This is a genomic window from Halorussus salinus (assembly GCF_004765815.2).
GTDB classification, from domain to species: Archaea; Halobacteriota; Halobacteria; order Halobacteriales; family Haladaptataceae; genus Halorussus; species Halorussus salinus.
Genome location: NZ_ML974128.1, coordinates 1 through 107,255, shown reverse-complemented (window position 1 = coordinate 107,255; position 107,255 = coordinate 1). Strand labels below are relative to the sequence as shown.

The following is a 107,255-nucleotide window of genomic DNA, read 5'->3' as shown; positions in this document are numbered from 1 at the left end:
GGTGTCCATCACGTCCGTCAAGAATCCTGCAGTAATCTCTTCGGGTGAGACGCCTTCGAGTAGGAGACGAGCGTCCGGCATCTCTTAAGCCTCCCTCTCGCTGGTCTGTCCGTAGCAAGAGAAGCATGGCAGGTCACTATTGTCCGGGCCGGGGCACCACGCTTTGCCGTCGAGACACCTTGCCTCGACTTCTTTTAGAATCTCACCGTCGGCACTCTCAGTCGGAGCATCAAGACAGAGTTACTACTACTGTCCGTTGAGCTTCTGTTTGCGACTCTCAACGCGAAAATACGGCGGAGAAAGTCCGGTCAACGCGACCGGAGGGAGCGTAGTGGGTTTGGGCAGATTTGAACTGCCGACCTCCTCCATGTCAAGGAGGTGTCATAACCAACTAGACCACAAACCCATTTTGGTGCGGTCTTCGTCGGACGCATTTCTCCCTTTCTCGGGGATACAATTGAAGCTTTCGGATTCGGTCGCAGTCTAGCGGTTTCTGACAGAGCGTCTGACGGGCAGACGCTCACCCGCGTCACACTTCCTGTCTTTCACCCCGTGATGCGATGGCATGGGACACGTACAGATACACGAGGAGCTATCCGTCCTAGAATCCGACGCTCGTGGAGGGGCTCCTCGGGATGGGACTTGTGGGGCAAATCACGGCCGATCACGTGTTCGAGGCGCTGGATATGACCTTCTTCGGGAGCGTCCACTGCCCCGGACTCCCGCAAGTCACGGCGTACGAGGAGGGCGACACGACGGCGACCTGTACGACCACGCCGAGGAGATCCGCGTCGAACGCGAACAACTCGCCCACTAGATGACCGAACCGGGCGACGACGGGTCGCGGGCCGCGCCAGCGGGCATGTATCAGTAGCTGAGATTCGGACAGGTATAGAAGTCTCTAGAAGACATTTTCATTTAGAAGAAACAGGAAAAGATGGGTAGACTGCACTGCAACAGCAAACTGCACCGCAACCTGCACCGCGACCGCGAACCGCGCTGAAGCCGAAACCGAGGAGCCGACCGCCACGGCACCGCCACTGCACCGCACAGCGCCGCAATCGCACCGCAACAGCCTCACACCTCCCCAACCTCCTCGCTTCGCTCGTCCCTCGCGCGGCAGGGCGCGACCCGCAAGCGGTCGCACCGTCGGACAAACCGCATCCGACGAGCCGTGCGCTCGCATCCGCTCACGGTTGCACCGTTCGCTCATCGCGGCGCTCCGCGCCGCGCAACCGCTCGCGCAGACGCCCGCACGCGCCGGGTCGAACTCATCAGTCGAGCGCGTCCGACCGAGGTCCCCGCGCCTCGCTTCCCCGACACCTTTAAGTCGATGTACGATTGTGTTCATTGTAAGACGAAGAAGTACATTGGTGATTCAGAATGCAGGACTACATCGAACGCGTCACCGACGGCGAGAATCTCACGCTCGACGAAGCGCGCGAGGCGGCGACCGCGGTCTTCGAGGAGGCGACTGAGGCCCAAATCGGCGCCCTCCTCGCGGCGCTCCGCGCGAAGGGCGAGACGGAGACCGAAATCGCCGGGTTCGCCCAAGGCATGCGCGACGCCGCGCGCACCATCGACCCCGACCGCTCGCCGCTGGTGGACACCTGCGGCACGGGCGGCGACGACTACGACACCATCAACGTCTCGACCACGAGCGCCATCGTCGCCAGCGGCGCGGGCGTCCCGGTCGCCAAACACGGCAACTACTCGGTCTCCTCGTCGTCGGGGAGCGCCGACGTGCTGGAGGTCGCGGGCGTCGAAATCGACGCCGAACCACCGGCGGTCGAGGAGGCCATCGAAGACGACGGCATCGGGTTCATGCTCGCGCCCGTCTTCCACCCCGCGATGAAGGCCGTCATCGGCCCGCGGCAGGAACTGGGCATGCGCACGGTCTTCAACGTCCTCGGTCCGCTCACCAACCCGGCGGGAGCTGACGCGCAGGTCGTCGGCGTCTACGACCCCGACCTCGTGCCCGTCCTCGCTCGCGCGCTCGCCCAGATGAGCGTCGAGCGCGCGCTCGTCGTCCACGGCTCCGGCATGGACGAGATCGCCATCCACGACGAGACCACGGTTGCGGAGGTCCGGGGCGACGACATCGAGGAGTACACGCTCACCCCCGAGGACCTCGGTCTCTCTCGACACGAGGTGAGCGCGGTCTCCGGCGGCACCCCCGAGGAGAACGCCGAGGACATGCGCGGCATCGTGGAGGGCGAGGTGACCGGCGCGAAGCGCGACATCATCCTCGCCAACGCCGGAGCGGCCATCTACGTCGCGGGCGAGGCCGACTCGCTCGAAGACGGCGCGCAACTCGCCGCGAAGGCCATCGACGACGGCGGCGCGGCCGACAAGTTCGAGGAGCTACGGACGACCGTGACAGCATGACGCGCGTGAAAATTTGCGGGCTCACCTCCACCGACGACCTCCGCGTCGCGGTCGAGGCGGGTGCCGACGCGGTCGGCCTGCTGGTGGACGTGCCCGTCGATTCCCCTCGCGAAATCGACCCGCAGCGCGCGGTCGAAATCGCCGACGCGGTGCCGCCGTTCGTCACCAGCGTCCTCGTGACGATGCCCGACGCCCCCGAGCGCACGGTCGAACTCGTCCGGACCATCGAACCCGACGCCGTGCAGATTCACGGCGACGCGGGCGTCGGCGACCTCGCGTACCTGACCTCCAGCGTCGAGGCGAAGGTCATCAAGGTCGTGGACGCCGCCGACCCGGAGGCGGCCCGGCGCTACGACGACGTGGCCGACGCGCTCCTCGTGGACTCGGTGGACGACGACGGCGCGGGCGGCACCGGCGAGACCCACGACTGGGGCCGGACTGCCGAAGTCGTCTCGACGCTCGACTCTCCGGTCGTCCTCGCTGGCGGCCTCACCCCCACCAACGTCGCCGACGCCGTGCAGGCGGTCGAACCCTTCGCCGTGGACGTGGCGAGCGGCGTGGACCGCGACGAGGAGTCCGACGACCCGTCGGCCGCCGACGAGACGCACGCGCCGACCGGCCGCAAGGACCCGGACGCCGTCGCCGACTTCGTGGCGAACGCGAAACGAACCCACTCGACTCCGGCACCATGACGCCGGGTTCCGACGCGCCGACGCTCGGGTCCGGTGGCGAGACGCCGGGGCGCGAACAGTTCGTGGACCTCGCGGGCCGCGACGACCCCACCGTCGTCCGCCTCGCGGTCGAACTCGACGCGGACGCGACGCCGCTGTCGGCCTACGCGGCGCTCACCGGCCGTTCGACCGAGGCCGACCGGTCGGACTACGCCTTCCTGCTCGAAAGCGCCGAGAAGACCGCATCGAGCGACCCGGACGGCGCATTTTCGCCGGACACGTCGGGCGACCGCCACGCCCGCTACTCCTACGTCGGCTACGACCCCGACGCGGTGGTGACGGTTGACGCCGATGACGTGACAGTCGAGTCGCTCGGCGGCCGGGCCGCGAAGTACGTCTCCGCCGACCGCGGGGGCGACACGCTCGACGTACTCCGCGACGCCATGCCCGACGCTGAACAGCGCGGGTTCCCCAACGAGGAGCGCCAGCACTTCGAGGGCGGATTGGTCGGCTTTCTGGCCTACGACGCGGTGTACGACCTCTGGTTAGACGAAGTGGGCGTCGAGCGCCCCGACTCGCGGTTCCCCGACGCGCAGTTCGTCCTCAACACCAAGACCGTCGCGTTCGACCACCGCGCTGGGACCGTCTCGCTGGTCTTCACGCCGCTCGTGGGTCCGGACGACGACGCCGGATCGGTCTACGACGACCTCCAGCGCGAGGCCGAGCGCGTCGCCGACCTCCTCGGTGCGGCCGACCCGCCGGAGACCGGCGGGTTCGTCCGCGAGTCGTCCGCGGCCGGACCCCGCGACGAGTACGAGGAGGCCGTCCGAACCGCGAAGGAACACGTCCTCGACGGCGACATCTATCAGGGCGTCATCTCCCGGACGCGCGAGCTTCGGGGCGACGTTGACCCGCTGGGGTTCTACGAGGCACTTCGGGACGTGAACCCCTCGCCGTACATGTATCTCCTCGGCTACGACGACCTGACCGTGGTCGGCGCGAGTCCCGAGACGCTGGTCTCGGTTCGCGGCCGCGAGGTGATGGCCAACCCCATCGCGGGCACCTGCTCGCGCGGGTCGAGTCCGGTCGAGGACCGCCGCCTCGCGGGCGAGATGCTCGCCGACGGGAAGGAGCGGTCCGAACACACCATGCTGGTGGACCTCGCGCGAAACGACGTGCGTCGGGTCAGCGACCCCGGTAGCGTGCAGGTCGAAGAGTTCATGAACGTCCTCAAGTACAGCCACGTCCAGCACATCGAGAGTACCGTGACGGGCCGCCTCGCCGCGGACGCCGACCCCTTCGACGCGACCCGCGCGTCGTTCCCCGCCGGGACGCTCTCGGGCGCGCCCAAGATTCGCGCGATGGAAATCATCGACGACCTCGAACGGACTCCTCGGGGCCTCTACGGCGGCGGCGTCGGTTACTACTCGTGGTCGGGCGACGCCGACTTCGCCATCGTCATCCGGACCGCGACGGTCGAATCAGATTCAGACGCCACTCCTCGCGACCGCATCACCGTGCAGGCTGGCGCGGGTATCGTCGCCGACAGCGAACCCGCCGCCGAGTACGACGAGACCGAGAAGAAGATGGACGGGGTGCTGACCGCCCTCGAACGCATCGAGGAGTCCGAGTCGTCGGAGACGCCAGACGCAGACCCCGACACGCCGGAGGTGGGACGATGACCGGGACTCTCGACGGCGGTGAGACTCGACCCGACGCTACCGACCTGCAGGTCCTCTTCGTGGACAACTTCGACTCGTTCACGTACAACCTCGTGGAGTACACGAGCGAACACGCCGAGACCGAGGTCGTCCGGAACACCGCCACGCTGACGGACGTGCGCGAGGCCGACCCCGACGCCATCGTGGTCTCGCCCGGACCGGGCCATCCGAAGAACGACCGTGACGTGGGCGTCACCCTCGACGTGTTCCGCGAGGTCAGCCCCGAGGTGCCCACGCTCGGGGTCTGTCTCGGACTGGAAGCCGCGGTCTACGCCTACGGCGGGTCGGTCGGTCGTGCGCCCGAACCGATTCACGGCAAGGCGTTTCCGGTCTCCCACGACGAGCGCGGCGTGTACGCCGGACTGGAGCAAGGGTTCCGCGCGGGACGCTACCACTCGCTGGTGGCGACCGAAGTCCCCGACTGCTTCGAGGTGACCGCGACGACCGACCACGACGGAGAGGAGCTGGTGATGGGCGTGCGCCACCGCGAGCATCCCATCGAGTGCGTCCAGTTCCACCCCGAGAGCGTGCTGACGGCCGTCGGCCACGACGTGATTCGGAACTTCCTCGACGGCGTCGAGTAGACCCATCGCTGGCGGCTCGGTAGTGTCGTGATTTGGCTCAGCCTTCTCAGGGTATCCGGACTGGCGGTCGTACGGTCATCGACACTGTTGACTGACTCGTCAACTCCCTCGGTACGACCGCGCGGAGCGTCCGGGGGAACGTCGTCCCGGCTTCGGATTTAAATTTTAGCGTACTACAGTAAGACGCCAGCCGTGTAGAGTCCGCCGACGACCACGATGGCGACCAGCAGGAGTTTCCACGCGACGCTCAGGAGGACGCGTCCAACCAGTACGATAGCCGCGAGCGCGACGAGTCCGACCAACAGTTGCCCGAGCGGGTCGGCGAGCAGTCCGGACGCGAGTGGTCCGGCGGCGAGTGCGAGATTCATACTAAAATCAACGTTCGCACCGGACCGTAAACGTATCGCCCTTTCAACATCGGCTCCTCGCGCCGAATCGTGTGATACCGCCGACGTAGGGAATGATTACTGAAGTACAATTCCGCTGTCTGACTACTTCCACCGCGGTCTGCATACTCTTATTAGGGTCCGGACGCTACAATTGAGCGACCACCCGAGAGCCGTGAATCCGTCCCATCTGCGTCGGCGCGACGGACGCTCGCGGCATCGTACAATTTGAAACAGAGGCATCGCAGTCCAAATAAACTTGGATTAGTGAAAGAAATGCTTATTTGGGAGGCCTCAGAATGAAAGCGCCGTCACGAATGATACGAACTACGCCACTCGCAGGAGCGGGAATCGCCGGACAGAAGCCCGAGGTGACCGACGCATGAGCGGTGCGGGCGAACTGACGGCCGACGAACTCACGCTCCCCATCAAGCGGACAGAGGGCGAGACCCTCCAAGACCGACTCACCGGAAACGCGTACCACAACATCCTCCCGGCGCGCTATCTCCGGAAGAACGCCGACGGAAATCTCATCGAGGAGCAAGAGGATCTCTTCCCCCGCGTGGCCGAGAACATCGCCTTGGCCGAAGCCGTCTACGAGGCCGAGAAGCGCGACGAGGAAGTCACGGTCACGCCCGACCAACTCAAGCCCGACCACCCCCGGCGCGACGAACTCGCCGCGGAGGTCTTCGGCAAGGGCACTGCGGCCGACGACGACGCGGAAACAGCTCTCTCGATCTACAACGTCAACAAGTTCTCCTACGAGACGGTCGTCCCGGAACTTCCCGACGGGATTCGAGACCACGTAGAGGAGGTACGCGACGAGTTCGAGACCCTGATGGAGGACCTCTCCTTCATGCCGAACTCGCCCACCCTGATGAACGCGGGCGACGAACTCCAACAGCTCTCGGCCTGCTTCGTTGACTCCCCGGACGACGACATCACCAACATCCACCAGACCGCAAAGGAGGCCGCGGAGGTCTTCCAGAGCGGCGGCGGCATGGGCTACGCTTTCTGGCGGCTCCGGCCCTACGGTGACGCGGTGGGAAGCACGGGCGGCATCGCCTCGGGTCCCATCACGTTCATGCGGACCTACGACCAGATGTGCGAGACCATCGCGCAGGGCGGTGCCCGGCGCGGTGCCCAGATGGGCGTCATGCGCGTCTCTCACCCCGACGTTATCCAGTTCATCCACGCGAAGAACAAGGACGTGAGCCTCGCGCACAGCCTCCGACTGAACGACCCCGACGACTACACGCACAACTCGTTCAAGGACGCGCTGGAGGAGGCCCGCGAACTCATCGACGACGAGGGCCGCGTGCCCAAGCACCTCCGAAACGCCGCCGAGGGTCATCTCTCGAACTTCAACATCTCGGTCGGCATCACCGACGACTTCATGGAAGCGGTCCAGAACGGCGAGGAGTTCACGTTCACGAACCCCCGGACCGAGGAGCCACACGTCGCCACCGAACACACCAAGGAACTCTACGAGATGTTCGGTCTCGGCGACCACGTCGAAGTCGGCGAGGAGCTGTCGATTCCGGCCGAACTCGTCTGGGACCGTATCGTGGACGGTGCCCACGAGAACGGCGAACCCGGCGTCATCTACCTCGAACGCGTCAACAAGGAACACTCCTTCGACGTGGAGGAGCATCCCGACCACCGGATTCTGGCGACCAACCCCTGCGGCGAACAGCCGCTCGAAGAGTACGAGGCCTGCAACCTCGGCCACATCAATCTCTCGACGCTCGCGGACACCGATGCACCCGACTGGCGGATCTGGTACGACGAACACGGCGACGAGTACGACGACTTCCAGCAGGCCGTGGACGCCTTCCTCGCCGACGCGATGGCGTGGGACGAGTTCGACCACCGCATCGAGTACGGCACCCGGTTCTTGGAGAACGTCGTCACGATGTCGGACTTCCCGGTCGAGAAGATAGAGCAGAAGGTCCGGGAGATGCGCAAAATCGGGCTCGGCGTCATGGGACTCGCTCAACTCTACATCCAGTTGGGCGTCGAGTACGGGAGCGACGCCGGAAACGAAATCGCGCGCCAGTTGATGCGCTACATCAACCACGAGTCGAAGTGGACCTCCCACGAACTCGCCGAGGAGCGCGGCGCGTTCGACGAGTGGGACAACAGCAAGTACGCGAACCCGACCGAGTACCGCGAGTGGTTCGAGAAGCAGACCGGCCTGAGCGCCGACGACTGGGAGGACGGCTTCGCCATCCGGAACCACAACACGACGACCATCGCGCCGACCGGCACGACTTCGATGGTCGGCAACACCACGGGCGGTTGCGAACCCATCTACAACGTCGCCTACTACAAGAACGTCTCCGACGACGTGCAGGGCGACGAGATGCTCGTGGAGTTCGACGACTACTTCCTCCGCGTGCTGGAGGACAACGACATCGACGTGGAAGAAGTCAAGCGAGAGGCCCAAGACCAGATGGCCGAAAACGAGTTCGACGGCGTCGAAGGTCTCGACACCGTGCCGGACGCCATCGGCGAACTGTTCGTCGTGACCTCCGACCTCTCGGGCAAGGACCACGCCGCGGTCCAGTGTGCCTGTCAGGAGGGCGTGGACTCGGCTATCTCGAAGACCTGTAACTTCCCGAACGACGCCAGCAAGGCGGACATGCGGGAGGTCTACGAGTACATCTACGACAACGGCGGGAAGGGCGTGACCGTCTACCGCGACGGCACCCGCTCCAAGCAGGTCCTCACGACCCGCGCGGACAACAAGGAGTTCGCCGACGAGAGCGAGGCCGCCGCCCAACTGGTCGAGCAGATTCAGGAGGTCTTCGGCGGCATCGACGGCTTCCTCGACAACGACGAGGTGCAGGCAGCCTTGGACCGGGAAGTCGAGTCGCTACTGGAAGTCGCCGACGGCGAGGAGGGCGACAGTCCCTACGCCAGCAAGCGCCCGCGGCCCGACGTACTCCACGGTATCACCCAGCGCATCGACACCGGGTACGGAAAGCTCTACGTCAACATCAACGAAGACGACCGAGGCCGACCCTTCGAGCTGTTCGCCAACATCGGCAACTCGGGCGGCTTCACCGCCTCCTTCACCGAGGCGCTGGCCAAGACCATCTCGACCGCGCTCCGGTCGGGCGTGGACCCCGAGGAGATTACCGACGAGCTACAGGGCATCCGGAGTCCGAAGGTCGCGTGGGACAAGGGCGAGCAGATAAACTCCATCCCGGACGCCATCGGCACCGCGATGCGCCGGTACCTCGACGGCGAAGTCGAGAAGGCCTACCCCCAGCAGAAGAACCTCACCGAGGTCGAGGACGAAGTGGAGTCCGGCGGCGTCGCGACCGACGCTGGCCCGAACGTAGACGCCGACACCGGCCCCGAAACCGACGGCGGTGCCGTCGCTACCTCGGGCAAGGAAGCCGACCAGCAGGACATCATCGAATCCGGGGAGAGCCCCGAGTGTCCCGACTGCGGGTCGCTGTCGCTGTACTACTCGGAAGGCTGCAAGACCTGCGAATCCTGCGGCTGGAGCGAGTGCTGACGCCGACACGAATCGGAACCGATACCGACATGAATCGGAACTGACGCCGACGCGACTCGGCGCTGACGCCGAGTCGGTCGGAACGGATGACTCCTTTTTTGCGGCCGAGAGCCAGAGCGATTAGGTAGGTCGATAGCATACCCCTTCCGGCGATGGATTCGATTCGAGGGGCCGGACTCGTGGAGGTGACGGTTCGGAACCCGAGAGCCGAGGGCGAGCGGGCGACCGAGCGAGACCGGACGACCGACCGCTCCGACCGGGAGACGCGTCGATGCGAGACGTGACGGACGCGACGACCCCGACCGTCCGCGGTCTCGCGCTGGTCCTCGCCGGAGCGGGCCTCCTCGTCGTGGCGTTCACCGCGAGTTGGGCGGTCGCTCCCGGCACCGAGACCGTCTCCGGGCAGGTAGACTCGAACGACACGCTGTTGGTCGGCGTGCAGGGGCCGGGACCGAACGGCAACGTCACCGCCCTCGACGGCCACGGCGACGTGCGGTGGGCCATCGGCGGCATCATCAGCTACCAGAACGTCCAACGGCTCGACAACGGGTCCGTGCTAGCGACGTTCGCCGCGGGCGGCTACGACGAGTGCGGGCGGTACGAATCGCCCTGCAAGCGGACGGGCGTCCGCATCATCGACACGAACGCAGACTCCGCAGGCGTCTCGGACGCCGACTCCCGCACCGACTCCGCGGGCGTCTCGACCGCCGACTCGGTGGGCGTCTCGACCGCCGACTCGGTGGGCGTCTCGAACACCGATTCCGCGGAGGTCGCCGGACCGACCCCCGAGGTCGTCTGGGAGTGGAGCTACCCGGTCCGGACCCGCGAGGACAGCGAGGTCCACGACGCCGAGATGCTCCCCTCGGGGAACCTCCTCGTCGCGGACATGGAGTACGAGAGCATCTTCGTGCTGAACCCCGAGACGCGAGAGCGCGTCTGGACGTGGAACGCCAGCCAGCACTACGACGCCCCGGCCGACCCGACGACGACCGACTGGCTCCACCTCAACGACGCCGACCGCATCGGCGACGGCCGGTTTCTGGTCTCGATTCGCAACCGGAACCAACTCCTCGTGGTCGAGCGCGGGCGAGGAGTCGTCGACGTAATCAACGACGAGGGCGACCCCGACGTGCTGAACCGTCAGCACAACCCCCACTGGCTCGGCGACGGCGCTCTCCTCGTCGCCGACTCGGAGAACCACCGCGCGGTCGAACTCCACGAGAACGAGACGACCGGCGAGTGGGGGGTCGCGTGGTCGGTATCGACGGTCGGCAGAATCGACCTCGACTGGCCGCGGGACGCCGACCGACTGCCGAACGGCCACACCCTAATCACGGACAGTCGGAACAACCGCGTGGTCGAAATCGAGGAGAACGGGAGCGTGGTGGCGAGCTATGCGGTCCCGTCGCTCCCCTACGAGGCCGACCGCCTGCCGTACAGCGAGCCACCCGCGGCGGCCGTCTCGCCCTACGGTCCGGGACGCGGTGACGACGGCGGCGTCTTCGACCACCGGGTGCCGCTCCTCTCGACGCTACTGGCGGGCGCTCGCCACGTCGTCGCGCTCCCCTACTGGGTGTCGGAGGTTCACTTGCTCGCGGTCGGCATCGCGCTCGCGCTCTGGATTCGGGGCGGCTACCTGCTGGTCCGCGGGCGAGGGTCCGAGGAGTGACCCGGAAGAGAGCGACTCGGAAGCGAGTGGCCCGGAGAGAAACAGTCTTGGCGCTCGCTCCCGGTCGTTGGGACATGAGCGACTCGGCCGAGCGAGGAGACGAGAGTGAGAGAGGGCGAGGTGACGGCGACGACGGGTCCGGCGAGCAGGGCGGGCGGCCGTGTCCCATCTGCGAGACGCCGATGTACTCCCGGCACTGCAAGTACGTCTGTCCCCAGCACGGCATCATCATGGACTGCGCCGACACCTTTTATTAAAAATCTGTCATTTTTTGGAGCGACCGACTACTTCATCGTGACCCACGTCAGGAACGCGATGGCGACCAGTTGAAGGCCGCGAAGCACCAGCACGGCCTGCTGGACGGTCGGGTCGCCCGAGTAGAGCATCTTCATGCTGAAGAAGAAGTAGATGGCGACGACGTTTTCGGCGAGCATGACGCTCCCAAACGCGACCAGTCCCAACAGCAGGGAGGTCCGGAACTTCCGGTAGTTGCGGACCCAGACGGTCGTGAGCAGTCCCAGCAGGAGGATGTTCACGACCGCGATACCGCTGGCGAACTGTATCGTACTCATGCTGTGGTCTCCTCGTGGGTCTGTCTGTTCGGTGTCATTCGAGGTGTTCCATGATTTCTTCGAACGCTTCGCGGTGCTGTTCGAACTGGTCGGTGAGGAAGTAGAGCTTCCCGTACTCGTTGTCGCCCGCTTCGACGACGCCATGGTCTTCGAGCATGTCGAGGTGGTGGCGCACCGTCTTGTACCGCACGTCGAGGGCGTCGGCGAGTTGGTTGGCGTTGCGGGGGCGCTCGGAGAGTTCGCGGATGAGCCGCGCGCGGTTCTCGCCGCCGCGGGTCGCCGTGAGCAGGTACCAGAGCGCCTTGTCCATCTGCTGTCTCTCGCTTGTCAGGCACGATGCTTATATTTACGGCTCTACCTGCTTCGAGACCCACCCGGTCGCGCCGCTCGGGAAGGGCTTGCTCTCCTCGCTCGGTTGGAGGTCCCCCTCGCCGTCGGTCGCGCGAACGACGACCTCGTGGGCGTCGCTGGCCTCGTAAGTGTACTCCCACTGTCGCCACGCGTCCTCGGCGGCGTTCGTCGCGTCGGCTTCGGCGTCCGCGGTGGCCTCGCCGGGGCTTGCGGGTAGCGGTTCCGAGAGCGTCGCTTCGTTCCACGAATCCCCGCCGTCGGTCGAGACCTCCACCGTCTGGATTCCTCGTGTGCCCGCGTAGGCGTGGCCGCCGACCTGCATCTCGGTCCCGCTACCGGCCGAATCGTCGGTCCCCTCGTCCAGCCGATTCACGGCGTGGAGTTTGGCGACGGTGTTGACGGGACCGGTACCGTGCCACCCGCGCTTCTCCCAGTAGCCCTTCGCTTCCTCCTCCAGCACCTCGATTTCAGTTATCCACTTGACGTTTATCTCGCCCCAGTGGCCCGGAATCAGCGCGCGGACCGGGTAGCCGTGCCCGCGCGGGAGCGGTTCGCCGTTCATCCCGAACGCGAGAAAACCATCTTCGAGCGCCGAGAGGGGGAACTCCTCGAAGTAGTCGTCGGCCGCGCGGAACATGACACAGCAGTTCTCGCCCGCGTCGATGCCCGCCGACTCCAGCAGGTCCATCACGGGCACGCCGGTCCAGAGCGCGGTGTCCATCTTCTTGCCGTTCAGGCCCTCGCCGACGCATCGCAACGTGACGAACCGGTGTTCGACCGACTCCGAGAGACCGGTCAGGTCTTCGTAGTCGAACTCGGCATCCTCCTCGACCGCACCCGTCACGCCGAGCGTCCACTCGTCGCGGTCCGGCGTGGGGTCCACGTTGTTGATGTCCACCTGATAGAACTGCTCGCTGACGAGCGGTTCGATGCCCTCGACATCGAGGGACTTGTCGGCGGCCTCGTCCAGCAGGGACTGGACGCCGGTCGAGACCTCGCCGTCGGTCTCGGGCACCTCACCGCCCTCGCCGGAGCCGAGGAGCGCGCCGACACCGCTCACCGCGACCGCGCCAGCGACGGCTTGGAGGACGCGCCGCCGGGCCGACGACGGGCGAACGTCGGAACGTTCGGCGGTCTCCTCGCCGGTCCCGCCGGTACCGACGGAAGCGAGCGCGACCACGAGTCCCGCGCCGCCACCGGCCGCGAGCGTGGACGCGACCGACCCCGTGAGCGCCAGCGCGACGGCGACGCAGGCCACGGGGGCGACGGCGACGGCCGGGACTTCGAAGCGGTCTGCGAGGAGGGCCGCGGCCGCGGTCGCCACCGCGAACAGGCCGACCGTGAGCGCGAGCGCCAGCAGGAACCCGAGTTGACTCCCGACGCTACCGAGCGTCTGGATGGACCACGCGACCACCGCGTCGGGCGTCGCGGCGACGACGACCTCGCTAATCGGCGCGGCGACGAATGCTGGCGTCCGGCCGACCGCGGCGTAGGAGCCAGCGACCGCCGCGACGCCCACCGCGGCCGCGACGAGACTCGACGCCAACGGACCCGTCGAACCGTGTCGGTCGAGACCGCCCGAGTCGGCGGGGTCGATTCCGTCCGGGTCGGGTCGGTCGCTTCCGTCCGGGTCGGGTCGGTCGCTTCCGTCCGGGTCGGGTCGGTCGGTCACGGTCGCCTCCTCGCGACGTAGAGCGCCGCGACCAGCGCGACGAGCGCCGCGCCGACGCCGAATCCGGGCACGAAGGCGCTCGACCCGGTCTCGGTCGCGTCGGTGGTGTCGGCCATCTCGCTGGTGTCGCTCATCGACTCATCGTTCATACTCTCGGTCGTCTCGGACATCGACTCGTCGCTCGTCCCGGTCGTGGTCTCGCCCATCGAATCGTCGGACATCGAGTCGTTCGCGCACGTCGTCGTCTCCGAGGCCATCGAGTCGGTGGTCTCGTTCGCCATGCCGCCCATCGACTCGGTGGTCCCGTTCATCGACTCGTTACTCATCATCGCCGTCGTCTCGCTCATCGACTCGTTGCTCATCATCGCCGTCGTCTCGCTCATCGACTCGTTGCTCATCATCGCCGTCGTCTCGCTCATCGACTCGTTGTCCATCATCTCGCTACTCTGCGGGCCGCACTGGGTCGTCTGCTGGGCCGTAATCGGCGCGACACAGACGGTGAGTACGACCACTGCCACGGTAATCAGCGTTGCGAAACGCATGATTCTACCGGCGAGAGCCACCCTAAAAGGAATTTTTCGAACTCCGACCCACTTCGTTCCCGGTTCCCTCCGACTCCGTTCCAAATTCGTTCCAAATTCGAACGGACTGTCGCTATCGCCGGACGCTCACGGCGCGGTAGGCCGGACCGGCGAGGAGTGCCACCGCCACCGCGCCCGCCGCCGCGATGAGTTCCCAGTTTATCGCGGTCAGTCCGGTAGTCGAGAGGTGGTCGAGCGAACCGCCCGCGAGGACGGCCGCGACAGTCCACGGCACCTCGCCGACCGCGGTTCCGACGACGAACGCGCCGGTCGAGACGCCCGAGAGGCCCGCCGCCGCCGAGACCGGGTCGGAGGGCGCGGGCGCGAGTCGAGAGGCGACCATCCCCCGCAGGTCGCCCGTGGCCTCGAAGAACCGCTCGCCCGAGTCGCCGAGGCGCGCGACCAGCCCGGACCCCCAACCGGTTCGCTCTCCCGACCCCGTGCCGACGTAGCGCGCCGCGAGGAACGGCAGGAGCGCGCTCCCCGTCGTGCCAGCGAGCGCAATCGGGAACCCCCAGACCGGGCCGTAGGCGTAGCCCGCCAGAATCGCGACGAGCGTGGTCGGCCACGCGAACAGCGGCCGGACGAGGTAGACCGCGACCAACAGCGCACCGAAGACGACCGGCCGGTCGGCGAGGTCCCGCGCGACCGCGAACAGGTGGTTCGGTCCCGCGAGGAGACTGCCGACTGCGACGACCGCGACGAGGGCGAGTCCGGCGACTTGGCGGCGCGCGAAGTCGGCCATCGTGGCGTGGTTGCAGACCGGCCGGTATCTGCTTTCGGGTTCGAGTCAAGGTGTTCCGAACCGGACTCCGGACCGCCGCGCTTCGCGCAAGTTTTAATCCCTCTCGCGGGCGAATCCGAGGTGATGGCCGACGACGAGCCACCGGAGCGCGCCGCCGACGACGAGCGAGCAGACGGAAACGAGGCGAGCGACGGCTCCGACCCCGTAGCGGTCGGCGTCGAACTCCTCTCGAAGCTCGAAGACCCCGAGCTATCGGTCGCGGAGGCCGTAGACCGCATCGAGACCGTCACCACCCATCCGACGACGACCCGGAAGATTCTGGACGAGGCCGAGAAGCGCGGGGTCATCGAGCGCGAGAACGGCATCGTCACGACCACTGGCGGCGGCTACGTCAGCTTCCAGAGCGAGGTCGTCACGAAAGAGGGCGAGTTCTCCTGTCGGCGGTGCGGCGCGAACATCTCGACGGGTCACTTCATCAAGCTCGACGCGGGAGAACACGGCGCGTTCGGCCCGGAGTGCATCCGGAAGGTCACGGGCCGCGACTGAGGATTTCGGCGGAGTCGGTCGAGATTCGGTCGCGAGGACGACCGACCTACCGACCGCGACTCAGTTCTTCGATGAGTTGCTGGAGCGTGCGCTGTTGCTCGGCCAGCAGTTCGTTCTGTCGCTCGACGGCCTCGGTCAGCGCCGCCAGTTGCTCGTCGGTCGCGTCCCGCTCCAACTCCGAACTCGCCGGTTCGAAGCCCGAGTCTGCGAATCCGCTCGCTTCGGCGTCGTCGGTCGCGTCCGCGGGTTCGCTGTCGGTCGCCGCGGCCGCCGCGGTCGCGTCGGCGGGGTCGGCGGCGTCCGCGCTCGTGGCGTCGGTGACGGTCGTCCGGCCCTCGGTCGCCGTCTCGTCGGGCGTCCCTTCGAGGACCTGTCCCGCGTCGTCGCGCGGGGTCTCCTCGTGCGAGGAGTTCGTCTCGCTGGCGGCGTCGTTGCGGTCGTCCGACCGGGCCGTCTCCGTGCCTGCGCTCGCGTCCGCACCTGCCTCTGGGCCTGCACTCGTTTCCGGGTTCGCACTCGCTTCCGCGCCCGCCCCGGCTTCCGGTTCCGAACTCGCCTCCGCGGCGCGCGCGGCGGCCTCGCTCGCTTCGGCCGTGGTGACGCTCTCGTCGGGTCGGTCGCCGGTCGTCACGCTCGCGTCCTCCTCGATGATGGCACCGTCGTCGTCCAGTTCCGGCGGGTTGGCGTCGATGGGGTCCACGCCGCCGCCAGCCAGCGGGTCGGCGTCGCTCTCGGCCGCGTCGTCGCCGTCGTCCGCGGCGGCTTTCTCGGCCTCGGCTTGCTCGTCGGGGTCGGCGTGCGCGCGGGCGAACTCGTCGTAGGAACTCAGCCCGTGGTGGTCCAACAGCGCGCGCTCGATGCGCTCGCGGACCTCGCGGGTCTGGTCGCTCGGCGTCTTGATGCGTTGGGGGCGGCCGTCGGTCTCGATGATGATCTGTGACGAGACGCTTCCCTCCTCCACGTCGAGGGCGGTCACGTCGTCGAAGTGGAACTCCTCGTAGTCCTCGTCCCAGACCGCCGCGCCGACGTGCTTGACGACGCGCTCGCTGGTGATGACCAGCGTAAGTTCGCTGAACTGGTAGGTCTGCTTGACCGTCTCGTCGGGTCCGGTCACGTCCGCGGCGTTCAACACGCCCGCCAGCACGGGGTGGAGCGCCTCGTAGAGGCGGTTGCTCGGGATTTTGAACTTCTCCTCGCCGTCGATGCCGTAGTCGAGGCCGATGGACGACTTGCGCCGCCCCTCGGAGATTTCGATGCGCTCGGCGTCGTGGGGGTACTCCTCGACGGACTCGTCGCTCAGGAGTCCGTCGGCGCGGTAGATGAGGGTCCGCGTGCGAGTCACGTAGAGGCCGTCCTCGCCGCCGAGGGCGACCTGCGCCGCGACCTGTTCGCCGTCGAGCCGGGACTGTACGATTCCGGGAACGCTCATGCAGTGGTATGATTAGCCCCCCGGCTTAAATCCGCCGGGTAAGTGCCGCGGGGTTTCGGGTCGAAAGAAGGTCGGTCCGGCGACCGACAGAGTTTTTCTGGTTTGGACTCTCTATCGTTCGTCCTCGGCCGACCGGACCGACGGGACTCCTCCCGAAATCACCGTGCCTCGGCCTCCCGAACCCGAGTAAGATGAGAACTTTAAAGAGTAACACCCCCCTACGGAGAACTGAGCCCGGGTGGCTTAGCTGGACATAGCGCCGCACTCATAGGGTTACTGAGATTCGGTGCTCAGGCCTTGGAAGCCTCCCATGCCCGAGAGGCCCGCCGAGCCTCGTACCTGGGTCATGCGGAGATCGAGGGTTCGGAGCCCTCCCCGGGCACTTCTACAATTTCTACGATTCGTTAGTCTCCTCGCCGATTCTCCACAACTCCTCCTGCGGGTCGGTCAGCCACTCGGTCCCGTCGGCCGTGACCGCGACCATCTCCTCCTGTCCGAGATACCCCCACTCCGTCTCGACGCCCAACTCGACGGTGTAAATCTCGCCCGCTCGAATCTCGCCCTGCGGGGCGGTTCCGTAGCGGTCCCAGCGCGGCCCGAGGAGCGTCCCGCCGTCGTGGGCGTTCCGGCCGACCTGATGGCCGAAGGCGTGGTCGTACTCCGGCCAGCCGCGGTCGGTCAGCGTCTCGCGGGCGGCGGTGTCCACTTCGTGGCCCGGCACGCCCGGTTCGATTCGCTCCCGGCCAGCCTCGATGGCGGCGCGCACGTCGGCGAAGGCCGCGTCGAGGTCGGCGGGTGGGTCAGGCCACTCGTCCGACGGCCGGTACCAGAGCCGTTGCATGTCGGCGCTGTACCCGTCCTGCTTCACCCCGAAATCGACGTGCAAGACTTCCCCCGCCGGGAGGGTCCGGTCGCCCGGCAGAGTGTGGCCGATGTCGCTCTCGCCGCCCGCGTGGACCGTCGGACAGTAGTCCCAACTCCACGCGCTCCCGAGGTCGCGCTCGTCCATGCGCGCGTGGAGCCAGTCGGCCACGTCGGCTTCCATCCAGTCGGGGTCCCACCGTTCGCGCACGTCACCGAGCAGTTCTTGCGTCGTCGCGACTGCCTGCTCGACGCGCTCGCGTTCGGTGGGTGACTTGACCCCCCGGACTGCCGAGACGACCTCCTCGGCGCTGGTCAACGACTCCTCGTAGTCGCTCCCGTCGAGGATGTCGCGCAGTCGCAGGAACATTCCGTGAGTCAGGCCGTCGGCGGTGTTGTCGTCGCGCGAGTAGTTCACCGCGATTTCGTCGGGGTCCTCCTCGCGGAGAAGTTCGAGGAGTGGCTCCCCGAGCGACTCGTCGTACGGAATTACGTCGTGGGGTAACTCGCTGGCGTTCGGCGCGTCGTGACGGCCGAGGACGACCGCCGACCGGCCCGTCTTCGAGACCACGATAGCGGTCGGCCACACCACGTCGAACCCGAGCAGGAAGGGGAGGTTCGGTTCGGAGATTTCGGTCGTCTCGCGGCAGAAGGTGAGCCAGCAGTCGATGTTCCGCTCGGCCAGCACTTCGGCGGCTTGTTCGGTTTTCTCGGCGACGAGGTCGGTGTCCATGGTCACTGCGTGGCGGTTCGGAGTGTCAGCAAAAGAGTATTCCGGCGGCTACTCGTACTCGTCGTCGAGAGTAGGAATTTCCTCGGCGTCGATGTCTCCGTCGAGGTACCGCTCGCCGAGCGGACTGATGGTGTAGATGTCGCTCCCGAGGTGTTCGACCAGTCCGTGGGCGGCCAGCGTCCGACAGCGGTCGGCGACCTGCTCGCGCGTGAGCGGTAACTGCGCGGCGACGGCGCTAAACGTGTCCTTGCGCTCGGTGCGCAGGAGCGCGAGCAAGTGGTCGTCCTCGGGATGCATCCACTCTGCTCGCTCGCTCATATCGGTTCATTTCTCGCGCTGTCCCTTCACCTTTTATCGCCGTCGTCGCTCGCGTCGGCAGACCGACGAACGCCCGTCGGGTAGTCGAGCGGCGACGGTTACTACTCACCTAACGTCACTGAATCGGACCCCAACCGCAGTGCGAATCGCGCGTCTGTGTCGCCTGTTCGCACACAGGCAACGCCTGATTACCCTCGGCTGGTCATCGGTATGCCCACATTTCTGAACGCAGCTCTTTCGAGAGAAAATCGTTGAGAAACGGTTTTAAATTTTATCGAGCTATTAGAGCCTGTTTTGAAAAGTACTCTCCAGCACGTTTTTCGATGAACTATTCTGAAATCGCACTAACGCTCGTCGCGTTATATGACCCTCCCTGTGTAACGAGTTGTTGAGGTCGAGATGTCCCCATGACCGAATCCACCCTCCAGAACGAAAGCAACTCGACTATCGGCTCCCCTGCGGAGGCCGGTGAAGGAACCGCAGGGCGCACGAAACTCGCGACCCTGTACGACCACTACCGAGACCACGCGCTCACGACGCCGTTCGAAGTCGTCGGCTTCTGGTCGGCCATCGCCCTGCCGTTCCTCTACGTGCCGCTGCTGTTCAACGGCATCTCGTCGCAGGGCGAACTGCTCACCTTCGTCGGCCTGCTGGCGCTGAATCTCGCGGCCCTCCTCGCGGGACACAGCCACAAGCAGGACTGACGACCTTCGGCCCTCCACTCGCCGCCCCCGCGTTCTCGTCTGCTTGTGTCTCTCGGGTCTTTTCCCGCGTCTCCTCTCCTTTCGCTCTCGGGTCTGCGCTCCTTCGTCCTCCCCGTCTCCTCCCGCAACCGTTTCGTTTCTGTCCCGTCGTTCCGAGCGAAAGGACGACTTTAACCGGTCGGTCGGGCAACGTCGGAGCATGGAACTGGACACGGTGTCGCTCGGTCCGACTGGCACGACTGTCAGCGAAATCGCGTTCGGCACGTGGCGGTTCGGTCGAGAGAACGACGACGGCGAGGTCGAAATCGGCGAGAAGCGCGCCCGCAAGCTCCTCGACGCCTACGCCGACGCTGGCGGGAACTTCATCGACACCGCCGACATGTACGGCGACGGTCGGAGCGAGGAGTACATCGGCAACTGGCTGTCCGACCGCGAGCGCGAGGACTACGTCGTCGCCTCGAAGATATACTGGCCGACCCGCGACGGCCCGAACGGACAGGGACTCTCGCGCAAGCACCTGCGGAACAACATCGACGAGATTCTGGACCGCCTCGGGACCGACTACGTGGACGTGCTGTACATCCATCGGTGGGACGACGAGACGCCCGCCGAGGAGTTCGTGCGCACGCTGGACGAGTTCGTCCGCGACGGGAAGGTCAACTACCTCGGGGCCTCGACGCTCGAACCGAACGCGTGGAAGGTCGCCAAGGCGAACGAACTGGCCGACAAGCGCGGCTACGAGCCGTTCAAGCTCGCTCAGCCCCGGTACAACCTCGCCAACCGCGAGATAGAGGGGAACTACCTCGAAATGTGCGCCGACTACGACATCGGCGTCGTGCCGTGGAGTCCGCTCGCTGGCGGCTTCCTGACCGGCAAGTACAGTCGCGGCGAGAAACCTCCGAAGGGAACTCGCGGCGCGACCGACCAGCAGTTCCGCGACTCGTATCTCACCGACGAGAACTTCGACGCGCTAGAGGCCGTCGAAGCCGTCGCCGAGGAGGTCGGCGCGAGTCCGGCGCAGGTGAGCCTCGCGTGGCTGACCGACCACGAGCAGGTCACGGCACCCATCGTCGGCGCGCGCACGGTCGAGCAGTTGAACGAGAACCTCGCGGCGACGGACATCGACCTCACGGCCGGGCAGTTCCAGCGGCTCGCCGAGGCGAAGTAGCCCGCTTCGTTCGGGATTCAGCGTTCTCGGAGGTACAGCGGCACCAACAGTGCGAGTCCGAGGAGCGAGACCGCCGGGTGCGACAGCAGGTCTACGTCGAAAAAGTAGAGCGCGCTGTTGGCGGCCACGACGACGACTCCGACCGCGAAGAGGACGCTCGCGGCCCGCGACCGGAGTCGGCCCGACCGGTCTCCGGTCTCGTCTCGCTCGGGCGCGAACCCGGTGAACTCGTTGCCCCGTTCGGTCATTGTCGGGGGTGTTCGGCGGCTCCTCAAAGTCCTTCTGGTCGGGGCGACCCGGTCGGCGGGCGGCGAGTGCGACAGGCGGCGAGTGCGACGGGCGGCGACACTGACGCTCTCGACGGTCAGCGCCGAGTCACGACGGCTCGGAGCTTCGGAAGTTCGCGGGCCAGCGCCTCGCGTTTGACCAGACAGAACCCCGCGAAGATGACGAGGAAGCCCGCGACGGTCGTGAGGTCGATGATTTCGTCGAGGAACCACCAGCCGGAGACGGCCGCAAAGACGGGCGCGACGTACGAGACGAGGTTGATTTCGATGGGACCGAGCCGCTCCAGCAGGTCGAAGTAGACCAGAAAGCCGAGCGCGCTCGCCGCGATGGAGAGGTACGCCATCGCCCAGATGGCCTCGGGCGTCCACCGCACCGCGGCCAGCGACTCGCTCGGGCGGGCGACGCTGATAGCGTGCATCAAGAGTGCGCCCAGCACCATCGACCACGCCTCCATCGTCTCGATAGGTAACTCGGCGTCGATACGGCGGGTCAGGACGCTCCCCAAGGCGAACGACGCGGCCGCGGCCAGCACCAGCGCCTGTCCGACCACGCCCGAGGTCACGAGGTTGTTCGGGTCCGGATTGCTCAGGACGACGACGCCGACGAGTCCCAACAGCAGGCCAGCGATGCCCGTCGGAGTCAGTCGCTCGCTCGGGAGAAAGAGTCGCGCGCACCCGGTCGTCAGCACTGGATTCAGGCTGATGATGACCGCCGCGACGGCGCTGGTCGTGTACTGCTCGCCGACGAACAGGAAGGCGTGATAGCCCGCTATCAGCAGGGTCGCGCCGACCGCGACCAGTTGCCACTCGCCGCGAGTTCGCGGCCGCCAGCGGTCGGTCGCGTAGACGGCGTAGGCCAGCATCAGCACGCCCGCGATGTCGTAGCGAATCGCGGCGAAGAGGACCGGCGGGAAGTAGTCGAGTCCGGCCTTGATGGCCATGAACGCGGACCCCCACACCGCGGCCAGCGCGACGAACAGCGCGACGTTCCGGTATCTGCTCACGCTCTCACTGACCGCTCTCGGTGCCTGAACGTTTCGATGGGCGTCGGGGTTGCCGGTTGCGAGGGTGGCGACGCTCGAATGCGCTCGCTGGCATGGCCGACCGTAGACACTCGGGGATACGAACCACCGAAATGCGCTCGGCCCGGCCGACGACGGTTTGGGTGGACTGAAAGGGGCCGCCCGGTCGCGCAACGCTTGGTCGCTTCGGCGACCCCTATCCGACGCAACTACGTCCGTCGGATATGTCGCCGAGCGACCGCGACCGGGCGGGGGCTTTCTACGACGTATTCGCTGTGTTCTCGACTGCCGTTCGCTCAAAAGCGTCGACACGGGAAACCGATTCGTCCGGGGTCGATTACAGCCCAGCGTCAGTCCTCCGGCGTTCGTCGCGGACCGCCCGAAGCACGTCTTGGCGGGCCACGATACCGAGGAGCCTGCCCTCGTCGTCCACGACCGGCAGGCGGTTGATGTCCCGCTCGTCGTCGGCCAGCAGGTCGAGGATGCGGTCGAAGTCGGTGTCGGGTTCGACCGTCACGACCTCCTCGGTCATGACGGTGCGGACGGGCTTGCTCGCGTGTTTCAGCAGGCCGAGTTCGGTGTCGAGGTCGTCCCACGAGAGGTCGATGGCGTACTCCAGCGTCTCCAAGAACGGCGGGAAGCCGACCGGAATCCAGAGCGTCCGGTCGCTCGGCTGGAAGATGTGGACGAGGTCGTGCTGGGTCACGATGCCGACCACGCGCTCGTCGTCGTCCACGACGGGGAAGCCGTTGAAGTCCGCCTGTGCGAGTCGCGTCAGTACGTCGCTGATGTCGTCCTCCTCGTGGACCGTCTCTACCTCGTCGGTCATCAGGTCGCTGGCGTTCATACCCGAAACTGCGTCACCGCAGGCCGTATCGTTTCCGGTTGGGCGACAGGTCCGTCTCGTCTCCGGTTGGGTGAGAAGTCGGTCTTCTCGTTCGTCGGCCGGGTGGACAAATGGACGAGCAGATAGAAGGGAAGATAACTGTAGCAGTCTCTAACTGGTATGAAGCGACGCTTAGGAAATGTATAATCACTCCAATAGCGGGCTGGCCGCCCGTCTTCATCCGCGACGGTGGTGTGCGAAGACGTACCGCGTCGGGCGAACGTTCAAATACGAGACCGCGACCAACTCGGCGCGTGTCCGTCGCTGGTCGCAGTCCCGTCCGTCGTCGCCCTCTCTCCAGCCGTCACCGTCGTCGCCCCATTTGCCGAGTCTCACCGGTCGTCACGAGTCTCGTCGTACTCGTTCGGCGAGGTTTCGAACAACGCTTACGCCGTTTCCGGTCGTTCTCGTGGCTATGGACGAGAAACATCGGTACGTCTGCGAGGCGTGCGGCGAGTCGTTCGACTCCGAGGAGGCCCTTCGCAGACACGTCTACGCGGTCGGACTGGTGGAGTAGGCCGTTCCGCGAGTCGGGTCCGTGGTCGGGTGCGACCGGACGGTCGTCGCCCCACGCTCGGGGGAAGCCCCCGCCGGGCGACGAGCGGTGTCTCCTCGGTCGCCAGCGAGCGCCGATAGCGGCAGGGCTGTCCAGAAGCGTCGTTCCGGCGGGTCCGTCACGGACGGCGATGCCGTCGAGTGGCGGCCCGGCAGATAGCCGCGGCGTCGCCGCGAATACCGGCTTGCTCGGCCAGCGACTGCTCTCGTCGGCCACGAGGAGCGACCGGCGACTGCTCTCGTCGGGGCGACCCCGCCGTCAGTCGCTGGCCCGCGAGTCGGTCGCGGTCCGGTCGGCCCGCGAGGGCGGCGGAATCTGGGCCTCGCTGGAGGTCGCTCGCTCCGGCAGGAGACACCGGTCGGGTTCGTGGTTGACGTGGGCGAACTCCTCGGGCGCGTTCGCCAGCGCGTGGGCCGGGTTCCGGTCGCTTTCGAGGACCGCGGCCCGGAGTTCGCCGAACCGACAGACCCGCGCTCGAATCCCGCGCCAGTGATGTCTGCCCGCGGGTGGAACCGATAGTTCCCGCGGTGGCGTGTGGTCAGTCCGACGAGTCGCCAGCGCCGCGCTGTTGACGTTGGCCGCGAGGTCGTCGTGGTCCACGACGACGCCGACCCGCGCACCGGTCGGCGCGCGCGCCGCCAGTACGTCGAGTCCGAGGTGGAGCGCCCGGTACTCGGCCACGTTGTTGTCCGTGACCGACTCGTCGGGGACCGAGAGGCGAGCAACCCGCTCGCCGTCTCGCGTTTCGATGATTGCACCCAGTCCGCCCTCGTCGCGCTGGAGGTTGTAGGAACCGTCGGTGGCGACGTAGAAATCGCGGTGATGCGTCCGCGGCGGGTGGGCGATGTGCGGCGTGGGCGATTCGTCGAACAGTGCCCGGAGTGGGGAGGAACGGCCGTGAACGGCCATATCACATCTATCGGTCGGGTGTAACTTAAACTTACGGCCGCCGACCACCGGACGGCAGAGTGACCCGCGAGAGCGGCGAATGGTGTGTGTCACCACAGCATATTTATGCCGGAACGACTCTTTACTCGATATGGCGCACGACGAAGGTACGTCTCGACGGAAGTTTCTGACAGTTGCCGGTGCCGCTGCCGCGTCCGCTTCGGTGGCGGGGTGTACGGGTGGCGGCGGTGGACAGGAAACGACGACGACGGAGACGGACACGACAACGGAGACGACCGGCGGAGGGACCGAGACCGAAACGGAGACGACCGAATCGGGTGGTGAGGGCGAGGAGTTCGCCGTCACCATCACGCAGGGCCAGATGCCGACGACGCTGGACCCGCAGAACCACCGTTCGACCCCGACGGACAACGTGGTCCTCCACGCCTACGAGGGCCTCCTCGGGCGCGACCAGAAGGGGAAGATAGTCGAGAAGCTCGCGACCGGCTACGAACGCCAAGAGCCGGGTCGGGTCCGTTTCACCATCCGAGAGGGAGTCACGTTCCACAACGGCGACCAGTTGACGCCCGAAGACGTGGCGTTCAGCATCAATCGCGTCGTGAACGAGGACGTGAGCATCGCCAGCCCGCAGTCCGACCAACTCGCTGGCGTCACGGGCGCGGAAGTCGTGGATGGCCAGCGCGCGGTCGACGTGATGTCCGACGGCATCAACCCCATCGTCTTCTCGCTGTTCGCGACGTACTGCGACGTGATGCAGAAGTCGTGGGTGCAGGAGCGTTCGAAGTCCGAAATCGCTCAACAGATGAACGGCACCGGACCGTTCGCCCTCGAGGAGTACCAGTCGGACGTGAAAGTCGAGTTCACCAACTACGAGGACTACTGGCGGGACCCCGCCGCGGTCACGTCGCTGACGTTCCGCGCGGCCAAGGAGTCGAGTACGCGGGTGAACCAACTGCTCGAAGGCGAGTCCGACGTTATCGTCAACGTGCCGCCCCAAGACATCCCGCGCATTAGAAACTCCGGGGAGACACAACTCAGCGCGGCACCGAGTACGCGCATCATCTACAACGCGATGAAGTACAACGTCGAACCGTTCTCCAGCCCGCAGTTCCGCCGGGCGATGAACCACGCGGTGAACCTCGATAGCATCATCGAGAACGTCCTGTCGGGCTTCGCGGACCCGACCGGTCAGCCGACGCTGGAGGGCTTCTTCGGCTACAACTCCGACGTGAACCCCTACCCCTACGACAAGGCTCAGGCCGAGCAACTGGTCGAGGAGAGCGGCCACGCCGGGGCCTCGATCACGCTCCACACGCCGGTCGGTCGCTACCTCAAGGACGTTGAAATCGCCCAAGCGGTCGCCAACCAGATCGACCAGCTCTCGAACGTCTCGTGTTCGGTCAAACAGCGGGAGTTCGCGACGCTGGCGGGTGAACTCACCGACGGAAATCTGGAGACGAGTCCGGACTTCTACCTCATCGGCTGGGGTAACGCGACGTTCGACGCGAGCCAGACCATCATCCCGCTGTTGACCACCGACGGCGCGCTCAGTTCTTACAGCAACGACGAGGTCGACAGCATGATGCAGCAGGCCCAGAGTCAGGGCGACGAGAGCCAGCGCGAACAGACGCTACAGGAGGTCAACCAACTGCTCCACGACCAAGCGCCGTGGATATACCTCAACCGCCAGTACAGCGTCTACGGCGTCCGCCAACGCGTCCAGTGGCAGGCCCGCCGCGACGAACGCATCGACGCCTACGCGATGGCACCGGCCGAAGGCCAGTAAGCCTCGACCAATGTTTTCGTTTCGATGGAGTGATGCTTGATGTCGATGGGGAGATTCCTACTCAAACGTAGCGCCCAAGGAATACTGGTCGTCTGGGGCGTCGTAACCGTCGTGTTCGGTCTGCGATACATCACGCCGGGCAACCCCGTGACGTTCGTGGCTCCGCTGGACGCCAGCCAAGAGTTACGCCAGCAGATAGCGACCGAGTTGGGTCTCAACAGACCCTTCTACGTCCAGTACTTCGACTACATCTTCAACCTGTTACAGGGCGACATGGGCTACTCCTACATTCGGGGCGTCGAGGCGAGCGGCCTCATCTTCGCTCGCCTCCCGGCCACCCTCGAACTCGCGGTGGCCGCGAGCATCGTCGCCGTGGTCATCTCGATTCCGCTGGGCGTCATCTCCGCGACCCGCCGACACGAACCGGCCGACTACGCCGCGACGAGTTTCTCGCTGGTCGGCATCTCGACGCCGAACTTCTGGCTCGGCATCATGCTCGTGTTGATTCTGTCGGTCCAGTTCGGATTGTTCCCGACGAGTCGTCGGGGAATCGGCCTTCTCCCGGCGCTGGAGATGCTGGTGACGCAGTTCCAAATCTCGGGGCTGGTGACGTGGCTCGCCCACATCACGCTCCCGGCCATCACGCTCGGGACGTACTTCACCGCGCTCATCACGCGACTCACCCGAAGCGGGATGCTGGACGAACTCGGCAAGCCCTACGTCCGCTCGTCGCGAGCGAAGGGCCTGCCCGAGACGCTGGTCCGGTACAAGCACGCGCTCCGGAATACGCTGATTCCGGTCATCACCGTGCTGGGCCTGCAACTCGGGACGCTCATCGGCGGCGCGGTCATCACCGAAGCCGTCTTCGCGTGGCCCGGACTGGGCACCCTGCTCATCAACGCCATCACCGCGCGTGACTGGCCGCTGATTCAGGGGTCGCTCATCGTCATCGGCACCGGCTTCGTCGTCATCAACATCTTCGTGGACGCGCTGTACGCCTACATCAACCCGCAGGTGGTTCACTAATGGCCGGACCTATCGAGAGACTCGTAGACGCGTTCTGGAACGGACTCAAGCGGGGCGTCTCGCCCCGGACCGTCCGGAACCTCAGGAAGGAACTTCGCCAGAGCGCGCTGGCGAAGGTCGGTATCGTCGTCGTGGTCGCAATCGTGTTGGTGGCGCTGTTCGCACCCCTGCTCGCGCCCCACAACCCCACGAATCAGCACCTCGACGAGTCCCAACTCCCGCCGCTCGGGTTCAGCAAGACATCGACCCAGACCAGTTCCGAGATGGTCAACGGCTCCATCGAGGTCGTCAACGAGACGGTCACGGTCTCGGCGACGCCGAAGTACCCGCTCGGCACCGACTCGCTGGGCAGGGACATGCTCTCGCGAGTCATCTACGGCGCGCGAACCTCCCTGCTGGTCGGTCTCCTCGGGACGGTCATCGCCGCGACCGTCGGCGTGACCGTGGGCCTGTCCGCTGGCTACTACGGCGGGAAGGTAGACGACGCGCTGATGCGGAGCGCCGACATCATGCTCGCGTTCCCGTCGCTGGTCTTGGCGGTCGCGCTGGTCGGCCTGTTTGGTCGGGCGGTGGTCAGATTACCGGACCCGCTCGTGCAGGCCGGTCTCGCGCCGAGCATGCCCGAGACGTTCGCGCTACCGGGGACGGTTATCATCGTCGTCGGACTGGTCAACTGGGTGTGGTTCGCGCGGGTCGCCCGCGGCGAGGCGCTCTCCATCGAGGGCCAAGAGTACGTCAAGGCCGCCCGCTCGGTGGGCGCGAACGACGGGTTCATCCTTCGCAAGCACATCCTGCCCAACAGCGTGACACCGATTCTCGTGCTGGCGACCATCCAAATCGCGGCCATCATCCTGCTGGAATCCGCGCTGTCGTTCCTCGGCTTCTCGGGGACCAGCCTCTCGTGGGGCTTCGACATCGCGCAGGGCCGTGACTACCTCGCGTCGTCGTGGTGGATTTCGACGGTTCCGGGGGTCGCCATCGTGCTGACGGTCATCGGAATTAACCTCGTCGGCGACTGGCTCCGCGACGCCTTGGACCCCGGTATCGAGGGCGAAGGAGGTGGCGTCTGATGACCGACGACCTCCTTCGCGTCCGGGACCTCTCGACCCGGTTCTTCACCGAAGACGGACAGGTCAACGCGGTCGAGTCCGTGGACTTCGACGTGCGAGACGGCGAGGTCTTCGGCATCGTCGGCGAGTCGGGGTCTGGCAAGAGCGTGACCGCGCTCTCGGTCATCGACCTCGTGGAGTCGCCGGGCCGCATCACCAGCGGCGAGGTTTGGTACCGCAATTCGGACCTCGCCGAGGAGGTCCGGGACGACACCCCCGAGGCCGTGGACGGCGACTTCGTGGACGTGCGCCGGGTGCCCGAGAACGTCCGGCGGGCGCTCCGCGGGCCGTCGTTCAGCACCATCTTTCAAGACCCGATGAGCAGTCTGAACCCCTCGCTCACGGTCGGCGAGCAGATAGCCGAGGCGGTCGAGGTCCAGCGCCGCGCGCGCTCGAACCCGCGTTCGACCCGGTCGCGCACGCAGGGCTACGGTCTGGCCGACTTCCTCAGTAGCACGGTCCTGCCGTCCCGGAGCTACGTCAGCGACGAGAGTCGCGCGGAGGCCATCGAACTCCTCGAACAGGTCGGGATTCCGGACCCCGCCGAGCGCGCCGACGAGTACCCCCACGAGTTCTCGGGCGGGATGCTCCAGCGCGCGATGATAGCCCAAGCCCTCGCGGGCGAACCGGACCTCCTCATCGCCGACGAGCCGACGACCGCGCTCGACGTGACGATTCAGGCCCAGATTCTCGACCTCCTGCGGGACTTGCAGGACGAGACCGGGATGAGCATCATGATGATTACCCACAACCTCGGCGTCATCGCCCGAATGTGCGACCGCGTCGGCGTGATGTACGCCGGGGAGGTGGTCGAACGGGGCACGCTCGGGGACGTGTTCGACGACCCAGTTCATCCCTACACGCAGGGGCTACTTGGGTCGATTCCGGACTTGGACGACCCCGCGCCCCGACTTCAGCCCATCGAGGGCAACGTGCCGGACCTCTACGACGAGGAGATGGACAACCGCTGTTACTTCGCGGACCGCTGTCCGAAAGCCATGGAGGAGTGCCTACACAAGCCACCCGAGTTCGACACCGAGACGGGCGACGCACGGACCGACTTCCACGACCGCAACGCGAGCGACCACGGCGCGAAGTGCTACCTCGCCCAACACGAGTACGACCCCTCGCAGGCGCTTCCGGAGGGGTACTTCGAGAGCGACGAGGCGGGAAGCGCCTCGGAACCCGCGAGCGGCGACGCCGCGAGCGAAAACGAGGAGGTGAGCGCGGATGACTGACTCGCTCGTCCGCGTCGAAGACCTCCGCAAGTACTACTTCGAGCAGGACAACTTGACCGACCGACTCCTCGGGCGGGAGCCAGAGAGCGTGCAGGCCGTGGACGGCGTGAGCTTCGAGGTCCGCGAGGGCGAGACGCTGGGGCTGGTCGGCGAGTCTGGCTGTGGCAAGTCCACCACGGGCGAGACCCTGCTCAAGCTCCGCGAGCCGACCGACGGCGCGATGTACTTCGACGGCGAGAACGTCTTCGAGAAAGACGACCTCACGGAGTTCCGCGAGCGCGCGCAGGTCGTCTTCCAAGACCCCTTCTCCAGCCTCGACCCGCGGATGACAGCAGGCGAAATCGTCCGCGAACCCCTCGACGTTCACGGCATCGGGACGAAGGCCGAGCGCCGCGAGAAGGTCGCACAACTGATGGAGCGGGTCGGACTCTCCGCCGGACAGGTGGACCGCTACCCCCACGAGTTCTCGGGCGGCCAGCGCCAGCGCATCGGCATCGCGCGGGCCTTGGCGCTCGAACCGGACTTCATCGTGTGCGACGAACCCGTGTCGGCGCTGGACGTGTCGGTACAGGCCCAGATTCTGAACCTCTTGGAAGACCTCCAAGAGGAGTTCGGGCTGACGTATCTGTTCATCGCCCACGACCTGAGCGTGGTCCGGCACATCTCCGACCGAGTGGCGGTGATGTACCTCGGCGAAATCGTGGAGGTCGGCCCCGTAGAGGAGATATTCGAGAACCCCGGCCACCCCTACACCGAGGCACTGCTAGAGAGCGTCCCGCGGGCCGACACCAGCGAGCAGGGCCGACAGGTCGATACCCTCTCTGGCGACGTGCCATCTCCGCGCGACCCGCCGAGTGGCTGTCGGTTCCACACGCGGTGTCCCTACGCCCGCGAAGTCTGCGCCCAGTCGGACCCGGACGACTACGACGCCGACGGAGCGGACCACCGCGCGGCTTGCTTCCGACGGGTCGAAACTCACGACTACTGGAACAGCCCGCCGCTCGAAACCGACGACCCGACCGCCGAACAGGCCGCAGACGACTGACCGCTTCTCGCCGCCTTTTTCGGCCGTTCGCGCGTCCCGGCATGAATAGTCGGGCACTATCCTTATTTCCGTCAGTACTTGTCGAACCACGGAACGACGCGTCACGCGGCGCTCTGACACGGTCCGCGACGAGACGGTCCGAGAGCCACTCGAAGCGACGATGCGCCGTGTCCGTTTCCAGACTAGATATGAGTCAGGACCAGAACAGGGCGTCGGTTTCCCCACCGAACGTCTCCGAGACTGACGTACTACCGATAGACAGCGAGAGCGAGTCCCTCGACGCAATTTTCCGGGCGCTCTCGGACCACCGACGGCGATGCGTCTGTCACTACCTCGCCGAACGCGACGAGCCGATACACGTGGACGAACTCGCGGAGTTGCTCGCCGCCTCGATGACCGCGAAGACGCGAGCGGTCCTCACGTCGGCCGAGATAGAGAAGACCCGCGCGGAACTCCTCCAGATGCATCTCCCGAAACTGACCGAAGTCGGAATCGTCGCTCACGACGCAGACGAGAGCGTCGTCCGACTGACGGACTCGCCGGGCGTCACCGAGTGTCTGCGGGCGGCCACGAGCGTGGACTTGCAGTAGCCGCGGCTCTTTCTCCGAAGTGACTGTTCGGCGCGGGAGTAGTCACTACGCGGGGCCGGGTCTGATTCGTGTTCGGCACCGTTATCCGTCCAGCGTTCCTTTTGAGAAGCATGGCAGACGACCTAACCGCGACCCTGCACACGACTCACGGCGACATCGAAGTCCGACTGTTCGACGAGCGCGCTCCTCGAACCGTCGAGAACTTCGTCAATCTTGCGGAACACGACCCCGCCGCGAACGACGAGCCCGCACCGGACACGACGACGTGGGAGGACCCCCAGTCCGGCGAGGTCCGAGGAGACTCGCTGTACAGCGACGTGCCCTTCCACCGAATCATCGGCGACTTCATGATTCAGGGCGGCGACCCGACCGGCACCGGTCGCGGCGGTCCCGGCTACGAGTTCGAAGACGAGTTCCACGACGAACTCCGCCACGACGACGCGGGTATCCTCTCGATGGCCAACAGCGGTCCCGACACCAACGGCTCGCAGTTCTTCATCACCCTCGACGCCCAACCGCATCTGGACGACCGCCACGCGGTCTTCGGCGAGGTCATCGAGGGGATGGATGTAGTCGAGGAGATCGGCTCGGTCCCGACCGACCACAACGACAGCCCGAACGAGGATGTGGCCCTCGAACGCGTCGAGATTCACGACTAAGCGCCCGCTTTTTCGCTCAGCCCTCTCGGGGTAGTCGGACTGGCAGTCCCGAGGTGAGGGGTCGGCGACCTCGACCCCGACGACACTGCTGACTGACCCGCCAGCTATCTGCCCGTGACTGCGCGAAACGTCCGAGCGGGATTCGTTCCGGTCTCGGATATAAATCCTCGGCGACGAGACGGGCGTCGCGGTCTCCGGGTTAACCACCGCCGCGACGCCGACCGAATTTTCCCGGCGGATGAGAAAAATCACCGAGTGGGGACGCACGTACCGAAACCCACTTCGGTACGAACGGTCAAACGTCTCCTGCGCGAGGGTTGCCGAGCGGCCAAAGGCGGCGGGCTTAAGACCCGCTCTCGTAGGAGTCCATGGGTTCGAATCCCATCCCTCGCATCTTGCTCGGCGCGCGACACCGCGAGTGCCTCGTGCGCTCGCGAGTTCAGCGCGCCGTCGCAATCGGTCCGGATGGATTCGAAGTAGACCGGTCGCACGCCCGCGCAGGCCGACGGCCGAGCAGGAACGTCTGGGCGTGGTTCGAATCCCATCCCTCGCATACGACCTTTTTATTGCGAGCGCGGTCGCTGTCGGCGACCGCGCTCGATAAAAAGCTCGACCAAAAAGCACTGCGCTCCTCCCGTTGGTCGTCACTTGGCCCGCTCGCTCACTCCCTGCGGTCGTTCGCTCGCGGTAAACTGCTAGTGCCGAAAAGACGAGAGTCGAAACCCCCATCTTCCCGAATCCACTACTGCGAGCCAATGACCGACGAGTCCGTCGAACGCGCGTTCCGAGAGCATCCCGACTTCGAGAAAACCGGTGAAGGAGAGTTCGAGACACCCCAGAAGGCGTTCCCCGGCGTCGTCACTGCGAGCGAGGAGGCCGCTGGGGACGACGCCCGCCGCTACGAGGTTGAGGTCCGAACGCCCATGCTCGACGCCGTGGTCGAGGGCGAGGAGGTCGCCGCGGTAGTCGAAGACGGCTGGTTCGAGACGCTGGAACTCCGACTGGACGACGCCCACACCGTCGCCAGCGCCGACGCCGAACCGCCCGAGGTCGAGCGCGAGGGCGAGGAGGTCGTCGTGACCGCCGCCTTGGAGACGGCCGACCCCGACCGGGCCGCCGAGGACGCGCTGGCGATAGTCGAGTACGTCGAAGGGACGTGGGTCCAAGGCATCATTCCCGGCTACGACTACACCGGACCGGCCGCGAGCCTGCGCGAGCGCGCGAGACAGAATTACGACGAGGGTGGCGGTCCGGGTGGTGCGGACGGGTCGGGCGGCGCGGGTGGTGCTGGCGGACCGGGCGGTCGGCCGCGCTGAGGTCGAGCGTCGGGACGCGGCGAGGGCGGTCAGTCCATCGCGATGTACGTTTGGGTGTCCTCGACGCCCTGAACACCCTGAATCCCGTCGGCCGCGATCTCCTTGACCTCGGGCGTCGAGTCCACGTCGAGTTTCGCGATGATGTCCACGTCGCCCGCGACGATGTGGGCGTCTACCACGCCGTCGAGGTCCATAATCGCACTCTTGAGTCTGTCCGCCTCGCCCGTGTTCGCCTTGACCATGACGTACGCTGTAACCATGTCAGTTGCCTCCAGTCATTGCTTGCGCGCTCGCTCTGCTGGCGTCGCCGACCAGAATCTGTCGCACGTCCTCCAGCACGTCGAAGTCCGCGAGGACGGCGAGTCGGTCCCCGGCCTCCAGCGAGTCGTCGGCGAGCGGGATGTCCATCGGCTCGTCGGCCTTCCCGAACGCCAAGATGCGGGCGTCGGCCGGAAGCGAGAGTTCGCTGATGGAGTAGCCTTTCACCGGCGATTCGTCGGTGATGGTGAGTTCGACCACCTGTAGGCTCTGGGCGATATCGGCGATTGCGCGGATGTTGCCCCCAAGCATGGCGTTCTTCGCGCCGATGGCACCCAACCGCTCGGGGTAGACCACCTCGTCTACGTCGCTGGCGAACTTCCGGTAGATGTCCTCGCGGTAGTCCTCGTCGATTCGCAGAATCGTCCGACAGCCGTAGTGTTTGCCGACCATGCACGCCGCGAAGTTGACGTTGAGGTCGCCCGTCAGCGCGCCGAGTGCGTCCGCCGACCGGAGGTCCGCTTGCTCCAGAATATCCTCGCGGCCGCCGTCGCCTTCGACGACCTCGAAGCCGTCGTTGCGGGCGCGTTCGACCTTGTTGGCGTCACGCTCGACCAGCGTAACCTCGTGGCCCTCCTCCCGCAGGACGCGGGCCGTCCGGAGGCCTACCCGACCCGAGCCAATGATAACGAATCGCATGGTACTCCGTACGCGACACTGCTTGAATAACTTTTCTCCCTCCCAAACGCTTTTCTTCTGTGGTACTGAATCACACAGTACGATGGTTCACGCCTTTATTATGGTGAAAACCGCCGCCGGGCGCTCCGAGGACGTGCTGACGGCGGTCCGCGAACTGGACGGTATCTCCGAGGCCCACGTCGTCGCTGGCGAGTTCGACGTTATCGTAGAAGCGGAGGCCGACGAGGTGTACGACGTACTTCAGACCGCCTCGTCGGACATCTCGGGGATGGACGGCGTCGCGGACACGAAGACGTACATGGCGCTCGACTGAACGGTCGAACGCGCTTTCCTCAGTGGTCTAACTCCTGCACGTCGTGGTCCGCGAGGAGGGAGTCGAGGTACGCCTTCTGCTCGCGGAGGTTCGGCGGCAGGGTCTCGTACACCCGGTCGAACACGTCGTGGGGGTCGCCCGGTTCGACCGACTCGGCGCGCTCGACTGCCTCGTCCAGTTGCTCGTCGGCCTCGGCTTGGACCTCCTCCACGAACTCGTCGTCGAGTACGCCCTGCTCGCGCAGGTACTCCTCGTAGCGTTCGACGGGGTCGGCGGTCCGCCAGTCGGGTAGGTCCTTCGCGGCCTCCTCGTACTGGCTCGGGTCGTCGCTGGTCGTGTGAGCGCCCTGCCGGTAGGTCAGACTCTCCACGAGGACCGGTTCGCCCTCCCGCGCCGAGTCCAGCGCCTCGGCGACGGTCTCACGGACCGCGAGCGGGTCGTTGCCGTCCACCTGCACGCCCTCGAAACCGTAGGCTCCGGCCTTCTGGGCGATGGTGTCGCTGGCGGTCTGGCGGTGTCGCGGCAGGCTAATCGCCCACTCGTTGTTCTCGCAGAAGAAGACGGTCGGCGAGTCGAAGACGCCCGCGAAGTTGAGTCCTTCGTGGAAGTCACCCTCCGAGGTCGCTCCGTCGCCGAAGTAACAGAGGACGGCCGGATTCTGCGCGTCGCCGCCGTCGGCCGCCGCACCCTCGGCCTCTACATCGTCGGCGTCGGCTTGCTCGGCCTCGGTCTCCTCGCCCTTCACGGCGCGCTCGTAGTTCATCGCCATCCCGACGCCCGCGGCGTGGGGAATCTGAGTGGCGATGGGGACCGCCTGCGGGAAGTTGGGCACGTCGTGGTCCGAGTGGTACTCGGGCATCCCGCGCCGGAACAGCAGGATGTCGCTTATCGGTACGTCGCGGGCTATCTGCATCGCGTTCGACCGGTAGGTCGGAAAGAGCCAGTCGTCGTCGGCCATCGCCATCGCGGCACCGACCTGCGAGCCCTCCTGTCCGCGGTAGGGCGGCCAACTGCTCATCCAGCCTCTGCGCTGGAGCGCCAGCGCACGCTCGTCGAAGGCCCGCGCCCGGACCAGTTCTCGGTACGTCTCCCGCGCCTCCTCGGGCGAGAAGGGCGTCTCCGAGAGGTCCCGTTCGCCGATGATACGGTTCATGCGCCGCGGTTCGTGCGCCCCTCGCATAGTGGTTCCGGAAGCGGGTGGCCTCGTCTCCCACGGGGGTCGAAATCCATCCCAAACGACCTTACCGTCCGCTGGTGTACCGGGAAGGAAATGAGCGTCATCGCGGAACTGTCCGTTCCCGTCGAGGACTTCCCGCTCGGTCGCGCACTCGCAACCACGCCGGACATGCAGATCGAACTGGAGCGCATCGTCCCCACCGACACCGGGGCGCTCCCGTTCTTCTGGGTCTCGGGCGACGACGTGGACGCGTTCGTGGCGGAACTGGAGCGCGAGGAGGACGTAGACACCGTCTGTGTACTCGACCGGTTCGAGGACGGCGCGCTCATCCGGGCGGTGTGGACCGCGACGCCCGGCCTCGTGGAGGGCATTCTCCAGTCGGAGGCTACCTTGCTGGAAGTGATGCGCTACGACGACGTATGGCGGTTCCGACTCCGGTCGCCCGACCGCGAGGGGGTCGCCGCCTTGCAACGCTACTGTGCCGACAACGACATCGACCTGCGTCTCGACCGCATCAACGACCTCGGCGAGGTGGAGACCGGCCAGCGGTACGGTCTGACCGACGACCAGCGCCGGACCATCGTGAGAGCCTTCGAGGAGGGCTACTTCGACGACCCGCGGGGGACAACACTCGAAGCGTTGGGGACGGAGTTCGACATCTCGTCGCGGGCGGTCTCGAAACGACTGCGGCGCGGACTTCGGAACCTCGTGGACGCGACGCTGATACGCGACGACTTATAAACCCGTTCAGCATCGAACCGGACCGAGTAGGCCCACGGGGTGCGAACCAAAATACGTACTCCGAGGAGGCGCGCACTCCGCGAGTTCGAATCCATCCATGAGCGAGAAGCAATCGTCCGTCAGTTCGAAGCCGTCGTTCACCTACGAACTCCACACCGACCAGACGCCCAGCGAGGGCGTCGTCGCCGCCGTTTCGACGGCCTCGGGGATCGACCCGGCGACGATGGAACCGCTCGCGGGGACCATCGACCCGGACGCCGTGGACGCGATGTTCGCGGACCACTACGACGGCACGCCGCGGGGAACCGGCCACGTCCAGTTCGCGTACGCTGGCTACGAAGTCGTCGTGAGTAGCGACGGCCTCGTCTCGCTCCTCGAAGACGAGTAGTCTCGGGTCGTCTCGCGGTCGGTCTCGTCCCCGTTTTCGCAGTTCGGTTCCGTCCCTGCTCTCGCCCCGCGGTCTCCTCGTCCCGCGCTCCGGTCTACCGGGTCCCGTCGCGCTCCGACGCGCTCCGGTTCCCCAACGATTATCGCCTCTCCGACGCAGGTCACTGCTATGACAGCGGCGGCAGACTACATCTTCACGAACGCGGAGGTACGCGCGCTGGACGACGACGACACCGTGGCGGAGGCGGTGGCGGTTCGCGACGGCGAAATCGTCCGCGTCGGCAAGGCCTACGAACTCGACTTCCTGAACGGCGTCGAGACCGAGGGGGTAGACCTCGGCGGGCGCGTCCTCCTCCCCGGTTTCATCGACGCTCACACCCACCTCTCGCACGTCGGGCGCTCGCTGGTCTACGCCGACCTCGCGGCGGCCGACTCGCCCGACGACAGCGTGGCCCTGCTGGCTGAGTCCGGGGAGTCCGGGGAGTCCGCCGATTCGGACGGGGGAGGCGCGAGCGACGCCGAGGGAGACGACTGGATTCTGGGCTTCGGCTACGACGAGAGTACGTGGGACGAGTCGCGCTACCTGACCCGCGAGGACTTGGACCGCGTCTCGACCGAGCGCCCGGTCGCGGCGTTCCGCGAGGACATGCACATCGCGGCGGTCAACTCGACGGCGCTCGACCGCTACGTCGCCGAGATGCCCGAGGAGGACGTGCGGACCGACGAGGGCGACCCGACCGGCGTCATCGTGGAGGAGGCCGTGGACGTAATCTACGAGGCCATCGAACCCGACGCCGACGAGATGCGGACGCTCCTCGACGCGGCCCAGCGCGAGGCCCACCGGAAGGGCGTCACGGGCGTCCACGACATGGTGCGCCAGTCCCGCGCTCCGGCGGTCTACCGCCGGATGGAACTCGACGGCGACCTCGCGCTCCGGGTCCGCATCAACTACTGGTCGGACCACCTCGACGCCGTGGTCGAGACGGGCCTGCGGACCAACCACGGGAGCGAGTTCGTCCGGACCGGCGGCATCAAGACGTTTACCGACGGGAGTTTCGGCGGTCGGACGGCGAAGCTCTCGGAGCCGTACGCCGACGCCGAGAGCGCGTCTGGCGATACGGACGGCGACGAAGCGGCAACCGGTCAGTGGGTCGTCGCGCCCGAGGAGTTACGCGAACTCGTGGCCGAGGCCGACGCCGCCGACCTCCAGTTGACCGCCCACGCCATCGGCGACGAGGCCGTCGAGGAGGTCCTGTCCGCCTACGACGAGACCGCCGACCCGACCTCCTCGCGCCACCGCGTCGAACACGCCGAGTTGGTCGGTGACGAGAGCGTCGAGCGATTCGCCGAGAGCGGCGTCGTCGCGTCGGTCCAGCCCAACTTCCTGAAGTGGGCGCAGGAGGGCGGCCTCTACGACGACCGCCTCGGCTCCGAGCGGCGCAAGCGGTCGAACCGCTACGCGGACCTGCTTGAGGCTGGCGTGCCGCTGGCGTTCGGGAGCGACTGCATGCCGATGGACCCGCTGTTCGGCGTCCACCAGACGGTCAACGCGCCCGAGGAGCGCCAGCGACTCTCGGTCACCGAGGCGCTCCGGGCGTACACCCGCGGGGCGGCCTACGCCGGGTTCGACGAGGAGCGACTGGGCACCGTAGAGGTCGGCAAGAAGGCCGACTTCGTGGTCTTGGAGCGGTCGCCGTGGGACCATCCCGAGGACATCGAGAACATCGACGTGGCGCTGACGGTCGTGGACGGCGACGTGGTGTACGACGGACGGGACTGAGTTCGGTCGGTCCCGCGCGGACGGTCGTCGTGCGGTCGGTTGCCGTGCAGTCGGTCACTCTGCGGTCGGTCGGCACGCGGTCGGTCTCGACGCTGGTGGGGTCTCCTCTTCTCGACGCGACGCTCGACCGTCGCTTCCCGTCACGTAGTGGCTACCACCCCATGATATGTAGCGGTTATTCGAGTTCGGACGAGAAGTTCGTCGGCTATCGCTCTCTACGAAACGCGTACAAACTAGCTCACGATTCACGCTGGCCCTATGAAGAGAAAATATTTTCAATACTGGCGACCGAAGTCCGTCACAATCGTAGGTGGCTGACTGTGCCAAAAATGGAAACGGCGGACATCGAAACCGACCTGAGTCTCTTCAAGTACGACAACCTCGAACAGTTGCCCGACGCGTATCGGGAACTGGACGAAGACGAGCGAACTGACCGCATCGAGGCCGCCAAGCGGGAGTTGGGCGACGACCTCGTGATACTAGGCCACAACTACCAGCGCCGGGAAATCGTGGACCACGCCGACTTCGTGGGCGACTCCTACCAGTTGAGCGTCGAGGCCGCAAATGCGGACGCGGAGTACGTGGTCTTCGGCGGGGTGACGTTCATGGCCGAGTCCGCGGACATCATCACCGACGACGACCAGACGGTCATCCTGCCCTCGATGGAAGCCTCGTGTCCGATGGCGGGGATGGCCGAGGCCCTGCAAGTGGACGCCGCGTGGGCCGAAATTACCGAGGCCGCACCCGACGCCGAGATAATCCCCATCACGTACATGAACTCCTACGCCGACCTGAAGGCGTTCTGCGCCGAACAGGGCGGCGCGGTCTGTACCTCCTCGAACGCTCACGAGGTCTTCGAGTGGGCCTTCGAGCAGGGCGACAAAGTACTCTTCCTGCCCGACAAGCACCTCGGCGAAAACACGGCTCACCGACTCGGGATGGAGGACAGCATCGCCGAATGGGACCCGTGGGACCCCGAGGGGAAGGACGCCGAGGAGGTCGCGAAAAGCGACATCGTCCTGTGGGACGGCTACTGTCAGGTCCACGAGCGATTCCGCGTGGACCATATCGAGCAGATTCGTGACGACCACCCCGACGCGAACGTCGTGGTCCACCCCGAGTGTCGCCGCGAGGTCGTGGAGGCCGCCGACAAAGCAGGTTCGACCGCGACGATTACGCAGACCGTCGAGGAGGCCGACCCCGGCGAGACGTGGGCCATCGGCACCGAGATTCACCTCACGAACCACCTCCAGCGGTGGCACCCCGAGGTCGAGGTCCTGCCGCTCTGTGGCGACGCGTGCATGGACTGCAACGCGATGCGCCAGATAGACCCCAACTACCTGACGTGGGTGCTGGAGGAACTGGTCGCCGGGCGCGAGCGTAACGTCATCGAGGTCGCGCCCCGCGAGGCCGAACTGGCGAACGCGGCGATGGAGCGCATGCTGGAAATCTAATCATGACCGACGAGACGAACCCTCTCCCCGACTCGACCGAAACGGACGTTCTCGTCGTCGGAAGCGGCGTCGCTGGCTGTGCGGCCGCGCTCTCGGCCGCCCGCGAAGGGAGCGACGTGCTGGTCGTCACGAAGGCGACTCGCCCCGAGGAGACCACCTCCCACTGGGCGCAGGGCGGGGTCGCCACGACGCGCTCGGACCCCGAGACGTTCGCGGCCGACATCCGCGAGGCGAGCGCCGACACCGCCGACCCCGAGGCCGTCGAGGTGTTGGTCGAGAACGCGCGCGAGGCCGTCGCGGACGTGCTGGTCGAGACACTGGACGTGCCCTTCGACCGCGAGGGGTCGGAGTTCGACTTCGGTATCGAAGCGGCCCACTCGGAACCCCGCATCCTCCACGTGGACGCCAGCACGGGCAAGCACGTCCTCGGGCCGTTCCTGAGCCACCTCGCGGACCACGACCGCGTGACCATTCGGGAGGACACCGCCGCGCTCGACCTGATTACTCACGAGGGTCGGGTCCACGGTGCAGTCGTGGAGTCGGACGGCGACACCGGCCCCGTCTTCGCCGACGCGACCCTCCTCGCTACCGGCGGCATCGGCGCGTGCTACCGCGACTCCACGAACCCCGAGACCGCGACCGGCGACGGGATAGCGATGGCCGCGCTGGCGGGCGCGGACGTGGAAGACATGGCCTACGTGCAGTTCCACCCGACCGCCTACGCGGGTGGCGAGGCGCGGAGCGCCTCGAAGCGGAGCGGTGAAACCGCGGAGCGCGAGGAGCCGTTCCTCGTCAGCGAGGCCGTGCGCGGAGCGGGCGCGCTCCTCCGGAACGGCGACGGCGAGCGGTTCATGCCCGACTACCACGACGACGCCGAGTTGGCTCCTCGGGACGTGGTGGCTCGCGCCGTCGCCGACGAGCGCGAGGAGACCGGCGAAGTCCTGCTCGACGTGTCCCCGCTCGACTTCGAGTCCGAGTTCCCGGACCTCGCGGCGAAGTGCGACGAGCGTGGGGTGGACTGGACCGAAGGCATCCCGGTCGAACCGAGCGAACACTTCCTCTGTGGCGGCATCGCGGTGGACGACCGCGGTCGCACGGAGTTGGACCGCCTGTTCGCGGTCGGCGAGTGCGCCCGAACCGGCGTCCACGGCGCGAACCGCCTCGCCTCCACCAGCCTGCTCGAAGGGCTGGTCTGGGGCCTGCGCGCCGGGGAATCGGCGGCAGAGGTCGCGGCTCGGGGCCTCGACCACGAGCGCGTCGAAGCGCCCGACCTCCGCGACAGCGACCCCGACCTGCCCGCCGGGTTCGCCCGCGAGAAGTTCGTCCGCCTGCGCCGCGTGATGGACGAGAACGTCGGCATCCGGCGGACGCCCGAGGGCCTGCGGCGAGCGACCGCGGTCCTCCGGCGACTCAAGGGCGAGGTGGACGCCTACACCCGAACCCGGACCGACCGGAGCCTCTACGAACTCCGGAACGCCAGCGTGGTCGCCCTGCTGGTCGCCCGGCAAGCGATGGACGCCGACCCCGTTGGATGCCACGCCCTCGCGGCGGAATCGGAGGAAGCGGCGACCGACGACGCGGACCCCGAGGAGGCCCCGAATGCGAGTGACTGACCGCAAAATCGAGGCGTGGCTCCACGAGGACGTGGGCCACCGCGACGTGACCAACCACGTCCCCGGCGAGACGACGGGGCGACTCGTCGCCAAGGAGTCGGGCGTCGCGGCCGGACTCGACGCCGCGAGCGCGGTCTTCGACTACCTCGGCGTGGACTGCGAGACCACCGTCGCGGCGGGCGACCGAATCGAGGAGGGCGATACGCTACTGGAAGTCGCGGGCGAGACGGCGTCGCTCCTCCGGGGCGAGCGCGTAGCCGTGAACGTCGCGGGGCACTCCTCGGGCGTCGCCACCGCGACCCGGCGGGCCGTGGACCTCGCGCGCGAGGTCAGCGACGACGTGGCGATAGCGGGCACCCGCAAGACCACGCCCGGCCTGCGCGGCGTCGAGAAGCGCGCCGTCGCGGCGGGCGGCGGCGACACCCACCGCCTCACCCTCTCGGGGATGGTGATGGTCAAGGACAACCACGTCGCCGAGATGGGACTGGAGGAGGCGGTCGGGCACTTCCGCGACGAGAAGTCGTTCGCGACCAAAATCGAGGTCGAAGTCGAGCGCCCGGCCGACGCGCCCAGAGCGGCCGAGGCGGGGGCCGACATCGTGCTGTTGGACAACATGACGCCGGAAGAAGTCGAGGAGGGCATCGAGGCGTTGCCCGACGGCGTGCTGGCGGAGGCCAGCGGCGGCATCGGTTTCGCGGACGTGCCCGACTATGCGGCGACCGGCGTGGACGTGATTTCGATGGGCGCGCTGACCCACTCGGCGGACTCGCTGGACCTGTCGTTCCGAACCGAAGAGTAGATTGAGGTGTGTGTAGATCCGTTTGAGACGTAATTTTGTTTCTTTTGGTTGGGTGTAGGATTGTTTACGACGGTGGAGGCGGGCGGATGGGTTCGGTTTTGGTTCGTCGTTCCGGAGCGGGCCGCGAACAATCTCGAAGCCGATTCCGAGGCGTCACCACCCTGCACCGCGACCCACCGCGACCGCAAACAGCTCTGAAGCCGATAAAAAGGAGTCACCGCAACCGCACAGCACTGCAACCGCGGGCCACACCCTCCCCAACCGATTGCGCTACTCGGTCTCCGCTTCGCTCCGACCTGCGATGTCTGCGAACCGCGTTCGCAGATCAGCGAGACGCGTCGCGTCTCGCAAGCCTCATCCCTCGCGCGGTGGGCGCGTCGCCGTCGGCGACGCGCCCGCACGCGCCAGCGTTGAACGGTCGGGTTCGCAGACTCCGTCTCCGAAGGTCGAAACCGCTACTCCAGCAGATTCCGGCCGGTCATCGCGGCGGGTTGTTCGACCCCGATGAGCGAGAGCAAGGTCGGGGCGATATCACAGAGCGACCCGCCCTCGCGGACGCGCTTGCCGCCGTCGTCGCCCTCGGGCGACAGGTAGACGAACGGGACCGGATTGTAGGTGTGGGCGGTGTGAGGGTTCTCGGGCGTGCCCATGTCGTCGGCGTTGCCGTGGTCGGCGGTGACGAGCGCGTGCCCACCGGCCTCCTCGACCGCCGCGACGAGGCGGCCCAGTTGTGCGTCCACGGCCTCGACTGCCTCGACCGCGGCGTCGAAGTCGCCCGTGTGACCCACCATGTCCGGGTTCGCGTAGTTCAGCACCAGTACGTCGGGGTCGTCGGACTCGATGGTCTCGACGGCGGTGTCGGTGACTTCCGCGGCGCTCATCTCCGGTTGCTGGTCGTAGGTCGGCACGTCGGGCGACTCGACGATTTTGCGCGTCTCGCCGTCGAACTCGACCTCCCGGCCGCCGTTCAGGAAGTAGGTGACGTGGGCGTACTTCTCCGATTCGGCGATGCGCAGTTGCGTGAGGCCGTTCTCCGCCAGCACCTCGCCGAGCGTGTCCTCGGGCTGGTGGGGCGGGAACGCGACCGGCAGGTCGAACTCCGCGTCGTACTGAGTCATCGTCGCCAGCAGTATCTCGGGGGGCGAGGTGTCGAACGCCCACACCGGGTCGATGTCCGCGAGCATCCGCGTGAGCTGTCTGGCGCGGTCCGACCGGAAGTTGAAGAACACCGCGGCGTCGCCGGATTCGAGGGCGGGACCGCCCGAGACGAGCGTCGGTTCCACGAACTCGTCGGTCGTCTCGCGCTCGTAACTCTGCTCGACCGCTTCGACCGCCGAGGAGGCCTCGTACTCCGCCTCCCGGTTCACGATGGCGTCGTAGGCGCGCTTGGTGCGCTCCCAGTTCTGGTCGCGGTCCATCGCGTAGTACCGCCCCGAGACGGTCGCCACGTCGCCGGTCTCCTCGCGGTCGATGACCGTCTGCAACTCGCTCAAGAACCCCGCGCCGCTCTCGGGCGCGGTGTCCCGCCCGTCGGTGAACGCGTGCGTGACCGCATCGACGCCCTGCTCGGCGGCCAACTCGATGAGCGCGTAGAGGTGGTGCTGGTCGGAGTGGACGCCGCCCTCGCTCACGAGGCCCATGAAGTGGACCCGGCCGTCGTTCTCGTCGGCGTAGTCGAACGCCGACGCGACGGCCTCGTTGTCGCCCAACTCGCCGTTCCGGATGGCGTCCTCGATGCGGGTGTACTCCTGTTTGACCACCCGGCCCGCGCCGATGTTGAGGTGGCCGACCTCGCTGTTGCCCATCTGGCCGTCGGGCAGGCCGACCCGCCGCCCGGTCACGTTCAGCGTGCCGTAGGCTCCCTCCTCGGCGTACCGGTCGAAGTTCGGCGTCTCGGCGGCTTCGATGGCGTTGCGTCCTCCGTCTTCACTTCCCAGTCCCCACCCGTCGAGAACGATGAGCGCGGCCTTCATGCGCGAAGGCAGGGCGTCGTATCCTAACTACTCTTCGGCTTCGGCAACGACGAAACGGGGTTCAGGAAGTGGGAGCGACCCGGAACCATCCACTCGGGAACGACTCGGAACCATCCACTCGGGAACGACTCGGAACCATCCACTCCGGCGCGTGCGGGCGCGGCGTGGATGCGCCGCGCCCACCGCGCGAGGGAACAAGGACCGCAGCGCAGCGAGGACCGCAGGAGGTTGGGGAGGTGTGAGGCCGATGCGGTGCTGTGCGGGGGTTGCGGTGCGGCAGACTCCTCTGCTCAAGCCTAAAGCTAGCTTCTCGCCACCTCGACCGAATCGAAGCGACCAATCACAGAAGCAGAACCGAAACCGAGTCGAACCCAACCCTTTTTGCCGGAAAGGCGAGAACCAGTTTCCCATGACCCTCGACCCGGTGCATTTCGACGGCATCGCGGGGTTGGCCGACCACATCGACTACGACGCCGAGGACCGAGACCACCGGGACGCCGCCGAGGACGTGTGGGAACACTACCTCGACCCGCTGTACGGCGACGCGGCCGAGCCGATTCTCGAAGCGCTCGGCGACCAGTCGCGCCGCCGGGCGAACTGCGAGGAGATCGCCCTCGAAGAGCCGCCCTTCCCGACGACCCACGGCCTCGACGCCGGGACGCTGAACCCCCGGCCGTTCAAGAACGGACTAGTTCTCGACGTGGCCCACGCCGCGATGAGCGCCACGCCCTCGGAGTTGGACCTCCACGACTGCCGGACCGTCGTGAAGGCGCTCCACTCGAACGACACCTCGAAGACGTTCGGCACCGACTGGGAGGCGTACGGCGAGGGGAGCAAGCGCCGCATCGTCCATACCCACCTCCCGGAGAACCAGTACGAGGAGGACGTGGTTCACGCGCTGGCGCTCTACCTCGCCGAGAGCAGTCACGCCTTGGAACACGCCGACCGCGTGAGCGACTTCCTGCTCCTCGACGGTCCCATCTACCCGAAAGGCGTCCTCCGGTGGTACGCCCGGAGTTCGGTCCTGACCGACCTCTTCGAGGACTCCGAACACGTCTCGCGCATCCTCGAAAACTACGTCGAACTGGTCGAGACGTTCGCCGAGCGCGGGGTGCCTCTCGCCGGGTTCGTCAAGAACGTCTCCGCGAAGTCCGTCGTCCGGACGCTCAAGCGCGAGACCGACTTCGGCCCGGTGCCGTGGGCCCACGACGCGGGCCTGTTCGCCCAGATTCTCGAACGCCGTGAACTCGTGGGCGGGGAGTTCGAGCGGTTGACCGACGACCTGACGCTGACCAACTGGTTCGAGTCGCGCGCGGGCCTCGACGGCTTCTTCGACGACCCCGACAACCCGCACCTCGACCGGAGCCTCGACCCCGAGGAGTACAAGGTCACCTTCTGTATGGTGTACGACCCGCGCCGGGACCTCGTGTTCAAAATCGAGGCCCCGAAGGTCTTCACCAAAGACGAGGCGACGCGAGAACGAATCGAACGTCAGATTCTCCAAGAAGTCGCGCTCCAGCGCGGCCCTCCTCGCGCAATCGCGAAGGCCGACGACCTCGCGGCCATCGACCGCGGGAGCGTCGGGTCGCTCGTCAAGTCCTTCGAGAACTCGCTGGACACCGAACTCGACGAGAACTACAACGCGGTCCGCTGGGGACGGGACTACTGAGCGGCGACCGACGCAGCGAAAAACCGAATCTATCGGGGTTCCGCGGTCTCGACATCCTGCTTCTCGACGGTAATCTCCACGTCGTCGGCTTCGATGCCGATGCGCGCGAACTGCGTCCGGATGTGGTCCTCGGCGGCCTCGGTCGCCTGCTCGCGGGTGTCGAACCCGCGGGGCATCGGCGACTCGAACGCGACGTTGACCTCCTCGCCGTCTACCTTCTGGACCGTGCCGCCGCTCTCGACCTGATAGAACTCGTCGCAGACCCACACGTAGGGGGCGTCCTCGTCGGGTGCGCCCTTGAACCGCGGCGCGCGCTCCCCTCGCTCGTACAGCGTGCCGGTGAGGGTGGTGCCCCCTGCTTCGCCACGGATGAGTAGCATGACCCGAACGTACGTCACGAGAATGTAAAAGGGACCCGTTCGCGGGAAGTCTTCGCACGCGCGAGGCCGCGGTGGCCGGAGACCGGACGCGTGTAGGCGGGAAGGACCCGCGCCGGAGGGAAACCTGTTTGTCCCATGCGCCCATTGCCGGGAAACGATGACCGACCTCGGCGACTTCAGCAGGTCCAACGAAGACGACGACTCGGCGAGCGCCGAGTCGAGTCCCTCCGAGACCGGCGACTTCGACGCGAACTCCTCCGATAGCTCCACCGCCGACGGCGACACTTCGGGCGATGCCGACCGCGACAGCCCGGACGACGACTTCGACGTGGGCGACTTCGAGACCGGCACGTCGAGCGGAGCCACGCGCGACGACGACCGATTCGACGCCGTGTCCACCGACCCGCGGGGTACCGACACCGGCATCGGGACGCTCTCGGCGGCCGAGGGCCTCCGAATCGGCGAGGACGAGGACGAGACCCACCTCCAAGCCTACGTCACCGCCGACAACCGCGAGGAGGTCCGGGTCGGCAAGTACCTCCTCGTGCCCTACCCCGACGGCGAGAAGTTGTTCGCGCGCGTCGCCGCGCTCGAATACCGACAGGAGTACCGCGTGGACGACGCGACCGAGATTCACTCGAAGCGCGCGATGCGCCGCGACGACATCGAGGAGACCGACTACAAGCTGATGGCGGACCTCGAACCGGTCGCCATCCTGTACGAGGACGGCGGAGGCGGCGAGAGACGAGACGGCGCGGACGCCGACCTCAAGCGTCGGATGACCGACCGCGTGCCCAAGCCCAAGTCTGTCGTCCGCGAGGCCAGCGACAAGGCCGAGATCAAGACCGGGCTGAAGATGCCCGAGGACGGCGTGTTCCTCGGGCACCTCTCGGTCGGCGGTGAGAAAGTCCAGACCGCCGCGGAACCCCCGACCATCGACTATCGGCTCAAGGACGACTACGCCGACGGCGACCCGCTGGTCTTCCGGCACACGCTGGTCGCGGGCGGGACCGGTTCGGGGAAGACCCACGGCGCGAAGAACGTCCTCCGGCAGTTCCTCGCCGACGAGCGACGCTACGAGATGGAGGACGGCGCGGAGCGACGCGCCGCGGTCGTGCAGTTCGACCCCCAAGACGAGTACGCCCAGATGCACGACGACAACCCCGACGTGACCCGCGCCGACGAGCGCACGTGGGAGGCCGAGAACGTCGCCCACGGCGGCCACGACGACACCGTGGCGTTCGTGCCGAAGGTCGGGAACAGCTCCTACGCCGCCGACCACCACCGCGCCGAGCAGGTGGAGTTCACGATTCCGTTCTCGATGGTCCGGAATCGACCGTGGCTGGTCGCGGGCGCGAGCCTCAACGACAACCAGTACAACGCGCTGACGATGCTCATCAAGCGGTTTTTCGACCAGTTCGGCGACTCGGGGACCTACCGGGAGTTCGTGGACTACATCGACGACCCCGCCTTGCGGGAGGAACTCGACGAGTCGGGTCGGGTCCACGAAGCCACCTACGACGCGGTCAAGCGCCGTGTCATCGGCTCGGCGTTTACCGACGTGTTCGACCAAGACGCCCGGCCCATCACCGACCAGATTCGGTCGTTCGTCACGCCCGGCCAGTTGACCGTGGTCCCGACCTACCACGTCAACGACTCGCGGGCCACGGAGGTCGTCGTCCTCGCGCTCGCCAGCCTGCTGGTGGACGAGAAACTGTCGAACTCGCCGCGCTACGACCGCGTGAAGGAGACGCCGCTGGTCGTCGGGATGGACGAGGCCCACAACTTCCTGACCGACGCCGACAGCGTGCAGGCCCGGAAGGTCATCGGGAAGTTCACCGAGGCCGCCAAGCAGGGCCGCAAGGAGCGATTGGGCCTGTTCCTCATCACCCAAGACCCTCAGGACATCCACGAGGCCGTCTTCAAGCAGATAAACACGACGGTCGTCCTGAACTTGGGCGACGAGGAGGCCATCAAGAGCGTCAACATCCCGGCGAATCTGGAGGGGAAGGTGCCCTACATGGAGAAGGGCCAGATGGTCGTCTACTCGCCGGACAACTCCGAGCCGGTCGAGATTATCGGTCTCTCGAAGTGCGTGACCAAACACGGTCGGGAGTAGTCCGGGTCGCCACCGCGGCGGGGAGTTCTCACAGTTCGGGAATTGCCTGAAAGGTTAAACGAGTCGTCGCCGTATCCTCTCACATGACGAAGCAAATTCTCGTTCCCATCGACGGGTCGCCCCAGTCGAACGACGCGCTCGACTACGCACTCGAGGAGTTCGCCGAGGAGGACATCACCCTGCTCCACGTCATCGACCCCATCGACGCGGGCTACACCGCTCCGGTGGGTCTCCCCGGTGGCTCCGAGGAGTGGTACGAAAACGAGAAGGAGAGCGCCGAGGCGCTGTTCGAGGAGGCCCAGAAGGTCGCCGACGAGTACGGCGCGACCCTCGACTCGGCGACCGAGATGGGCCGCCCGGCCCAGACCATCGTGGAGTTCGCCGACGACGAGGGCTTCGACCAAATCGTGATGGGGAGCCACGGGCGCTCGGGCGTCTCGCGCATCCTCCTCGGGAGCGTCGCCGAGACCGTCGTCCGGCGCGCCTCGATGCCGGTGACGGTCGTACGCTGAGTCGGCGAGCAATCGAGCGTGGACTCGTCGTTCCACGTCGAGTTCCAGCAGTCGTACCGCGAGCGAACGTAGTGAGCGAGCGGCCCTTTTTTTCATCGACGTTTTTTCGAGGAGCGGTACCCACAGCGAGCGACCGAAGGGAGCGAGCGAGGACACCCGACGAAGAAAAAAGGTCGCTTAGAAGATATTCGCCTGCCGGTAGACGCTGATACCCTCGTTCGTAATCGAGTAGGGCTTTATCTCGCGGGAGTGGTTCGCGTCCCGAATCTTCTGAATCTCGACCGCGAGTCGCGTCTCGCGGAAGTCGTCGGAACTCCGGATGTAGCGCAGGACGAACACCGCGTCCACCAGATACTCGATGATGCCGTGCCGGGAGGCGTAGGCCGTGTCCTCGCTGGCCTCGCTGGTGAGCATCGTGGTGACTCCGGCCTCCTTCAGGCTCTTGGTGAAGTCGTAGACCTCGTTTCGGCGGGTCGATTGGTCGTCGTACATCATCTCCAGCAGGGACACCGAGTCCAGCACGAGGCGGGTCGCGCCGAAGTCCTCGATGAGTCGCGGCAGGTCGTTGCGGATGGAGGTCAGGCTGTTGGCCATCTCGATGGGGTCCAAGTCGATGACCGCGAGACTGCCCTCGTCTTCGTACGTCTCGAAGTCCCAGCCCTTCTCGGTCGCGGTGTTGACGATGCGGTCGTGGCTCTCTTCGAGCGTGATGAACACCGCGTTCTCGCCCTGTTCGAGGGCTTCGTGGAGGAACTGGAGACCGAACGTGGTCTTGCCGGTCCCGGCCGACCCGATGGTCGTGACGAGCGACCGCTCGGGGACGCCGCCCTGAATCATGCTGTCGAGACCGTCGATGCCGAGGTCGATGCGCGGAATCGACGACTCGAACTCCTCGTCGTCGAACGCCTCGTCCTCGAAGGGTTCGCCGCCACCGCCGCCGCCGAATCCGCCGCCACCGCCCATGCCGAACTCGCCGCCACCGCCGCCACCGAAGCCGCCCGACTCGCTCTCGGTCGCGCCGAAACCAGCGTCGCCAGCCCCGCCACCGCCGCCACTGCCAGCACCCCCGCCGCCACTGCCAGCACCCCCGCCGCCACCGCCACCCGGACCGCCACCGGGCGCGCTCTCGAACGCGCTGGCGAAGTCCTCGTCGAAGAGGCCCTCGTCCTCGTCGTCGGCGTCGTAGGGGTCGGCATCGGCGAACCCGCCGCTGGCGGACTCGCTCACGGCGGTCTGGGAGTCGGGAGACTCGTCCGCGTCGTCTCCTCCCATCCCGAAGTCGGCGTCGGTGCCCTCCTCGCCGGTTCCGAAGCCAGCGCCCGTGTCGTCTTCACCTGTTCCGAAATCAGCGTCCGTGTCACCGCCACCCATCCCGAAGTCGGGCGCGTCGCCGTCGTCCGCGCTCGTCTCGGGAGCGTCGTTCTCGTCCGCGCTGAACCCCGGTGAGTCGGCGTCCGCGTCGAATCCGGATGTCTCTGCGAAGTCGCTCGGCCGGTCAGCCGAGTCGGCGGTCTCGGCAGGCGCGTCGTCGGCGTCGGTTTCGGGGGCGTCGGTGTCGGGGGCCTCGTCGGTGGCGTCGCTCTCTCGGTCGTCCTCGGCGTCGGCGTCCTCTTCGCGGAGTGCGCGCTCGAACCAGTCGTCCTCGTCGGTCACGTGGGGCACCTCCTCGTGGGTCGAGCGCGTCGCATGCCCGACACCTCGGACCGGCCGCATTTCAATGTTTCTCGGCGTCGCGTCGGCGGACTTTTTACGGGCGGGGCGCAACTGCCACTGATGAGAGTCGGCATCGTCGCCCAGAAGGGCAACTCGCGGGCCGCCCTGCTGGCCGAGGAGATACGCAACACGCTACCGGACGAGGTGTCGATTCGGCTGGACGACGCGACCGCCGAGCGGTTGGACCGCGAGGGGTCGCCCGTCGAGGAGATGCACGACTGCGACCTCGTGGTCTCCATCGGCGGCGACGGCACCTTCCTGTTCGCGGCCCGCGGGGCGGGACCGACGCCGATTCTGGGCGTGAACTTGGGCGAGGTCGGGTTCCTGAACGGGGTCCGGCCGGACGACGCGGTCGAGACCGTCGAGGCCGTCGTCGCCGGGTACCGCGAAACCGACACGATTCCCTCGCGGGAGGTGCCCCGACTGCGGGCCGAGGGCGAGGGCGACTGGTCGGTCCACCCCGCGCTGAACGAAATCGTCGTGCAGGGACCCCAGCGCGGCCACGGCGAGGGCCTCGACTACGAAGTCCGGGTGGACGACCGCGTGTTCAACGCCGGGCACGGCGACGGCGTGTTGGTCTCGACGCCGACCGGAAGCACCGCGTACAACCTGAGCGAGGGCGGGCCGCTGGTCCATCCCGACACCGACGCGCTGGTCGTTACGGAGATGTGTGCCGCCGAGTCGATGCCGCCGCTCGTGATACCCAGCGACAGCGCGGTCGAGATTCGAGCGACGGGCGCGGCGGTCGGCTACGTGAGCGCCGACAGCACCCGCAAGCAGTTCGAGATGCCCGAGACGGTGCGGGTTCGTGCGGACCCGGAACCGACCCGCATCGCCGAACCGTCCAGCGACTTCTTCGAGGCGCTCGGGAAACTCGACTGAGAGAGCCGTCCGACCTCCTCGCCGAGCCTTTCCGGAAAGGAAAGTCCTAATCCGAGGGATTCGCTAGGATGGGATAATGGACGAGCAACTGCCGGACGTGCAGGCCTCGGAACCCGACGTGACCGTCGGGCTGAACCGAGTCGGCGTGACGGGCGTCAAGAAGCTAGTCGAACTCGCCCGCCCCGACAAGCGGCCCATCGTGTTGACCGCGGAGTTCGAAGTGATGGTGGACCTGCCCAGTTGGCGGAAGGGCGCAGACATGAGTCGCAACATGGAGGTCGTCGACGAGATTCTGGAGGACGCGGTGAGCGAACCCACCTACCGCGTCGAGGACGTGTGCGGCGAGGCCGCCGAGCGACTGCTGGAGAAACACGACTACACCTCGAAGGCCGAGGTCCAGATGGAAGCCGAGTACATGATAAAGGACCGGACGCCCGAGAGCGACCGACCGACGCAGGCGACTGCCGACATCATCGCCAGCGCCACCGCGACCGACGAGGGCACCCGCGAGGAGATCGGCGCTCGCGTCACCGGCATGACGGTCTGTCCCTGCTCGCAGGGCATGATGGGCCAGACCGCCCGCGAAAAGTTGGAAGACCTCGGCGTCGGCGAAGAAGAGGTCCGGGAGTTCTTGCAGGAGGTCCCGCAGGCGGGCCACTCCCAGCGCGGCCACGCGACCCTGACCGTCGAGAGCGAGGGCGCGCCCGAGGCGAACCTCGCGGACATCATCGAGGTGGCGCGGGACTCGATGAGCGCCCGCATCTACAACCTCGCCAAGCGCCCCGACGAGGACCACATGACCTTCGAGGCCCACGCGAACGCGAAGTTCGTGGAGGACTGCGTGCGCGACATGGCCGAGGGCGTCGTGAGCGAGTTCCCGGACCTGCCCGACGACGCCGTGGTGACGATGAAACAGAGCAACGACGAGTCCATCCACCAGCACAACGCCCACGCCGAACGCGTGGCCGAGGTGGCGACGCTCCGCGACGAGTTGACCGACGACTGACTGCGGGACCGGCTTTTCTCCTCGGCGTCTCACTCGCGGTTCTCTCCGATATCGGACGCGCTACTGGCCCGAACCGCGGAGTGCGCTCGATTGCACCGACCACGGGACGCGCCGTGAACGCGGCCGCGCTCGCGGTACTGCGCGGCCGCGTTCGCACGCGGGGAGGTTCGGGGCGCGGTCGCGGTGCGGTCGCGGCGCGGTGCGGTCGCGGCGCGGTCACGGCGCGGTGCCGTGCGTTGCGGTGACTCCTCGTCGTCGGCTACAGCGCGGTTGGACGCAGTTGTGTGGTCCCGGAGAACCGCTCGCACTCCAACTACCGCTTCCGGCGGCTCTCCTCCTGAACAACCTCCTCCCGAACCATGACTGATTCTCCCACACACTCATACGCCTCGAAACCGTAGCCAAATCGAGTGAGAACCCCATGAGTGTCACTGGCCTCTGTCAAATCTGCGAGCAGAACGAAGCCGAACACTCGTGTCCCAACTGCGGGACGCTCGCCTGCGAGAACCACTGGGACGAGGAGAACGCCCTCTGCGCGCAGTGCGCCGCGACCATCCAGCGTGGCGGGCGCGACGAGGGGCAGGTCCAGCCCGACGACCTCGACGACGACGAAGTGATGCGGTTCTGAGCGCCGAACGTCTGCGGGCCGAACGTCCGAGCGGGAGTCGCGGTCATCGCTTCCGGTTCAGTTGCCTCGCGAGCCGTCGCGCCGCTTGCCCCGCCGCCGCGGCGTAGTCGTCCTGCCCGCGACGCCGCCCTCGCCCGGCGGTCTCGCCCGCGTAGAGGACTTCCCGAGTCGCTTCGACCAGTCCGACGCCTGCCGACGGTCCCTCCTCTGGCGCGACGTGAGCGGCGACTTCGGGGTCGTTGCGCGCCCCGCCGACCGCGAAGAAGGGCAGGTCCGGTGCGCGCTCGCGGAGGCGTTCGAGAACGTCACTCGACCCGCCGACCAGCAGGCCCACGTCGCCCCGCAAGTCGGACGACGCGGCGTCGCCCGTCGAGGTCTCCGCGGCCCACGACACCGCGAGGTCCGCCACGCGGTCGGCGACCGTGGGTTCGGGAGCCTCCTCGTCGTCGCTATCCTCGATTTCCCCGTCGCCTCCCTCGGTCGCAACTTCGCGGTCCTGAAGGTCGGCCGCGCCGGGGTTGGGCGTCCGGCAGACCGCGAAGACGCCGCAGTCGGCGTCGAGCGCCGACTGGACGGCCGCGCGACCGCAGTATGGCGAGACCGTGACGGCGTCCGCGCGGCCGAGGAGGTCCGCCCGTGCGGTCGGGTGGTCCGAACTCGGCAGGTCGGCGTACTTGCCGTCGAGGAGGACCGGCACGCCCCGACCCTGCGCGTAGGCGACGGTCTCGGCCAGCGCGGTCCAGCCGTCCCGGTCGGCGTAGGCGGCCGGACTGACCGAGTAGGCCGCGACCTCCTCGTGGGTCGCGTCCACGATGCGGCGCGCGAACGCCCGCCGGGGGTAGTCGTACGCCCGGCAGTCGTCGGGGAGCCGCGAGCGGTCGGGGTTCAGCCCCACCGCCAGCAGGCTCTCAGTCCGCCGGATTCGCTCGCGAAGGCGGTCGAAGCAGGTCATACCGGCGGTTGCGGTGGGTCCGACATGGCTCTTGTCCTTGCGCGGTGGAAGTGGTTTCGTATTTTCTTTCAGTGGATGTAGAATCTTTTGGCGATGGTTTTGGTTGCTTTCTTGTTCAGCTATCTGTCTGTCCGGTTCGATGGCGACGCGAAGCGAGTGACTGCGAACGACGAGACCGCGACTGCGAACAGCACCGCGACTGCGAACAGCACCGCGACCGCGAACCGCACTGATGCCGACACCACGGAGTTGACCGCCCCGCACCGCAACCGCACGGCACCGCACCGCGACCGCGGGCCTCACACCTCCCCAACCTCCTCGCTCACTCGTACCCTTCGGGCACTTCGTTCGCTCGTCCCTCGCGCGGATGGGCGCGACCACGAAGGGTCGCGCCCGCACGCGCCGGAAAGGCGACAGGACGGTTTGAGCGACGGAGAGGAGAAGACGAGGACAGGCCAAGCGACGGAGACGACAAGACGAGGAGGGTCCGAGCGACCGAAAAGAAGAGAGGGGAACAGATTCCGAGCGCCCGCGTTGCTCGGTCGCTCCCGTAGCCCTCAAGGGGGTGTCCCGAGTAGACCGGCCCGTGACACTCTCAGCCGTCGTCTTCGACTTCGACTACACGCTGACGGTTCCCGACCGGCCCCGGCAGGCCGTGTTGGACGACGCCACCGCGGCGGTCGGCGCGCCCGACCTCTCGCGCGAGGAGTACCTCGAAGCCCACTCCCGGCACCTCGACAGTCCGGACCGCACGCCCATCTTCGCCGACATCCTCCCCGAGGACAGCGAGACGGACCCCGAGGAACTCGCCGCGGCCTACCGCGAGAAGGTCGCCGACTCGCTCATCGCGGTCGAGGGCGTGGCGGGCCTGCTCGCGGACCTCCGCGAGGAGTACGCGCTCGGCCTGCTCACCAACGGTCCCACGGACGCCCAGACGAGCAAACTCGACCGCTTCGACTGGGTGGACAACTTCGACGCGGTGGTCGTCACGGGCGACCTCGACGCCGGAAAGCCCGACGAGCGCGCGTTTCGGGCGGTCCTCTCGGACCTCGGCGTCGCCCCCGAGAACGCAGTCTACGTCGGCGACGACCCCGAGGCCGACGTGGAGGGCGCGCGCAACGCCGGACTCCGCGCGATTCAGGTCGTCTTCGAGGGCGGCCCGGACCCGCATCCCGATGCCGACGCGCACGTCGAGCGCGACTCGCTGGCCGCCGAACTCCCCGGACTCCTGAAAACCCTATAGCACCGCGACGAACACGTCCGTCGCGCGCTTGACCTCCGCGCCGTCTTCCACGAACACGAGCGTCCGGGGCGGCCGGGTCGCTTTGGGTCGCACGCGCAGGCCGACCTCCTCGGCGGTCTCGGCCGCGGCGTCCGCTCGCTCGCGGAACTCGACACGGGCGCGGTCGTCGTGGACGTACACGTCGGCCAGAATCTCCTCGCCGCGAGCTATCTCGTAGGCCAGTTCGCCCTCGGCCGACGGCTCCACGTCGGCGTCGGCGTTGACGACTTCCAGCCCGTCGAGTCCAGAGTCCTCGCGGCTCGACACCTCCGAGGAGAGCAGTTGGGCGATGCGCTTGCCGTCGGTAGTTCGGTCCTCGACCATGCCCGAAGCCTCGCACCGCGAGCGAATCAGCCTTCGGCTTTCGGTCGCGTCGAATCGGTCGGAGATGGAGCGCGCTGGCGACACGGACCACCGGTACACGCCCGGTGACACAGACCACCGGCACACGCTCGGCGCGCGCTGGCGCGGCCTGCGAGTGGCCGCGCCAGTTCGCGCGAGGGATGAGTAACGCAACGGAGCGAAGCGGAGTGAGTAACGCAGTCGGTTGGGGAGGACGTGGCCCTCACTAACTCCCGTCTGGGTGGATGAAGGGGCCGCCCGCTCGCGTTCATGACAGTCGCCTCTGCGACCCCTCTCCGACGCAACTACGTCCGTCGGAGATGTCGCAGGGCGACCGCGAGCGGGCGGGGGCTTCTAAAGCCTGTTTCCGACGACTCCCGACGATTGCACCTGTTTCTGACGACTCCGTGGACGATTGCACCGCTGTTCCAGTTCGTGTCGAGACCCGCCGTCCGAAAACCACCTGCGCTTCTCAGTCGCCTCGCAACTCCTCGCGCGCCTCGGCGGCCTCCGCGCTGGCGTCCACGCCGCGCCGCCGGGCGTACACCACCGCGGCGGCCTCGATGGTCACGCCGAGTCGCCCCTGCAACTCGTTGATTTCGGCCACCGCGGTCTGCTTGTCGGTCCCGGCCGAGACCACCTTGTCGAGGAGCTTCTCGAAGGTGGACTGCTCCTGCAGGATGGACTCGTCGGGGACGAACTCCTCGGGTATCTCGACCTCGCTCGGGTCGAACGCCGCGACGACCTCGCCCTCCTCGCGGTCCAGAAGGCCCTGTCCGGTCGCCACGTCGATGAGCCGCTCGGCTTGGTCAGGCGAGAACCAGTCCCGGTCCAGCGACAGTGCGACGACGAACTCGCTCTCGGGCATCGACTCGCGGCCCTTCTGCTGGAACGGAGCGGCGACGGCGCTTCGGAGACTCATTCGGGTGTGAGTGGTGCGGGAGTGGTGGGTAAAGGTGGCGGTTCTCTGCGAGAGTGATCAAATGACCCTGTTCTCAGATATCGGTTGAGTAGAGGTGAATATTTATGAGATAGCTTATACGTGAAGAATATGGATGAACGAGAATGGGAAAAGCAGTGGGATGAGTATTCAAAGCAGGTGAAGGAATCAGACGTATCCCAAGAGAGCCACCAAAATCCCCGATCCCTGAATTTGTTTCTAAAAGAGAACAGTGAATTATTTACAATTATCGGTGTTTTTGCTGCAGTAACTTTCTATTTTCTACAATTCAAAGATGTGCCAACAAGTGAGATTGAAGTAGGCCTTGTGAGTAGTTTGGTAATATTCGTGATTGTAGGGCTCGTAATTATTAATCAAGCAGTAGATGAAGCATCTCAAGCTTTAAAAATCGAATCTCCATTCCTTACAGCGACTTATATTCTCTTTGCGTTGTCCCTTTCGGGTTTGTTATTCGCCATCTACAATGCTTTAGTTTTCTATGCGCCTTCGATCAACCCGACACTAGCTTTCTTTACATCTATTGCGATAGGGATTTTTTACTCCGTCGGAATGTTCATAGACGAAGACTATAGGCAATATGAGGGCTGGTGGGTTTTAGAGCAGATTATTTATTACGCCCCTCACTTTGGCGTTATTATTGGGTTTCTGTGGATTAAAGCATCAGAATCAAATAGTGGTGAATCCGTGGTCGAAGCAGCAGATGGGAATCTACTAATACTTACTTTTGGCATTATACTTGTACATCTATTCTCTACCTTAACTATAATTATAGCGGCTGACATAGTAGAGGGAGGTCGGGACTATTTGCAAAACCTCCAATCCAAGTACACGGATTAGGAAGCGGTTCTAAAACGAATTTGCAGGGAAAAGAACAGTCAATATCTCACTTGAAGACATTAATAAACGTCCCACCTAACTATCGAACATGCAGACCCACATCGTCCCGGTCGGCTTCGACTACGACCGGCTCATCGCGCCGCTCGTGCGCGACCAGTTGGACGTGGACCGCGTCATCCTGCTGGAGGGCGCGGTCGGGAGCGAGGCCAACGTCGAGTACTCCCGGAACCTCTCGCAAAAACTCGAACAGGACTTCCGGAATCTACTGGGCGCGACCACCGAGCGCGTGGTCGTCGCCGACGTGTACGACTACGACGCCGCCTTCGAGCAGGCCTACGACCTCATCAACGCCGAACTGGACGAGGGTCGGGAGGTCTGGGTGAACATCTCCTCGATGCCCCGGACTGTCAGCTTCGCCTTCGCGACGGCGGCCCACTCCGTGATGGTCGAGCGCGAGGAGGACCGCGAGAAGATTCACACCTACTACACCGCCCCGGAGAAGTACCTCGAAACCGAACTCGCCGAGGAGTTGCGCCGCCAGATGGACCTCCTCGAAGACCTCGAAGAAGGCGTCGAGGACGACCGGGTGACCGACCGCCTCGACAGCGCGCGGGACCTCCTCGCGGAGTTCGACGAGCGGGGCACCACCATCGGCGCGAAGGAGATTCGGGGCGGCCACATCGTGGAGTTGCCCGTCGCTTCGTTCTCGAACGTCAAGCCCTTCGAGGAGGTCATCCTGTTCAAACTCGGCGAGGAGGGCGAGTTCGAGTCGGTGTCGGAACTCGCCGACGCCCTCGCGAGCGAACTCGACGAGGAGTACACCGACAGCTTCCGGTCGAAGGTCATCTACAACGTCGATAGGCTCGGTCCCGGCGGGAAGGGCTACATCGAGCAGGAAGAGCATGGAAAGTCCTACCGGACGCGCCTGTCCAGAATCGGGGAGTTGTGGGTCCGAGCGCACGCGAACGGGGAGACGCCGGAGTGAAACGGAGGCGTCTCCGGAAAGTAAGCGGTGAAACTGGGAGCCGAGACTCTGAAAGACGCCGAAACGAACTGATTACCGGCCGACTTCTAGCTTCTTCACCCGCGTCGCCAGCGACAGGAAAATCGCGGCGTACGTAATCACGACCGCACCGGCCGCGGCGATTTCGTGGGTCGGCGAGGGATGGGACATGAAACCGGTCTCCAGCAGTTCTTGGCCCGGCAGCGTGGTATGGTGGGGCGTGCCGACGATGGGGAGGAAGTAGTCCACCACGTCGTTGAAGCCGTACCAGACCACCGCGACGAGGACGGCACCGACCGGGAAGTCGCTGTAGCGGTGAATCAGGAACGCCTCGGCGACCATCCCGAGGTGACTCCAGAACAGGAAGTTGTACATCAGCACGGAGTTGTACGAGAAGCCATCCATGAACGCCAACAGCGTGAACGGTGTCCAGAGGCCGAGTTTGAGACAGCCGAAGAAGGCCAAGGCGTTGACGACCTCGGAGTTCCGCCCGAGTTTCCAGAGCGCGAGGCTGGCCGCGATGAAGAACGTCGCCACCGGGCTGTCGGGGACGAACGGCCACATGACGGGCGGTTCGGCGGCGAACTGCCACGTGATGAGCGGGCCGTCGAGCGGCAGGGGGTGGAAGCCGTAGTACCAGAAGCCGAAGGCGGTCCCGGCGAGGTTGACCGCGACGATGACCCACGCATACCGTAACGCGAAGTCCTCTACGGACTCCGGTAACGGAGCGAGGTAGCGCGGGAGGTCGGCGCGGTCGGGAAGCATACCCGACCCGTCTCACTTCCGGCGCAAAGCTTTGGCGGTATCGGCCGTCGGACGCCGGGAACTCCGTGAGGAGGACACCAGAACCGCGTGGGTGGACCACCAGAACCGCGTGGGGACATCAGAACCCCGTGGGTAATCGGTACAAATTAACCCGTCGCGTCCTGAGTCTCCAGACATGGCCGAAGAAACCGACATCGAGGAGCTAAAGCGAGGCAGCGAACTCGTCAAGCGCGGATTCGCGCGGATGCAGAAGGGCGGGGTCATCATGGACGTGGTGAACCGCGAGCAGGCCCGCATCGCCGAGGACGCGGGTGCGGTCGCGGTGATGGCGCTCGAAGCCGTCCCGGCCGACATCCGCAAGCGCGGCGGCGTCGCGCGGATGGCCGACCCCGCGGACGTAGAGGAGATAATCGACGAGGTGTCCATCCCGGTGATGGGCAAGTCCCGAATCGGCCACACGAAGGAGGCCCAGATTCTGGAAGCGGTCGGCGTGGACATGATCGACGAGTCGGAGGTACTGACGCCCGCCGACGACCGCTACCACATCGACAAGCGCGAGTTCACGAGTCCCTTCGTCTGCGGTGCCCGCAACCTCGGCGAGGCCCTGCGCCGCATCGAGGAGGGCGCGGCGATGATTCGGACGAAGGGCGAAGCCGGGACCGGCGACGTGAACCAAGCGGTCCACCACCAGCGCAACATCAAGGGCGCGATTCGCAAGATAGAGGGCATGACGAAGGAAGAGCGCGAGGCCTTCGCCCGCGACATCGAGGCCCCCGCGGACCTCGTCCACGAGACGGCCGACGAGGGTCGCCTGCCGGTCGTCAACTTCGCGGCGGGCGGTATCGCCACGCCCGCCGACGCCGCGCTGATGATGCACCACGGCTGTGACGGCATCTTCGTCGGGTCGGGTATCTTCGGTGCCGAGGACCCCGAGGAGATGGCCGACGCCATCGTGGAGGCGACGAACAACTGGGACGACCCCGAGCGGCTGGCGTCCATCAGCAAGGACATCGGTTCGGGCATGAAGGGCGAGGCCAACGCCGACCTGCCGGAAGAAGAGCAGTTGCAGGGTCGCGGAAACTGACCGGAATCGGACGGCGGAACTGAACCGCTTCCGGCGCGTCGTGACGAGGAGGCTACGCGGCGAGTCGCTCCTCGGCTTCGGGGAACAGCACGTTGTTCTCCTTGTGGACGTGCTGGTGCATGTCTTTTTCGAGCATCTGGAGGCGGTCGAGCATGTTCCGGTAGCTCGTGCAGGCGTCGTCGGGAATCTCGTAGCCGTCGGTCAGGTCTCGAATCCGTTCGAGACTGGACGCCGCGGCGTCGTGTTCCGATTCGAGGTGGTCGATGGCCTCCCGGATGGCCTCCTCGTCGGCGTCCGCGGGCGGGGTCTCGCCGTCGAGGGTCAGAAGTTCGGGAAAGACGTTCTCCTCTTCGTCCTCGATGTGGTGGGTGACCTCGTCCTTGAGGTCGAGGAACTCCGATTCGACTTCGTGGAGTTCGGGGTGGGAGTCGCCGTGGACGCGGGCGACCTTCCGGACGACGCGTTCGAGCGACGGGAGTTCCGACCGGAGGTAGTCGTGGTGGGTCTCGACCACGTCGTCGACGAGTTCCGACAGCGACTCCGCGGACGCGCCCGTCCCGTCTGACCCGGCTGACTCGGCGTCGGCCAACCGGTCGAGGACCGACCGGAGTTCGAGGTCGGTCTCCTCGCAGGCTCGCTCTAACGGTGTGTCGCCGCCACAGCAGTAGTCGATGCCGAGCGATTCGAAGACGGACGCGAACTCGGGGTTCTCCCTGACGAGCTGTCCGAGACTGGTCGCGGGGTCGATGGTCTCTGTCATGGTGGTTCGGAGCAGTGGGTACTGCGTCTGTTCGAACCGAGCAGCGGCGCGACCATGCGCTCTCTCCCGAATATATTCCCCGTCGGACGCGGTGGCCACGGCGGCCGCCGGAACCGAGGCGGTCGCTCTCGTCGGCGCGGCTACCACGAGCGAGCGAGCGAATAGCCGACGGAACTCGTCAGCAGTCGTCCCGACAGAACGTCGCGCCCGCGCCGAGTTCGGTCTGATACGCTCGGGCGTCCACCCCGGTCTCCTCGAAGGCTCCGACCATCGCGGCGGCCACGTCCCGGCGCTGGCCGCGGTGGCGACACACCGCCAAGACGCCGGGACCCGCGCCCGAAATCGTGACCCCGGTCGCGCCCGCTTCGCGGGCCGCCTCGGTAACGGCGTCGTAGCCGTCCACGAGTTCGGCGCGGGCGGGCGTCACCACCGGGTCGGTCAGCCCCCTCCCGACCAGTTCCGGGTCGTCGCGGGCCATGCCAGCGACCAGCGTCGAGGCGTTGCCGACCGTCTCGACCAGTTGGTCCATCTCGACCGTCTCGGGGACGACGCCGCGGGCGTCGCGGGTCGAGACCACGATGTCGGGCAGACAGACCACGACCGGCAGGTCGGCGTCGATGGTCGTGACGCCGCCGTCGGTGACGACGGTGAACCCACCGAGAATCGAGGGCGCGACGTTGTCCGCGTGGGCGTCGCCCGAGACGACGGCTTCGCCCTCCGCGGCCAGCCACACTAGCTCCTCGCGCGAGAGGCCGCGGTCGTAGAGTTCGTTGAGCGCGACCGCCGCGCCCGCCGCGCTGGCGGCCGACGAACCCAGTCCAGACGACGGCCTGACGCCCTTGTCGATTCGGATGTGGGCGGGCGCGTCGAGTTCGCGGGCGACCACGCCCGCCGTGTTCTCGGCGGGGTCGGTCGGGACGTACTCCGCACCCGCGCCGGTCACGGAGATGGTCGTCTCGTCGGCGCGCTCGACGCGCACCACGTCCGCGGGGTGGCCCAGCGCCGCCCCGAACACGTCGAAGCCACTGCCGAGGTTCGCACTCGTCGCCGGGGCCCGCACCGTGAGCATGTCCCGTGAGTAATCAGGGCCAAATCAAAAACCTGCCGGGGCGCGCGACATTTGCTGTCAACTGTTCACTCACCGCATCCCTTGTTCCGCTTCTTTAAGACCTTTATATGTGGGCGACGCAACTTCAGACACATGGACCCGCACATTCTGATACTGGGCGCACCGGGCGCAGGCAAAGGGACCCAAAGCGACCGCATCGTCTCGGAGTTCGGCGTCGAACACGTCACGACGGGCGACGCGCTTCGCGCCAACAAGGGGATGGACATCGGCCATCTCGACCTCGAATACGACACGCCGGGCGAGTACATGGACCAAGGCGAACTCGTCCCCGACGTGGTCGTCAACGAAATCGTCGAGAAGGCGCTGTCGGAGGCCGACGGCTACGTCCTCGACGGCTACCCCCGGAACCTCGAACAGGCCGAAACCCTCTCGGAGATGACCGACCTCGACGCCGTCCTCTACCTCGACGTGGACGAGGACGTACTGGTGGACCGACTAACCGGCCGCCGCGTCTGCGAGGAGTGCGGCGCGACCTACCACGTCGATTTCAACCCGCCCGAGGAGGAAGGCGTCTGCGACGAGTGCGGCGGCGACCTCTACCAGCGCGAGGACGACACCGAGGAGACCGCCCGCGAGCGCATCCGGGTCTACGACGAGAACACCCAGCCAGTCGTCCAGTTCTACGACGACGAGGGCCGACTGGTCCGCATCGACGGCGAGCAGACCCCCGACGAGGTCTGGGACGACGTGCAGGACGCCATCGAAGCGAACGCCTGACTCCTGCTCGTCCGTGCCGATTCGGAGACGACGCCGCTCTTTTCGGCCATCTTCGACGCTTTGAAAGTGGTATTTCCCCACCGGACGACTCACCGCCGCCACGTCGCACCCACGTCATCGGAGGGCGACCAGCGCACCGCGAGGTCGCCGACCGTCGTCTCCGCCGGGACCTGAAACACCAACCAACCCCACGTCGTCGCCTCGGCGTCGTACTCGCCAGTCGGCGCGTAGAACGGGCCATCGACCGGCGACCCGAAGGTCGTCCCCGCCGAGGACTGGTGGAAAACCCGGTACGACTCGTCGTCCACCGCGACCGAGAACCGAGCGGGACCGGGGAGCGAAATCGGCTCGTCGGTCGCGTTCCTCGCCTCGACGCGGACGAACGCGAACGTCTTGCTCGTCGGCGCGCGGTACGTCTCGCTCGCGCCGTCGTCGTAGATGTACGACCCCAGCAAGCCGTCGAACCGGTCGGTCCCGACGGTGACGCGGAGCGCCGCGCCGTCGGGCGTCGTGAACGTCTCGCCGAGGCCGCGCTCGGCCGCGAGGACGCTCGCGGTCTCGACGGCACTTTTCGGCCGGAGGCGGTACTCCGCCCGGCCCGCTTCCGGGGGCGTCCACTCGGTCGTCCACGTCCGGCGCTCGCCGCGCGCGAGTTCCAGTTCGACGGTCTCGCGCGCCTGCCACGCGGTCTCGTCGGCGGACCGGCGCTCGAAGACGCCGCGGTAGGTGCCCGACGCCGCCCCCGAGTTCCCGACGGTCGCGCTCGCCGAGAGCGTCGTCCCGAGTTCGGTCTCGGTCGGAACCGAGAGGTCGGCGACCGAGAACGCCGGGAGGTCGGCCGACTCGAACTGCCAGCGGACCTCCGGCACGGAGTCGGAGGCCCCGTTCTTGCCCTCGTTCTCCGTACCGTCCTCGCCGTCGTCTGTCGCACCGCTCTCGGCGTCGCCTGCCGAACTGCTCTCGCTGTCGCGTGCGCCCACGTGTCGCCCTCGATACCGTCCAGCGACGCGAGACCGTCCGCCGCGCCGTCGAGCGTGGCGACGACCCCGCCGCCGGGCACGTCGAACGACGACGGGCCGGTCGGCATCGGCGCGTCGGTCCGGTTCTCCATCCAGACTTCGACGACGGCGAGAATCGACTCCTCGTCGCCCTCGCTCTCGGCGTCTTCGCTCTCGGCGTCTTCGTCCCGCGTCTCGCCCGCGACGAGGAGGCCCCGACCGTCCGGCCCGTCCACGAACAGCGCGCGGTGGTAGGTCGGAGCGGCGACCGACACCGCTAATCCGTCGGCGAAGGCGAACCGCTGGCCGCCGGGGAGCGCCTGCGTCGCGGCCGAGACGGTGTGGGTGGCGTCGCGCCCGGCGAGTCGGAACTGGTGGTGGCCAGCGTGCGACAGCGAGAAGGGGCCGACCTCGACGCTCCGGGACTCGGAGGCCGCCACGTTCGAGATTCGAATCTCGGTGTCGTCCGGGGCGGGGTGGTTGGAGTTGTCGTCCGTCGAATCGCTATCAGCCGGGTCGCCGTCGTCGCGGGTCAGCGTGCCGGTGAACGTCCCCGCCTCGCCGCCCGCGTTCCTCGCCGCGACCGACAGCGAGAACTCCTCGCCGACGCCGACCTCGCTCGGTCCCGAGAGCGAAACGTCGCCGAAGGCGGCCGGTTCGGTGTCGAGCCCTCCGCCGAACACTTGACACCCCGCGAGTGACGGCAGCACGGCCGTGCTGGCCACGGCAAGAACTCTTCGGCGGTCCATACGAAACGGTCCGAGAGTCCCTATTTAGTTCCTCTGGCCGCGTACGGTCGGTGCCGGAGACGACCCGTGGCCCTCCTCGTCCGCGGCGACGAGCGACCCACCGGAAACTCCTCGTACTCCTCGCTCCGTGCGCACGAGAGCGAAACTTGATTAACCGGGGGATTCCAAATCTGTCACAATGGCACGGACCGCGGACAAAATCGAGTCGCTCATCGCCGACGATTCGGCGATGGCCGACGCCCTAGCGGTCGTCTACGACCGCACCGACGGCGGCTCCGAACGAATCGAGTGGGCCGACGTTAACGACGCCCTCACCAGCGGGCAGTGGGGCCGACTCATCGAAAAGGACGTGTTGGAGAGCGTCGGCGACGAGTTCCGACTCGCCGACCCCGACGCCGTCGAGACGGCGTTGGACGACGACGTACCGAGTACGACCCAGACGCCGACCACGGACGGCGACGACGCGGATGTCGATTCCGAGGAGTCGTCGTGGACCACGTGGGACAAACTCGCCGCGGTCGGCGCTGGCGGGTTGTTCCTCGGCTACTCTCAACAGCCGGTGCGCAACGTCGTGGGGAGTACGGTCGAGATATTCATCGGTCCCGTCGATAGCGTGTTGCCCTTCTACGTCGTCGTGTTGGTCGTCGCGCTCCTGACCGGCCTGTTCAGCACCCTCCTGCAAGCGAACCTGATGGACATGGACAAGATGAGCGCCTATCAGGAGCGCATGAAGAAGATTCAGGACAAGCGCAAGGACGCTCGCGAGCGCGGCGACGACGAGGCGCTCGAGGAGATTCGCGAGGAGCAGATGGACGCGATGGGCGACCAGTTGGGCATGTTCAAAGAGCAGTTCCGCCCGATGGTCTGGACGATGTTCGTCACCATCCCCGTCTTCCTCTGGATATACTGGATGGTCCTCGACGGCCACGTCGCGGCTGGCGAGACCCGAATCGTCGCGCCGCTCATCGGCGAGGCGACGTGGCGGGCGAAGGTCCTCGGCCCGATGCAGATGTGGATCATCTGGTACTTCCTCTGCTCGATGAGCCTGACCCAGCTCATCCGGAAGTCGCTGAACATCCAGACCACGCCGACGTAAGGCGGTTGTCGGAAGGGTCGGGATTCCATCTTCGCGGTCGTTTTTTGCCGGGCAGTTCCGTCGGTCGGCTCGCGTTCGTTTTCCATCAGTGCGCGTTCTTCTCGTCGCTCAGAATTTGTCGAAGACACTAGCTTCAGAACTGTCGTCCGCAAGCCGCCAGCGAAGTTCAAAACCTCTTTCATACCTCCACTCCGAGTGGAGATATGCTAATTACCGTCTCCGGACCACCGGGTAGCGGCAAGAGTACGACCGCCTCGGAGTTGGCGGACACGCTCGGCTACGACCACATCAGCGGCGGAGACATCTTCCGCGAGTTGGCCGACGAGCGCGACTACACGACGCTGGAGTTCAACAAACTCGCCGAGGAGGACGACCAGATAGACCGCGACTTGGACCGTCGCCTCCAGCAAATCGCGGCCGAGCGCGACGACGTAGTCCTCGAATCCCGCCTCGCCGGGTGGCTGGCGGGCGACCACGCCGACTTCCGCATCTGGCTCGACGCGCCCCTCGACGTTCGCGCCGAGCGCATCGCCGACCGCGAGGAGAAGGCCGTCGAGGAGACCCGCGAGGAGACCGCGGCCCGACAGGGGAGCGAGGCCGAGCGCTACCGGGAGTACTACGGCATCGACATCACCGACCTCACCATCTACGACCTCTCGGTCAACACCGCGCGGTGGAACGCTCCCGCGGTGCTGGACATGCTCGTGACCGCAATCGACGAGTACGACCCCGAGACCGACGAAGGCAAGTACCCCGTGGACGCGAACTACGACTTCTGACCCCCATGCTCCGCGGACCACCGGACGAACGGACCCCCGACGAACTGCTCGCCTTCGGCGTCGTGAACCTCGACAAGCCGCCCGGCCCCTCGGCCCATCAGGTCGCGGCGTGGGTCCGCGATTTGGCAGAGGTGGACCAAGCCGCCCACGCCGGAACCTTGGACCCGAAGGTCACGGGCTGTCTCCCGACGCTGACCGGCGCGGCGACCCGCCTCTCGCAGGTGTTCCTCGAAGGGGCCAAGGAGTACGTCGCGGTGCTGGAACTCCACGACGAACCTCCGGGCGACATCGAGGCCATCGCGGCGGAGTTCGAGGGACCGCTCTACCAGAAACCGCCGAAGAAGAGCGCGGTCGCTCGCCGACTCCGCGTCCGGGAGGTCCACGACCTCGACGTGCTAGAGGTAAAAGACCGACAGGCCCTCCTGCGAATCCGGTGCGAGAGCGGGACCTACATCCGGAAGCTCTGTCACGACCTCGGCCTCGCGCTCGGCACGGGCGCGCACATGGGCGACCTGCGCCGGACCGCGACCGACCCCTTCGACGACGCGACGCTGGTGACCATGGAGGAGTTCGCGGACGGCCTCGCGCGCTGGCACGAGGAGGGCGAGGACGACTGGCTCCGGGAGGTCGTCCGGCCCGCAGAGCGCGCGCTCTCCCATCTCCCCGCAGTCACCATCGCGCCGAGCGCGGCCGAGGAGGTCGCGCGGGGCGCGCAGGTGTACGCACCGGGCGTCATCGAGGCCGAGGACGCGGAGTCGGGCCAGTTGGTCGCCTGTTTCACGCCCGACGACGCCGCGGTCTGTCTCGGGACGATGGCCGGGGACGCCGATGCGGAATCGGGGTTGGCGGTCGAATTAGAGCGTGTGCTGGTGTAGTCGGTAGTTCTGCTTTTTGGAATTTTCTGGCTCAGGCTGTAGGAACGAGCGTCGAGTCGTGGTACAAACGCGAGGAGGGCAGTGAAGACGCGAAGTGGTGCGAGAGACGGGGTGAAAACGAGAGTGAAGCTAGCTTCAGGCTTGAGCGATGGAGTCACCGCGACCGCACCGCCACCGCGGACCTCACTCCTCCCCAGCCTCGGGGTCGCCTGAACGCGACCCCTCCCTCGCGCGATGGGCGCGGCCCAGTGGCCGCGCCCGCGCACGCCGGGTCGGAGGACAGTGTTCGATGAGTCGATGTTGGATACGCTGGTGTTCGAGTCCACAAGTCCGTGTTCGAGTCCGCGATTCTAGTTCCCGCCTGCCGCCAAACCCAGTTTTTTCACCCCGCCCGGACACCTGCCAGTCATGCAACTCGGAACTGCTGAGTCCGTTCCCGGCGAACTCGTGACCGGGTGGCTCGACGTGACCGACCTCCCGACCGGTACCCCCGAACGACTCCCCGTCCTCATCGCCGAGGGCGAGGAGGACGGTCCGACACTCTGGATTACGGCCGCCATCCACGGTAACGAGGTCACGGGCCTCGCGGTCGCACAGGACGTGATGACCGACGAGTTGGCCGCCGAAATCCGGGGCACCGTGGTCTGCGTCCCGACCCTCAACCCCGCGGGCCTGCGCCGCACCACCCGGACCTCCTACTACGACGACGAGGACCCGAACCGCTACTTCCCGGACCCCGACGCCGAGAGCAGTCGCCCGCCGAGCGTCCAGCAACTCGTGGACGAGCGCGTCTACGACGAGTTCGCCGACTCCGCGGACGCGCTCGTGGACCTCCACACCGCCCACGTCGGGTCGATGCCGTTCCTGATTCGAGATAGGGTCCTCTACGGCGAGGAGCGCACCGAAGACGAAGCCCACGACCTCGCGGACGAACTCGAATCGCTCGCGGAGGCGTTCGGAATGCCGGTCGTCAACGAGTACGCCGCCGACGAGTACACCGAGCAGAACCTCCAGCGTTCGACCGCGGGCGCGGCGCTGAACAACGCGGGAATCCCGGCGTTCACCGCGGAGTTGGGCGGCCACGCGGTCGTCGAGGAGGACGTGCGCGAGGCTGGCGTCGAGGGCGTCCGGAACGTCATGCGGGAACTCGGTCTCCTCTCCGGCGACCCGGACCCCGGCGCGGTCGGTCCAGAGCCGCCGGTCGAGTACCCCGTCAAGCGCGCGGTCCACCCTCACACCGAGACGCCGGGCATCGCGCGCCACCGCGTCGAAGCGGGCGACGTAATCGAGTCGGGCGACGCGATTGCGGACATCTGCACGCCCCACGGCGAGTCGAAGGCGACCGTCGAGTCGGACCACGACGGCTACGTCATCGGCCGCATGCACGGCGTCGCGGTGTACGAGAACGACGCGCTGGCGAGTCTGGCGGTCCGCGACGACGGGGACTTGGTGGTCCCGCGCGACGCGAACGAGGATTCGGACGAGGGCGACGAGGAGTCCGCCTGAAATCGCTCGACGCGAAACGAAGCGCTTAACTCCGGGACGGGCTTTTGTTTGATTGCACCCGAAGTGCATTGCGGGACCGTAGGGTAGTGGTATCCTCTGCCGATGGGGTCGGTAGGACCTGAGTTCGAATCTCGGCGGTCCCACTCCAAAATAAAGGAAAGCGGCGTTCTTTGCCGCTTTTTCGCCAAATCGAGGTGGTCAGCGTGAGCCGTGCGTCCGGCCCCGCGACCACCGTCTGCGAGTTCTGCGGCTTCGTCATCGACCGAGAGCAGAAGCAGTGTCCTGCCCTCGATGACGGGAGGTGTCGGCCGTGAGATTCTGCCCCGACTGCGGTGCGCGGCTCACGACCGAGACCTCGCGCGGCGGCATCCCGCGGCGGTTCTGTCCCGAGTGTACCGGAGGTGACGGCGCTTGAGCATCGAGAAGGCTCGCGCCGATGCGGTTCAGGGCATCGGCGAACCTCCTCGTCTCACCTTCCCCGAAGGGTGGACGTACAGCAAATCGTGGAAGCGAGCGCAGGCCGCACCCGCCGAGTGCGGCCCCGCCAACGCGGCCGAGTTCGACCTACTCATGGGGTACACCGACGGCCGCGATGACCTCGCACACCACCGCGTGCTGTTCGCCCTCCTCGACGGAAGCCTTGGCGCCGAGTGTCCGTGCAACGGCTACACCTACCGCGGCTGGTGCGCTCACGTCGCCTACCTGTGGTGGCGGTGGGGACCGACCGTGAAGCGTGGGCTGTCGCTGGCCCGACGCTGGCGGCGCTCGTCGGCTTCGCGCTCACGTGGCGGCACTACGCGACTGTCGGGGCGGCCATCACGCTCGTCGGCCTGTGCGCCGCGCTCGTGGCGCTCCTCGCGCGTCCCTACTGGTCGGCCATCGCGGGCTCGCGCTGGTCGGCGTGCTGGTCGCGCTCGACGACGCGCTCGAACACGCCTTCGGGTGGCCGACGCCGTTGGACCTCCTCTGGTCGCGGTGGCTGTATCCGGCGGTCAGGGTAGTTGAGGGCGCAGTCTGACCAGTTTCACTTTCACCGTGGTAAGCGAACCCTTTTAACTTCTGGCGGTTATATTGAATTGCAATGCTTTCAGACCGCAGTTACCTCGATCGGGTTCCCGAGAACAAGAAGCTCCCTCTCCGACCCGTCTTCTCGGACCGATTCATGCAACAGTACACCAACTTCCAGTCGTGTGGAGAGTTCTTCGACACGGGCGGCTGGAGGTGGCGAACTCCCGCCGCCTACCGAGCGATTCCGCGAGAAGAACTCGATCAGTTCGTCCGTGAGAACACGGCGTTCCAGACCTACCAAGAGATGGAGGATGAGGCGACTCTCCAATACTTGGACGCTCAACTACTCAGCTGAACCCCCGCAGTTCATTTTTCAGTTCACGTCGGGACTCCGCCTGATTCTCGGCTATTTGGAAGCTTCGAACTGTTCTATCGAGAGAAACTAATTTCAGAAGATACAGAATGTGCTTCATCGCTATTTTCGAAGTTTCCAATTGCCCAGTCAATCAGAATATGACCAAATGGACCGTGAGAATTAAGATGAAAATCGAGAGTACGCCCCATATATTCCAGACTTCTTGTTGAGATATCTTTGCCGCGGCTACTGCTGTCATTATCCCTTTCGACACGTTTTCGGTTCTTTCTTTCCCCATAACCAGTCAGTTACCAATTCACTCTGTTAGTCTATAAACCTCGCGTAGCACTACGATTTTGGCATATTTGATGGAAAAGAGACTATTTCTACTGCTTCACTCATTTGTCCGAGAATCCGGGAGAGACTGGACATTTCTTATTATTAATTAAAAAAAGTATTAAATAAAAGTTAGCTCAATTCCGAACGCTATGGCACCGGACAGCTCCGATTCGGACGGCGACTCCCTGCACAGAAACCTCTACGACGACCTCGCGTTCGACGAGTTGGAGCCGTCGGGCACGTTCACGCGGGAGGCCGCCGAGCAGTTCTTCCCGGTCCACGACGAGGAGCAAATCGACACGATGGACAGTCCCGTCGTCATCGAGACGGCCTGTCCGGGGTGGCAACCCGGCGGGGAACACTACCCCGCGGTCCCCGACTCGAAGGGCGAGCAGATTCAGGAACTGGTAGACAGCGTGGAGGCCGGTGCCGCGGCGGTCCACGTCCACCCCCGCGACGAGGACCGTCGCCCGCGGTGGAACGACAACGACCTGCTGGTGGACCTGCTGGACCCCGTGTTCGAGGAGTGCGGCGACGTGGTAACCTTCAGCCAAGGCTGGGAGGTCAGTCCTCACGCGGATTACGTGTCGGGCGTCGCGGACCTCCTCGAACGCGGTGACGGCAACAAGTACTGTCAGGGTGGCGTCGTCCTCCCGCCGGGACTGTTCGGCGCTGGCGCGCTTCACTCGCTGTCGTCCATCACGGAGGCGGTCCGGTACTACGAGGAGAACGGCGTCAAGCCCGTCTTCCAACTGTACGACACCCACGTCCTGCGGGACCTGAAATACCACGTCTTCGACCAGCACGAGGCCGTCTGGGACCCGTTCGTCCTCTGCATCCGGGCGGGTGCCCACGACTCGCTGACGACGGGCAACGACCCGTGGTCGTACTTCAAGGTCCTCTCGGAAATCTACAACGTGCGCCAGACGGTCGAGAACAGCGTCGTCGGTCTCTATCCCGGCGGGCGAAACTGGCTTCCGATGCTGGCGATGGGGCTGATAGCGGGCGCGAACGTCGTGCGCGTCGGTATCGAGGACGCCTACTGGAAGTACCCCCACAGCGACGAACTCGTCGAGAAGAACTCCGAGGTAGTGGAGATGGCGGTCGAACTCGCCGAGACGCTGGGGCGGGAGGTCGTCACCGACCCCGAGCGCGCTCGGGAGGTCCTCGGGATGGAGTACACGTCGCCGCAGTAGTCGAGAGACGCGGTGAAACGCTGTCTAATCGTTCGAGGAGAGGCGACTTACCACGAAATCTGGAACGTCGAGACCTCGCCGTCGCTGGTCTGTTCGACGCGGACGAACGCGCCGTCGTCGCTGAACTTCTCGGCGGTGGCCTTCAGCAGGCCCTCGTCGAGCGCGTCGGGGTAGGGGTTCTTGCACTCGATGACGCCGCCGCTGTCGCTGGACTTCTCGAAGTCGTAGTAACCGATTTCGTCGCCGCGATGGGTGTTCTGGTACTGCTCGTCGAGGGCGGCGAGCGCGCCTTCCACGTTGTCGATGGTCGGCGGCCACTCCACGAGGTCGGGAATCTCGGAGCCGATTTTGGTGACGGTCTTCGGGCCGACGGTGTCCGCGAGGTCCTCGAAGGCGTCGATGTACGCGCCCCACGAGTACCACTCGTCCTCCTCGGGTTCGGGCAGGCCGTGGTCGTTCAAGATGTCGAGCGCCCGGTCTTCGTACGCGCTGGAGAACTGCCCGACGCCGTCTACGACCGACCGCACCGTCTGTCCGCTTACTTCGCCATCTCGACTGAACGCTTTCTGTCGTGCCATACTACCTTCGTATTGTTTAGTTAACTTAGCTTTGGTGGTGTAATATTATCAGTTCTGATAATTGATAACGTCAGAAATCGGCCGAAAAAGACCTTCCGTCGGGCGGAATTCGAATCTACAGAGTCTATAGCTATCGAGCAGAGCATCTATTATACTACTTGTCTCGTAGGATAATTTTATAATCCGAAAGGTAGGGGATGTAATACATGGGTGACACGGAAACGTACGCGATAGACGACGTTGCCTTCATCGGTCGGACGGTGGGGGAGTACGAGAAGATGTTCGACATCGACCTCTCGGCGTGGGAGGGCGAGTCCGTCCTCGACTGTCCCGGCGGAGCGTGTGCGTTCGTCGCCGAAGCGAACCGCCGGGACATCGACGCGGTCGGCGTGGACATGCTCTATCACGTCCCGCCGGACGAACTCCGCGAGAAGTGCGAGCGGGACATCGACACCGCCATCGCGGGGTTCGACGGCGTGGAAGACCAGTTCGTCTGGGAGTTCTACGACGACGTGGCGGACGTGCGCGCCCACTGGACCCGCGCCTACGAGGAGTTCATCGCCGACTACGCCGACCACCACGACACCGGCCGGTACGTGAAAGCGGAACTCCCGGACCTCCCCTACGCCGACGACTCCTTTTCGCTGGTCCTGTCGGCCCACCTCATGTTCCTCTACATGGACAAACTGGACCACGAGTTCCACAGGAAGTCGCTGCTGGAACTGGCTCGCGTCGCCAACGAGGAGGTCCGGGTCTATCCGCTGGAACGCTTCGACGGGAAGCGGTACCCGCGACTCGACGACCTCCGGGAGACGCTGGCCGAGGCTGGCTACGAGACGGCTATCTCCTCGGTCCCCTTCGAGTTCCAGCAGGGCGCGGACGAACTGATGAAAATCGAGGTATAGCTCGCTAATCTAATTCCTTATTTGTTCTATTTCCTCTACGTCGCCTTGTCGAATCCGTCTTACACATTTTTCGACTATTACGCAGGCCATTTCAGAAGTATGCCGTGATTCAACAGGGTCCGCTGTATTCATCTCTATGAATATCCGATCAAGTCTTCTTTCTAGTGATTTATTATTTCTGAAATTTGCGGATGTTACTCTGTCAATTTTATTAATTTGGGTAGAAATGTATTCACGATGTTCGTTCTCTAAATCCGCATGAACATAGGTCGGTGTAGAAAGAGAATCGTGGTTCTCAATTGTTCTTAATATCTGTAATTCTATCACCGTCGTTTTTTGAGAATAATTGAATCTCCGAACAGCCGGTTTAATTTTGAAATCGAATTTTCCAATTTTGATTCTATAGTCGTCCAATTGCTCTATTGATTCACGGACAGCAGTTTTCTTTTGAAACATTCGGGTCCTAAACGCAAATATCAAGCTGAACACAAGAAGCATAGTGTTGAGAATAGTGAAAGCATTTGAACTAATAATTTCTATCAAATCTTCCATATATAAATGTTAATTTATTTATATATAATATACGAATTTGTTATTGGACTACGGCAAAATCAAAACACGTCTATTCGTCGCGTTTCACGCCCGGATTCGTCACCGCACCGTTCGCCGCCGAGCCAAACGTCGCGCCGTACTTCGCCAGCACGCCGTTCTGATATGCCATCTCGGGGTCCTCCCGCGATTCCAGCCGCGACTGTAGCTCCTCGTCGGACAGTTCCACGTCCAGCGTCCGGTCGGCGATGTCGATGGTCACGTGGTCGCCGTCCTCCAAGGCCCCGATGGGTCCGCCCGCGAACGACTCCGGAGCGACGTGGCCGATCATCGGCCCGCGGGTCGCGCCCGAGAACCGCCCGTCCGTGACCATCGCCACGTCGTCCTCGTGGCCCGCGCCGACGACCGCGGAGGTGACGCCCAACATCTCGCGCATTCCGGGGCCGCCGCGAGGGCCTTCGTTCCGGATGACGATGACATCGCCCGACTCGATGCGCCCCTCTTGGACGTAGCGCATGGCGTCCTCTTCGGTCTCGAAGACGCGGGCCGGACCCTCGTGGTGGAAGTTGTCCTCGCCCGTGACCTTCAGGACCGCGCCGTCGGGCGCGAGGTTGCCCGTGAGAATCTTGATGGCTCCCTCGTCGTGGAAGGGGTCGGAGACGGGGCGCACGAAGTCGGCGTCGATGTCGTCGTCCGCGGGCAAGTCGAGGGCTTCTAACTCCTCGGCAATCGTCCGACCCGTCACCGTCATGGCGTCGCCGTCGAACAGCCCCGCGTCCACGAGGCGGCGAATTACGACCGGGACGCCGCCCTGCTCGTAGAGGTCGAACATCACGCGCTCGCCGCCGGGTTGGAGGTTCGCTATCTTGGGCGTCTTCCGGGAGATTTCGTCGAACTCCTCGATGTCGAGGGCCACGCCAGCCTCGGCGGCGAGCGCGAGGAGATGAAGGACACCGTTCGTGGAGCCACCGATGGCGACCTGTAGCGCGATGGCGTTCTCGAACGACCGCTTGTCCAGAATATCGGAGGGCGTGCGGTCGTTCTCGATGCAGTCGAGCGCGAGTTCCCCGGCGCGTTCCGCGACCTCGTACCGCTCCTCGAACTCGGCGGGCGGCCCCGCGCTCCCGAGCGGCGCGAGTCCGAGCGCCTCCGCGACGGAGGCCATCGTGTTCGCGGTGAACATCCCGCCACAGGAGCCAGCGCCGGGGCACGCGTGGCGTTCCAAATCGTCCAATTCGTCTTCGCTCATCTCGCCCTCGGCGACAGCGCCGACGCCCTCGAAGACGTTCTGGATGGTGACCTCCCGGCCGCCGTGTTCGCCGGGCATGATGGACCCGCCGTAGAGGAAGACGGAGGGCAGGTCAGTTCGAATTGCGGCCATCATCATTCCCGGCAGGTTCTTGTCACAGCCGCCGACCGTGACGAGACCATCCATGCGCTCGCCGAACGCGACCAACTCCACCGAGTCGGCGATGACCTCCCGCGATATCAGCGAGGCGCGCATCCCCTCGGTCCCCATCGAGATGGCGTCGGAGATGGTGATTGTCCCGAACTCGATGGGCATCCCGCCCGCCGAATCGACGCCCTCGTAGGCCGCGGCGGCCACGTCGTCCAGATGCACGTTACAGGGCGTGATGTCGGCCGCGGGGTTCGCGACCCCGACCATCGGCGACGAAAGGTCGGCGTCGTCGTACCCCATCGCGCGGAACATCGCGCGGTGAGGAGCCCGCTCCACCCCGTCGGTGACCTCGCTACTCCGCAGATTTCCCGGCTTCTCTGTCATACGTCCGCATGACCGCGGAAGGGCTTAAGTTGCCCTCCTCGGACAGATGTTGCTGTTCGACCGGAGGAGTTCCGCGGTCGGGTCCGGTCGCGTTTCGACCGACTCCTCGTCCGGCGAAACTCTAGTCAGAAAACCACTCATTCCGGAGTTCGATGTCGGCTTTCACCGGCTTCGAGGAGGAAGGAAGTCCTGCGTCGGTTTCGTGACCGCCCGTCGTCGTCGCGTCCGGGGACTGCGAAAATCATAGAATGAGAACATACTTTTCGGGAGGCCGTCGAAGGGACGGCATGGACCTGACGGTCGCCGTCGCCCACTACCCCGAAGGCGCTGGCCACGCGACTCGGATGCTCGCGGTCGGGCAGGCCTTCGAGGAGGCGGGCGCGGACATCGCGCTCGCTGGCGGCGGCCCCGGCTCTCGCTTCATCGAACACAACGGCTACGACGTGTTCCGGGCGGCCCCCGTCGACTACATCGGCGACTACCAGCAGGGGTCGCTCGGGCGCGTCCTGACCCGGAGCCTCCCCTACAGCGGCAAGCGCGTCTTCGACTTCGTGCGGTGGCTCCGCCGGGAAGACCCCGCGGCACTGGTCACCGACGACATGTTCGCCGCGATGGCCGCGCCGCTGACGGGGACGCCACTCTACATCGTCACCCACAACGCCGCATCCTACTACGACGCCGCGGTCGAACAGGTGTTCACGTGGCTCCTCAACCGCTACCAACTGGGCGCGGCCGAGTCGTTCCTCTATCCGGCCGTGTGGCCGCCCGACGAGGGCGACCCGCCGGGCGTAACTCACGTCCCGCCCGTGGCGCTCGACCCCGGCGACTGTCGCGGCCCGGACGAGGAGGTCGGCGTGCTGGTCGTCCCGAGCGTCTACTCCACGAACTTCGACGTACTCGCCGAGACCCTCCGGACCGAGGGCCACGACGTGACCTTGGTCGGCGACGACGACTGGGAGGACGTGCCCGCGCTCCTCCCGTGGATTCGGGCCGCCGACGTGGTGGTCTGCTCGGGCTACTCGACGGTGATGGAGGCCGCGGTCGGCGGGACGCCCTGCGTGGTCTACCCCTTCACCGACGAGCAACACGGCGTGACTCGCGTCATCGAACGCCGGGGCGTCGAGGGCTTCCAAGTCGAACACTCGGTCACGCACGTCGCGCGGGCGGTCCGCCACCCGCCCGCGTCGCCGGACCACGACAACGGCGTCGAGCGCGTCGCGGACCACGTCCTCGATGCGTTGACCTGACCAGTTTTTGCCACTGCCGGAACTACGAACCCCGTTGCCCCCGAACCGACGGGTATGGCACGAGTCGCGGCCGGAGCGCGTCTCCACTTCGGCTTTCAGAACCTGTCGCTGGCTCACCAGCGCCTCTACGGGTCGCTCGGCGTCGCGCTCGACTCGCCCGAAGTCGAGGTGGTCGCCGACCCCGCGGAGACCGTGCGGTGTTCGCACGACGACGCCCGCGAGTACGTCCGCCGAGCGGTCGAACTACTGGACGTACCGGGTGCGGACGTGACCGTCGAGCGGACGCTTCCCCGCCACGTCGGTCTCGGGAGCGGGACCCAGTTGGCACTCACCGTCCTCGCGGCGGTCGCGCGCGCTCACGGTCGCGACTCCCGAGTCCGCGAACGCGCCCCGAAACTCGGCCGCGGGGGCCGAAGCGGCGTCGGCGTGGCGACGTTCGAGTCCGGCGGATTCGTCCTCGACTCGGGCCACCCGACCGAGCGATTCACGGCCGACCGACCCGACCGCGGCGCGTGGTCGGTCCCCAAAGTCGCGGCCAGCCACGAGGTCCCGGACCACTGGCGGTTCGTGGTCGTCCTCCCCGAGACCGAACCCGGCCGGAGCGGCGACGACGAGGAGGCCAGCATGCGGTCGGTGGTCGAGCGCGCGGACCCCCAACTCGCCGACGAAATCGCCGCAGTAGTGACTCGGCGCGTCCTTCCTGCGGTCGCCGAGGACGACATCGAGGAGTTCGGCGCGGCGGTCGCCGAGGTGGGGCGACTCAACGGCGCGTGGTACGCCGACGAGCAGGGCGGCGTCTACCGCCCGCCGGTCGGCGAACTCGTCGCGGAGCTGTCGGGGTCGGCCGCGATAGCTGGCGCTGGGCAGTCGTCGTGGGGACCCGCGGTCTACGCCGTGACTACCGCCGAGCGCGCGGGTGCGGCCCGTGACGCGGCCCACGCCGCGCTCTCGACGGCGGGCGTCGGCGGTGACGTGCTAGTCGCCGAGCCTCGAAATCGAGGCGCGGACATCGACGGGTGACGCGACTCTACGGGTGAATGGCTCAGTCCTCTCGGAGTAGTCGGACTGACGGTTACGGGGTCATCGACACTGGTGACTGACTCGTCACCTCCCTGCCCGCAACCGCCGGAAGACGCGTCCGCTCGGCCGCTGGCCTGCGCGGTCATCGGCCTGTGCAGACTGCGTCTTCCGAGGTCACGCTCGCGTTTCTCGTGGCGCTTTGCGCCACGAATCGGTCGCGTGACCGCACGAAGCGTCCGGGTGAGGTTCGTTCCGTTCTCGTATTTGAACGTTGGTGTGAGACCGAAATTCGAGTCGGTCGCGGCTCGACGAGTCGGAGGTCCAAGCACGCCCTTCCGTGCGAGTCTCGTAGACGAAAGACCCAAGCACCCCCGACGAGACGCCTGAAACGAGAGTTATGGACCGAGTTCCGTTCGGCGTCTCCCGACTCGACGACATCATCGGCGGCGGCGCGCCGCCCGGAAGCGTGGTCCTGCTGGCGGGCGAGGCCGGGGCCGGTGCCCGCGAGTTCTGCTACACCAGCGCGACCATCAACGGGTTGGCTCACACCGACGAGGAGCAGTTCGGTCTCCACTACGGCGACGTGTCCGAGCGCGCCGCGGTCCCCGAGGACATCCACTACGTCTCGTTCACCGCCAGCGGCGACGAACTCCGGCGGGAAATCGAGTTCACGATGAGCGAGGAGATAGTCCGTGCGGGCGTCGAGACGGTCGATTTCGCCGACTTCAGTCAGGAGTACTTCCAGCTCTCGGCCATCCCCCGCGAGTGGTACACCCGCAAGACCCAGACCATCACCGACCTCGGGCAGGGCGGCGACCGCCGGGGCGTACTGGAAGCCCTCGGCGAGTACCTCAACGAACACGCCACGGGCAACCTCGTGGTTATCGACTCGCTGACGGACCTCGCTCGCGCGCCGAACGAACACTTGGACTGGAGCGACATCACCTTGCTGGTCAAGGGGCTTCAGAAGGCCTCTCGGGCGTGGGACGGCCTGATTCTCGTCCTCGTGAATCAGGAAGCCCTCTCGGACACCCAGATGGGCAGTCTGATGGGCGCGGCCGACGGCACCATCGCCTTCGAGTGGGAGACCGGCGGCAACGAGCGCGACCGGGTGATGTTCGTCCGGGAGTTCCGCGGGGTCCTGTCGCGGCTGGAGGCCGAGGACATCATCCGGTTCGAGACCGAGATTCACGACGCTGGCTTCGACATCAGCAACGTCCGGAAGATTCGGTAATGGGGTTCAAGTAACGGAGAAGTTCTGACGGGAAGTCGCCCCCGAACTTATTACGTTCTATTACGTTCTATTACACATGCCGATCAGTATCGACCAGTTCGATGAAAGTCCAACAGGAGTCCTCGACCTCGAAGAGGGAACCAATCCCTACCGGATCATCCAGTTTCTCGCCGAGAACGACCACCAAGCGTTTACCCAAATCGAAATTCACGAGGAGACCGGCATCAATCGCGGAAGCGTCGGTGCGGTCCTGTCGCGCCTCGAAGACCGCGGTCTCGTCCGTCACCGCGGTCGATACTGGGCTATCGCCGAAGACGACCGTCTCGCGTCGTATGCGGCCCAGACGCAGGCCAGCTCGGCGTCCACGAACGACGACTACTACGGCGAGGAGTAACTGATGGGGTACGACCGTGGCACCGTCGTAAAGGGTCCGGACCTGCTCGCCGACCACGAGTATCGTCCCTACGTTTGCCTGACCGACGAATCTCACCCATTTAATGACGAAGAAGCACTCTACGCGGCGGTCACGACGACGCGACGCGCAGCTGCTATTCCGCTCGCCAGTGCCGATTTCAAAAGCGGTGGTCTTCCCCGAGAGAGCTACGTTAATCCGTGGACCGTCGTTCCCATCCGACACGCCGATGTCTACGACGAAGAAGGCCGTCTAGTTGAGGCGACAACAGAGAAAATCGCACAGGAGGCCGCAGGATATCTCGGCGTCGAGTAAGAAACTACTCGACTACGTACTCCCCATCCACTTTCTCCGCCAACCCCAACAGCACTGCCCAGTCCAGCAGGAACGCCACTCTCTCACCCCATATTTTTTCCCACGAGTTTGGATTCTTGTGGTGTTCCCACGTCGGCACCTCACTCTCGAACTCCTCGAACACCTCGTCGCCAGAGAGTGGTCTCTCGGCGTCGTCCAGAATTTCCAACAGCGCGGGCACGCCGAAGACGTTTGCTCGGAACTGCTCGGCCAGAAACTCCGGCGTCGGGTCCTCGCGCGTCCGGGTGAACCCGGACGACTGCTCCTCTGCGAGTCCGAGCGCGCGCAGGAACGTCAGCCACGTCCGAGCCTCGTCGCGGCTCGTCAGGTCCGTCCGGTCGAGCATCCGGGCGCAACAGTCGTCCTCGCTACCGGGGACGAGGGGCACCGCGCGCTGTGCGTCGGCCACGAAGTCGAGAGACTGGGGCGGTTCGGGAACCAGTTTGAATTGCATCGTGTTTGCACCTCGTTCGTCGTTTTGCGGGTCTCAGATACCGAAGCTCTCGGCCAGTAGCTCCTCGTCGCGCTCGCCGACGACGTGGGTGTCGCCGCCGATTACGTCGATGGTCGCGCGGGCGGGCGCGAAGACGCTCTCCTCGACCTCGTAGAAGTCCCAATCGACCGACTCGAAGATGTCGGCGAAGTGGGTGCCGTACTCGTCGTTGGCGGTCGAGACGATTTCCTCGAAGCGGTCGAACTCCTCGCGGACCGTGACGTGGACCTCCCCGCCGTAGGCCAGCGCGTCGTTGGTGCGGGCGATGGCGGTCTCCTCGTCTCCGGCCACGGGGGCGACCGGCGCGGAGCCGGTGATGCTCACGATGTCGAGGGGGTCGTAGCCGAGTTCCGAGAGGCGGAAGACCGTCATCTCCGCCGCGCGCGAGGAGATACTGACGCTCCCGGCGAGGCTCGCGGTAGGGACCGACGCGAGGAAGACGCTACTGGTCTCGACGCCGGTCAGCTCCGCGACCTGCTCGGCGGCCGACGCGGTGGGGTAGTCGTCGCTCTCGACGGCCAGCACCGCGAAGTCGCTCACGTCCTCGTAGCCGACGCGGGAGAACTCGTCCTCCTCGGCGACGAGCGCGCGGGCCGGGCCGCTCCCCAACCCCTCGAAGTCCTCGGTCGTGAGTTCCCACCCGGCCTTCTGCGAGCAGAGGAGCGCCAGCGCGGGGTGGTCGCTGGTCAACTCGACGTACTGGAAGGGCGCGCCCGCCACCTCGTCCATCCGGGTTTGGACCGTGGCGAGACCTGCGGTCTGCATCTCCGCGAGGAGGAGTCCGGCTTCGACGCCGCCGTCGAACTCGTGGCCGAAGTCCAGCACGGTGGCTCCGTTGTCGAGTTCGCGCGCGCCGATGTCTAGCTCCTCGGCGAAGTCGAGTGCTTCGTCGGCGAGTTCCAACGCGTTCCGATTGAGACTGTCCATGCGCGTGGGTTGGGCGTCACTCCCTAAACCGTTTGTCAGTCCTCCCGCTCGCGCTTGGCTTCGCGGCCGAGGGCCTCCTCGACGGCATCGACTTTCTCGCGGGCGCGTTGCTCGCGCGTGCGCTTGTCATCTATCTTCAGGACCGTACTCACGCGGTCGCCATCGACCGCCTCGTGGGCGGCCTGCGCGGCGGCGAACAGTTCGTCTATCGTGTCGGCTTCGATAACGGTCCCCATCGGGTTCGTCTCGTAGGACACGTCGAAGTCGTCTAAGGCGGCGACGGCTTTGGCTACCTCGTCGGCCATGCTCTCCTCGGTCACGGGCGCGACGCTCAGAAGTGCGATTGCGGTCATAGCGAGCGGATAGAGGGCCGGTAGTGTCTTTGGCGTTTGGGACGCTTCGCTCCACGGCTCTCACTGGACGGCCGTTCCGTCGTTTACGCTGTCGCGTTTCTGTTCGGAAATCAGCACCGCGCATCGTTAATTCACGAAGAATTTAAGTGTACGCATGGTGCTATAGGTATGTGTAGACATGACAGACCACTTCATCGAGGAACTAGACGAGACCGATTCGGCCGAACTCGAAGAGCGAGACAACCCCGCGCTTACGGGCGTAATGGGTAACGTCTACTTCGGGGCGTAATCCGCGTTCTTCCCGGAGTGAATCGCGTTTCCGGTTCGATTTCTTCGACAGCGAGCGACCCCGTAACGTCGTCGAACGCCAATCAGCTAGCGACCGCCTCGAACAGCGTTCGGACGCGGTCCCCGTCGAGGAGCGTCACGCCGAGCAGAATCGAGATCGGGACGAGTCCTTTCGGGCCGAACGCGTAGACCGCGCCGACGACGGACGCGACGAACGTCCCGATACCGAACAGATAGGAGACGGCAACGTACGTCGCCGCCAGCGAGAGTTTCGGTTTCTCGAGGTCATGGAGTCCTCGCTTTCGGAGGTTCACGACGCCAAAGGTATCGACCAACAGCCAGTAGCCGTCGCCGTGAATGAGGGGGTTGAGCGTGAACGCGAACCCCGTGAGAGCGGCGACGAGATACAGTTCGAGTGCAGTACTCGCGGGCAAGAACGCGTCGTACACGACGACGCCGAGAACCCAGAGGAGTTCGGCGAACGGCCCGGCCAGACTGATCCACCGACGGCGGTTCTTCGGGAGTATCCACGCGCCGCTAGTGTTCGTAGTAACCGTCGGGATGACGCCGTTGACCCGCTGGATGCGAAACGACGGGTCGAGATACTCACGGGCCGCCAAGTGATGGCCGCTCTCGTGAACCGCGACACCCGTCAAAAGCAACCCGCCGACGGTCACGACTCTCGAAGGCGACAGCCGAGTAGAGAGGGTCCCAAGGGACGACACCGCTGGCAGGACGGTGTACGCCACGACGCCGAACAAGATGAAAAACAGCACCGAACGAGGCCACAGCGCGATATCCGACGGCGTGACGATTCGTTCGACCGGACGGTTCGGGCCGAAGTACCCTTCGTCCTCCAGTCGCTCGGCCAGTCGTAGTGCGCCACCGTCGAGGTCGTCCGTCGTCATCTCACCGTCCGCGAGTGCCTCGAGTAACTTCATCGCGTTCTCCGATACCTGCCTGAAATCGCCGTCGGGGTTCCGAACGAAGTACGACCCGTCTGACTCGCCCCACGTGTACCCGACCGCCGGGTCGGGGCGCTGGGTTTCGGTCCTCATACACCGCCCTCGGAGTCGAGTAAGTATTCGGCAACCGCGTCACCGACCGTCTGGTCCGCTCGGATGTCGGCGGCCGCCAAAGCTGGCGACTGGTTCACTTCGAGTACCGCGTACTCCGAATCCGACCGACGAACGTCCACTGCACCGAACTGCAACTCGACGGCTTCGGCCGCCCGAATCGCGGCCGATTCGACTTCCTCGGACACCGTCGCCGGTTCGAGGTCGACCGCCTTGGATTCGCGCTGGTCGAGTTTGAACGAGAAGTTCTCGCTGACGTATCGGGTCGCACCGACGACATCGCCGTCGAGGACGTACAATCGAAGGTCGTCGCCCCGGACGAACTCCTGAAGCTGTACCGGTGCGGTCGCCAGCTTTTCGAGTCGCTGGTCGGTCAGGTCGTCGTCGGTAAGCTCGTTCGGCGGCGCTCCGTGGGAGACCGGCTTGTAGACGACTCGGTCGTGGCGTTCGTAGAACCGCCGGACCTCCTCGGGGCTGTTAGTGAAGATCGTGTCGGGCACCGGAACGCCGCGGTTCGCACAGCGTTCGAGTTGCCACGGCTTCATCTCCTGCATGTAGTGGTTGTGCAGTCGCGGAAGTACGTCGATACCCCTCGATTCGAACGACCGACACAGGCTCTTGAACAAGCTTCGGTGGTCCTGCCACCGATTGAGCGTCGCCACCGGGTCGTCTTCGACCTCGTGAAGCCGATACTCGGGCCGGAAAAGCGCCTGCGAATGGAAGTATGCACCCTCTACGTCGTCGTAGGCGAACGACGAGCCGAGAACAGTCGTTTCGCCGCCGGGGGAAACCGAAATCGCTCCTCCCGGAAAGTCGCTCGCGTCGCACAGAACCACCGTGCCACCCCGAGACTCTACGGCGTCAGCCACGTGGTTCGTCTCTGGACTGGAGGTAGTGCCAGCAAGTACCACGACCATATTAGTGTGGTGGCGAACGAGGTGTAAGTAAGTTTGGCTACCGATACGTCACTGGTCTCGACACGAAAGTAGACGGTGTCAAACGGCAACGGTACTCTTCGGCAGTTTACGTCCGAGAGAAGTGCGCTGGCGGGGATTTGAACCCCGGTTGCGACCATGGCAAGGTCACGTGATACCACTACACTACCAGCGCCCTGCGACTCCATTTCCACATAATGCCGGGTTACTAAATAAGGCTTGCGAATCGAATTGGAATCGAGAGACGGTGGCACGATTCAAGTTGCGATTTCCGGCGCTACGAGCTTTGTGACGCCACCCCACGGTAAGAACCAAAGCGGCACCCTTTTAAGAACCAAGCCGGTACGATTCGCTACAGTCTAGTGAGCGGGCACCGAAGCGTCACGGTATGACCGTCAGCGTACTCGTTCCGTCATCCCTCGTCCGGGAAGCCGAGGACAAACGCGAGGCAACTCGCAAAATCGGCTACGTCGCCCGTGCGGCGACGGTGTTCCGGGCCGATCGCCTCGTGGTCTTTCCGGACCCCGACGGCGAACGGCGATGGGGTGGCGGGTTCGTAAGCACCGTGCTGGAATACGCCGCGACGCCGCCCTACCTCCGAAAGGAGGTATTCGGCAAGCGGGACGAACTGGAGTACGCGGGCATCCTACCGCCGCTCCGTGCCCCCTCACTGACCGGCTCCGAATCCGAGGGTTCGGGGTCGTTAAGACAGGGAATCGTGACCGAGGTCGGACCTGAAGGGCGCGTTCGGGTCAATTGCGGACTGCAACACCCGATCTCCCTCGTCGTACCGCCAGAAATGGAGGTCGGCGAGGGGGAGCGCGTTACCGTCAGGATCTCTTCGCGAAGTCCGGTCCGTGCGAAACTCGTAGACCAACCCCCTTCGGGTTGGTCGGTGACGCGCACGGACCTTCCGGCGGCACTCGACCGCGACGACGCGGGCGTTCGAATCGGAACGTCCCGCCACGGGGTCGAGTTGACGACCCGGCGGCTGACCCCACTGGTCGGCCGCGTCGAACGCGACGGTATGACCGTGGCGTTCGGTTCACCGGGCCGTGGCCTGCCGGAGATGCTCGACCTCCCGACCGACTCGCTGGCCGACCGATGGCTCGGCGACGACGAGGAGGACGAGGCGGACGCGGAGTCCGGAGTCGAACACGGCGCACCCGGCCGGTTCGACCTCTGGCTGAACGCGGTTCCGAATCAAGGCAGCGGGGTCGTGCGAACTGAAGAAGCGATGTTCGCCGCCCTCGGCTGCCTGAACCTCAAAGAGAAGTGATACGATGCCAGAAACAAGCAGACCACGTAAAGGTTCGCTAGGGTTCGGCCCCCGCCAGCGCGCGACCAGTGAGGTGCCGCGCTTCAACTCGTGGCCCGACGGCGACGGAAATCCGTCCCTTCAGGGCTTCGCGGGTTACAAGGCAGGCATGACCCACGTGGTGATGGTGAACGACGAATCCGACTCCCCGCGAGAGGGGATGGAGGAGACCGTTCCCGTCACCATCGTGGAGACGCCGCCGATGCGAGCGGTCGCTCTGCGAGCCTACGAAGACACGCCGTACGGCAAGAAGCCGCTGACGGAAGTGTGGGGCGACGACTTCCACGACCACCTCTCGCGCACGCTCGACGTGCCGGAGGACCACGACCCGGACGCCGCCGAGGACGAACTTCGCGCGGCGCTCGAAGACGGCAACGTCGCCGACCTTCGGGTCGTCACCCACACCGTCCCCGACGAGGTGCCCAGTGTCCCGAAGAAGAAGCCCGACGTGATGGAGACTCGCGTCGGTGGCGGGTCGCTCGACGACCGCGCCGACTTCGGACTGGACCTCCTCGAAGACGGCGGGGAACACGACATGAACGACGTGTTCCGCGCAGGGGAGTACACCGACATCAGCGGTGTCACGAAAGGTAAAGGCACGCAGGGTCCCGTCAAGCGATGGGGCGTCCAGAAGCGGAAGGGCAAGCACGCCCGTCAGGGATGGCGCCGACGCATCGGCAACCTCGGTCCGTGGAACCCGTCCCGCGTCCGCTCGACGGTGCCCCAACAGGGCCAGACCGGCTACCACCAGCGCACCGAACTCAACAAGCGCCTCATCGACATCGGTGAGGGCGACGACATCAACGTCGACGGCGGCTTCGTCAACTACGGCGAAGTCGACGGTTCCTACGCGCTGGTCAAGGGGTCGGCCCCCGGTCCCGACAAGCGGCTCCTGCGTTTCCGCCCGGCCATCCGGCCGAAAGACCAGCCGCGCCTCGACCCCGAGGTGCGCTACGTAAGCACCGAATCCAACCAAGGATAAACTATGCAGGCAACTATCCGCAACCTCGACGGCGAGGAAGACGGTACGCTCGACCTGCCGGATGTCTTCGACAAGACCGTCCGGCCGGACCTCATCAAGCGCGCCGTCCTCGCCGCGCAGGCAAACCGCAAGCAGGACTACGGCGCGGACGACTACGCCGGGATGCGAACCTCGGCGGAGTCGCCCGGCAGTGGTCGCGGCATGGCCCACGTCCCCCGGACGAACGGTCAGGGCGCGCGAGTGCCCCAGACCGTCGGTGGTCGCAAGGCCCACCCGCCGAAAGAAGAGAAGGACCGCTCGCAGGACATCAACACGAAGGAGCGCAAAAAGGCGGTTCGCTCGGCCATCGCGGCGACGACCGACGCCGACCTCGTGGCCGAGCGCGGCCACCGCTTCGACGAGGAGCTAGACCTCCCGCTCGTCGTGAGCGACGACTTCGAGGACCTCGTCAAGACCAAGGAAGTCGTCTCGTTCCTCGAAGCGGTCGGCGCGGACGCCGACATCGAGCGCGCCGAGGACAACAAGTCGGTCCGAGCGGGCCGCGGGACGACGCGTGGGCGCAAGTACAAGACGCCCAAGTCGGTCCTGTTCGTGACCAGCGACGAACCCTCGAAGGCCGCCCGCAACCTCGCGGGTGCCGACGTGGCGACCGCACAGGAACTCAACGCCGAAGACCTCGCACCCGGCGCGCATCCCGGCCGACTCACCGTCTGGACGGAGAGCGCCCTCGAGGAGGTGGCCGACCGATGAGCGTCATCGAGTACCCGTGGGTCACCGAGAAGGCGATGAACCAGATGGACTTCGACAACAAGCTCCAGTTCGTCGTGGACCTCGACGCCGAGAAACCCGAGATCCGCGACGAGATCGAGGAGCAGTACGAAGTCACCATCGAGAAGATCAACACGCAGGTCACCATGAACGGCGACAAGAAGGCCACGGTGACCCTCTCGGAGGACGACGACGCGCAGGAAGTCGCCTCCCGAATCGGGGTGTTCTGACACATGGGACGACGAATTCAAGGACAGCGACGCGGGCGTGGCGGACCGACGTTCCGCGCTCCGTCGCACCGATACAAGGCGGACCTCACGCACAAGAAGCCCGAAGACGTGGACACGGTCTCCGGCACGGTCGTTGACATCGAACACGACCCGGCCCGGAGCGCGCCGGTCGCCGCCGTCGAGTTCGAAGACGGCGACCAGCGTCTCATCCTCGTGCCCGAGGGCGTCGGCGTCGGCGAGACCATTCAGGTCGGCGTCAGCGCCGAGATCAAGGAAGGCAACACGATGCCGCTGGCCGAGATTCCGGAAGGAGTCCCGGTCTGTAACGTCGAGCGCCAGCCCGGCGACGGCGGCAAGTTCGCTCGCGCCTCCGGCGTGAGCGCGAACCTCGTGACCCACGACCGCGACGCCGCGGTCGTCGAACTTCCGAGCGGCGAGGTCAAGCGTCTCTCGCCCGACTGTCGAGCGACCATCGGCGTGGTCGCCGGTGGCGGTCGGACCGAGAAGCCCCACGTCAAAGCGGGGAACAAGTACCACAAGATGAAAGCGCGCGGCACCAAGTGGCCGAACGTGCGCGGCGTCGCGATGAACGCCGTCGACCACCCGTTCGGTGGCGGTGGCCGCCAGCACCCCGGCAAGCCCAAGTCCGTCTCGCGGAACGCGCCGCCCGGACGGAAGGTCGGGGACATCTCGTCCCGGCGAACGGGACGAGGAGGCAACTAACATGAGCGAAGGCGAATACCGAACCGGCCGTGAAGGTGAGTTCACCTTCCGCGGTCACGACCTCGACGACCTGCAGGACATGAGTCTTGAGGAAGTCGCGGAACTGCTTCCCGCACGCCAGCGGCGAACTATCGAGCGCGGTCTGTCCACCGAGCAGGAGAAACTGCTCGAAGAGGCCCGCGAGGCCACCGAGGAGGGCTCGGCCAACGACCCGATCCGAACCCACCTCCGGAACATGCCGATTCTGCCCGAGTTCGTCGGGAAGACGTTCGCCGTCTACGACGGCCAGAGCTTCGAGCGCGTCTACGTCGAGCCCGAGATGCTCGGCCACTACCTCGGCGAGTTCCAGCTGACGCGCAAGTCGGTCGAACACGGACAGGCCGGTATCGGCGCGACCCGCTCCTCGAAGTTCGTGCCACTCAAGTAAACCATGGGAATCAGCTACAGCGTCGAGACCGACCCGGACACCACCGCCAAGGGGATGCTCCGGGAGCGGCACATGAGCCACAAGCACAGCAAAGCCATCGCCCGCGAGATCAAGGGCATGACCGCGGCGGACGCCAGAGAGTACCTGCAAGCGGTCATCGACGGCGAGCGGTCGGTGCCGTTCAAGCAGCACAACAGCGGCGTCGGCCACCGTAGCGACATCGAGGGCTGGGACGCCGGTCGCTACCCCGAGAAGGCCAGCGAGGCCTTCCTCGACCTCATCACGAACGTCGTCAACAACGCCGACGAGCAGGGCTTCGACGGCGAGTCGATGGAGATCATGCACGTCGCCGCCCACAAGATCGGCGAAGTGCAGGGCCGCAAACCCCGCGCGATGGGGCGAGCGAGCGCGTGGAACACGCCGGAAGTAGACGTGGAACTCGTACTCGAGGAGGTGCAAGAATAATGGCAGACGAACAGCAGTTCATTCACGACGGACTCCAGCGCTCGCAGATAGACGAGTTCTTCTCCGAAGAACTCGGCCGCGCGGGCTACGGCGGCATGGACGTTGCCAAGACCCCGATGGGCACCCAGATCGTCCTCAAGGCCGAAAAGCCCGGTATGGTCATCGGGAAGGGCGGGAAGAACATCCGGAAGATCACCACGCAACTCGAAGAGCGGTTCGACCTCGAAGACCCGCAGATCGACGTGCAGGAAGTGGACGAGCCGGACCTCAACGCCCGCATCGTCGCGGACCGACTCGCCAACGCTTTGGAGCGTGGCTGGTACTTCCGGAAGGCCGGACACACCACCATCGACCGCATCATGGACGCCGGTGCCCTCGGTGCCGAGATCGTCCTCTCGGGCAAGGTCACGGGCGCTCGCTCGCGCGTCGAGAAGTTCAACCGCGGCTACATCAAGCACAACGGCGAACCCGCCGAGGACATCGTGGACCACGGACAGGGCGTCGCCGTCCTGAAGCTCGGCACCATCGGCGTGGACGTGAAGATCATCCCGCCGAACGCCAAGCTCCCCGACGACTTCGACATCGAGGAGGACGCGACTCCCGAGGAGATCGTCCCCGAGGCCGTCGAGGCCAACGAGCAGGCTGGCGTCGAGGAACTCCTCGAAGAGCCGACCGACGAGGAACTCGAAGAGCTTCGCGAGGATGAGGCGGCCGACGAAGCGCCCGCCGAACCCGGCGAAGAGGACCTCGACGAGGAGGTCGTCGAAGAGGTCATCGAGAGCGAGACGGAGAGCGACGAGGAGTCGGCCGAGGAGGCCGAGTCCGACCAGTCGGTCGAAGAGGAACTCGACGAACTCGAAGAGGAAGTCGAGCAGGAAGCTGAGGACCTCATGGACGAGATGGAAGACGACGAGGAGGGTGAGGAATAATGGCGATTCTTCACACCGAGGAGATCCGCGACATGACTCCCGCAGAGCGCGAGTCGGAGCTGGAAGACCTCGAAACCGAACTCCTCAACGCGAAGGCCGTGAAGGCCGCCGGTGGCGCACCGGAGGACCCCGGCCGATTCAAGGAGCTTCGCCGCACCATCGCGCGAATCAAGACGATTCAGCGCGAGGAAGGCGACCTCGAAGACGAAGCAGCAGCGGCAGAATAACCTAACATGCCACTTACACCCGAGAACTTGACGCGACACGAACTCAACGGACTTCACGTCCGCGTCGCCGACGCGCCGAACCCCGACCTCGTGGGAATCGAGGGCCGGGTCGTCGCCGAGACGCAGGGCACGTTGAGCGTCGCCTCGGACTCTCGGGTGCGGCAGGTGCCGAAAGAGGGCTCGACATTCGAGTTCGCGCTCACAGATGAATCCGCCGAGACCAGGAAGGTCTCGGGGACCGCGTCCAAACCTGCATCGGAAACTGCCGGAGTTCGCTCCGGTCAGTCTGATGCCGTCTCCGAACCACGTTCGGAGGGCCGTCAGACCTCGTCTGGCTGCTCCTCCGAGGGGCACTTGGAGGCTCGTCGGACCTCGTCCGGCGGTGGCGAGGGCGTGGCCTACGTTACGGTGGATGGCGCGCGACTGCTCTCACGACCCGAACTACGCACCGAAAACGCAGGTGAAACCACATGGCAACAGGACTGAACGTATCAGAGCCGGAAGGGACCTGCTCCGACGAGAACTGTCCGTTCCACGGAACGCTGTCCGTGCGCGGTCAGACGCTCGAAGGGGAGGTCGCTTCCACAGACATGGACAAGACCGTGATCGTCGAACGAGAGTACGACGTTCCGGTTCCGAAGTACGACCGGTACATGAAGCGCCGGTCCCGAGTCCCGGCACACCACCCGGACTGCATGGAACTGGAAGTCGGCGACACGGTTCGTATCGCAGAGACCCGACCGCTTTCGAAGACCAAGAGCCACGTCGTCGTCGAGCAGTTCGAGACGACGCGGAGCTTCGGCGCGGGCGGCACCGAACAGCAAGACGAAACGGAGGGCGACGAATAATGGAAGCCCTGAAAGCCGACGTGACGCAGGGCCTCTCGAAGGGCTCGCTCCTCAACTGCGCCGACAACACGGGCGCACGCGAGGTCAAAGTCATCAGCGTCTCCGGCTACTCCGGCACCAAGAGCCGCCACCCGAAGGCGGGCATCGGTGACAAAGTGACCGTCTCGGTCACGAAGGGTACCCCGGAGATGCGACGACAGGTGCTGGAAGCCGTCGTCGTCCGCCAGCGCCAGCCGATTCGTCGTCCCGACGGCACCCGCGTCAAGTTCGAAGACAACGCGGCCGTCATCATCGACGACGTTGAGGAGCCCCGCGGGACCGAAATCAAGGGTCCCATCGCGCGGGAAGTCGCAGAGCGGTTCGGAAGTATCGCGAGTACCGCTACGATGATAGTATGACTCAGCAACCACGCAAACAACGAAACCAGACCGAGCGCGCCTCGCTCCACGAGCGACACGAGCAGGTCAAGGCGACGCTCGCCGACGACCTCCGCGAGGAGTTCGACTCCCGCAGCGTCCGCGTCAACGCGGGCGACACCGTCGAGGTCATGCGCGGGGACTTCGCTGGCGAGGAAGGCGAAGTCATCGACGTTGATCTCCGCGACGCGGTCGTTCACGTCGAGGACGTGACAGTCGAGAAGGCCGACGGCGAGGAAGTGCCCCGGCCGCTCGACGCGAGCAATCTCAAAGTCACCGACCTCGACCTCGAAGACGACCTGCGCGAGGAGCGCCTCCGAGGTGAGAACGAATGACGAAACACCAGAAGCGACTCTCAGTTCCGAAGTCTTGGCCGGTCGAGCGCAAGACCGAAACCTTCACCGTGAAGGCCGACTCCGGCCCGCACGGCGAGGACGGCGTCCCCCTCATCATCCTGCTGCGGGACGTGCTGGGCTACGTCCAGTCCCGGAAGGAAGCACGGTACGCCCTCGACCAAGGCAACGTGCTGGTCAACGGCGACGAGAACGTCGCCGAGGACCGACCCATCGGGATGTTCGACATCATCGCGTTCACCGAGCGCGAGGAGTACTACCGCGTCTTCCCCGACGAGGGCGGTCGGCTCGCGCTGAGCGAGATCGACGCCGACGCCGCCGAGAGCAAACTCGGCAAAATCGAGGACAAGACGAAGGTCTCGGGCGGTCACACCCAGCTCAACCTCCACGACGGGCAGAACTTGCTCGTCGAGGACGACGAGTACAGCGCGGGCGACTCCATCGTCGTCAGCAACGACGACAGCGAAGTCGTCGCGCACTTCCCCTACGAGGAGGGGAGTCTCGTGACCGCGGTTCGCGGCTCGCACGCGGGCGACATCGGTGAAGTCACCGAGATTCAGGTCACGCCCGGTAGTGGCTCGAACAACGTCGTGGTCGAGACCGACGACGGCAGCTTCGAGACGGTCGAGGAATACGTCGTGGTCATCGACGAGAAGTTCGTGGGTGATGACGAATGAGCGAAGCAGAAGCCGATTTCCACGAGATGCGCGAACCCACCGTCGAGAAAATCGTCGTCCACATGGGCGTCGGCGAAGGTGGCCGCGAACTCGCGGACGCCGAGGACATCCTCGAGAGCGTGACGGGCCAGCAGAGCGTCCGGACGCTCGCGAAGTCCACCAAGCCCGAGTTCGGCATCCGTCAGGGCGACCCCATCGGTGCGAAGGTCACGCTCCGTGACGACGACGCGGTCGAGTTCCTCGAGAAGGCGCTGCCGCTGTCGGACATCGCGGCTCGTCAGTTCGACGAGACCGGGAACTTCAGCTTCGGCGTCGAGGAGCACACCGAGTTCCCGAGCCAAGAGTACGACCCGAACGTCGGCATCTACGGGCTCGACGTGACGGTCAACCTCGTTCGGCCGGGCTACCGAATCAGCAAGCGCGACAAGGTCACGCGGTCGGTTCCCTCGGGCCACAAGCTGGACGCCGAGGACGCCATCGCGTACCTCGAATCGAACTTCGACGTTGAGGTGCAACGATGAGTGAAAGCGAAATAGACTCCGAGGCGACAGGGGAACACGCGGCCAAGCGCACCGGCCAGACGGACGAGTGCCAGCGCTGCGGTCGGAATCAGGGTCTCGTCGGCAAGTACGACATCAACCTGTGTCGGCAGTGTTTCCGAGAGGTCGCCCGAAGCATGGGCTTCAAGAAGTATCGATAATCATGGCAGGAAACGATCCGCTGGCTAACGCGCTCTCGGGCATCGACAACGCCGAGAGCGTCGGCCATTTGGACCACAACGTACAGCCCGCCTCGAACGAGATCGGCAGCGTACTCGAAGTCTTCTACGACCGAGGGTACATCGACGGCTTCGAGTTCGTCGACGACGGCAAAGCCGGTCAGTTCGAGGTCGAACTGAAAGGCGCCATCAACGAGTGCGGCGCGGTCAAGCCCCGGTACTCCGCCGGGTCCGACGAGTTCGAGAAGTGGGAGAAGCGATTCCTCCCCGCCCGTGACTACGGGGCGCTCGTCGTGACGACCAGCCGCGGCGTCATGAGCCACTACGAGGCCCGCGAACAGGGCGTCGGTGGTCAGGTCATCGCGTACGTCTACTAACAATGGCACGAACAGAACTCGAAATCCCGGACGACGTGACCGCGGAGATGGACCACCTCGAACTCACCGTCGAGGGGCCGGAGGGTGCCGTCACGCGACGGCTCTGGTACCCCGACGTGTCCGTGAGCGCCGAGGAGGGTGTCGTGGTCATCGAAAGCGAAGCAGACGACGCCAAGACGAACGCGACCGTGGGCACGTTCGAGAGCCACGTTCGCAACATGTTCCACGGCGTGACCGAGGGCTGGGAGTACACCATGGAGGTGTTCTACTCCCACTTCCCGATGCAGGTCCGCGCCGAGAACGGCGAGGTCGTCATCGAGAACTTCCTCGGAGAGAAAGCGCCCCGGACGACCGAGATTCACGGCGACACGAGCGTCGACGTGGACGACGAAGTCCTCCACCTGAGCGGGCCGAGCATCGAGGACGTTGGCCAGACGGCCGCGGACATCGAACAGCTCACCCGCGTGCAGGACAAGGACACTCGCGTCTTCCAGGACGGCGTCTACATCACCGAGAAACCCCAGACTGGAGGTGTCTAACGAATGGCAGACGAAGAAGACGAACCCCAATCGCTCGAAGACGTAAGCGGGGTCGGCCCGAGTAAGGCCGACGCGCTCCGCGAGGCAGGCTTCGAGTCGGTACAGGACGTGAAGGCCGCGAGTCAGGACGACCTCGCGGAGGTCGAAGGCATCGGGAACGCCCTCGCCGCCCGTATCAAGGCGGACGTGGGCGGTCTCGAAGTCGAAGAGGAGACCGAGGCCGAGATCGAAGAGGACGAGCCCGAGGAGTCGGAAGCCGAGACCGACGAGGAGGTCGAGACCGAGCTTCAGCCCCGCGGGCTGGTCGAGAAGACGCCCGACCTCAGCGAGCGCGAGGAGGAACTCCTCACGCAGCGCAAGCGCGTCGGCAAGCCGCAGTTCAACCGGCAGGATTACCACAAGAAGAAGCGGACGCCGACCTCGTGGCGACGCCCGCGCGGCAAGCTCAGCAAGCAGCGCCGCGGCATCAAGGGCAAAGGCGACACGGTGCAGGCTGGCTTCCGGACGCCGACCGAGGTGCGCGGCAAGCACCCGAGCGGCTTCGAGGAGGTCCACGTCCACAACACCGACGACCTCGAAGGCGTCGACGGCGACACGGAAGCGGTCCGCATCGCCTCGAAGGTCGGCGCTCGCAAGCGCGAGCGCATCGAAGAACAGGCAGAAGAACAGGGCATCCGCGTCCTGAACCCGACCTACGTCGAAGTGGAGGTTGACCAATGAGCGACCTGAGCGCACAGAAGCGACTCGCCTCGGACGTTCTCGACGTGGGCGAGAACCGCGTCTGGTTCGACCCCGAAGCGCAGGGAGCCATCGCGGAGGCGATTACCCGCGAAGACATCCGCGAACTCGTCGACGAGGGGTCCATCAAAGCGAAAGACACGAAGGGCAACTCGCGTGGCCGCGCCCGCAAGCGCAAGGCCAAACGCGACTACGGTCACCAGACCGGCGCTGGCACCCGCAAAGGGAAGTCCGGCGGTCGCCAGCAGCAGAAAGAACAGTGGCAGCAGACGATCCGCGCGCAGCGAACGAAGCTCCGCGAACTCCGCGCCGAAGGCGAAATCACGCAGTCGCAGTACCGCGACCTGTACGACAAAGCCAAGGGCGGGGAGTTCCGCAGCGTCCAGTACCTGCTCAACTACATCGAGAGTAACTACTAACAATGGCAACAGGACCACGATACACGGTGCCGATGCGCCGTCGCCGCGAGGTCCGGACTGACTACCATCAAAGGTTGCGCCTGCTGAAATCGGGCAAGCCCCGGCTGGTCGCTCGCAAGAGCAACAAGCACGTCAGGGCGCAGCTGGTCACGATGGGTCCCGACGGCGACGAGACGGTCGTGAGTGCGTACTCCGGCGACCTCGAAGAGTACGGCTGGGAAGCCCCCACGGGCAACCTCCCCAGCGCGTACTTGACGGGGCTGCTGGCCGGAAAGCGCGCACTCGACGCCGGATACGAGGAGGCCGTCCTCGACATCGGGCTCAACACCGCGACCCCCGGCGGCAAAGTGTTCGCAGTACAGGAAGGCGCAATCGACGCTGGCCTCGAAATCCCTCACAACGACAGCGTGCTGGCCGACTGGCCGCGCAACCGCGGCGAGCACATCGCCGAGTACGCCGAGCAGTTGGACGAACCGCTGTACAGCGGGGACTTCGACGCCACCGAACTACCCGAGCACTTCGACGAAGTGCGAGAGACGCTTATGGAGGACTAACGTATGTGTGCTAACCACGACGGCTGGGAACCCCAGACCCGTCTCGGCCGAAAAGTCGCCGAGGGCGACATCGACACGATGGAGGACGCCCTCAACTCCGGACTCCCGCTGAAGGAGCCGGAACTGGTCGACCAGCTCCTGCCGGGACTGGAGGACGAGGTGCTGGACATCAACATGGTCCAGCGCATGACCGACTCCGGTCGCCGCGTGAAGTTCCGCTGTGTCGTCGCCATCGGCAACCGCGACGGCTACGTCGGCTACGCCGAAGGCCGCGACGATCAGGTCGGCGGTGCCATCCAGAAGGCCATCGACATCGCGAAGCTGAACATGATTCAGGTCAACCGCGGCGCGGGGTCGTGGGAGGACCGAAGCGAACGACCCCACTCGCTGGCACGCCGGACGAAAGGTAAGGCTGGCAGCGTCGAGGTCGAACTGATTCCGGCCCCGACCGGCCTCGGTCTCGCCGCGACCGACACCGTCCGTAAGATTCTCGAACTGGGCGGCGTCGAGAACGCGTGGACCAAGAGCCACGGCAACACCCGGACGACGCTCAACCTCGCGAAGGCGACCTACAACGCCTTGGAGAACGCCGCCGAATCCCGCGGCCCGCGCGGCCGCACCGACTACAGCGAGGAGGTGGCCGAGTGATGAAGGCAGTCGTTCAGATTCGCGGCGAGGTAGACATGACCGGCTCGACGCAGGACACGCTGGAGATGCTGAACCTGCACCGCGTCAACCACTGCACGCTCGTCCCGGACACCGACGCCTACCGCGGCATGGTCTCGAAGGTCAACGACTACACCGCGTACGGCGAGCCCAGCCAAGACGTGCTGGAGACCGTCCTCGAAAAGCGCGCCGAACCCGAGGAGGGCGACGCCCAAATCGACGACGAGTGGGTCGCCGACGAGACCGACTACGACGACGTGAGCGACCTCGCGAGTGCGCTGCTGGACGAGGAGACGACGCTGCGCGAGCAGGGTCTCTCCCCGGTCCTCCGGCTGCACCCGCCGCGGGGCGGTCACGACGGCATCAAGCACCCGACCAAGGAGGGCGGGCAGCTCGGCAAGCACGACACCGACCAAATCGACTCGCTCCTGAAGGCGATGCGATAACCATGACGGACAAGAAACGACGACAGCGCGGCTCCCGCACGCACGGCGGCGGTAGTCACAAGAATCGGCGCGGTGCCGGTCACCGCGGCGGACGCGGACGCGCGGGTCGCGCCAAACACGAGTTCCACAACTACGAACCGCTCGGCAAGCACGGCTTCTCCCGGCCGGACAAGGTCAAAGACGAGGTTCTGACCGTCACCGTCCAGAAGTTGGACGAGGACGCGGCCCTGCTGGCCGCCGACGGCGACGCCGAGGAGACCGACTTCGGCTACCGCCTCGACGCCCGCGACGTGGTCGAGGACGGCTGGGACGCCGACGCCGTGAAGGTGCTGGGCGACGGACAGGTCCGCAACCAGCTCGAAGTCACCGCCGACGCCTTCTCCGCGAGCGCGGTCGAACTCATCGAGGAGGAAGGCGGCGACGCCCTCCTCAGCGACCGCGCCGAGGAAGCCGACGAAGAGCAGGACGCAGACGACGCCGACGACGAGTAGTCGCAGTTTTCCACGCGGATTTTCGTTTTCGTTCTTTTGGCCACTCCCCGTCCGCGAGCCGACGGTAGGGAGCCGCCCGAGTGAAACGCTTATCAGGCCCCCTCTTCAATACGGACTATGACGTACGATACCGTCGTCTTCGACAACGACGGTGTCCTCGTCGGTCGCACGAGCTTCGACGTTCTCAGGGACGCGACCCTGAAGACGTTCGAGAAGTTCGACGTGACCGACCCGGACCCCGACCACGTGGACGACATGACAGTTGGGGCGACTCCCAGCCGTGTGGACGAGATCTGCACCGAGTACGGTCTCACGCCGACGACGTTCTGGAAAGCCCTCGACAGTACCTCCTCGCGCGCCCAACAGATGGAGGCCCGCGAGGGGCGCAAGACGCCCTACGAAGACATTCACACCCTCGCCGACTTGGACGCCTCGATGGGTATCGTCTCCTCGAACCAGCAGGAGACGGTGGACTTCCTCATCGACCACTTCGAGGTCGGCCACATGTTCGACACCGCGTACGGCCGCGAGGCGACAATCGAGAGCCTCGACCGGCGCAAACCGAACTCCCACTACATCGACCGCGCGCTGGCGGACTTGGACGCCGACTCGGCGCTGTTCGTCGGCGACAACGAGTCCGACATCCGGGCCGCCGAGAACGCGGGCATCGACTCGGCGTTCATCCGGCGACCCCACCGCACGAACTGGGAGTTGAACGTCTGGCCGACGTGGGACATCGAGTGTCTCGACGACCTCCACCGCATCTGTAGCGCCTGAGGCTCGTCGCCCGGCGCGTCTCTCCCGTTCGCGTATCTCGTCCGCCTTACCGCCGAGGAGGGCCGCCGAGAGCGACGGCTATCGGTCGCGCTCGACGCGCCCGTCGTCGCCGACCAGCAGGTCGTCGTCGGCCACCCCGAGTCGCTTGCCCGCGGTTTCGACCTCGCCGTCGGCCCGGCGGAGCCGTCCGGCCGCCCCGAGACCGAACCGGGGCATGTTGTTGTAGACGCTCTCGTGGTCGTCGGCCTCGACCACGTACGTCTCGTGGAAGATGCCCACGTCGCCGGTTCCGGCGTTCGACTCGTTGTACGACGCCCACGCCGGGACGTGTTCGCTGTCGAGGTCCCGCGCGTAGGCTCGAAGCTCCTCGAAGGAGTCCCAGTACTGAATCGAGACGAGGAGTCGCCACCCCAGCAGGCTCTCGTGGTGCAGGAGACCGGAGTCGGGGTCGGCGTCGAGTTCCCGGAGCATCCGGGGCATCGCGGCCGCCACCGGGAGCCACTCGTGAACCTTCCAGAGTCGGTTGAGTCGCATCCCGATGACGAACACGACGAACTCCCCGTCCATCTCCGCAGTCGTTCGCTCGGGACGGATTCGGCCGTCGTCGAGCGTCCCGCGAGACGAATCGGTCATACGCGGGAATTTATGGCGCTGGTCGATAGAGCTTGTACCAACATGTTGGGGATAACGCGAGCGAATGAAGCCACGGCGAGCGAGGAGCGGCCGTGATTCGAGCGCGGTTCCGGATGGCGCTCCCCGAGGAGTTCTGGATTTCGACGGTCTCGCGGTCGTTCCCGGACGCGACGTTCCGACTGCTCACCGGCATTCCGGTCGAGGACCGCGCGATGGAACTGGGCGAAATCGTCGGCGACGAGGCGGCGTCGGCGAGCGAGGCGATTCGGTCCGCCCCCGACGTGGTCGCGTACGACCTGCTGTACGCCGACGACGAGCGCACGCTCGCCCGGTACGAAGCGACCGACCAGCGACTCTACGACTTTCTGGCCCGGTCGTCGCTCCCGCCGGAGTTCCCGGTCGTCGTCACCGACGGGCGCTTCGAGTTCGACCTGACCGCGACCCGCGAGCGGTTCGAGGCGGTCGGCACCGCGCTGGACGAGAGTTCGTTCGACTACGACCTCCTGTCGGTGGTCGAAACGGGCGAGACGGACGGGCGGGCCGACCGCGAGGGCGGACTGACGGGCCACGGCGACCTCTTGACCGACCGCCAGCGGGAGTGTCTCGACGCCGCGCTCCGCGAGGGCTACTTCGAGGTGCCCCGCGAGTGTACGCTCGCGGACCTCGCGGAGACGTTGGACATCGACAAGTCCACCGCAAGCGAGATACTGCGCCGCGGCGAGCGCCGGATTCTCGGGGCGGTTCTCCTCGGGAGCGACTGACGACCGACGCGTGCGAGCAGGAGACGACGAGTCACGGCGTCGCCAGAGCAGTCCACGGCGTCAGGAGAGCGGTTCCGGCGGCCGCGGCCGGTCGTACGTCTCCCGGAGCATGTCGGCGAACTGCCCGCCCTTGGCGAGCGCGATGGTGACGACGACGAACTCGCCGTCTTCCGGCCGGAGGACGAACACCTCTCGCGGAGCCGCCTCCTCTCCTTCGTTCACTCGGTCCACGAGCGGTTCGACGGGTCGCGTCCCGTCGCGGAACGACTCGAACGTGCCGTTCGTCGGGTCCTCGGCGAAGACGTAGAGGACGCCGTTGACCTCGTTGTCGGTGTTGCGCGTGACCCGGCTGTCCATCGAGTCGCCCGCGGCGCGCGCGTCGGTCCACGTCTCGCGGGCCGCCTCGAATATCGGGTCGGCCCCGTCGGCGAAGACGTACAGCGTCGGGCGGCGGACCGACACCGACCGGACCGTCGGGTCGGGACTCGACCAGTCGAGGTCCGCGTCCACGAGGTAGCCGGGGCGCAGGTCCCCGACCGGCGCGTCGTGGCCCTCGTCGGCGGTGACGACCGGCTCGAAGGTCTGTCGGTCGAGGAGTCGGAGGCCGCCGTCCATCGGCGTAGCGAGGACGCGATACTCCTTCTCGTCGTCGCTCTCGTCGGCGGTCGCGGGGTGGTCGGTCTCCGCGCCGGAGCGGCCGGACTCCCCGCTGGGGGCGTCCCCCTCGGAGTCGCGCGTCGAGTCGGTGTTCGCGCCCTCCTCGGTCGCCGTCCGACCGTCGTCGGACGGGTCGTCCGCGCGCCAGATGTCGTCGCTCATGTGAGCGCCTAGGAATCGACGCGGGGAAAAGCACTCGCATCGGTTCGCTCACCGTCTCCCCGTAATCGTCTCCGAATCGTGAGATCTCGTGCCACTCGAACCGTAGTTCAAAGCGAAGCACATACAAGCCCCCATCAGGTGTATCAAGATACATGAGTTGGAAAGAAGCGGCAGAACCAGTACTCACTCGGATGCCCTCCGTGAGGCGTCCGGACGGCCACGTTCCGTTCAAGCGCAAGCTTGGGTGGACCGCGGGCGTGTTGGTTCTGTATTTCTTCCTCACGAACGTCTACCTGTACGGGGTCAACATCGGAGGCCAAGACGCCTTCGGCCAGTTCCGCTCGATTCTGGCGGGCGGACAAGGGACAGTACTACAACTCGGTATCGGTCCGATCGTCACCGCGAGCATCGTCCTCCAACTGCTCGGCGGTGCCGACTTGCTGGGACTCGACACCGACGACCCCCGCGATCAGGTCCTCTATCAGGGCCTCCAGAAGCTGCTGGTGGTCGTGATGATCTTCCTGACCGGCCTGCCGATGGTGTTCGCTGGCGGTTTCCTACAGGTGGACCCGCAGGTCGCCGGTAGCCTGCCGTTCGGCCAGATGGGCGTCAAGTGGCTCATCTTCGCCCAAATCGCGGTCGGTGGCATCCTCGTCCTGTTCATGGACGAGATCATCAGCAAGTGGGGCGTCGGCTCCGGTATCGGGCTGTTCATCATCGCTGGCGTGAGCCAGAAGCTACTGGGCGGCCTGTTCGCGTGGCCGGGCCTCCCCGGTCAGACCGGCCTCGTCCCGACGTGGATAGGGCTGATTACCGGGAACGCGGACGCCCCGTCGCTACTCACCGGAAACGGAATTCAGTACCTCGTTCTCGGCGGCGGCGGACTCCTCGCGCTCGTCACGACGGTCCTCATCTTCGCGGTCGTCGTGTACGCCGAGAGCGTCCGGGTCGAGATTCCGCTGAGTCACGCCCGCGTCAAGGGCGCTCGCGGTCGGTTCCCTGTGAAGCTCATCTACGCCAGCGTCCTGCCGATGATTCTCGTCCGGGCGCTACAGGCCAACCTCCAGTTCCTCGGTCGCATCCTCTACAGCCAACTCGGCGCGAGCGGGATGCCCAACTGGCTCGGTACCTACTCCGGCGGCGCGCCGACGGGCGGCCTGTTCTACTACCTCGCGCCGATTCAGTCGCGCGGGCAGTGGATGTGGTGGACCGGGACGGTCGGCCAAGAGCCGTGGCAAATCATCATCCGGGTCCTCATCGACCTCACGTTCATGGTCATCGGCGGTGCCATCTTCGCCATCTTCTGGGTGGAGACCACCGACATGGGACCGGAGGCGACCGCCAAGCAGATTCAGAACTCCGGGATGCAGATTCCCGGCTTCCGCCAGAACACCGGCGTCATCGAGAAGGTCATGGAGCGGTACATCCCGCAGGTGACAGTCATCGGCGGTGCGCTCGTCGGCCTGCTCGCCGTGCTGGCGAACATGCTCGGCACTATCGGTGACGTTTCCGGGACTGGCCTACTGCTGACAGTCTCCATCACCTACAAGCTCTACGAGGAGATCGCCGAAGAGCAACTGATGGAGATGCATCCGATGATGCGCGAGATGTTCGGCGGGTAACTACCCGAACTCGCTTTTCTCCGTCGTCAGTTCCAGTCTCGACAGTTGGACCTTCGGAGAACGCACTCCTCGGCAGTCGAAGCTATATCCTCGCTCGTCGTAGAGGAGCGTATGGCTACAGTAACCGAGACGATCCGACCCGACGCCCGACCGCTCGTCCGACGAGGAGTCCTCGCGGTCACGCTGTCGGTGCTGGCGAACGCCGCGGTCCTGACCGGCGCGCTCGCGCTCGACGTGGCACCGGGCTTTCGCGCGCTCGCGTGGCCGCCGGTCATGTTTCTGACCGTCGGCGGCGCGGTCGGCGCGGTCGCGGCGTACTGGGTGCTGTCGCGGGTCTCCGAGACGCCGGACCGCCACTTCACGCTGCTGGCCGCCGTCCTCCTCGTACTCTCGTTCGTTCCCGACCTCGTCCTGCTGTCGGCGGACCCCGCGGCGACGGTGGCTGGCGTCGTCGTCCTGATGGTCATGCACGTCACGGTCGCCGCGGCCTGCGTCGGCGCGCTCACGCGCCGAGTCGGGGTGTCGGTCCCAACCGACGGGCCGTCGGTCGAAGCCGACGACGAGTAGGCTAATTTTCCACGAAGCGACGCGATAGCGCGAACGGCGGTGAGTTTCTTTGCGCTCGCGGCCGTCTCCCGGTTCGATGCCCGAGTTCGACATCATCGTCCTCGGCGGGGGAACCGGGAACGTCGTGGCGTCGGCCGCGGCCGACGAGGGACTGGACGTGGCGCTGGTCGAGCGCGACAGGCTCGGTGGAACCTGCCTGAATCGGGGCTGTAACCCCTCGAAGAAGCTGGTTCACCGAGCCGACGTGGTTCGGACCGTCCAGCAGGCCGACGCGCTCGGCGTCGAAGCCAGCGTCGAGGAGATACGCTTCGCCGACATCGTAGACGAGGTGATAGGCAAGATAACCGCCGAAGCGGAGTCGAAGGCGGAGACCGCCCGCGAGAGCGACCGGATTACCTTCTACCGGACCGAGGGTCGGTTCGTCGGCGAGCGGACGGTCGAAGTGGACTCGACAGCCGAGAGCGAAGGCGCTGGCGGCGGTCCGGTGGAACTCACAAGCGAGCGAATCGTCCTCGCTGGCGGCTCCCGACCCGTGATACCGGACTCCATCGAGGGGACCGACGAGGTGGCGTTCCTGACGAGCGCCGACGCGCTCCGGCTCCGGGAGCGCCCGGACAGCCTCGTCGTGGTCGGCGGCGGCTACATCGCGGCCGAGATGAGTCACTTCTTCGACGCGATGGGGGCCGAGGTGACCGTCGTCGGACACGCCGACCGGTTGGTAGACCGCGAGGACCCCGAAATCGCCCGCCACCTGACCGACGCCTACGCCGAGCGCCACGAGGTCCACACCGGTTACGAGGTGACGGAACTGGCCGAAGACGCTCCGAACGGGCGCGATAGAGGCGAGGGCGACGGGAGCGACGAGAGCCGCGACGCCAGTGGTCACGACGATGGCGAGAAAGTCGTCCGCGCGGAGTCCGAGGAGGGCGACGAAATAACGGTCCGAGGAGACGAGATACTGTTGGCGACGGGCCGCCGCCCGAACGCCGACGCGTGGAACGTCGAGGCGGCGGGCATCGACACCGACGAGGAGGGGTTCGTGGAGACGAACGAGTACCTCGAAACGTCGGCCGACGGGGTGTGGGCAATCGGCGACGTAGCGGGCAACTACATGTTCAAACACTCCGGCGACAAGGAAGCCGAGTACGCGGTCCGGAACGCGGTCCGGGGCGAGCGCGCGGCGGTCGAGTACCCCGGCATGGCTCACGCCATCTTCGGGTCGCCGCAGGTCGGGAGCCTCGGGAAGACCGAAGACGAACTCGACGGCGACTACTCGGTCGGCATCTTCGCGTACGACCGGACCGCGCTCGGGTCGGCGCTCGAAACCGACGGCTTCGCCAAGGCCATCGCGGCCCCCGACGGGGAGGTGCTTGGCTTCCACGTCGTCGGTCCCCACGCCTCGATGCTGATCCACGAAGTCGCCACGGGAGTCGCCGCGGGAGCGGACGCCGACCGCATCGCCGAGACCGTCCACGTCCACCCGGCGCTCTCGGAGGTCGTGCAGGGCGCGTTCCGGGAGGCGCGGGGGTTTCCGCCGACCGGTATCTGACGGGAACCGCCGCGCATCCTCGCGTCGTCGCGCCGCCGCACCGCGTCCCGACTGGCCTCCGACGGAGCAACGCCGCCCGTCGTCGGATACGATACGACCGACTCGAACGGTATCCTTTCGAATCAACTGTTCGTACGAAACCTTTATTTGATTGCTAATAGTTGGCACAGAACACGAGGAAAGCGAGCGTCGAATAAGAAGACAAGAAACGCTACAGAATGAAGTTATTTAGGCTCGAAAACAGTGTATGATAACGAAAGTAGCGAAGACGTAGACGAACGGTCGGTATCGAGTTGCAGATAGCTCGTTCCGACCGACGACCGACCCAACCCACCAACGAACTGACCCAGCGACAGACCGAACCTGACTCGCCGACAGACCGAACCTGACTCGCCGACAGACCGAACCCGACCCACCGATGAACGACGAAGTTACGCCAGACGCCGACGCACACGCCCCGTCCGACGGAAGATACGCCCGCCTCGACCTCGACGAGTCCACCGTCGTCGTCTACGACCGGAACCGAACCGACGCGTGGATTCAATCCGACCGGACCGTCTCGACCGAGGAGGCCGCCGAGACCGACGCCGACCGCGAGCGCCGACTCGCCGCGCGCCACGCCGAGCGACCCGGAGCGGGGAGCGACGCCGCGTAGCGGGTCGGTCGGCCCGCGACTCAGATGCGGTAGAGTCGCGTCGTCCAGAACTCGTGGAAGGCGTCGGCCAGCGCCTCGTCCGGTTTCCCGGTGGCGTCCACCGCGCTCGTCGCGTCCGCGCGCTCCTCGAACTCGCCGAGGAGGGTGCGCTGGCCGACGACGAACAGGCGGTCGGCCGACGACTCGGCCAGCGCCGCCTCGATGGCCTCCTCGCACTTCTCCAGATGCTCGTCGATTTGGGCGTCGCGGCGACGCTCGAACCGACCCTGCGAGAACCCGCCCTTCGAGTGGTCGCTCTTCACGTCGCTCTCGAAGCCCGAGAACTCGACGCGCTCGCGGCCCTCGTAGGTGCCGACCGCGAACACGTCCGAGCGGACCAGCGCCAGCGCGAACTGACCGGTCGGGAGGAACCACTCGCGGTCGATTCGGAACTCCTCGCCCCACTCGGCGAAGGGGTCGGGCGCGACCGGCGGGACCAGCGCCGCGCTCACCAGCCCGGCGTCGTCGGTGACCGCGAGGCAGGGCCGCGCCCGCCCGACCAGCGAGGCGTGGTCGCCGAAGGCCTCCTCGACTGCCGTGGGCAGTCCCCGGTCACCGTCGCCGACCATCGCGGTCAGCGCGCCCTCGGCGTCGGTCTCGACGGAGTCGAGGCGCGCGAGGAGTTCCCCGAGGCGGTCTCCTCGGACTGTCTCGACTCCTCGGAAGTCGAGGTCCGGGTCGTCGGACTCGGTGCGCTCGACTCTGTCCTCCAACTCGGCGATGCGGTCTTCCAGTCGGTTGACGCGCTGTTCGGCCTCCTGACGCGCGGTCGCGGCTTCGGAGCGACGTTCCTGTTCGGCCTCCAACTGGCGTTCGAGGTGGCGCTTGTCGTCTTCGAGGTCGGCGATGCGGTCTTTCAACTCCGCGCGCCCGAGCAACTCGTCGAGCATTCGCCGTGAACAGTGACCGGAGGCGTCTTGTAGCTTCTGTTTGTGGCCGCGCCGCCGTCTCCGGCAACGATAGTTTCGTAGAAGTGACTCTCGATTGCTTTCGTCGTTCGTCGCCGTCCGCTGGAGTTCGGTTTCGGCCTCCCGCGCGTCGGTCGAAAGAACGCTCGCCCGCCGCCCAATCTATATAGTTTAGGGTGTTAAATATATACTTTCTGCGCTACGTTTATGAGTCTCAGGCCGGTACTCCGACGTAATGACAGAGGGAAGTGGGGTCCAGAAACGCCGACCCGCCTCAGTCGAACCGACAGACACCGACCAGAGCGACGCCGAGTGGGCCGACCTGAGCGCCCGCGCGACGCCGACCACGCTCGCGCGGTTCGCCGCGCCGCGCGCGCAGGACCGCACCACGCTCGCGGTGTTCTCCGACCCGCACCTCTCGACCGCGAAGGAAGGGACGTGGAAGGTCTTCCACCGGACCGAGGCCCGCCTCCGAGCGGCCGTCGCCGACGCGAACGACCGAGGAGTGGACGGCGTTCTCCTCGCGGGCGACCTGACCGAGGACGGTCGCCCCGAGGACTTCGACGCCGCCGCCGACGTGCTGGCGGACCTCGACGCGCCGTTCGTCGCCGTGCCGGGCAACCACGACGTGCCCAAGTCCTTCGACGCCCACGACACCCCGCCCGTGAGCGAGTTCGAGGAGCGGTTCGCGCCCGCGTCGTTCCCCTTCCGGACCGAACTCGGCGGCGTGGACGTGCTGGGGCTGAACTCGGCCTCGACGCCCGACGGGGAACTCGACGCGACTCACGACGGCGCGATTTCCGACGACCAACTCGCGTGGCTCGAAGCCACGCTCCCCGAGACCGACGCCGCGCTCGTGGTCTCGCATCACAACCCGCCGGGGCTGGAATCGCACTTGGACGAGAGCCACTACGCGCCCCACCCGCCGGTCGGCGACGCGCCCGCGTTCGTAGACGCCCTCGCCGACCACGACGCGCTCCACCTCTCGGGCCACGTCCACCTTCCCGCCGCCATCTCCGGCGACGTGCGAGGGACGGTCTGCCCCGCGCTCTCGTCGTTCCCGCAGGCGTACCTCCTCGCGGAGGTCGGTCCCGAGGGCACGACGCTCCGGATGGTCCCGGTCGCCGACCCCGAGGGCGTCGCGGAGTCTCACGACCTCGCGCGGGAGCATTCGGACCGAAGCGCCGACATCGCCGCGATGGTCGAGGACCAACTCGGGGACCTGCCGCTGGTGGACGAGCGGTAAGCGAGCGTCGCCGGTTCCCGCGGCCTATCTTTTTTCAAGGCGAGAATCCCGCCCTTTAGGGCGGGCGTGAAGCCGACAACTCCTACACGAACCACAGTCGGTTGCAGGCCGAATACCCCACGACAACGAACCTTTATTAGAATTGGGTGTATATAAATCAGTACGGCCAAATGAAGTACAACCTCGAAACTGGATCGCACACGGTCTACGCGCTCCAATATCACTTCGTGACCGTCACGAAGTACCGCGCAGACCTACTCACCGACGAAATCGCAGAACGAATCGGTGAGATTGCCAGCGACATCTCCGAGGACTTCGGCG

123 protein-coding genes and 5 tRNA genes (1 of these 128 running past the window's edge) are annotated in these 107,255 nt (G+C 65.8%); 89 read left to right on the top strand and 39 right to left on the bottom strand.

Annotated elements, in window-relative coordinates; all coding sequences use genetic code 11:
- Both EPL00_RS08580 and EPL00_RS08575 read right to left on the bottom strand, forming a co-directional pair.
- A protein-coding gene (locus EPL00_RS08580; protein ID WP_162224184.1) for a hypothetical protein crosses the window boundary here: on the bottom strand, positions 1-81 show its 5' portion. The gene continues 63 nt to the left of window position 1, outside the view; only the first 81 of its 144 coding nucleotides appear in the window; the start codon lies at positions 79-81; its stop codon lies off the left edge, out of view.
- A 251-nt stretch (positions 82-332) separates the two neighbouring features.
- Positions 333-406 (bottom strand) — tRNA-Val (locus EPL00_RS08575).
- Between the two features lie 229 nt (positions 407-635).
- Between EPL00_RS08575 and EPL00_RS08570 the strand changes: the two genes are divergently transcribed.
- From EPL00_RS08570 to trpG, 5 genes are all read left to right on the top strand, one after another.
- Positions 636-821, top strand: coding sequence for a PAC2 family protein (locus EPL00_RS08570; RefSeq protein WP_238398185.1), 186 nt, complete (start codon positions 636-638; stop codon positions 819-821).
- A 562-nt stretch (positions 822-1,383) separates the two neighbouring features.
- Positions 1,384-2,388, top strand: a complete 1,005-nt coding sequence (gene trpD / locus EPL00_RS08565) for an anthranilate phosphoribosyltransferase (protein ID WP_135853096.1) — start codon at positions 1,384-1,386, stop codon at positions 2,386-2,388.
- Complete coding sequence (locus EPL00_RS08560; RefSeq protein WP_135853097.1) at positions 2,385-3,080, top strand: phosphoribosylanthranilate isomerase; 696 nt, start codon at positions 2,385-2,387, stop codon at positions 3,078-3,080. Before trpD ends, EPL00_RS08560 begins: the two co-directional genes overlap by 4 nt.
- Positions 3,077-4,741, top strand: a complete 1,665-nt coding sequence (gene trpE / locus EPL00_RS08555) for an anthranilate synthase component I (RefSeq protein ID WP_135853098.1) — start codon at positions 3,077-3,079, stop codon at positions 4,739-4,741. The genes EPL00_RS08560 and trpE overlap by 4 nt, the downstream gene beginning before the upstream one ends.
- Entirely contained in the window at positions 4,738-5,364 is a 627-nt protein-coding gene (gene trpG / locus EPL00_RS08550; protein ID WP_135853099.1) for an anthranilate synthase component II, read from the top strand. The genes trpE and trpG overlap by 4 nt, the downstream gene beginning before the upstream one ends.
- 173 nt (positions 5,365-5,537) lie before the next feature.
- Here trpG and EPL00_RS08545 read toward each other — a convergent pair whose 3' ends face one another.
- The gene (locus EPL00_RS08545; protein ID WP_135853100.1) at positions 5,538-5,732 is read right to left on the bottom strand and encodes a hypothetical protein; all 195 of its coding nucleotides are present in this window, start codon (positions 5,730-5,732) and stop codon (positions 5,538-5,540) included.
- A 400-nt stretch (positions 5,733-6,132) separates the two neighbouring features.
- Here EPL00_RS08545 and EPL00_RS08540 point away from each other — a divergent pair, with 400 nt between their 5' ends.
- The 4 genes from EPL00_RS08540 (at position 6,133) to EPL00_RS24275 (ending at position 11,205) form a co-directional block, all read left to right on the top strand.
- On the top strand, positions 6,133-9,279 hold the full coding sequence (locus tag EPL00_RS08540; RefSeq protein ID WP_135853101.1) for an adenosylcobalamin-dependent ribonucleoside-diphosphate reductase: 3,147 nt from the start codon (positions 6,133-6,135) through the stop codon (positions 9,277-9,279).
- 152 nt (positions 9,280-9,431) lie between these two features.
- Positions 9,432-9,563 (top strand): hypothetical protein, encoded by a 132-nt coding sequence (locus EPL00_RS24010; protein ID WP_274380987.1) that lies wholly within the window; start codon positions 9,432-9,434, stop codon positions 9,561-9,563.
- Positions 9,551-10,948, top strand: coding sequence for an aryl-sulfate sulfotransferase (locus EPL00_RS08535; protein ID WP_135853102.1), 1,398 nt, complete (start codon positions 9,551-9,553; stop codon positions 10,946-10,948). The genes EPL00_RS24010 and EPL00_RS08535 overlap by 13 nt, the downstream gene beginning before the upstream one ends.
- A 74-nt stretch (positions 10,949-11,022) precedes the next feature.
- The gene (locus EPL00_RS24275) at positions 11,023-11,205 is read left to right on the top strand and encodes an HVO_2523 family zinc finger protein (protein WP_135853103.1); all 183 of its coding nucleotides are present in this window, start codon (positions 11,023-11,025) and stop codon (positions 11,203-11,205) included.
- Between the two features lie 27 nt (positions 11,206-11,232).
- On the opposite strand, the gene EPL00_RS08525 is transcribed toward EPL00_RS24275, so the two are convergent.
- From EPL00_RS08525 to EPL00_RS08505, 5 genes are all read right to left on the bottom strand, one after another.
- Positions 11,233-11,520: a hypothetical protein gene (locus tag EPL00_RS08525; protein ID WP_135853104.1), complete on the bottom strand. Its 288-nt coding sequence runs from the start codon at positions 11,518-11,520 to the stop codon at positions 11,233-11,235.
- A gap of 34 nt (positions 11,521-11,554) precedes the next feature.
- Positions 11,555-11,830, bottom strand: coding sequence for an ArsR/SmtB family transcription factor (locus tag EPL00_RS08520; RefSeq protein WP_135853105.1), 276 nt, complete (start codon positions 11,828-11,830; stop codon positions 11,555-11,557).
- Positions 11,831-11,866: 36 nt separating this feature from the next.
- Positions 11,867-13,417, bottom strand: a complete 1,551-nt coding sequence (locus tag EPL00_RS08515) for a molybdopterin-dependent oxidoreductase (protein WP_135853248.1) — start codon at positions 13,415-13,417, stop codon at positions 11,867-11,869.
- Between the two features lie 122 nt (positions 13,418-13,539).
- Positions 13,540-14,085 carry a PGF-CTERM sorting domain-containing protein gene (locus EPL00_RS08510; protein ID WP_135853106.1) on the bottom strand — a complete coding sequence of 182 codons (546 nt, stop codon included), beginning with the start codon at positions 14,083-14,085 and terminating at the stop codon, positions 13,540-13,542.
- 112 nt (positions 14,086-14,197) lie between these two features.
- Positions 14,198-14,869: a TVP38/TMEM64 family protein gene (locus EPL00_RS08505; RefSeq protein ID WP_135853107.1), complete on the bottom strand. Its 672-nt coding sequence runs from the start codon at positions 14,867-14,869 to the stop codon at positions 14,198-14,200.
- Positions 14,870-14,992: 123 nt separating this feature from the next.
- Here EPL00_RS08505 and EPL00_RS08500 point away from each other — a divergent pair, with 123 nt between their 5' ends.
- Positions 14,993-15,415, top strand: a complete 423-nt coding sequence (locus tag EPL00_RS08500; RefSeq protein ID WP_135853108.1) for a DUF5830 family protein — start codon at positions 14,993-14,995, stop codon at positions 15,413-15,415.
- Positions 15,416-15,461: 46 nt separating this feature from the next.
- On the opposite strand, the gene EPL00_RS08495 is transcribed toward EPL00_RS08500, so the two are convergent.
- Positions 15,462-16,844 (bottom strand): DUF7115 domain-containing protein, encoded by a 1,383-nt coding sequence (locus EPL00_RS08495; protein WP_135853109.1) that lies wholly within the window; start codon positions 16,842-16,844, stop codon positions 15,462-15,464.
- Between the two features lie 232 nt (positions 16,845-17,076).
- Here EPL00_RS08495 and EPL00_RS08490 point away from each other — a divergent pair.
- Positions 17,077-17,226, top strand: a tRNA-Met gene (locus EPL00_RS08490).
- A 12-nt stretch (positions 17,227-17,238) separates the two neighbouring features.
- Here EPL00_RS08490 and EPL00_RS08485 read toward each other — a convergent pair.
- Positions 17,239-18,438: a M24 family metallopeptidase gene (locus tag EPL00_RS08485; protein ID WP_238398184.1), complete on the bottom strand. Its 1,200-nt coding sequence runs from the start codon at positions 18,436-18,438 to the stop codon at positions 17,239-17,241.
- 48 nt (positions 18,439-18,486) lie between these two features.
- Positions 18,487-18,756: a hypothetical protein gene (locus EPL00_RS08480; RefSeq protein WP_135853111.1), complete on the bottom strand. Its 270-nt coding sequence runs from the start codon at positions 18,754-18,756 to the stop codon at positions 18,487-18,489.
- Positions 18,757-19,163: 407 nt separating this feature from the next.
- On the opposite strand from EPL00_RS08480, the gene EPL00_RS08475 reads away from it, so the two are divergent.
- Both EPL00_RS08475 and EPL00_RS08470 read left to right on the top strand, forming a co-directional pair.
- On the top strand, positions 19,164-19,460 hold the full coding sequence (locus EPL00_RS08475; protein ID WP_135853112.1) for a hypothetical protein: 297 nt from the start codon (positions 19,164-19,166) through the stop codon (positions 19,458-19,460).
- 199 nt (positions 19,461-19,659) lie between these two features.
- Positions 19,660-20,628: an aldo/keto reductase gene (locus EPL00_RS08470; RefSeq protein WP_135853113.1), complete on the top strand. Its 969-nt coding sequence runs from the start codon at positions 19,660-19,662 to the stop codon at positions 20,626-20,628.
- A gap of 17 nt (positions 20,629-20,645) precedes the next feature.
- On the opposite strand, the gene EPL00_RS08465 is transcribed toward EPL00_RS08470, so the two are convergent.
- The 4 genes from EPL00_RS08465 to EPL00_RS08450 form a co-directional block, all read right to left on the bottom strand.
- Positions 20,646-20,876 carry a hypothetical protein gene (locus EPL00_RS08465; protein WP_135853114.1) on the bottom strand — a complete coding sequence of 77 codons (231 nt, stop codon included), beginning with the start codon at positions 20,874-20,876 and terminating at the stop codon, positions 20,646-20,648.
- A 116-nt stretch (positions 20,877-20,992) separates the two neighbouring features.
- Entirely contained in the window at positions 20,993-21,919 is a 927-nt protein-coding gene (locus EPL00_RS08460) for a DMT family transporter (RefSeq protein ID WP_135853115.1), read from the bottom strand.
- 355 nt (positions 21,920-22,274) lie between these two features.
- On the bottom strand, positions 22,275-22,784 hold the full coding sequence (locus EPL00_RS08455; protein WP_135853116.1) for a CBS domain-containing protein: 510 nt from the start codon (positions 22,782-22,784) through the stop codon (positions 22,275-22,277).
- Positions 22,785-23,637: 853 nt separating this feature from the next.
- Positions 23,638-24,288, bottom strand: a complete 651-nt coding sequence (locus tag EPL00_RS08450) for a reverse transcriptase-like protein (RefSeq protein ID WP_135853117.1) — start codon at positions 24,286-24,288, stop codon at positions 23,638-23,640.
- Between the two features lie 130 nt (positions 24,289-24,418).
- Here EPL00_RS08450 and EPL00_RS08445 point away from each other — a divergent pair, with 130 nt between their 5' ends.
- The 9 genes from EPL00_RS08445 (at position 24,419) to EPL00_RS08405 (ending at position 33,057) form a co-directional block, all read left to right on the top strand.
- A complete protein-coding gene (locus EPL00_RS08445; RefSeq protein ID WP_135853118.1) occupies positions 24,419-26,074 on the top strand; it encodes an ABC transporter substrate-binding protein in 1,656 nt (551 codons plus the stop codon).
- Positions 26,075-26,113: 39 nt separating this feature from the next.
- The gene (locus EPL00_RS08440; protein WP_135853119.1) at positions 26,114-27,100 is read left to right on the top strand and encodes an ABC transporter permease; all 987 of its coding nucleotides are present in this window, start codon (positions 26,114-26,116) and stop codon (positions 27,098-27,100) included.
- Positions 27,100-28,170, top strand: a complete 1,071-nt coding sequence (locus EPL00_RS08435; RefSeq protein ID WP_135853120.1) for an ABC transporter permease — start codon at positions 27,100-27,102, stop codon at positions 28,168-28,170. Before EPL00_RS08440 ends, EPL00_RS08435 begins: the two co-directional genes overlap by 1 nt.
- Positions 28,170-29,447, top strand: a complete 1,278-nt coding sequence (locus EPL00_RS08430) for an ABC transporter ATP-binding protein (protein WP_135853121.1) — start codon at positions 28,170-28,172, stop codon at positions 29,445-29,447. Before EPL00_RS08435 ends, EPL00_RS08430 begins: the two co-directional genes overlap by 1 nt.
- Positions 29,440-30,492: an ABC transporter ATP-binding protein gene (locus tag EPL00_RS08425; protein WP_135853122.1), complete on the top strand. Its 1,053-nt coding sequence runs from the start codon at positions 29,440-29,442 to the stop codon at positions 30,490-30,492. Before EPL00_RS08430 ends, EPL00_RS08425 begins: the two co-directional genes overlap by 8 nt.
- A gap of 188 nt (positions 30,493-30,680) precedes the next feature.
- Positions 30,681-31,082 carry a DUF7344 domain-containing protein gene (locus tag EPL00_RS08420; RefSeq protein WP_135853123.1) on the top strand — a complete coding sequence of 134 codons (402 nt, stop codon included), beginning with the start codon at positions 30,681-30,683 and terminating at the stop codon, positions 31,080-31,082.
- Between the two features lie 110 nt (positions 31,083-31,192).
- On the top strand, positions 31,193-31,741 hold the full coding sequence (locus EPL00_RS08415; RefSeq protein WP_135853124.1) for a peptidylprolyl isomerase: 549 nt from the start codon (positions 31,193-31,195) through the stop codon (positions 31,739-31,741).
- A gap of 310 nt (positions 31,742-32,051) precedes the next feature.
- Positions 32,052-32,134, top strand: a tRNA-Leu gene (locus EPL00_RS08410).
- Positions 32,135-32,496: 362 nt separating this feature from the next.
- Entirely contained in the window at positions 32,497-33,057 is a 561-nt protein-coding gene (locus tag EPL00_RS08405) for a DUF5813 family protein (protein ID WP_202932580.1), read from the top strand.
- A gap of 29 nt (positions 33,058-33,086) precedes the next feature.
- On the opposite strand, the gene EPL00_RS08400 is transcribed toward EPL00_RS08405, so the two are convergent.
- The gene (locus EPL00_RS08400) at positions 33,087-33,317 is read right to left on the bottom strand and encodes an Lrp/AsnC family transcriptional regulator (RefSeq protein ID WP_135853125.1); all 231 of its coding nucleotides are present in this window, start codon (positions 33,315-33,317) and stop codon (positions 33,087-33,089) included.
- 1 nt (position 33,318) lies between these two features.
- The gene (locus EPL00_RS08395; RefSeq protein ID WP_135853126.1) at positions 33,319-34,014 is read right to left on the bottom strand and encodes a potassium channel family protein; all 696 of its coding nucleotides are present in this window, start codon (positions 34,012-34,014) and stop codon (positions 33,319-33,321) included.
- 82 nt (positions 34,015-34,096) lie between these two features.
- Between EPL00_RS08395 and EPL00_RS08390 the strand changes: the two genes are divergently transcribed.
- Complete coding sequence (locus tag EPL00_RS08390) at positions 34,097-34,327, top strand: Lrp/AsnC family transcriptional regulator (RefSeq protein WP_135853127.1); 231 nt, start codon at positions 34,097-34,099, stop codon at positions 34,325-34,327.
- A gap of 19 nt (positions 34,328-34,346) precedes the next feature.
- On the opposite strand, the gene EPL00_RS08385 is transcribed toward EPL00_RS08390, so the two are convergent.
- The gene (locus EPL00_RS08385; protein ID WP_135853128.1) at positions 34,347-35,480 is read right to left on the bottom strand and encodes a thiamine pyrophosphate-dependent enzyme; all 1,134 of its coding nucleotides are present in this window, start codon (positions 35,478-35,480) and stop codon (positions 34,347-34,349) included.
- Between the two features lie 117 nt (positions 35,481-35,597).
- Here EPL00_RS08385 and EPL00_RS08380 point away from each other — a divergent pair, with 117 nt between their 5' ends.
- The 6 genes from EPL00_RS08380 (at position 35,598) to nadC (ending at position 42,278) form a co-directional block, all read left to right on the top strand.
- Positions 35,598-36,245 carry a helix-turn-helix domain-containing protein gene (locus EPL00_RS08380; protein WP_135853129.1) on the top strand — a complete coding sequence of 216 codons (648 nt, stop codon included), beginning with the start codon at positions 35,598-35,600 and terminating at the stop codon, positions 36,243-36,245.
- A gap of 97 nt (positions 36,246-36,342) precedes the next feature.
- The gene (locus tag EPL00_RS08375; RefSeq protein ID WP_162224183.1) at positions 36,343-36,633 is read left to right on the top strand and encodes a HalOD1 output domain-containing protein; all 291 of its coding nucleotides are present in this window, start codon (positions 36,343-36,345) and stop codon (positions 36,631-36,633) included.
- Positions 36,634-36,801: 168 nt separating this feature from the next.
- Positions 36,802-38,412 carry an amidohydrolase gene (locus EPL00_RS08370; RefSeq protein WP_135853130.1) on the top strand — a complete coding sequence of 537 codons (1,611 nt, stop codon included), beginning with the start codon at positions 36,802-36,804 and terminating at the stop codon, positions 38,410-38,412.
- Between the two features lie 320 nt (positions 38,413-38,732).
- Positions 38,733-39,866, top strand: coding sequence for a quinolinate synthase NadA (gene nadA / locus EPL00_RS08365; protein ID WP_135853131.1), 1,134 nt, complete (start codon positions 38,733-38,735; stop codon positions 39,864-39,866).
- A gap of 2 nt (positions 39,867-39,868) precedes the next feature.
- Positions 39,869-41,479, top strand: coding sequence for an L-aspartate oxidase (locus tag EPL00_RS08360; protein WP_135853132.1), 1,611 nt, complete (start codon positions 39,869-39,871; stop codon positions 41,477-41,479).
- Positions 41,466-42,278 carry a carboxylating nicotinate-nucleotide diphosphorylase gene (nadC, locus tag EPL00_RS08355; protein ID WP_135853133.1) on the top strand — a complete coding sequence of 271 codons (813 nt, stop codon included), beginning with the start codon at positions 41,466-41,468 and terminating at the stop codon, positions 42,276-42,278. Before EPL00_RS08360 ends, nadC begins: the two co-directional genes overlap by 14 nt.
- Before the next feature lie 455 nt (positions 42,279-42,733).
- Here the strand turns inward: nadC and gpmI are convergent, their stop codons facing one another.
- Entirely contained in the window at positions 42,734-44,251 is a 1,518-nt protein-coding gene (gene gpmI / locus EPL00_RS08350) for a 2,3-bisphosphoglycerate-independent phosphoglycerate mutase (RefSeq protein ID WP_135853134.1), read from the bottom strand.
- Between the two features lie 409 nt (positions 44,252-44,660).
- On the opposite strand from gpmI, the gene EPL00_RS08345 reads away from it, so the two are divergent.
- Positions 44,661-45,920: a DNA double-strand break repair nuclease NurA gene (locus EPL00_RS08345; protein WP_135853135.1), complete on the top strand. Its 1,260-nt coding sequence runs from the start codon at positions 44,661-44,663 to the stop codon at positions 45,918-45,920.
- Positions 45,921-45,949: 29 nt separating this feature from the next.
- Here EPL00_RS08345 and EPL00_RS08340 read toward each other — a convergent pair whose 3' ends face one another.
- Positions 45,950-46,300: a DUF7113 family protein gene (locus tag EPL00_RS08340; protein ID WP_135853136.1), complete on the bottom strand. Its 351-nt coding sequence runs from the start codon at positions 46,298-46,300 to the stop codon at positions 45,950-45,952.
- Positions 46,301-46,457: 157 nt separating this feature from the next.
- Here EPL00_RS08340 and EPL00_RS08335 point away from each other — a divergent pair, with 157 nt between their 5' ends.
- Positions 46,458-48,419 (top strand): ATP-binding protein, encoded by a 1,962-nt coding sequence (locus tag EPL00_RS08335; protein ID WP_135853137.1) that lies wholly within the window; start codon positions 46,458-46,460, stop codon positions 48,417-48,419.
- 83 nt (positions 48,420-48,502) lie between these two features.
- The gene (locus tag EPL00_RS08330) at positions 48,503-48,931 is read left to right on the top strand and encodes a universal stress protein (RefSeq protein WP_135853138.1); all 429 of its coding nucleotides are present in this window, start codon (positions 48,503-48,505) and stop codon (positions 48,929-48,931) included.
- Positions 48,932-49,108: 177 nt separating this feature from the next.
- Here EPL00_RS08330 and EPL00_RS08325 read toward each other — a convergent pair whose 3' ends face one another.
- Positions 49,109-50,644, bottom strand: a complete 1,536-nt coding sequence (locus EPL00_RS08325) for a KaiC domain-containing protein (protein ID WP_135853139.1) — start codon at positions 50,642-50,644, stop codon at positions 49,109-49,111.
- A gap of 60 nt (positions 50,645-50,704) precedes the next feature.
- On the opposite strand from EPL00_RS08325, the gene EPL00_RS08320 reads away from it, so the two are divergent.
- The 3 genes from EPL00_RS08320 to EPL00_RS08310 all read left to right on the top strand — a co-directional run bounded on the left by EPL00_RS08320 (position 50,705) and on the right by EPL00_RS08310 (position 53,160).
- Positions 50,705-51,526: an NAD(+)/NADH kinase gene (locus EPL00_RS08320; RefSeq protein WP_135853140.1), complete on the top strand. Its 822-nt coding sequence runs from the start codon at positions 50,705-50,707 to the stop codon at positions 51,524-51,526.
- Between the two features lie 76 nt (positions 51,527-51,602).
- Positions 51,603-52,532, top strand: a complete 930-nt coding sequence (mptA, locus tag EPL00_RS08315) for a GTP cyclohydrolase MptA (RefSeq protein ID WP_135853141.1) — start codon at positions 51,603-51,605, stop codon at positions 52,530-52,532.
- Between the two features lie 421 nt (positions 52,533-52,953).
- Positions 52,954-53,160 carry a hypothetical protein gene (locus EPL00_RS08310; protein WP_135853142.1) on the top strand — a complete coding sequence of 69 codons (207 nt, stop codon included), beginning with the start codon at positions 52,954-52,956 and terminating at the stop codon, positions 53,158-53,160.
- Positions 53,161-53,203: 43 nt separating this feature from the next.
- Here EPL00_RS08310 and pyrF read toward each other — a convergent pair whose 3' ends face one another.
- Positions 53,204-54,112 carry an orotidine-5'-phosphate decarboxylase gene (pyrF, locus tag EPL00_RS08305; protein WP_135853143.1) on the bottom strand — a complete coding sequence of 303 codons (909 nt, stop codon included), beginning with the start codon at positions 54,110-54,112 and terminating at the stop codon, positions 53,204-53,206.
- Between the two features lie 586 nt (positions 54,113-54,698).
- On the opposite strand from pyrF, the gene EPL00_RS08300 reads away from it, so the two are divergent.
- Positions 54,699-55,355, top strand: coding sequence for an HAD family hydrolase (locus EPL00_RS08300; protein ID WP_135853144.1), 657 nt, complete (start codon positions 54,699-54,701; stop codon positions 55,353-55,355).
- Here EPL00_RS08300 and EPL00_RS08295 read toward each other — a convergent pair.
- Positions 55,350-55,718 carry a hypothetical protein gene (locus EPL00_RS08295; protein ID WP_135853145.1) on the bottom strand — a complete coding sequence of 123 codons (369 nt, stop codon included), beginning with the start codon at positions 55,716-55,718 and terminating at the stop codon, positions 55,350-55,352. The genes EPL00_RS08300 and EPL00_RS08295 overlap by 6 nt on opposite strands.
- Here EPL00_RS08295 and EPL00_RS08290 point away from each other — a divergent pair.
- Positions 55,717-55,905, top strand: a complete 189-nt coding sequence (locus tag EPL00_RS08290; protein ID WP_135853146.1) for a hypothetical protein — start codon at positions 55,717-55,719, stop codon at positions 55,903-55,905. The two genes, EPL00_RS08295 and EPL00_RS08290, sit on opposite strands and share 2 nt — an antisense overlap.
- 303 nt (positions 55,906-56,208) lie before the next feature.
- On the opposite strand, the gene EPL00_RS08285 is transcribed toward EPL00_RS08290, so the two are convergent.
- The gene (locus EPL00_RS08285) at positions 56,209-56,658 is read right to left on the bottom strand and encodes a DUF2240 family protein (protein WP_135853147.1); all 450 of its coding nucleotides are present in this window, start codon (positions 56,656-56,658) and stop codon (positions 56,209-56,211) included.
- A 129-nt stretch (positions 56,659-56,787) separates the two neighbouring features.
- On the opposite strand from EPL00_RS08285, the gene EPL00_RS08280 reads away from it, so the two are divergent.
- Both EPL00_RS08280 and EPL00_RS08275 read left to right on the top strand, forming a co-directional pair.
- Positions 56,788-57,534 carry a hypothetical protein gene (locus tag EPL00_RS08280; RefSeq protein WP_135853148.1) on the top strand — a complete coding sequence of 249 codons (747 nt, stop codon included), beginning with the start codon at positions 56,788-56,790 and terminating at the stop codon, positions 57,532-57,534.
- Positions 57,535-57,622: 88 nt separating this feature from the next.
- A complete protein-coding gene (locus EPL00_RS08275) occupies positions 57,623-58,519 on the top strand; it encodes an HFX_2341 family transcriptional regulator (RefSeq protein WP_135853149.1) in 897 nt (298 codons plus the stop codon).
- 72 nt (positions 58,520-58,591) lie between these two features.
- Here EPL00_RS08275 and EPL00_RS08270 read toward each other — a convergent pair whose 3' ends face one another.
- Positions 58,592-59,302 (bottom strand): DUF1405 domain-containing protein, encoded by a 711-nt coding sequence (locus EPL00_RS08270; RefSeq protein ID WP_135853150.1) that lies wholly within the window; start codon positions 59,300-59,302, stop codon positions 58,592-58,594.
- A 175-nt stretch (positions 59,303-59,477) separates the two neighbouring features.
- Here EPL00_RS08270 and pdxS point away from each other — a divergent pair, with 175 nt between their 5' ends.
- Positions 59,478-60,386: a pyridoxal 5'-phosphate synthase lyase subunit PdxS gene (gene pdxS / locus EPL00_RS08265; RefSeq protein ID WP_135853151.1), complete on the top strand. Its 909-nt coding sequence runs from the start codon at positions 59,478-59,480 to the stop codon at positions 60,384-60,386.
- Positions 60,387-60,438: 52 nt separating this feature from the next.
- On the opposite strand, the gene ric is transcribed toward pdxS, so the two are convergent.
- Both ric and EPL00_RS08255 read right to left on the bottom strand, forming a co-directional pair.
- Positions 60,439-61,146 (bottom strand): iron-sulfur cluster repair di-iron protein, encoded by a 708-nt coding sequence (gene ric / locus EPL00_RS08260; RefSeq protein WP_135853152.1) that lies wholly within the window; start codon positions 61,144-61,146, stop codon positions 60,439-60,441.
- Positions 61,147-61,324: 178 nt separating this feature from the next.
- Positions 61,325-62,215: a homoserine kinase gene (locus EPL00_RS08255; RefSeq protein ID WP_135853153.1), complete on the bottom strand. Its 891-nt coding sequence runs from the start codon at positions 62,213-62,215 to the stop codon at positions 61,325-61,327.
- A gap of 132 nt (positions 62,216-62,347) precedes the next feature.
- Here EPL00_RS08255 and EPL00_RS08250 point away from each other — a divergent pair, with 132 nt between their 5' ends.
- Positions 62,348-62,992, top strand: coding sequence for an adenylate kinase (locus EPL00_RS08250; RefSeq protein WP_135853154.1), 645 nt, complete (start codon positions 62,348-62,350; stop codon positions 62,990-62,992).
- Between the two features lie 89 nt (positions 62,993-63,081).
- On the opposite strand, the gene EPL00_RS08245 is transcribed toward EPL00_RS08250, so the two are convergent.
- Positions 63,082-63,972 (bottom strand): hypothetical protein, encoded by an 891-nt coding sequence (locus EPL00_RS08245; protein WP_135853155.1) that lies wholly within the window; start codon positions 63,970-63,972, stop codon positions 63,082-63,084.
- Between EPL00_RS08245 and EPL00_RS08240 the strand changes: the two genes are divergently transcribed.
- The 10 genes from EPL00_RS08240 to EPL00_RS08195 all read left to right on the top strand — a co-directional run bounded on the left by EPL00_RS08240 (position 63,963) and on the right by EPL00_RS08195 (position 71,893).
- Entirely contained in the window at positions 63,963-64,271 is a 309-nt protein-coding gene (locus tag EPL00_RS08240) for a hypothetical protein (RefSeq protein ID WP_135853156.1), read from the top strand. The two genes, EPL00_RS08245 and EPL00_RS08240, sit on opposite strands and share 10 nt — an antisense overlap.
- A 64-nt stretch (positions 64,272-64,335) precedes the next feature.
- A complete protein-coding gene (locus tag EPL00_RS08235) occupies positions 64,336-64,677 on the top strand; it encodes a hypothetical protein (protein ID WP_135853157.1) in 342 nt (113 codons plus the stop codon).
- A 240-nt stretch (positions 64,678-64,917) separates the two neighbouring features.
- Positions 64,918-65,835 carry a DUF106 domain-containing protein gene (locus EPL00_RS08230; protein ID WP_135853158.1) on the top strand — a complete coding sequence of 306 codons (918 nt, stop codon included), beginning with the start codon at positions 64,918-64,920 and terminating at the stop codon, positions 65,833-65,835.
- Positions 65,836-66,038: 203 nt separating this feature from the next.
- On the top strand, positions 66,039-66,614 hold the full coding sequence (gene cmk / locus EPL00_RS08225; RefSeq protein ID WP_135853159.1) for a (d)CMP kinase: 576 nt from the start codon (positions 66,039-66,041) through the stop codon (positions 66,612-66,614).
- 5 nt (positions 66,615-66,619) lie between these two features.
- Positions 66,620-67,489, top strand: a complete 870-nt coding sequence (locus EPL00_RS08220; RefSeq protein WP_135853160.1) for an RNA-guided pseudouridylation complex pseudouridine synthase subunit Cbf5 — start codon at positions 66,620-66,622, stop codon at positions 67,487-67,489.
- A gap of 408 nt (positions 67,490-67,897) precedes the next feature.
- Positions 67,898-68,995 (top strand): succinylglutamate desuccinylase/aspartoacylase family protein, encoded by a 1,098-nt coding sequence (locus EPL00_RS08215; RefSeq protein WP_135853161.1) that lies wholly within the window; start codon positions 67,898-67,900, stop codon positions 68,993-68,995.
- Between the two features lie 72 nt (positions 68,996-69,067).
- Positions 69,068-69,138, top strand: a tRNA-Pro gene (locus tag EPL00_RS08210).
- 689 nt (positions 69,139-69,827) lie between these two features.
- Positions 69,828-70,013: a hypothetical protein gene (locus EPL00_RS08205; protein ID WP_135853162.1), complete on the top strand. Its 186-nt coding sequence runs from the start codon at positions 69,828-69,830 to the stop codon at positions 70,011-70,013.
- Positions 70,014-70,076: 63 nt separating this feature from the next.
- Positions 70,077-70,358 carry a hypothetical protein gene (locus tag EPL00_RS08200; RefSeq protein ID WP_135853163.1) on the top strand — a complete coding sequence of 94 codons (282 nt, stop codon included), beginning with the start codon at positions 70,077-70,079 and terminating at the stop codon, positions 70,356-70,358.
- A gap of 488 nt (positions 70,359-70,846) precedes the next feature.
- Positions 70,847-71,893 carry a 3-keto-5-aminohexanoate cleavage protein gene (locus tag EPL00_RS08195; RefSeq protein WP_135853164.1) on the top strand — a complete coding sequence of 349 codons (1,047 nt, stop codon included), beginning with the start codon at positions 70,847-70,849 and terminating at the stop codon, positions 71,891-71,893.
- A gap of 47 nt (positions 71,894-71,940) precedes the next feature.
- Here the strand turns inward: EPL00_RS08195 and EPL00_RS08190 are convergent, their stop codons facing one another.
- Entirely contained in the window at positions 71,941-72,471 is a 531-nt protein-coding gene (locus EPL00_RS08190) for a hypothetical protein (protein ID WP_135853165.1), read from the bottom strand.
- A 206-nt stretch (positions 72,472-72,677) separates the two neighbouring features.
- Between EPL00_RS08190 and EPL00_RS08185 the strand changes: the two genes are divergently transcribed.
- Entirely contained in the window at positions 72,678-73,376 is a 699-nt protein-coding gene (locus EPL00_RS08185; RefSeq protein WP_135853166.1) for a class I SAM-dependent methyltransferase, read from the top strand.
- A gap of 622 nt (positions 73,377-73,998) precedes the next feature.
- On the opposite strand, the gene ilvD is transcribed toward EPL00_RS08185, so the two are convergent.
- Positions 73,999-75,708, bottom strand: coding sequence for a dihydroxy-acid dehydratase (ilvD, locus tag EPL00_RS08180; protein WP_135853167.1), 1,710 nt, complete (start codon positions 75,706-75,708; stop codon positions 73,999-74,001).
- A 287-nt stretch (positions 75,709-75,995) separates the two neighbouring features.
- Here ilvD and EPL00_RS08175 point away from each other — a divergent pair, with 287 nt between their 5' ends.
- The 5 genes from EPL00_RS08175 (at position 75,996) to EPL00_RS08155 (ending at position 79,936) form a co-directional block, all read left to right on the top strand.
- Positions 75,996-76,955: a glycosyltransferase gene (locus EPL00_RS08175; RefSeq protein ID WP_135853168.1), complete on the top strand. Its 960-nt coding sequence runs from the start codon at positions 75,996-75,998 to the stop codon at positions 76,953-76,955.
- Between the two features lie 54 nt (positions 76,956-77,009).
- Positions 77,010-77,975, top strand: coding sequence for a beta-ribofuranosylaminobenzene 5'-phosphate synthase family protein (locus tag EPL00_RS08170; protein ID WP_135853169.1), 966 nt, complete (start codon positions 77,010-77,012; stop codon positions 77,973-77,975).
- Between the two features lie 397 nt (positions 77,976-78,372).
- Complete coding sequence (locus EPL00_RS08165) at positions 78,373-79,209, top strand: RAD55 family ATPase (RefSeq protein ID WP_135853170.1); 837 nt, start codon at positions 78,373-78,375, stop codon at positions 79,207-79,209.
- A 76-nt stretch (positions 79,210-79,285) separates the two neighbouring features.
- On the top strand, positions 79,286-79,603 hold the full coding sequence (locus EPL00_RS08160; RefSeq protein ID WP_135853171.1) for a helix-turn-helix transcriptional regulator: 318 nt from the start codon (positions 79,286-79,288) through the stop codon (positions 79,601-79,603).
- A 3-nt stretch (positions 79,604-79,606) separates the two neighbouring features.
- On the top strand, positions 79,607-79,936 hold the full coding sequence (locus EPL00_RS08155; RefSeq protein ID WP_135853172.1) for a hypothetical protein: 330 nt from the start codon (positions 79,607-79,609) through the stop codon (positions 79,934-79,936).
- 4 nt (positions 79,937-79,940) lie between these two features.
- Here EPL00_RS08155 and EPL00_RS08150 read toward each other — a convergent pair whose 3' ends face one another.
- The 6 genes from EPL00_RS08150 to EPL00_RS08125 form a co-directional block, all read right to left on the bottom strand.
- Positions 79,941-80,429, bottom strand: coding sequence for a hypothetical protein (locus EPL00_RS08150; RefSeq protein WP_135853173.1), 489 nt, complete (start codon positions 80,427-80,429; stop codon positions 79,941-79,943).
- A gap of 33 nt (positions 80,430-80,462) precedes the next feature.
- Positions 80,463-81,395: a methenyltetrahydromethanopterin cyclohydrolase gene (mch, locus tag EPL00_RS08145; RefSeq protein ID WP_135853174.1), complete on the bottom strand. Its 933-nt coding sequence runs from the start codon at positions 81,393-81,395 to the stop codon at positions 80,463-80,465.
- A 35-nt stretch (positions 81,396-81,430) separates the two neighbouring features.
- A complete protein-coding gene (locus tag EPL00_RS08140) occupies positions 81,431-81,748 on the bottom strand; it encodes an MTH1187 family thiamine-binding protein (protein ID WP_135853175.1) in 318 nt (105 codons plus the stop codon).
- A gap of 371 nt (positions 81,749-82,119) precedes the next feature.
- Complete coding sequence (locus EPL00_RS08135; protein ID WP_135853176.1) at positions 82,120-83,094, bottom strand: hypothetical protein; 975 nt, start codon at positions 83,092-83,094, stop codon at positions 82,120-82,122.
- Positions 83,091-83,948, bottom strand: coding sequence for an ATP-grasp domain-containing protein (locus EPL00_RS08130; protein ID WP_162224182.1), 858 nt, complete (start codon positions 83,946-83,948; stop codon positions 83,091-83,093). The genes EPL00_RS08135 and EPL00_RS08130 overlap by 4 nt, the downstream gene beginning before the upstream one ends.
- Before the next feature lie 203 nt (positions 83,949-84,151).
- Positions 84,152-84,222 (bottom strand) — tRNA-Gly (locus EPL00_RS08125).
- A gap of 213 nt (positions 84,223-84,435) precedes the next feature.
- Between EPL00_RS08125 and EPL00_RS08120 the strand changes: the two genes are divergently transcribed.
- The 25 genes from EPL00_RS08120 (at position 84,436) to EPL00_RS08000 (ending at position 98,135) form a co-directional block, all read left to right on the top strand.
- The gene (locus tag EPL00_RS08120) at positions 84,436-85,326 is read left to right on the top strand and encodes a putative RNA uridine N3 methyltransferase (RefSeq protein WP_135853178.1); all 891 of its coding nucleotides are present in this window, start codon (positions 84,436-84,438) and stop codon (positions 85,324-85,326) included.
- A gap of 4 nt (positions 85,327-85,330) precedes the next feature.
- Positions 85,331-86,347, top strand: coding sequence for a 50S ribosomal protein L3 (locus EPL00_RS08115; RefSeq protein ID WP_135853179.1), 1,017 nt, complete (start codon positions 85,331-85,333; stop codon positions 86,345-86,347).
- Positions 86,348-86,350: 3 nt separating this feature from the next.
- Entirely contained in the window at positions 86,351-87,097 is a 747-nt protein-coding gene (gene rpl4p, locus EPL00_RS08110; RefSeq protein ID WP_135853180.1) for a 50S ribosomal protein L4, read from the top strand.
- Complete coding sequence (locus tag EPL00_RS08105; RefSeq protein ID WP_135853181.1) at positions 87,094-87,345, top strand: 50S ribosomal protein L23; 252 nt, start codon at positions 87,094-87,096, stop codon at positions 87,343-87,345. The genes rpl4p and EPL00_RS08105 overlap by 4 nt, the downstream gene beginning before the upstream one ends.
- 3 nt (positions 87,346-87,348) lie before the next feature.
- On the top strand, positions 87,349-88,068 hold the full coding sequence (locus EPL00_RS08100; RefSeq protein ID WP_135853182.1) for a 50S ribosomal protein L2: 720 nt from the start codon (positions 87,349-87,351) through the stop codon (positions 88,066-88,068).
- Position 88,069: 1 nt separating this feature from the next.
- Positions 88,070-88,495: a 30S ribosomal protein S19 gene (locus tag EPL00_RS08095; protein WP_135853183.1), complete on the top strand. Its 426-nt coding sequence runs from the start codon at positions 88,070-88,072 to the stop codon at positions 88,493-88,495.
- Between the two features lie 3 nt (positions 88,496-88,498).
- A complete protein-coding gene (locus EPL00_RS08090; protein WP_135853184.1) occupies positions 88,499-88,960 on the top strand; it encodes a 50S ribosomal protein L22 in 462 nt (153 codons plus the stop codon).
- A complete protein-coding gene (locus tag EPL00_RS08085; RefSeq protein ID WP_135853185.1) occupies positions 88,960-89,889 on the top strand; it encodes a 30S ribosomal protein S3 in 930 nt (309 codons plus the stop codon). Before EPL00_RS08090 ends, EPL00_RS08085 begins: the two co-directional genes overlap by 1 nt.
- Positions 89,889-90,116, top strand: coding sequence for a 50S ribosomal protein L29 (gene rpmC, locus EPL00_RS08080; protein WP_135853186.1), 228 nt, complete (start codon positions 89,889-89,891; stop codon positions 90,114-90,116). The genes EPL00_RS08085 and rpmC overlap by 1 nt, the downstream gene beginning before the upstream one ends.
- A 6-nt stretch (positions 90,117-90,122) precedes the next feature.
- A complete protein-coding gene (locus EPL00_RS08075; protein ID WP_135853187.1) occupies positions 90,123-90,602 on the top strand; it encodes a ribonuclease P protein component 1 in 480 nt (159 codons plus the stop codon).
- Entirely contained in the window at positions 90,587-90,964 is a 378-nt protein-coding gene (locus EPL00_RS08070) for a 30S ribosomal protein S17 (RefSeq protein WP_135853188.1), read from the top strand. Before EPL00_RS08075 ends, EPL00_RS08070 begins: the two co-directional genes overlap by 16 nt.
- Positions 90,964-91,362: a 50S ribosomal protein L14 gene (locus EPL00_RS08065; protein WP_135853189.1), complete on the top strand. Its 399-nt coding sequence runs from the start codon at positions 90,964-90,966 to the stop codon at positions 91,360-91,362. Before EPL00_RS08070 ends, EPL00_RS08065 begins: the two co-directional genes overlap by 1 nt.
- Positions 91,359-91,715, top strand: a complete 357-nt coding sequence (gene rplX, locus EPL00_RS08060; protein ID WP_135853190.1) for a 50S ribosomal protein L24 — start codon at positions 91,359-91,361, stop codon at positions 91,713-91,715. The genes EPL00_RS08065 and rplX overlap by 4 nt, the downstream gene beginning before the upstream one ends.
- A complete protein-coding gene (locus tag EPL00_RS08055) occupies positions 91,712-92,410 on the top strand; it encodes a 30S ribosomal protein S4e (RefSeq protein WP_135853191.1) in 699 nt (232 codons plus the stop codon). The genes rplX and EPL00_RS08055 overlap by 4 nt, the downstream gene beginning before the upstream one ends.
- On the top strand, positions 92,407-92,931 hold the full coding sequence (locus EPL00_RS08050; protein ID WP_135853192.1) for a 50S ribosomal protein L5: 525 nt from the start codon (positions 92,407-92,409) through the stop codon (positions 92,929-92,931). Before EPL00_RS08055 ends, EPL00_RS08050 begins: the two co-directional genes overlap by 4 nt.
- The gene (locus EPL00_RS08045) at positions 92,928-93,110 is read left to right on the top strand and encodes a 30S ribosomal protein S14 (protein WP_135853193.1); all 183 of its coding nucleotides are present in this window, start codon (positions 92,928-92,930) and stop codon (positions 93,108-93,110) included. The genes EPL00_RS08050 and EPL00_RS08045 overlap by 4 nt, the downstream gene beginning before the upstream one ends.
- A gap of 2 nt (positions 93,111-93,112) precedes the next feature.
- Entirely contained in the window at positions 93,113-93,505 is a 393-nt protein-coding gene (locus EPL00_RS08040) for a 30S ribosomal protein S8 (protein ID WP_135853194.1), read from the top strand.
- A gap of 2 nt (positions 93,506-93,507) precedes the next feature.
- Positions 93,508-94,044, top strand: a complete 537-nt coding sequence (locus EPL00_RS08035) for a 50S ribosomal protein L6 (protein ID WP_135853195.1) — start codon at positions 93,508-93,510, stop codon at positions 94,042-94,044.
- Between the two features lie 3 nt (positions 94,045-94,047).
- A complete protein-coding gene (locus tag EPL00_RS08030) occupies positions 94,048-94,764 on the top strand; it encodes a 50S ribosomal protein L32e (protein WP_135853196.1) in 717 nt (238 codons plus the stop codon).
- A complete protein-coding gene (locus tag EPL00_RS08025; protein ID WP_135853197.1) occupies positions 94,761-95,201 on the top strand; it encodes a 50S ribosomal protein L19e in 441 nt (146 codons plus the stop codon). The genes EPL00_RS08030 and EPL00_RS08025 overlap by 4 nt, the downstream gene beginning before the upstream one ends.
- A gap of 2 nt (positions 95,202-95,203) precedes the next feature.
- Positions 95,204-95,755, top strand: coding sequence for a 50S ribosomal protein L18 (locus tag EPL00_RS08020; protein ID WP_135853198.1), 552 nt, complete (start codon positions 95,204-95,206; stop codon positions 95,753-95,755).
- Between the two features lie 3 nt (positions 95,756-95,758).
- Positions 95,759-96,403: a 30S ribosomal protein S5 gene (locus EPL00_RS08015; RefSeq protein ID WP_135853199.1), complete on the top strand. Its 645-nt coding sequence runs from the start codon at positions 95,759-95,761 to the stop codon at positions 96,401-96,403.
- A complete protein-coding gene (gene rpmD, locus EPL00_RS08010; protein WP_135853200.1) occupies positions 96,403-96,867 on the top strand; it encodes a 50S ribosomal protein L30 in 465 nt (154 codons plus the stop codon). The genes EPL00_RS08015 and rpmD overlap by 1 nt, the downstream gene beginning before the upstream one ends.
- A 2-nt stretch (positions 96,868-96,869) precedes the next feature.
- Complete coding sequence (locus EPL00_RS08005; protein WP_135853201.1) at positions 96,870-97,358, top strand: uL15m family ribosomal protein; 489 nt, start codon at positions 96,870-96,872, stop codon at positions 97,356-97,358.
- Between the two features lie 117 nt (positions 97,359-97,475).
- On the top strand, positions 97,476-98,135 hold the full coding sequence (locus EPL00_RS08000; RefSeq protein WP_135853202.1) for an HAD family hydrolase: 660 nt from the start codon (positions 97,476-97,478) through the stop codon (positions 98,133-98,135).
- A 78-nt stretch (positions 98,136-98,213) separates the two neighbouring features.
- Here EPL00_RS08000 and EPL00_RS07995 read toward each other — a convergent pair whose 3' ends face one another.
- The gene (locus EPL00_RS07995; RefSeq protein ID WP_135853203.1) at positions 98,214-98,768 is read right to left on the bottom strand and encodes a DUF4188 domain-containing protein; all 555 of its coding nucleotides are present in this window, start codon (positions 98,766-98,768) and stop codon (positions 98,214-98,216) included.
- Between the two features lie 92 nt (positions 98,769-98,860).
- On the opposite strand from EPL00_RS07995, the gene EPL00_RS07990 reads away from it, so the two are divergent.
- Positions 98,861-99,529: a helix-turn-helix domain-containing protein gene (locus EPL00_RS07990; RefSeq protein WP_135853204.1), complete on the top strand. Its 669-nt coding sequence runs from the start codon at positions 98,861-98,863 to the stop codon at positions 99,527-99,529.
- Between the two features lie 60 nt (positions 99,530-99,589).
- Here the strand turns inward: EPL00_RS07990 and EPL00_RS07985 are convergent, their stop codons facing one another.
- Positions 99,590-100,348, bottom strand: a complete 759-nt coding sequence (locus EPL00_RS07985; RefSeq protein ID WP_238398157.1) for a DUF6663 family protein — start codon at positions 100,346-100,348, stop codon at positions 99,590-99,592.
- Positions 100,349-100,500: 152 nt separating this feature from the next.
- On the opposite strand from EPL00_RS07985, the gene secY reads away from it, so the two are divergent.
- The 4 genes from secY to EPL00_RS07965 all read left to right on the top strand — a co-directional run bounded on the left by secY (position 100,501) and on the right by EPL00_RS07965 (position 104,741).
- Positions 100,501-101,970 carry a preprotein translocase subunit SecY gene (gene secY, locus EPL00_RS07980; RefSeq protein WP_135853205.1) on the top strand — a complete coding sequence of 490 codons (1,470 nt, stop codon included), beginning with the start codon at positions 100,501-100,503 and terminating at the stop codon, positions 101,968-101,970.
- 111 nt (positions 101,971-102,081) lie between these two features.
- Positions 102,082-102,537 (top strand): DUF6069 family protein, encoded by a 456-nt coding sequence (locus EPL00_RS07975; protein ID WP_135853206.1) that lies wholly within the window; start codon positions 102,082-102,084, stop codon positions 102,535-102,537.
- A 76-nt stretch (positions 102,538-102,613) separates the two neighbouring features.
- Positions 102,614-104,086: a dihydrolipoyl dehydrogenase family protein gene (locus EPL00_RS07970; protein WP_135853207.1), complete on the top strand. Its 1,473-nt coding sequence runs from the start codon at positions 102,614-102,616 to the stop codon at positions 104,084-104,086.
- Between the two features lie 418 nt (positions 104,087-104,504).
- The gene (locus EPL00_RS07965; protein WP_135853208.1) at positions 104,505-104,741 is read left to right on the top strand and encodes a hypothetical protein; all 237 of its coding nucleotides are present in this window, start codon (positions 104,505-104,507) and stop codon (positions 104,739-104,741) included.
- A 20-nt stretch (positions 104,742-104,761) separates the two neighbouring features.
- On the opposite strand, the gene EPL00_RS07960 is transcribed toward EPL00_RS07965, so the two are convergent.
- Positions 104,762-105,670, bottom strand: coding sequence for a Vms1/Ankzf1 family peptidyl-tRNA hydrolase (locus EPL00_RS07960; protein WP_135853209.1), 909 nt, complete (start codon positions 105,668-105,670; stop codon positions 104,762-104,764).
- Positions 105,671-105,923: 253 nt separating this feature from the next.
- Between EPL00_RS07960 and EPL00_RS07955 the strand changes: the two genes are divergently transcribed.
- Together EPL00_RS07955 and EPL00_RS07950 are read left to right on the top strand one after the other, a co-directional pair.
- Positions 105,924-106,934, top strand: a complete 1,011-nt coding sequence (locus tag EPL00_RS07955) for a metallophosphoesterase family protein (RefSeq protein WP_135853210.1) — start codon at positions 105,924-105,926, stop codon at positions 106,932-106,934.
- Between the two features lie 170 nt (positions 106,935-107,104).
- The coding region (locus EPL00_RS07950) for a transposase (RefSeq protein ID WP_202932579.1) at positions 107,105-107,255 on the top strand (151 nt) is incomplete at its 3' end.

Excerpts from the sequence above, each read along its gene's own strand:
- EPL00_RS08570 (WP_238398185.1), top strand. The coding sequence starts at position 636 with ATGGGACTTGTGGGGCAAATCACGGCCGATCACGTGTTCGAGGCGCTG.
- trpD (WP_135853096.1), top strand. The coding sequence starts at position 1,384 with ATGCAGGACTACATCGAACGCGTCACCGACGGCGAGAATCTCACGCTC.
- EPL00_RS08560 (WP_135853097.1), top strand. The coding sequence starts at position 2,385 with ATGACGCGCGTGAAAATTTGCGGGCTCACCTCCACCGACGACCTCCGC.
- trpE (WP_135853098.1), top strand. The coding sequence starts at position 3,077 with ATGACGCCGGGTTCCGACGCGCCGACGCTCGGGTCCGGTGGCGAGACG.
- trpG (WP_135853099.1), top strand. The coding sequence starts at position 4,738 with ATGACCGGGACTCTCGACGGCGGTGAGACTCGACCCGACGCTACCGAC.
- EPL00_RS08545 (WP_135853100.1), bottom strand. The coding sequence starts at position 5,732 with ATGAATCTCGCACTCGCCGCCGGACCACTCGCGTCCGGACTGCTCGCC.
- EPL00_RS08540 (WP_135853101.1), top strand. The coding sequence starts at position 6,133 with ATGAGCGGTGCGGGCGAACTGACGGCCGACGAACTCACGCTCCCCATC.
- EPL00_RS24010 (WP_274380987.1), top strand. The coding sequence starts at position 9,432 with ATGGATTCGATTCGAGGGGCCGGACTCGTGGAGGTGACGGTTCGGAAC.
- EPL00_RS08535 (WP_135853102.1), top strand. The coding sequence starts at position 9,551 with ATGCGAGACGTGACGGACGCGACGACCCCGACCGTCCGCGGTCTCGCG.
- EPL00_RS24275 (WP_135853103.1), top strand. The coding sequence starts at position 11,023 with ATGAGCGACTCGGCCGAGCGAGGAGACGAGAGTGAGAGAGGGCGAGGT.
- EPL00_RS08525 (WP_135853104.1), bottom strand. The coding sequence starts at position 11,520 with ATGAGTACGATACAGTTCGCCAGCGGTATCGCGGTCGTGAACATCCTC.
- EPL00_RS08520 (WP_135853105.1), bottom strand. The coding sequence starts at position 11,830 with ATGGACAAGGCGCTCTGGTACCTGCTCACGGCGACCCGCGGCGGCGAG.
- EPL00_RS08510 (WP_135853106.1), bottom strand. The coding sequence starts at position 14,085 with ATGCGTTTCGCAACGCTGATTACCGTGGCAGTGGTCGTACTCACCGTC.
- EPL00_RS08505 (WP_135853107.1), bottom strand. The coding sequence starts at position 14,869 with ATGGCCGACTTCGCGCGCCGCCAAGTCGCCGGACTCGCCCTCGTCGCG.
- EPL00_RS08500 (WP_135853108.1), top strand. The coding sequence starts at position 14,993 with ATGGCCGACGACGAGCCACCGGAGCGCGCCGCCGACGACGAGCGAGCA.
- EPL00_RS08495 (WP_135853109.1), bottom strand. The coding sequence starts at position 16,844 with ATGAGCGTTCCCGGAATCGTACAGTCCCGGCTCGACGGCGAACAGGTC.
- EPL00_RS08485 (WP_238398184.1), bottom strand. The coding sequence starts at position 18,438 with ATGGACACCGACCTCGTCGCCGAGAAAACCGAACAAGCCGCCGAAGTG.
- EPL00_RS08480 (WP_135853111.1), bottom strand. The coding sequence starts at position 18,756 with ATGAGCGAGCGAGCAGAGTGGATGCATCCCGAGGACGACCACTTGCTC.
- EPL00_RS08475 (WP_135853112.1), top strand. The coding sequence starts at position 19,164 with ATGACCGAATCCACCCTCCAGAACGAAAGCAACTCGACTATCGGCTCC.
- EPL00_RS08470 (WP_135853113.1), top strand. The coding sequence starts at position 19,660 with ATGGAACTGGACACGGTGTCGCTCGGTCCGACTGGCACGACTGTCAGC.
- EPL00_RS08465 (WP_135853114.1), bottom strand. The coding sequence starts at position 20,876 with ATGACCGAACGGGGCAACGAGTTCACCGGGTTCGCGCCCGAGCGAGAC.
- EPL00_RS08455 (WP_135853116.1), bottom strand. The coding sequence starts at position 22,784 with ATGAACGCCAGCGACCTGATGACCGACGAGGTAGAGACGGTCCACGAG.
- EPL00_RS08450 (WP_135853117.1), bottom strand. The coding sequence starts at position 24,288 with ATGGCCGTTCACGGCCGTTCCTCCCCACTCCGGGCACTGTTCGACGAA.
- EPL00_RS08445 (WP_135853118.1), top strand. The coding sequence starts at position 24,419 with ATGGCGCACGACGAAGGTACGTCTCGACGGAAGTTTCTGACAGTTGCC.
- EPL00_RS08440 (WP_135853119.1), top strand. The coding sequence starts at position 26,114 with ATGTCGATGGGGAGATTCCTACTCAAACGTAGCGCCCAAGGAATACTG.
- EPL00_RS08435 (WP_135853120.1), top strand. The coding sequence starts at position 27,100 with ATGGCCGGACCTATCGAGAGACTCGTAGACGCGTTCTGGAACGGACTC.
- EPL00_RS08430 (WP_135853121.1), top strand. The coding sequence starts at position 28,170 with ATGACCGACGACCTCCTTCGCGTCCGGGACCTCTCGACCCGGTTCTTC.
- EPL00_RS08425 (WP_135853122.1), top strand. The coding sequence starts at position 29,440 with ATGACTGACTCGCTCGTCCGCGTCGAAGACCTCCGCAAGTACTACTTC.
- EPL00_RS08420 (WP_135853123.1), top strand. The coding sequence starts at position 30,681 with ATGAGTCAGGACCAGAACAGGGCGTCGGTTTCCCCACCGAACGTCTCC.
- EPL00_RS08415 (WP_135853124.1), top strand. The coding sequence starts at position 31,193 with ATGGCAGACGACCTAACCGCGACCCTGCACACGACTCACGGCGACATC.
- EPL00_RS08405 (WP_202932580.1), top strand. The coding sequence starts at position 32,497 with ATGACCGACGAGTCCGTCGAACGCGCGTTCCGAGAGCATCCCGACTTC.
- EPL00_RS08400 (WP_135853125.1), bottom strand. The coding sequence starts at position 33,317 with ATGGTTACAGCGTACGTCATGGTCAAGGCGAACACGGGCGAGGCGGAC.
- EPL00_RS08395 (WP_135853126.1), bottom strand. The coding sequence starts at position 34,014 with ATGCGATTCGTTATCATTGGCTCGGGTCGGGTAGGCCTCCGGACGGCC.
- EPL00_RS08390 (WP_135853127.1), top strand. The coding sequence starts at position 34,097 with ATGGTTCACGCCTTTATTATGGTGAAAACCGCCGCCGGGCGCTCCGAG.
- EPL00_RS08385 (WP_135853128.1), bottom strand. The coding sequence starts at position 35,480 with ATGAACCGTATCATCGGCGAACGGGACCTCTCGGAGACGCCCTTCTCG.
- EPL00_RS08380 (WP_135853129.1), top strand. The coding sequence starts at position 35,598 with ATGAGCGTCATCGCGGAACTGTCCGTTCCCGTCGAGGACTTCCCGCTC.
- EPL00_RS08375 (WP_162224183.1), top strand. The coding sequence starts at position 36,343 with ATGAGCGAGAAGCAATCGTCCGTCAGTTCGAAGCCGTCGTTCACCTAC.
- EPL00_RS08370 (WP_135853130.1), top strand. The coding sequence starts at position 36,802 with ATGACAGCGGCGGCAGACTACATCTTCACGAACGCGGAGGTACGCGCG.
- EPL00_RS08360 (WP_135853132.1), top strand. The coding sequence starts at position 39,869 with ATGACCGACGAGACGAACCCTCTCCCCGACTCGACCGAAACGGACGTT.
- nadC (WP_135853133.1), top strand. The coding sequence starts at position 41,466 with ATGCGAGTGACTGACCGCAAAATCGAGGCGTGGCTCCACGAGGACGTG.
- gpmI (WP_135853134.1), bottom strand. The coding sequence starts at position 44,251 with ATGAAGGCCGCGCTCATCGTTCTCGACGGGTGGGGACTGGGAAGTGAA.
- EPL00_RS08345 (WP_135853135.1), top strand. The coding sequence starts at position 44,661 with ATGACCCTCGACCCGGTGCATTTCGACGGCATCGCGGGGTTGGCCGAC.
- EPL00_RS08340 (WP_135853136.1), bottom strand. The coding sequence starts at position 46,300 with ATGCTACTCATCCGTGGCGAAGCAGGGGGCACCACCCTCACCGGCACG.
- EPL00_RS08335 (WP_135853137.1), top strand. The coding sequence starts at position 46,458 with ATGACCGACCTCGGCGACTTCAGCAGGTCCAACGAAGACGACGACTCG.
- EPL00_RS08330 (WP_135853138.1), top strand. The coding sequence starts at position 48,503 with ATGACGAAGCAAATTCTCGTTCCCATCGACGGGTCGCCCCAGTCGAAC.
- EPL00_RS08325 (WP_135853139.1), bottom strand. The coding sequence starts at position 50,644 with ATGCGGCCGGTCCGAGGTGTCGGGCATGCGACGCGCTCGACCCACGAG.
- EPL00_RS08320 (WP_135853140.1), top strand. The coding sequence starts at position 50,705 with ATGAGAGTCGGCATCGTCGCCCAGAAGGGCAACTCGCGGGCCGCCCTG.
- mptA (WP_135853141.1), top strand. The coding sequence starts at position 51,603 with ATGGACGAGCAACTGCCGGACGTGCAGGCCTCGGAACCCGACGTGACC.
- EPL00_RS08310 (WP_135853142.1), top strand. The coding sequence starts at position 52,954 with ATGAGTGTCACTGGCCTCTGTCAAATCTGCGAGCAGAACGAAGCCGAA.
- pyrF (WP_135853143.1), bottom strand. The coding sequence starts at position 54,112 with ATGACCTGCTTCGACCGCCTTCGCGAGCGAATCCGGCGGACTGAGAGC.
- EPL00_RS08290 (WP_135853146.1), top strand. The coding sequence starts at position 55,717 with ATGCCCGAAGCCTCGCACCGCGAGCGAATCAGCCTTCGGCTTTCGGTC.
- EPL00_RS08295 (WP_135853145.1), bottom strand. The coding sequence starts at position 55,718 with ATGGTCGAGGACCGAACTACCGACGGCAAGCGCATCGCCCAACTGCTC.
- EPL00_RS08285 (WP_135853147.1), bottom strand. The coding sequence starts at position 56,658 with ATGAGTCTCCGAAGCGCCGTCGCCGCTCCGTTCCAGCAGAAGGGCCGC.
- EPL00_RS08280 (WP_135853148.1), top strand. The coding sequence starts at position 56,788 with ATGGATGAACGAGAATGGGAAAAGCAGTGGGATGAGTATTCAAAGCAG.
- EPL00_RS08275 (WP_135853149.1), top strand. The coding sequence starts at position 57,623 with ATGCAGACCCACATCGTCCCGGTCGGCTTCGACTACGACCGGCTCATC.
- EPL00_RS08270 (WP_135853150.1), bottom strand. The coding sequence starts at position 59,302 with ATGCTTCCCGACCGCGCCGACCTCCCGCGCTACCTCGCTCCGTTACCG.
- pdxS (WP_135853151.1), top strand. The coding sequence starts at position 59,478 with ATGGCCGAAGAAACCGACATCGAGGAGCTAAAGCGAGGCAGCGAACTC.
- ric (WP_135853152.1), bottom strand. The coding sequence starts at position 61,146 with ATGACAGAGACCATCGACCCCGCGACCAGTCTCGGACAGCTCGTCAGG.
- EPL00_RS08255 (WP_135853153.1), bottom strand. The coding sequence starts at position 62,215 with ATGCTCACGGTGCGGGCCCCGGCGACGAGTGCGAACCTCGGCAGTGGC.
- EPL00_RS08250 (WP_135853154.1), top strand. The coding sequence starts at position 62,348 with ATGGACCCGCACATTCTGATACTGGGCGCACCGGGCGCAGGCAAAGGG.
- EPL00_RS08230 (WP_135853158.1), top strand. The coding sequence starts at position 64,918 with ATGGCACGGACCGCGGACAAAATCGAGTCGCTCATCGCCGACGATTCG.
- cmk (WP_135853159.1), top strand. The coding sequence starts at position 66,039 with ATGCTAATTACCGTCTCCGGACCACCGGGTAGCGGCAAGAGTACGACC.
- EPL00_RS08220 (WP_135853160.1), top strand. The coding sequence starts at position 66,620 with ATGCTCCGCGGACCACCGGACGAACGGACCCCCGACGAACTGCTCGCC.
- EPL00_RS08215 (WP_135853161.1), top strand. The coding sequence starts at position 67,898 with ATGCAACTCGGAACTGCTGAGTCCGTTCCCGGCGAACTCGTGACCGGG.
- EPL00_RS08200 (WP_135853163.1), top strand. The coding sequence starts at position 70,077 with ATGCTTTCAGACCGCAGTTACCTCGATCGGGTTCCCGAGAACAAGAAG.
- EPL00_RS08195 (WP_135853164.1), top strand. The coding sequence starts at position 70,847 with ATGGCACCGGACAGCTCCGATTCGGACGGCGACTCCCTGCACAGAAAC.
- EPL00_RS08190 (WP_135853165.1), bottom strand. The coding sequence starts at position 72,471 with ATGGCACGACAGAAAGCGTTCAGTCGAGATGGCGAAGTAAGCGGACAG.
- EPL00_RS08185 (WP_135853166.1), top strand. The coding sequence starts at position 72,678 with ATGGGTGACACGGAAACGTACGCGATAGACGACGTTGCCTTCATCGGT.
- ilvD (WP_135853167.1), bottom strand. The coding sequence starts at position 75,708 with ATGACAGAGAAGCCGGGAAATCTGCGGAGTAGCGAGGTCACCGACGGG.
- EPL00_RS08175 (WP_135853168.1), top strand. The coding sequence starts at position 75,996 with ATGGACCTGACGGTCGCCGTCGCCCACTACCCCGAAGGCGCTGGCCAC.
- EPL00_RS08170 (WP_135853169.1), top strand. The coding sequence starts at position 77,010 with ATGGCACGAGTCGCGGCCGGAGCGCGTCTCCACTTCGGCTTTCAGAAC.
- EPL00_RS08165 (WP_135853170.1), top strand. The coding sequence starts at position 78,373 with ATGGACCGAGTTCCGTTCGGCGTCTCCCGACTCGACGACATCATCGGC.
- EPL00_RS08160 (WP_135853171.1), top strand. The coding sequence starts at position 79,286 with ATGCCGATCAGTATCGACCAGTTCGATGAAAGTCCAACAGGAGTCCTC.
- EPL00_RS08155 (WP_135853172.1), top strand. The coding sequence starts at position 79,607 with ATGGGGTACGACCGTGGCACCGTCGTAAAGGGTCCGGACCTGCTCGCC.
- EPL00_RS08150 (WP_135853173.1), bottom strand. The coding sequence starts at position 80,429 with ATGCAATTCAAACTGGTTCCCGAACCGCCCCAGTCTCTCGACTTCGTG.
- mch (WP_135853174.1), bottom strand. The coding sequence starts at position 81,395 with ATGGACAGTCTCAATCGGAACGCGTTGGAACTCGCCGACGAAGCACTC.
- EPL00_RS08140 (WP_135853175.1), bottom strand. The coding sequence starts at position 81,748 with ATGACCGCAATCGCACTTCTGAGCGTCGCGCCCGTGACCGAGGAGAGC.
- EPL00_RS08135 (WP_135853176.1), bottom strand. The coding sequence starts at position 83,094 with ATGAGGACCGAAACCCAGCGCCCCGACCCGGCGGTCGGGTACACGTGG.
- EPL00_RS08120 (WP_135853178.1), top strand. The coding sequence starts at position 84,436 with ATGACCGTCAGCGTACTCGTTCCGTCATCCCTCGTCCGGGAAGCCGAG.
- EPL00_RS08115 (WP_135853179.1), top strand. The coding sequence starts at position 85,331 with ATGCCAGAAACAAGCAGACCACGTAAAGGTTCGCTAGGGTTCGGCCCC.
- rpl4p (WP_135853180.1), top strand. The coding sequence starts at position 86,351 with ATGCAGGCAACTATCCGCAACCTCGACGGCGAGGAAGACGGTACGCTC.
- EPL00_RS08105 (WP_135853181.1), top strand. The coding sequence starts at position 87,094 with ATGAGCGTCATCGAGTACCCGTGGGTCACCGAGAAGGCGATGAACCAG.
- EPL00_RS08100 (WP_135853182.1), top strand. The coding sequence starts at position 87,349 with ATGGGACGACGAATTCAAGGACAGCGACGCGGGCGTGGCGGACCGACG.
- EPL00_RS08095 (WP_135853183.1), top strand. The coding sequence starts at position 88,070 with ATGAGCGAAGGCGAATACCGAACCGGCCGTGAAGGTGAGTTCACCTTC.
- EPL00_RS08090 (WP_135853184.1), top strand. The coding sequence starts at position 88,499 with ATGGGAATCAGCTACAGCGTCGAGACCGACCCGGACACCACCGCCAAG.
- EPL00_RS08085 (WP_135853185.1), top strand. The coding sequence starts at position 88,960 with ATGGCAGACGAACAGCAGTTCATTCACGACGGACTCCAGCGCTCGCAG.
- rpmC (WP_135853186.1), top strand. The coding sequence starts at position 89,889 with ATGGCGATTCTTCACACCGAGGAGATCCGCGACATGACTCCCGCAGAG.
- EPL00_RS08075 (WP_135853187.1), top strand. The coding sequence starts at position 90,123 with ATGCCACTTACACCCGAGAACTTGACGCGACACGAACTCAACGGACTT.
- EPL00_RS08070 (WP_135853188.1), top strand. The coding sequence starts at position 90,587 with ATGGCAACAGGACTGAACGTATCAGAGCCGGAAGGGACCTGCTCCGAC.
- EPL00_RS08065 (WP_135853189.1), top strand. The coding sequence starts at position 90,964 with ATGGAAGCCCTGAAAGCCGACGTGACGCAGGGCCTCTCGAAGGGCTCG.
- rplX (WP_135853190.1), top strand. The coding sequence starts at position 91,359 with ATGACTCAGCAACCACGCAAACAACGAAACCAGACCGAGCGCGCCTCG.
- EPL00_RS08055 (WP_135853191.1), top strand. The coding sequence starts at position 91,712 with ATGACGAAACACCAGAAGCGACTCTCAGTTCCGAAGTCTTGGCCGGTC.
- EPL00_RS08050 (WP_135853192.1), top strand. The coding sequence starts at position 92,407 with ATGAGCGAAGCAGAAGCCGATTTCCACGAGATGCGCGAACCCACCGTC.
- EPL00_RS08045 (WP_135853193.1), top strand. The coding sequence starts at position 92,928 with ATGAGTGAAAGCGAAATAGACTCCGAGGCGACAGGGGAACACGCGGCC.
- EPL00_RS08040 (WP_135853194.1), top strand. The coding sequence starts at position 93,113 with ATGGCAGGAAACGATCCGCTGGCTAACGCGCTCTCGGGCATCGACAAC.
- EPL00_RS08035 (WP_135853195.1), top strand. The coding sequence starts at position 93,508 with ATGGCACGAACAGAACTCGAAATCCCGGACGACGTGACCGCGGAGATG.
- EPL00_RS08030 (WP_135853196.1), top strand. The coding sequence starts at position 94,048 with ATGGCAGACGAAGAAGACGAACCCCAATCGCTCGAAGACGTAAGCGGG.
- EPL00_RS08025 (WP_135853197.1), top strand. The coding sequence starts at position 94,761 with ATGAGCGACCTGAGCGCACAGAAGCGACTCGCCTCGGACGTTCTCGAC.
- EPL00_RS08020 (WP_135853198.1), top strand. The coding sequence starts at position 95,204 with ATGGCAACAGGACCACGATACACGGTGCCGATGCGCCGTCGCCGCGAG.
- EPL00_RS08015 (WP_135853199.1), top strand. The coding sequence starts at position 95,759 with ATGTGTGCTAACCACGACGGCTGGGAACCCCAGACCCGTCTCGGCCGA.
- rpmD (WP_135853200.1), top strand. The coding sequence starts at position 96,403 with ATGAAGGCAGTCGTTCAGATTCGCGGCGAGGTAGACATGACCGGCTCG.
- EPL00_RS08005 (WP_135853201.1), top strand. The coding sequence starts at position 96,870 with ATGACGGACAAGAAACGACGACAGCGCGGCTCCCGCACGCACGGCGGC.
- EPL00_RS08000 (WP_135853202.1), top strand. The coding sequence starts at position 97,476 with ATGACGTACGATACCGTCGTCTTCGACAACGACGGTGTCCTCGTCGGT.
- EPL00_RS07995 (WP_135853203.1), bottom strand. The coding sequence starts at position 98,768 with ATGACCGATTCGTCTCGCGGGACGCTCGACGACGGCCGAATCCGTCCC.
- EPL00_RS07985 (WP_238398157.1), bottom strand. The coding sequence starts at position 100,348 with ATGAGCGACGACATCTGGCGCGCGGACGACCCGTCCGACGACGGTCGG.
- secY (WP_135853205.1), top strand. The coding sequence starts at position 100,501 with ATGAGTTGGAAAGAAGCGGCAGAACCAGTACTCACTCGGATGCCCTCC.
- EPL00_RS07975 (WP_135853206.1), top strand. The coding sequence starts at position 102,082 with ATGGCTACAGTAACCGAGACGATCCGACCCGACGCCCGACCGCTCGTC.
- EPL00_RS07970 (WP_135853207.1), top strand. The coding sequence starts at position 102,614 with ATGCCCGAGTTCGACATCATCGTCCTCGGCGGGGGAACCGGGAACGTC.
- EPL00_RS07965 (WP_135853208.1), top strand. The coding sequence starts at position 104,505 with ATGAACGACGAAGTTACGCCAGACGCCGACGCACACGCCCCGTCCGAC.
- EPL00_RS07960 (WP_135853209.1), bottom strand. The coding sequence starts at position 105,670 with ATGCTCGACGAGTTGCTCGGGCGCGCGGAGTTGAAAGACCGCATCGCC.
- EPL00_RS07955 (WP_135853210.1), top strand. The coding sequence starts at position 105,924 with ATGACAGAGGGAAGTGGGGTCCAGAAACGCCGACCCGCCTCAGTCGAA.